The organism is Streptomyces sp. NPDC088812, from assembly GCF_044750285.1.
Classification (GTDB): Bacteria; Actinomycetota; Actinomycetes; order Streptomycetales; family Streptomycetaceae; genus Streptomyces.
The window spans coordinates 1-115343 of record NZ_JBIVJP010000020.1; the positions used below are offsets into that span (position 1 = coordinate 1).

Genomic DNA, 115343 nt, shown 5'->3' on the forward strand with positions numbered 1-115343 from the left:
CCAAAGCAATCTCGTCCGGAGTCACACACTCTCAACGCCATACCGGGCCAGCAGGACACGCAACACCAAAACCAACCTGACCAAGCACTACTAGGCAGGGCGGCGAGGGGGATGACCGTGACGTAGGCGGTGGCGGCGGGGCGGGCGGCGGGGCGGGCGGCACCGTCCACGCGGGCGGGCTGCCCGCACCGCGGCGCTGACCGTCACTGGCCTGGGTGGACGGCCTGGACGCCGGTGCCCGCGTACGCCTTCGGCGTCAGAGTGAGCAGGAACCGGCCGCTGGGATGGGCGGCCGAGGGCCGGGCGGCGTGGATGGCGTGGACGGTGGCTCAGGAGTGCCCGAAGGGCAAAGTTCGGTGGCGGTGACCGCGGCGTCGGTGTCGAACGCCTGGATACGGATGAACCGCGGCTCCTTGGCCGGGCCCGCTCGGCGTGCTCGGCCTGGGTGGGCGTGCTCTGCGCGAGATCCCCGACCAGGCTGCGGATGGTCGTTCCGCGCTCGGCCGCCGGCCGGGCGAGCCGGTCCCGCGCGGCCGTGCTCACCTTGATGCGCTCGGCGATCCCCGCCGCCCGCGCCGGTGGAAACCGCCCGGCCGCTTCAGCTGCCCGCGCAGCACCCCCGCCGCCCGACGCACCCGCTCCCACTGCGCCGCGTCCGCGCCGCCCGTCCGAGGCGGATCAAGCACTGCTCAACGGCTGATTGACCGGGACCCCGCCGGGCCGGCCGGGGACGCCGCCGGTAGGCTGCGCCGGTGCGCACGATCGAGCTGTTGCTGGACGGGGCGGCCGACCTCGCGGTCCGGGACGCCTGGCGGCGGCTCGCGGACGCGGGACTGCCCAGCCAGGCGCGCCACCGCTCACCGACCAACAGCCCGCACCTCACCCTGGCGGCCTGCCCGGAGCTGACCGCTCCGATCCGCTGGGAGCTCGCCGGGGTGGCGGCCGCCCTGCCGCTGCGGGTGCGGTTCACCGGCGTGGTCCGCTTCGAGCGGCCGTCCTCGGTGCTGGCCTGGGCGCTGGATCCGGACTACGCCCTGGCCGGCCTGCACGGGCGAGTGTGGGACGCGGTGGTTTCGGACAGTCCGCCCGGGACCCTCAACCCGCTCCATGACCCTGCGCGCTGGAAGCCGCACATCACCCTCGGCCGTTCCCGGCGGGCGGGTGCCTTCGCCGGGTGCCGGGTCGCCGGTCTGCTGCCGGCGCCGCCGCCGTCGGCCCTGCTCACCACCCTGCGCAGCTACGACACCGAGACCGGCGCGCTGGAGGTGTTCGCGTGACGTCCCGCTGAGCGGACGGCTCGGCGGGAGCCGGCCGTGCGGTGAGCGGCGCACGGGCCGGCGGGCGGCGCACGGGCCCGGCGTGCCGTGGACCGCACCGAACACCGGAGCACCGGAGCACCGGAGCGCTGGGGCACCGGAGCGCTGGGGCGCCGGTGGACGCGCGCACCTGACTCCCCGCCGTACCGCTGTCGCCGTCGCGCGTCTCGAAGACCAGTGAACCTGCGGGCCCCGCCGTCTCGTTGCCTCGGTGGAGGGCTCGGCGGGACTCGACCGTGCGGTGACCGGTTCACCGGGTCGGCGTGCCGTCGACCGCACCGAGCACTGGAGCGATAGTGAACGTACAGGACCTGTTCTCCCGTCCGGACAATCCGCCGCACCGTTCCCCCCGTGCCGCCGCACGCGCGACGCGACCCCCGTCGCGGTCACCGCTCGCGTCCTACGTGATCGAACGGTTACCCGCAGACCTGACAGCCGTCTCCCGAGGGCAGGTCACCTACGCCGAACTGGCGGCGAAACAGTGTGGCCTCCTGCGTGAGTGCGGACCGGGCGAGGACACCTTCCTCACCGACGACCCGGCCGCGGCTCACCTGGTCCAACTGGACCTGCTCTTCATGCTGAACGGGTACCTCCCCGCCGGACCGGCGGCATTCCCCCGTCCGCTGCTGGCCGCCGTCACCGACCGGTGCGCCCGGTACCCCGCGCTGGACGCGCACATGAGCTACGAACTGCTCATCGACGTCAACTGCGCGGAGTGGGAGCGCACCGGCGACATACGTGTCTTCACCGAAGGAGCGCTCGGCCTGCTGGAACGCGACTTCTACCTCGGTCACCGGTTGGCGGAGCCGTCCGTGTGGACCGCCTTCGACCGGCTGCGCTCGCTGGTGCTGGAGCCGGACTCCGAGGACCCGGCCGTCTGCCTCGAGGAAGCGCTCCGGTGCCTGGACGAGTTCCGGCTGTGCATGGCGCAGTACGGCAGGCTGCCCGCCGAGGCGTTCCAGGCGTTCCGTCCGTATCACATGGGTCATCCGGGCGGCCCGCGCGGAGCCAGCGGTGCCTTCATGCCCAGCGTGCAGTTGCTGGAGCTGGTGCTGCTGGCGCCGACTCCCCAGTACGAGGTCTTCCTCGACCACTCCCTGCCCTATTTCCCGGCCTGGTCACGGCCGTTGGTCACCGAGTGGCGCGAGAGGTCCCGAAAGGGCGACAACGTGGTCACGGCGGTCGTCGACGGCCGGCTGAAGCCGGACGAGCGCGCGGCCGGTGCTCTGCTCGCGGTCCTCGACAAGTTCACGGACTTCCGGATGGTGCATCTCAACGTCACGAGGAAGACGCTGCCGGGGGCCTTCCCGGCGGGGGTGCGGCCGACCCGCCGGACCCTCCTCGACCAGCCCGGCGAACGGGACGTCCTCGGCTCGGACGACCCGGGCACCTCGGGCTTCGACGCGCACAACGTCCTCACCAACGCCGTGCACCGGTTGCTGACCGCGCGGCGCCTCGTCTCCTCGGCCGTCGCCGCCGGCACCGACTGAACCGGGAGAGGAAAGAAAGGAGGCAGCACCGTATGCCTGACTTCCACGTCGCCGTCGTCGACGCCTTCGGTACCTCGCACCGTTACGTGGACGCCTTCGCCGCGGCGGGCGGTGCGGTGATCCACGTGCCGAGCACCCCGGAGCTGCTGCCGGGTGTCGCTCCCGTGGACCCGGCGCGGTTCAGCCGCACGCTGCGCCACGAGCCACGGCTCGACGTCCTGGCCGGTGAACTGGCGGCACTGCGTCCCCGCGCCGTGCTGCCCGGCCGGGAGTCGGGGGTGGAGCTCGCCGACGCACTGTCCGAGAGGCTGGGGCTGCCGTCCAACGGGACGGAGCTCAGCGCGGCCCGCCGCGACAAGTACCTGCAGATCGAGTGCGTCCGGGCGGCGGGCGTCCCGGCGATGCGGCAGCTGCGCACCGATGACGAGGCCGAGCTGCGGGCCTGGCACGCGGAGCTGGGCCGCGCCGTCGTCGTCAAGCCCCCGCGCGGCGCCCTCGGCCACGGCGTGACGTTCTGCGACACCCCCGAGGACTCCGCCGCGGCACTCGCCGCCCTGCGGGGCACCACGTCCGCACTGGGCGAACCGGTCACCGACGTCGTCGCCCAGGAGTACCTCGTCGGCGCCGAGTACGTCGTGAACACCGTCAGCCGGGACGGTGTGCACACCGTCACCGACGTGTGGAGCACCGACCGGATCACGGCCAACGGCGTACGGGACCTGGTCGTCGCCCAGGTCCTGCTCCGGTACCACGACGTGGCCGTCGGCGAACTGACCGGCCATGCCTTCCAGGTGCTGGACGCGCTCGGCATCCGTCACGGCCCGGCCCACCTGGAGATCAAACTGACGCCGGACGGGCCCCGTCTGGTGGAGGCCGGGGCGCGGCCGTCCGGGCTGCCGTACCTCGTGGCGGACGCCATCGGGGAGGGGCAGCTGGAGCGGGCCGTCGACGCCTACGTCCGGCCGGAGCGCTTCCACGCCCGCGCCGCGACTCCCTACCGGCGCCGGGCCGCGGTGGCCTGGGCGGCGATGGTCGCGCCCGCATCCGGCCGGCTGGTCGCCTACCGTGCACTGGAGGAGGTACGGCGGCTGGAGAGTGTGCGGGCGGTGACCGTCCTGGTCCGGCCGGGTGCCCGGATCGTGGCCACGACCTGGGACCTTCAGTACCCGGTCGTACTGAGCCTGCGTCATCCCGTCGAGGCGGTCCTCAGACGGGACCTGAACACCTTGCGGTACCTCGACGGAGCGGGCATGTACGAGATCGACACCTACGGTTCGTCCGGCCCTCCGGTTCAGTGATACATGTCTCGCGGCCTTCCTCACAAGGCCGCACCGCAGGTGTGCCGGGTGCTCTAACGTGTCTCGCGTGGAGAGTGAGATAGCTTCTGTGTGGGCCGAGATACTCGGAGTCGACCACGTGTCCCCGGAGTCCGGTTTCTACGACTTCGGCGGCACGTCGTTGCAGGCCATGCGCATCTGCGCCCGCGTCGAGCGGATCACCGGGTACGAAGTGCCGCCCGAGACGGTCTTCGCCTGCGACACCCTCCGGGACTTCGTGGCGCGGGTGCGGGCCATGGGCCCGGGAGCGGACCGGTGACGTACGGCCCGTCCGGCCCGGTGGCGTCCCGGCTCATCCACGAGGCCGTCGCGCGGCAGGCGGAACTGCGTCCCGGCGCGGCCGCCGTCGTCGGCGCGCACACCCGCCTCAGTTACCGCGGACTCGACCTGCGCGCCCGCGCCTGGGCGGACACCCTGGCCGCACTCGGCGCCGGCCCCGGCACCGTCGTCCCCGTCCTGCTGCCGCGCTCGCCCGAACTGGTGACCGCTCTGCTCGCGGTGCTCAGGTGCGGGGCGGCCTATGCCGCCCTCGATCCGCGGTGGCCCGAGGAACGCCTGGCCCGTCTGATGTCGGCGACGGCGTCCCCGGTGGTGATCGGTGACGGCCCGTCCGTCCCCGGCGTCACCCGGTGGCGTCCCCCGCCGCTGACCGCACCGCTCCCACCCCTCGGCGGCGACACGCCCGCGCCCGCGCCCGCGCCGGTGCCGGAACCGGGACCGGGACCCGCACCGCCGGACGGTGCGGCTCCCGCGATGGTCTTCTTCACCTCCGGGACCACCGGCGTCCCCAAGGGCGTGCTGTCCCCGCACCGGGCCACCACCCGGCTGTTCGGCAGCGGCGGTTTCGCCTCCTTCGGACCCGGCCGCGTCATGCTCCAGGCCGCCCCGGCCTCCTGGGACGCGTTCGCGCTGGAGGTCTGGTCCATGCTGACGACCGGCGGTACGACGGTCATCGCCGAGACCGACTACCCCATGCCCCGGACCCTGCGCGCCCTCGTCGCGCGCCACGGGGTGGACACCGTGTGGCTGACGGCCTCCCTGTTCAACCTGTTCGTCGACGAGGACCCCGGCTGTTTCACCGGTGTCGCCCAGGTCCTCACCGGAGGCGAGCGGCTCTCCGTCCGGCACGTGCGGGCGTTCCTCGCCGCCCACCCCGGCACCAGCCTCGTCAACGGCTACGGCCCCGTGGAGAGCTGCGTCTTCGCCACCACGCACCGCGTCCGACCGGACGACTGCGACCTGCCCGCCGGTATCCCCGTCGGCCGCCCGGTGCCACGGACGCGCGTGCTGGTGCTCGACGGCGACCGACCGGTGCCGACGGGCGCGACCGGCGAGATATGTGTCACCGGCGAGGGCCTGGCGCTGGGCTACCTCGGCGACCCGGACGCCACGGCAGCGGCCTTCGTGACACTGCCCGTGGACGGCGTCGGCACCCGCGTCTACCGCACGGGTGACCTCGGCTCGCTGGACCACGACGGGGTACTGCACTACCGGGGCCGCAGGGACCTGCAGGTCAAGGTCGCCGGTCACCGGCTGGAGCCCGGAGACGTCGAGGCGCACGCCCGGGAGGTGCCGGGGGTGCGGGACTGCGCCGCCGTACCCGTGGCCGGGCCGGACGGCACGTACACCACGACGGCCCTCTTCTGCACCCCCGACCCGGCCCACGGACCGGCGCCGGAGCCGGCCGCGCTGCGGGCCGCGCTGGCCCGGCGGCTGCCCGCCCCCATGGTCCCTGCGCGCGTGTTCGTCCTCGCCACGCTCCCGTACACCAGCCAGGGCAAACCCGACCGTGCCGCGCTGACCCGGGCGGCGACCCGGCAACCGACCCCAGGAGCAGCCCCGTGACACCGCAGGAACCGGCCGCGCCCGCGACCTACCCCATGTCCTTCGAGCAGGAGTCGATCTGGCTCCAGGACCAGTTCCACGAAGCGGCGGGACCCGACGGCGCGGGCCGGGCGCTGGACCACTCCCGCTACCTGGAGTCCTGGATCCACCACCTGCGCGGCCCCGTCGAGACCTACGCCGTCGAGGCGGCGCTCACCGCACTCGTGGCCCACCAGGAAGCCCTGCGCAGCAGACTGCACACCGTGGACGGCAGACCCGTGCAGACGGTGCTGCCGCCCGGGCCGGTCCCGGTCGAGGAGCGGTGGGTGACGCCCGGGGAGCTGGACGCGGCCGTACTGCGGGCCGTCACCCGGCCCGTGCCGCTGGACCGGCCGCCCCTGCTCCGTGCCACGCTGCTGCGGATCGCCGACGACGAGGCGGTGCTCGCGCTCGCCGTGCACCACGCGGTGATGGACGGCTGGAGCGCCCGGCTGCTGGACGAGCAGATCGGCGAGGGGTACCGCGCGGCCGTGGCGGGCCGGCCGCCCCGCCTGCCCGAACTGCCCCTGCAGTTCGGGCCGTACGCGCTGCGCCAGCGCGACGACGACGCGGTGCGCTCCGCCGAGCACCTGGCGTACTGGCGCACGGTCCTCACCGACGCGCCCGCCGAGTCGGCCTTCCCCGGGGACCGGCCGCGTCCCGCGCGGCCGAGCCACCTCGGCGGCGAGGTCCGCTTCGACGTCGACGGCGCGACCGGCACCGCGCTGCGCCGGCTGGCCCGTGCGGAGCGCGCCACGCCCTTCGTGGTCCTGCTCTCCGCGCTGACCGCGCTGCTGAGCCGGTTGTCCGGCCAGGACGACCTGGTCCTCGGCACCCCCGTCTCCCGCCGTACCGGCACCGAGGTCAAGTCGCTGCTGGGCTGCCTCACCGACGTCATGCCGCTGCGGCAGCGCATCGGCGCGGGGGAGACCTTCCGCGAGCTGGTCGCCGCGACGAAGGCGACCGTCTGGGACGCCGTGCGGCACCGCCACATCCCCTACGGACACCTGGTGCGGGAGTTCGCCACCGAACGCGTCCTGGGCCGGTTCCCGCTCTTCCAGGTGGTGTTCACCCTCGACGACGAGGTGGGTGACGGACTGGACCTGCCCGGTGTCACCTCCGAGCGCCGGTACCGGCACGGCGGCCGGTCCAAGTTCGACGTGTTCCTGAACCTGGTCTGCGACGGCGACGGCTACCGCGGCTTCCTGGAGTACGCCGACGACCTGTACGACGAGGAGACGGCCCGGCTCCTCGGCGACCGGTTCGCCGCTCTGCTCGCCGACGCGGTCGCCCGGCCCGACACCGCGCTCACCGCGCTCCGGACGATGCCGGCCCACGAGCGCGCCCGTACCGCCGCCTGGGCCACCGGGCCGCGTCCGCCCGCGCCACCGCCCCTGGCCCACCTCGCCGTCGGCCCGCACGCGGCCCGCACCCCGCGGCGGCCCGCGGTCGTCCACGGCACCCGTACGCTGACCTACCGGGACCTGGACGCCCGCGCCGACCGGATCGCCGCCGCCCTGACCGCGCTCGGGCACACCGGGCAGCCCGTCGGGCTGTGCGCGGACCGCTCCCTGGAGCACCCGTCCGCCGTCCTCGGCATCCTGCGTGCCGGGGCCGCCTGTCTGCCGCTGGACACGTCACAGCCCGCCGAGCGGACGGCGTTCGTCCTGCGGGACGCCGGAGCCCGTGCCGTCCTCGCCGACGCCGCCCACGCCGAGGCGCTGCGCACCGCGCATCCCGACCTGACGGTGCTCGTCCCCGGGGAACTGCCGCCCACGGCCGGGGCGGTGGCGCCGCCGGTCTCCGCCGACGCACCGGCCTACGTCCTGTACACCTCCGGTTCGACGGGCCGCCCCAAGGGCGTCGCCATGACCCACCGGGGTCTGGCCAACCTGACCGACTGGCAGCGCCGCGACGCGAGGGGCCCCGCCGCGCCCCGCACGCTGCACTTCGCGCCGCTCACCTTCGACGTCGCCTTCCAGGAGCTGTTCTCCACCTGGGCCGCGGGCGGCACCCTCGTGATCGCCGACGAGACCGCCCGCCGGGACCCGCTGCGGCTGCTGGCCCTGATCCGCGCGCAGCACGTGGAGCGCCTGGTACTGCCGTTCGTCGCCCTGCGGCAACTGGCCGAGCACGCCTGCGCCGAGGGCGAGCGGCTCGACTCGCTGCGGGAGGTCCTCACCTCCGGTGAGCAGCTGCACGTCACCCCGGCCCTGCGGCGGATGTTCGGCGAGCTGACCGGGGCCGAGCTGCAGAACCAGTACGGTCCCACCGAGACCCACGTCGTCACGTCGCTGCGGCTGGCCGGCGACCCGGCCGCCTGGCCGGACCGGCCTAGCCTGGGCCGCCCGATCGACGGCGCCCGGGTCGACGTACGCGACGGGGCGCTGAACCCGCAGCCGATCGGTGTGCCCGGCGAGATATGTGTCGCCGGGGCGCCCCTGGCACAGGGGTATGTCGGACATGCGGCGGCGCTGCCCGGCGGGTTCGTCACCGGCCCGGACGGGCAGCGGCTCTACCGCACCGGCGACATCGGGCGGCTGCTCCCGGACGGCACCGTCGACTTCCTGGGACGCGCCGACGACCAGGTGAAGATCCGCGGTCACCGGGTGGAGCCGCGGGAGGCCGAGTCGGCTCTGAGGCGGCTTCCGGGGGTGGCCGACGCGGTGGTCGTCGCCGTGCCCGGGGACACCTCCGCCGAGACCGCGCTGGCCGCGTACTACCTGCCCGCCGCGGGCGCGGAGGTCACCCCCGCGGCCGTGCGCGAGGCGTTGCGGGCCCGGCTGCCCGCTGTCTCGGTGCCCGGCCGGGTCGAGGCGGTCACCGCCTTCCCGCTCACGGCGAGCGGCAAGACCGACCGGGCCGCCCTGGCCCGCCGGTCCCCCCGGCCGGTGACCGCGTCGCCGGTCGCGGCGCCCCCCGCCGCCGGTGCGACCGTGCGCCGGGTCACCGCCCTGTGGGCGGACCTCCTCGGCCGGGACGCCGCCACGATCGGACCGGACGACGACTTCTTCCGGCTGGGCGGCGAGTCCCTGCTGGGCGCGCGGCTGATGCTGCGGCTGCGGGAGGAGTGCGGAGTGCGGCTGGGGCTCGACGCGGTCTACGGTGCGCCGACCGTCGCGGGCCTGGCGAAGCTGGTCGACGCCGGCGCCGGCGCCACCCCCGGCGCCACCGCCGACGCCCGGCACCCGGCCGCGACCACGAGCACGGTGGCCGAACCGCGGCTGGCCGAGGACATCGTCCCCGCCCCCGCCGCGCCGACGGCCGCCGGGCCCGCGCACGTCCTGCTGACCGGCGCCACCGGTTTTCTCGGTGCCTACGTCCTGCGGGAGTTGCTGCGGCGTACCGACGCCACCGTCCACTGCCTGGTCCGTGCCCGGGACGACGGCCACGCGCGGCGCCGGCTGCTGGAGGCGGCCGACCGGTACGGCGTGCGGGACGCCGTCGACGGGGTCCGTACCGCCGCCGTCGCCGGGGATCTCGCCCGCCCCGGGCTGGGTCTCGGCCCGGCGCGGTACGACGCCCTGGCCGGGCAGGTCGACGCCGTGTACCACTGCGGGGCGTCGGTCAACCTGGCCCTGCCGTACGCCGAACTCGCGGCGGTGAACGTGTCCGGCACCGAGGAGGTGCTGCGGCTGGCCGCGCGTCACCGTGCCGTTCCCGTGCACCACGTCTCCACCGTGGGTGTGTTCTCCGGTCCGCGCCTCCTGGGCCGCGCCGTGTCGGCGGAGGAGCCCCTGCCGCCCGTGGACGGGCTGCGCCACGGGTACGCGCAGAGCAAGTGGGCGGCCGAGAGCCTGGTCCACCAGGCCCGCCTGCGGGGGCTGCCCGTGACGGTGCACCGCCCCACCCGGATCAGCGGTGACAGCCGTACGGGGATCTGCCAGCCGGCCGACTTCCTGTGGCTGCTCCTCAAGGGCTGCCTCGAGGCCGGCTGTTACCCGGCCGACGCGGGCATCGGCTTCGACCTGGTTCCCGTCGACTACGTCAGTGCCGCGATCGTCGCCCTCTCCCTCGCGCCGTCACGTGCCCCGGCGTTCCATCTCGCCCACGGAACGGAGGTTCCCCTGACCCGGCTGGCCGGCTGGCTGGCCGGCCTGGGCTACGGGCTGACTCCGGTGACGCTCGGCGAATGGACCGCGACCGTCGAGAAGGACCCCCGCAACGCGGCGTTCCCGCTGCTCGCGGTCATGGCCCCGGAGATGGTCGGCACCTCGAGCGCCGCCCTGCGCTTCGACGGCGACGCCGCGCGCGGTGCGGCACGGGCGCACGGCGTCGCGCTGCGTGCGATGGACGAGGAGGTCTTCGAACGGCATGTGCACCAGTTCACCCGCACGGGTTTCCTGCCGGCGCCGACACGCCGAGCCGGTGGCGCCGACGAGCAGACGCCCACCGAGGGTGGACGGGGTGTCGCCCCTGTGACGAGCTGATGTGCCGTCAGTGAGAAACATATGATCCCCTGCCGTCGTGGCATGAACATATGGCGCGGAGCCGGTCGTCCGGCTCTCCCTCGCACTTCGAGGACGGAACCGACGCGAACGACTTCCACCCCGGCCGCGGGCGCCGGGCGGACCCCTCACCACGGGCACCGTCCAGAACGGTGACGAGTTGTTGCCTCCCCTCACTGTCACCTGTCAGAATAGTGACGTGAACCTCAACCATGTCTTCGTCTGCGGACACCCGGCGCTCGACTTCGCGGCCACCCTGCGGGCCCGGCGCTCGACCCGCTTCGAGATGTTCGTGGCCCCGGACCGGCTCAACGCCTGGTACCTGGAGTCCGGGCTCGTGGACACGATCACTCCCGGCGAGGAGGACGACGTCCGGGCGGCGGTCACCGTGCGCGAGGCCGTCTACCGGCTGATCACCGACCGCCGGCTCGGCGAGGAGTTCGACCGGGAGGCGCTCGCCGTGCTCAACGGCGCCGCGCGCGAGCTTCCCGTGACGCCCCAGCTCACCCCCGCGGGCCGGCACATCGAGGCGACGCCCGCGCAGGCCCTGGCCACCGTCGCCCGGCAGGCGGTCGAGCTGCTCAGCGGCCCGGACGTGCCCCTGCTGAAGGAGTGCGGCAACCCCGAGTGCACACGGGTCTACATCGACCGGTCCCGGGGCATGCGGCGCCAGTGGTGCGGCATGGAGTCCTGCGGCAACAAGTACAAGGCCGCCGCCTACCGGGCCCGCAAGAAGACCGCGGCGGCGGGCGCCGCGAGCTGACGGAGGCCCCGGTCGGGCCGCGTCGCCGCGGCACGTGTCGCGCGGGAAGCCCTCGACCGTGCCGTGGGACGGCCGCGTCCCGGCGGGGTTCCGGCACACCGTGAGCGACACGCCGGGGACCCGGCCGCGAGTCCGCAGCCGGTCACAGGGGAGCACGCCGGCGGCCCACGAGGGGGGACTCGGACCGCCGGCGCGGGAAGGGCCCCGGCCCGGCCACCCGAGGTGACCGGACTTCGCAAGCCCGTTCCGGCCCCGCTGTCCGCGTGCACCACCGCGGGGCCTCCGCATGGTGAACGTGGCGGCTGGGGCGAAAGGTTCACGGCGTTCGACGATGTGGCCCGGAGGGGAGAGAAGAGCATGGGCCGTCGCTCAGAAGTACAGGGCCCGGTGACTGCGGTACGCGAAGTCGTCGCCCGCGCTGAGGATGGTCACGATGTCCTCGCAGTAGCGCCGGTACTCCCTCTCCTGCTCCCGCCGCAGGGTGACGGAGCCCGCCGTGGCCCGGAGCGCGAGGTGTCTCAGCTCGGCCAGCAGCCGCCGGGGCGCAGGCAGCAGCAGTACCTCCAGGACCCGGCGGAAGACATCGGTGAGCGGTCCCTCCCGCTCCGGCGGCCCGGTCCGCTCCTCGACCCACGCGGCGTCGGCGCACCCCTCGGTGCGCGGCCGGCCCGGCCGCACGAGAGGGGCCCGGTCGTACCCGGCGAACAGTTCGAGGCAGGCCGTCAGGTGCCCCAGGTCGGCCGCCGTCACCTCGATCGGGTGCAGGCTCGTCAACGGGGCGCCGCCCTCGCTCAGCAGCACGTGTCCGGCCCCCTCGCCCCGCGCGGGGCCGGCCGGTCCGCCCGCCGGGTGCCACTCGGACCACAGCGGCAGCTTCAGCAGGATCTGCACCCAACTGTCGTAGGCATCCGCGATGATCCGCCCGTCGTCGCAGTCCACACCGGCGCTGTGGAGCTGGTACAGACGGCGGAGCAGCGGCTCTTCGAGGCTCTGGAACTTCGCGAAGAACACGGGGTCGTCGGGAACCAGCACGTACAAGGAACTCCTCCTCTCACCAGCGGGACGCCCCGTGACGGCACCGTCTCGGCATTTCGGCACACGTGTCGCCTGTCAAAGAAGCACCTTCTGACTCCCTCACCGATCTCCGACCGCTCCCCGACCCCTCAGACGATACCGGGCATGTGCACACCTCGTGCAGACCGTGCACCTTCTTCGCACACCCGTCCTCGCACACCTTCCCCCAATACGGTGTGTCCTGCTGTCGCAGGAGCCGCGACATGTCCGAAAATCTCTCGATGCAGACATGCATCTCCCTCTGCCCGGAGCGGACGACTCCCCGGAGCGGACGACTCCCCGGAACGACAGACACACATGTCACGAGGGAAACCGACCGGAGACACGACCGACGGGCACGACACGAGAAATGGTGAGGCCGGCCGCGAGATGGACGCGACAGTGCGCTACTCGATCCTCGGCACCGTGCGCGCGCTGCGCGGGGACACCGAGATGGATCTGGGACCACCGAAGCGGATGACCCTGCTCGCCCTGCTGCTGTTGCGCGCCCCCGGCCCGCTCCCGCTGAGCGAGGCGGTGGACATCCTCTGGGACGACGAACCGCCGCCCAGCGCCGCCAATGTGGTGCACCGGCACATCGGCGCGCTCCGCAGGACGCTGGAACCGGACCTGCGCAGCAGATCACAGGCGGTACACCTGGTACGCGCCACGGACGGGTACCGGCTGCTGGCCGACACCTCCACCTCCGACCTGCTGTGCTTCCGTGAGCTGCGGGCACGGGCGCAGCTCGCGCTCCAGGGCGGTGCGCCGGCCCAGGCCGCGCAGGACTTCATGGCGGCGCTGCGGCTGTGGCGCGGCCCCGTGGTCGCGGCCGGCACGCACGTCGCCCGGCATCCGGTGTTCACCTCGGTCGGGCACGAGTACGTCGCGACGGTGAAGGAGGCTGCCGACGCGGTCCTCACCGCGGAGCCCACCCTGGTCGAGGAGGCCCTCGCGGCGCTCCGGCGCGCCGTGGAGTGCCACCCGTTCGACGAGGCCCTGCACTGCCGGATCATCGCCGCGCTGGCCGCCACCGGCCGGCAGGCGCAGGCACTGGAGCAGTTCGAGGGCATCCGCCGGGGGCTGGCCGAGGAACTCGGCGTCGAACCCGGGCCCGAACTACGCGCCGTCCGGCAGCGTCTGCTCCAGCGCAAGGTCACCGGCGCCCCGCACCCGCAGCCGCGGCCGCCGGTGGGGGCCGGCGGCCCGGCCCGGCTCCCCGCGGACTGCGCGTCCTTCGCCGGCCGGCTGCCCTACCTGAGCCAGTGCCTGGAACTGCTCCCGCTGGAGGGAGAGTGCCGGCCGCCCACGACGACCGCCGTCCTGAGCGGCATGGCGGGCATCGGGAAGACCACGCTGGCCGTCCACTGGGCCCACATGGCCGCCGACCACTTCCCCGACGGCCAGGTCTACGTCGACCTGCGGGGCCACCACCCGTCGCAGCCGCCGCTCGCTCCGGAGGCGGCGATCGCCGAGGTCCTCGACGTCCTGCAGCCGGAGAACGGCCGTGCGCACCCGGCGGCCGCCGGTCCGGGCTCCGCCTACCGCGATGCCCTGGCCGGGCGCCGGCTGCTGATCGTCCTGGACGACGCGGCCGACTGCGAGCAGGTACGGCCGCTGCTGCCGGCGGCCCCGGGCTGCCTGGCGGTGGTGACCAGCCGACGACGGCTGGAGGGGCTGGCCGTGACCGACGGCGCCCGGCTCATCACCCTGGAGCCCATGACCCGCGAGGAGGGACGGGAACTGCTCGACCGGCGGCTGGGCACTGACCGCACCCGTGCCGAGCACACCGCCGCCGAGGAGCTCGTGGAGCTGTGCGGAGGGCTGCCGCTGGCCCTGGCGGTCGCCGCCGCCCGCGCGCTCACGCGGCCCCGCCTCCCCCTGTCCTCGCTCACGGCCGCGCTCCAGGACCCCGCCGACCGTCTCGACGTCCTCGCCAGCCGGGACGCCCGCACCGACGCCCGTGACGTCTTCCACCGCTCGTACGCCTCCCTGAGCGACGGCGCCGCGCGGCTGTTCCGGCTGCTCGGCCTGCACCCGTCGCGGGACCTCACCGTGCCGGCCGCCGCCAGCCTGGCCGGCACCGACCCGCGCCGGACCCGGCAGGACCTGGCCGAGCTGACGGACCACCACCTGCTCGTCGAGCTGGTCGCCGGCCGGTACACCTGCCACGACCTGCTGCGCGCCTACGCGGTCGAGCTGAGCCGGGTCCTGGACCCGCCGGCCGTACGGTCCGAAGCGCTGGCGCGCATGGTCGAGCACTATCTGCACAGCGCCGAGGCGGCGACGGCTCTCCTGGCCCCCCACCGCGGCAGCGTGGTGCTGCCGCCGCCGCGGGCGGGCGTCGTCCCGCGGCGGTTCACCGGCCGGGCGGACGCCGCCGAGTGGATCGTGGCGGAGCAGCACCTGCTGCCGGAACTGGCCGACGCGCTCGGTCACTCCCCACGGGGCGAGGAGTTCCGCCGACAGCTCACCTCGGCCCTGGAGATGTGCGTCACGCCCCGCTGAGGGCCGCGGCCCGGCGTCCGGAGCCGGACGCCGGGGCTCAGGCGGCCTCGGGCCGGGCGACCGCGCGCAGCTTGCGCAGCGCGTTGTGCTGGCGGCTCTTGACGGTGCCCGCCGGCACTCCGAGGATGCCGGCGGTCTCCTTGATGCTGCGGTCGCACAGGTACAGGTGGACCAGGACCGCGCGGTGTTCGGGCGAGAGCCGGCGCAGCAGCGGTCTGGTCACCAGGGCGTCGTGCACCGCCTCGGTGCCGTCGGTGCCGGAGACGGGGTCGTTGTAGGTGCCCCCGACGGCCTCCTTGCGGGCGTGGGGTTTGCGCACCCAGTCGATGACCAGGTGCCGGGTGACGGTGAAGAGCCAGCCTCGCACGGAGCCCTCCATGCCGAGCAGTCGGTCGATGTTGCGCCAGGCCCGGATGACGGTCTCCTGCACGATGTCCTCGGCGAGCCCGTGATCGCCCAGCATCTTCTCGGCGTACGAGACGAGACCGTCCCGGTGTTCCCTCATGATCGTGCCGAGCAGTTCGGACCGGGACGCAGCCGTGAGGGGCGTAGCCATAGTGTTCTGAACCATCCTGGTTCTCAGTCATGCGGCGACCGGGGGCCGGATGTAACCCCCGCACTGGCACTGTAGGTGTTTTCGAGTGCCAGAAAACTGCCGTATGTGTGTCGCCGGGGGTGCCGTCTGCTCGACCGGCGGACACATGTGAGGTGTCGTCGCCCGGCACGACCCGCCACAACCCGTCTGAGCAGGCATTTCAATATCCACGCCACGGATGCCCGCCCTTTACGAATCCTGAACGAGGGCGACGCGTGAGGGGTAAGTCACTACCCGCCGAGCCGCCTTGACCTCACCCGAGGTGTGAGCTGTCGGACACCACACCTGTTCTTGTGAAGAGCAAGATACATGTGATGATGTGCGCCCACCGTCGCCGGCACCGCACGGCCGTCGCCCCTGGATCGGCACCCGCACCCATGGCGCTGCGGTCCCTGGACCAGCTCCGGCAGGCCGGGCTGAGGACGATGGACAGGCCGGCAGGGAGACGTCCGGAGACGGTCCTCGCATGCGGATGCGAGACCCCGTGGTCTCACAGCACATACATATTTACTTCCAGCTCACACGTGACACTATGAGGATGCGTCATCGGAAGCCCGGTGGCAGGGTCGTGACCGCCTCGGGTTCCGACCGGCGACGGGAGGAGCCGCACGACCATGCCCGACATCCTGAGCGACGGCGCCGTCGTCCGCGCCGGAAGCGACGTTCACTCGGTGACCGGCGGCAACACCGACCGGGTGATCGTCGAGGAGGGTGCCGTCCGCGCCCACGGCCCGCGAGCGCGCCGTCAGCCACACCTGACGCAGCGGGGCGCGACCGTCGCCCCACGGTTCGGCGGCACACTTACCGGGCAGTCTGTGTGAGGGGAAACGATCGCGGCAGTCGTTCGCGCAGGCGCGAACGGCCACAAAAGGTGGTCACTCCCCGCGCACTCGGCGGCACATCGACGCTTATTGTGAAGGGTGAACATGCCCGGCGTACCGTCTGGCGTCGACACTTATCTGCACAGGGCCCACACCGTGGGTACCATGCGCAGCGAGATCCATATCGAGGGAGTGAAACGGTTGTGACCAGCCAGTCAACCGCCACCCTCCGGTCGCGCTTGGTCGATCAAGCCGCGTCGGACCTGGAGGAGAACCGCCGCCGACAGCGGGAACTGACGCAGGAGATGACGGTGTTGCAGCAGGAGGAGGCCCTGCTGACGGACATCCTGAACCTCGCCCAGCGGTACGAGGGCTTCGCGGACCCGTCCCGGCTGCCCGAGCAGTCGCAGGACGAGCCCGTCGTCACGAAGGCGAAGCGGGCCGGCGCGGACAGTGCGCGGCGCTCGGGCTCGGCCGGGACCGCCACGGCGGACGACCGTGCGGCGGCCGGTGCGAAGGGGAAGTCGCGCCGGCCCCTGCTCGGTGACCTGCTGCTGGAGCTGCTCGGCCGGCACGACGGGCCGCGTCTGGCGAAGGAGCTCCGCGACGAGCTGCTGGAGAAGCACCCGGACCGCAACCCGACACCGCAGGTGGTGCGGAACACCTTGGAGTCCTTGGTGGCCAAGGGACGCATCCAGCGTCACAAGCAGCAGCGTTCCGTCATGTACACCCTCACCTCGTCGGAGGCGGAGGACTGACCCACCACGCCCTTCCCGCGCGACGGCTCCCCGTGGCCGGCCGCGGGTGTGTGACACGGTCCACCACGGGGGCGAGTGAAGGTGTTGCCTCCAGCCAGCAGGGAGCAGCAGGACGACGGGCGGCGGACACCTACAGGACCATGTCCGCCGGGTGGGCCACCTGATCGACGTCGTCCACGGCCGGGTTGAGCACGAGTTCGTCCACGCCCAGGTCCTCGTGGGCCCGGACAGTCGCGCGTACGGCCCCCGCTCGCCCGCTCACCTCCTCGGCCCGCCCGCGGGCCCCTCCTGCCCTGCGGGCAGGCAGTAGCCGCGCCTCCCGGGTTCCGACGGGCACGGGCGGGCTGCCGCAGCCGGGCGGGGTCTCGCCGCGCCGGGCGCCGCGGCAGGTCTCGACGCCCCGGTCCGGTCGCTTGCCGGTGCCGCGCGGGCCCGGGCCGCCCCGGCCTCTTCCGCCACCCGGCGCGCATCTCCTCCTGCCGGTACGTCCGGGGCAAGGCGTGCGCCCGGACCACCCAGCCGTCCCAGGGCGTTGACCACGGCGTCGGCCACCTCGGCGTCGCGCGGGCCGCGGCGCCGCAGCCGGTGGCCGACAATCTCGGGGGGCGGGCCACCGGACGAGGTGACCGATTCGTTACCGCAGTCGCGGGCCCATTCCCGGTTCCGGATACGTGTGAAGGGTGAGACCCTCCGTCCGTCATCGTTGGTGCCGCGTGCCGCGTGCCGCGTGCCGCGTGCCGCGTGCCGCGTGCCGCGTGCCGCGTGCCGCGTGCCGCGTGCCGCGTGCTCCGGGCGGAGGCATCGAGACCTCGATCACGGAAGGACACATCTTGAGAAGACTCCTCCCCGCCTCCCGCGCCGGACGCGCGCTCACGGTGGGTGCCGCACTGCTCTGCACCGGAGCGGCCCTCGCCCCGGCCGGCTCGGCGGCGGCAAGCACGACCACGGCGAGCCGGCACGCGGTGGACTACGTCGCCCTCGGCGACTCGTACGCCTCCGCGCCGCTCGTTCCCACCCAGGTGGATCCGGCCTGTCTGCGCTCCGACCAGAACTACGCCTCGCTCGTGGCGCGTTCACGGTCCGCCTCGCTGACGGACGTCACCTGCTCCGGGGCCACCACCGCCGACATGACGGCCCCGCAGACCGATGGTGTGCCGGCCCAGCTCGACGCCCTGGACCGGGGCACCGACCTGGTCACCGTCACCATCGGTGGCAATGACATCGGCTTCTCCACCGTGCTGGGCACCTGCGCCCGGCTCACCTCGGGCGACCCGACGGGCACCCCGTGCCAGAGCCACTTCGCGGGCTCCGGCGACGACCTGATCACGCAGGCCATCGCGGTGACCGGCCCGAAGGTCGCCGAGGTGCTGCGCGGCATCCACCGCCGTGCGCCGCACGCCGAGGTCGTGGTGGTCGGCTACCCCGATCTCTTCCCGGACGACGGCGTGGGCTGCACCAGCAGGACGGTGCCGCTCGCCATGGGCGACTTCGCCTGGCTCCGCGACAAGGAGAAGGAGCTGAACGCGATGCTGGCCCGTCAGGCGCGGCAGGGCGGAGCGCGGTACGTGAACACGTACGCGCCGACCGTCGGCCACGACCTGTGCAAGCCGGCCGGCGAGCGCTGGATCGAGACGTTCGCGCCCGAGACGCCGGCCGCGCCGGTGCACCCCAACGCCACGGGCGAGGGCGCGATGGCCGGTGCCGTGCAGGCGGCCCTCGCACGTCACGGCCGCCACTGACGCCTCGGCGTGGTGGCCGCGGCCGATCCGGGCCGCCCGGCTCGATGCGGCCCGTTCGTCGTCAGAGAAAACTCGACGCGGACGGGCCGTGTCCTCCGAGCACCACGCTCTCCGCCCAGTCCCGGACCCGGACATCGGCGGGCCGGTCCGGCCACGCCTCGGTGTCCGCGGACTCCGGAGCCTTTCGGGCGCGTTCATCGGCGACGGTGGCGGTGCGACCGAGGGCCGAGCGACGACGGATGCGTACACCTGGGTATGTCCTGGACGTCATGAGCTGTCCTCGCTCACCGGTGAGCGGCCTGGGCCGACGGGAACTGGAAGAGGATGCGGACCCCGCGTGGGTGGGGCGGGTCAGGCGGCGACGGCGTTGAGGGTGACGGGCAAGTTGCCGCGGGTGGCCTTGGAGTACGGGCAGATCCGGTGCGCGGCCTCGGCGAGCTGCTGCGCGGTGGCCTGGTCGACGCCGCCGAGGACGGGGTTGAGGACCGCGGAGAGGGAGAACTCGCCGTCGTCGCCGTGGGTGAGGGTGATCTCGGCCGTGATGGTGGTGCTGGTCAGCCGGATCTTGCGCTCAGCCGCGGCACGGCGCAGGGCGCCGAGGAAACATGCGGCCCACCCGGCCGCCAGGAGCTGCTCGGGATTGGTCGAACCGCCCGCGCCGCCCAGCTCCTTGGGGATCGCGAGGCTGGTCTCCAGCAGACCGTCGGAGGAGAGGACGTAGCCGCCGTTGCGGCCTTCCCCCTCGACGTCGACAACGGCGGTGTAGGTGACTGCCATGACTGTGCTCCCCATCCGAGTCAAATGGTATGAAACACCTCCCGTCCGGCACTCTGATGCGTATGTCGTCACCGGTTGAGGAGGTGACGCAATCATGGCAGCCGCTCGCGTCACCCGTCAAGGTGGTGACTGAAGGCCGTGTCACCGGAAACCCCGCGCGGAGTTCATGTGCGTCGGCCCCGGCCGGAGCCGACGCACATGAGGAGAGCGGTCCTATGCGGCGTCGTGCCCGGAGACGGCGGTGTCGAGGACGAACCGGCGGACCCCGTCCGTGAACAGCCCGGGTTCCTCCACGTGTCCCATGTGCCCGCTGTGCTCGAGGACCAGCAAGCGCGAACCGGGGATCAGTTCGTACAGTTCCAGGCCCCAGCGCGGGCCGCAGATCACGTCGTGCCGTCCCACGATCACCAGTGCGGGCACGGCCAGCTCCTTCAGCGCGGCACGGTCGTCGAAGACGTCGGGGGCGCCGTCCTCGTCCAGGCCCGAGATGTGAACGGCCCGGAACCGCGTCCCGGAAGGGGGCGTACCGCTCCTCGTCGTTCCAGAAGCCGGCGATGTAGGACGGGAGGACGCCCTTGGCCACCGCCTCGGTCTGTTCGTCGTCGGACAGCTCGGACATCGCGCCGAACGCGGCCAGCACCCCGGGCAGCCCCGGGTGGCCGGCGTGCCGCGCCGCGAACGCCTCCACCCTGCGGCCCGCCTCCGCCCCGTGCTCCGGGCCGGTGACGGGCGCGCACGGCACGCGGCACGCGGCACGCGGCACGAACCGGGGGCGGCGGGCCGGCTGGTGGAGCGGCGGCCGTGCGACGCGCGCCGGCAGCTCGGGGCACGGACCGGCACGGCCGTCGGACGCGGTGACTCTCAGTCGTGCTGGGCCTCGCGGGCGGGAAGCAGGCCGGCGGTGGCGACGTCCCAGTCGATCCCGGCCAGCTCCTGCCCGGCGGGCACCAGTTCGTAGGTGCGCTCCAGCCACGCGGCCAGCGGTTCCACCGGCAGCTCGAACAGCGCGGCCATGTCGCCCGAACACAGCTGGAGCCAGGACGTGGCCCGCTCTCCCGGGCGCGACGGCCACATCCGGATGTCGCCGAGGCCGCTCACCGAGTACAGGCCCTGCTGGAGGAGATCCCGGCCGATCCGCCACCGCACTCTCGGGCCGCCCTCGACCAGCAGATCCACGCAGACGACCAGAGGAGACCGGGGGCTGAACCGGAACTCCGCCCTGACCGCCTGCCGGACGGAGACCTCCAGCACGCGTTCGATGTCCAGGCTCAGCGCGAGGCGGCTCATGTCGGGTCGGTCCTTCCCATCGGCGGATGTTCGCAGGCTCCACTCTGGCCACTGCCGGGGTGACGTACATAGGTAAGTTGACCGTCCGGCTGCACCGGCGATGACGGTGATCGGCACCACGTCCGGCCGGTTTGCGGGCTGTTGTCCGTCTTGACGACGTGCGGGGCGGCCGCGGGGACACGGACAGTCAGTCATTCGACTGTCGTCCGCGGCGGACCGCCGGTGCGTGGCCGCGGTGGCCATCACGGCCGCCGCCCCGGTCGGCGAGGCCCCCTGCCCGGTAGAGCACCACGTCCAGGACGTCGGCCGAAGGTTCAAACGTATGAGTGAGTAGGCTCACATGAACCAGCGGTCGTCACACATCCGTCCATTCCAGTGAGTGAACGAGTCACACGTCGCCCTGGGCGGCGGGAAGAAGTTGAGGCACGATGAAGGACCGCAAGACCGTCTGGCTTCCCTACCGGCCGGGCCAGATCCCCGGACTGCCCGAGGGACTGTCGTACGCCACCTGGGACGGCACCGACAGGCTGCCCGGCGACCCCGCCGACGTCGGCCTCCTCGTGGCACCGCCCGTGACCGGCGCCGAACGTCTGCTCGGCCCCGTACTGCCGCGGATGCGCGGCCTCGAAGTGGTCCAGCTCCTCGACTCCGGCTACGACCACATGCTGCCGCTGGCGGACGCGCTGCCCGCCGGGACCCGGCTGGCCACCGGCCGTGGCGTGCACCGCGACGCCCCCGCCGAACGGGCGATCACGCTGCTGCTGTCCCTGTGCCGGGGCCTCGACCGGTTCACGGCCGAACAGGCGGCGGACAGGGGGCGGCCCGAGTTCCGCTCCACGCTGGTCGGCGAACGCGTCCTGGTCATCGGCTACGGCGCCGTCAGCGCGGTCGTCGCCGCCCGGCTCGGCGCGTTCCGGTGCGAGACGGTCCTGGTGGCCCGCACGGCACGCACCACCCCGGCGGGGCGGGTGCACGGATCGGCGGAGCTGCCCGCGCTGCTGCCCACGGCTGCGGCGGTGGTGGTGTGCGCGCCGCTGACCGACGACACCCGCCTCATGTTCGACGCGGACGCCCTGGCGCTGCTGAGGGACGGGGCGATGCTGGTCAACGTCGCCCGCGGGGACCTCGTCGACACCGACGCGCTGGTCCGCCGGGTACGGGCAGGCAAGCTGCGGGCCGCCCTCGACGCCACCGATCCCGATCCCCTGCCCTTCGACCACCCCCTGCGGCACCTGCCCGGCGCGCTGATCACCCCGCACGTGGCGGCGTCGACCGACGCGTGCGGCACGATCAGCGCGGACTTCCTGCGGCGGCAGCTGAACCGCTACCGGCGCGGCGAGGAACTGCAGAACGTCGTCCTGACGACGACTCCGGGCGCCCGGGGCGGACGGGCCGCCTAGGCCCTGCCGTTCGGCTCACGCCGCCGACGCGGGGGGCCGGCGCGCTGAAGGGCCGTTCCCGGACCGTGGACTCGTTCCCGGACCGTGGACTCGTTCCCGGACCGTGGACCCGTTCCTGCCGGACCTTCGTGGCCGGCCGGGCAGGAACGGGCGGGGCTCCGCCGCCGTCGCCGTGGCGGCTGGAGCCCCTCACCAGGACAACGTCGTCACCCTGCCGTCGGGTTCACACCTCCGTCGTGGGAACCTGAGACACCCTTCATGACATGCCGTGCGGCGAGAAACATACGACCCGGTGCCAGGAAGGTTTCGAACGCCTCCTAAAGTGTGCGCATGACCCAGCACCGCGGGGACCTCGTCCTTGACGTCGGTGGTGGGCTGACGACCTCCCTGCCGCCCGCCGCGCCGGCCTTGGTCGAGCGCGCGGGACCGCGACGCCTTGGTGCTGCCGGCGCTTTCGCCACCGAGCACGCCGTGGACCCCGCCCGGACGGTCGCCGCCCCGGAGGAACCCGGCGGACCTGCCGGGCACATTGCCGACCGGCAGGGAACCGGACCGGAACACCAAATGAGGAGACACCCGTGAAACTCGGCCTGGCCCTGCCGACCTTCGGTCCAGACGCACACCCGGAAGGCATCCTGACGGTGTGCCGCACCGCGGAGGAGACGGGGTACGACTCCCTGTGGACGGGCGACCGGGTCCTCGCCCCGCTCGTCCCCGGAGCGCCCTACCCGAGCGGCGACGGCCAGATGCCGCGCGCCTACGAGAACCACATGGACCCGCTGGTCGCCCTGACGTTCGCCGCGTCCCACACGACCCGCGTCCACCTGGGTACCAGCACGCTCAACGGCCTGTGGCAGCCACCGCTCATGCTGGCCCGTTCGCTGACCACCCTGGACCTGCTCAGCCGGGGCCGCCTGACCGTGGGCCTCGGACTGGGCTGGATGCCCGACGAGTACACCGCGGTCTCCGTACCGTGGAAGGGCCGGGGCGCCCGGCTCGACGAGACGCTCCAGGTCCTGCGGGAGTACTGGGCCAACGATGTTTTCTCCCACGAGGGACCGCTGTTCACCATCCCGGAGACGGTGGTGGGCCTCAAGCCGTGCCGGCGGCCCGGACCGCCGCTGCTGCTCGCGGCGTTCACGCCCCGCGGGCTGCGGCGGATCGGCCGACGGCTCGACGGCTGGCTGCCCGTGGCGCTGCCGCTGCCCCGGCTCCTCGGCATGTGGGACGTGGTGCTGAAGGAGGCGGCCGAGGCGGACCGTGACCCGTCCGCCCTGCGCATGGCGCTGCGCGTCAACCCGGAGCTGACGGATGTGCGGACCGACGCCGCGCGGATGCCCTGGGCGGGCACGCTCGGGCAGTACGTCGACTACGCGCGGGCCGCCGCCGAGGCGGGCGTCCACGAACTGTTCGTGGACTTCGGGCAGACCCCCGCGACCCTGTCCGAACGGGTCGACCTGGCCGGCCGTTTCATCGAGGGCGTCCGCCGCGGCTGACCGGCCTGCGGGGGCGACCACTGCGGGCCACGATGAGGATCATCAGTTCGCGTGAGCGCGCCGGGAGCCGCAGCGAGGTGTTCGGCACCCGGGCGAGCCGACGGACGCCGTCACGGCGCCCGACGCGTGGGACGGCATCCGGATCATGGGGCCGGGACCCGACCGCGCAGGGCGGTTGCCATGCCGGCGGAGCCCTGACGGGTCAGGGTCCGGCCGTCGCTGCGGCGGGTGCACGCCGGGGCCCTCGCGTCAGGGGGCGCCGATGCCGTGCAGCAACGTGTCGACGACGACGTCCGCCGCTCGGGCCGGGCTCAGGCCGGGCAGCTGCCGGGAGACCAGGTGCATGAGCTGGGGCAGCAGGGCGCTCACCCATCCCTCGGGGAGGCCGGGGCGCAGGAACCCTTCGGCGGTGGCGCGGTCGAGGAAGACGTCGACCTCGTGGGCGGAGGCGTCACGGCGGGCGCGCACCTCGTCGTCGGCGAGCATGCGGGTGAGGTCGACCGGCCAGGTGCGGTTGACCGCGATGATGTTCTCGACGTAGCGGTGCAGGGCGACGGGGACGGGTGCCTCGCGCAGCCGGGCGTCCTCGATGGCCTTCTCGATGGCCGCCAGGCGGGACGCGTGGATCGCGGCGAGCAGGTCCTCGCGGGAGGCGAAGCGCCGGTAGACGGTACGCCGGTCCACACCCGCCTCGGCGGCGATGCTCGCGATGCTCGCGCCGGGGTCGGCGGCGAGCATGCGCGCTCCGGTGGTCAGGACGGCTTCGAGATTACGTGCTGCGTCGGCTCTCACGTCTGTGCACTCTAGTCGCGCCGTGTGCTCGCTGAGACATCTAGTGCCTCTCGGAGGTGAAGTCCTCGACTGTAAGTGTCACTTAGACGTGACAGATGAGTCATTTAGTGCCGGTAGTGTGAGATGGTAAGAGAGGTGAGTCGATGTCGTCACCGGCCGCCTGAGCCACCGCGCCACCCCGCCCGACCGGCCGGTCCCGGGCGGGAGGCCCCCGTGCGGGAGGCCGGCCGCCGGTGCGGGAACGGGCTAGCCCGGGGCGTTCTCCGACAGCCGCCTGAGCTGCGCGAGCCACAGGGCGTGCGGGCGGCGCGCCCACAGCGGCGACCGCGCGTCGATGGTCCGGGCCGCCGATCCCCGTACGACGTTCTCGGTCACCACCTGGGTGCCGCCCTCGACCTCGGTGAGCAGCCATGCCTGGTAGAGCTGCACTCCGGCACCCACGCCCGACCAGCCGAGCCGGTGCGGTGCCACCCGCTGGCCGAGGAACACCTCGAACTCGTGGCCGTGGAACCGGACCAGGAAGGACCCGTCCAGCGTCCCCGGCCGGGCCCCGGTCACCCCCGGCACCCACTGCGGCCACCGGGCCACGTCGGTGAGCAGAGCGAACACCGTGGCGGGCGGGGCGTTCACGACGACCCGCGCCTGACAGAAGCTGTGGGCGTGACCGGGCGAGAAGCCGGACGGCCAGTGGATGTCCGGGTGGCTGTCCGAGGCGCCGTGCATCCGGCTCCCCTCTCGTGGTGCGCGTCGGGGAAGGTGACCCCGCGCGTCCACTGTGCGGGCGGCCGCGGGCCGGTACATACGTCAAATGACTGGCGCTCGTCAGCCGCCCTCGGACGTGTCGGGAGCGGAGAGCGCGGAGAGCGCGTCCCGCAGCGCGGCCCGCGAGGTGATGCCCAGCTTGGGGTAGATCTGGTACAGGTGCGTGCCGATGGTGCGGTGCGACAGGAACAGCCGCTCGGCGATCTGCTTGTTCGTCAGGCCGGTCGCCGCGAGGGTGGCGATCTGCAGTTCCTGCGCGGTCAGCGCGGCGGACCCCGGCCGGGCGGCGGCCGGCGCGGACTGCCCGCTCGCCCGCAGCTCGGCCGCCGTACGCGTCACCCAGGGCCGCGCCCCGAGCTGCTGGAAACCCTTCAGCGCCAGCGCCAGTTGCTCCCGGGCCTGCGACGTGGCCCGCAGCCGCCGCAGCCGCTCACCGTGGAAGAGGCGGGTCCGCGCCGCGTCGAACGGCCAGCGCTCTGGTCCGGGCAGGGCCAGCGCCTGTTCGAACAGGGCGACGGACTCCTCCCCGGGCGTGGTCAGCGCCTCGGCGGTCAGGACGGACAGTTCCAGCCGGGGGGACAGCTCGGCCATCGCGGAGGCGCGCATCGCCGCCGCGTGGGCGACCGCCTCCTCCTCCCGGCCGGTCCGTACGGCCGCCTCGACCAGGTCCAGCGCGCCCCACATGGCGATGGGGACGAACGGGGCGATGGTGCCCGGCTCGTTGAGCGTGCAGGCGTGCCGGTAGGCGGTCTGGAAATCACCCCGGCCCAGGGCCGTGAGCGCCCGGGCGTGACCGGCGAAGAACCGCGCGCCGAGGGCCCCGCGCGGGGTCGCCCACCGGAAGATCTCCTCGGTCAGCGCGTCACTGCTCTCCGCGTCGCCGCGCACCGCGGCCACGGCCGCCCGGACGTAGTGGAAGTACCAGGCGAAGAACCGGTAGTCGTGGTTCTCGCACAGGGCCAGACCCTCGTCGGCCAGATCCGCGGCGTCCTCCCACCGGCCCAGGTGGAAGTAGTCCAGGCCGAGGTGCATCAGCGCGCCCAGATGACGGCGGACGGGCGCCGCACCGGCCCGGCCCTGCTCGACCAGGCGGCGGGTGGCCCAGCGGAAGTCGCCGAGCCGGTCCGCGAAGACCGCTGCGGTGCCCACCCGGATCACCCGGGTCGGATCGTCGCCCACGGTGGCCGTCAGTTCCGCGAGCCGGGGCAGCGCCTCGGGCCCGGTGCGCGCCGGGTCGCCGAACGTCCGGATGATCACCCAGAGCAGATCGGGTGTCCCGGGGGTCAGCCGGTCCAGGAACGTCAGCAACGGCTGCCACATGCGGGGTTCGCCGCCGTACCAGCACAGCAGGACCAGCAGGTGCAGCGCCTCCACGAGCGCGGCGTCCCCGGCGTCCCAGCCGTGCTCCCCGGACTCGATCGCGCCGACCAGCAGCCGGTACGCGGTGTCGATGTCCCCGTCCTGGTTGATCAGCAGGAACGCCGACGCGGCCGCCGCGTGCAGCGACGTCTCGCCGCTCTCGGGGAGCGCCAGCCGGGCCAGCAGCCGGGAGGCGTCCTCCAGTTCACCGCCGGAGTCCACACCGACGTAGGCCGCCTCGGCCAGCCGCCTGCTCTCGTCCGCGGGTACGGGGCTGAGACCCGCGGCCCGGGTCAGCGCCGCCACCGCGCCGAGCGCGTCCCCGCGCCGCAGCCGGCGGCGCGCGGCCTCCTCCAACAGCGCCGCGACCGTCTCGTCCGGGCCCACGGCGGCCTCGCCCAGGTGCCAGGCGCGGCGCTCCGGCTGCTCCTCCAGCACCTCGGCGAGCGCCTGATGGGCCCGTCTGCGGTGCGCTGCCGTCGCCAGCTCCACCACCGCGGAACCGATCAGCGGATGCCGGAAGGACAGCCGCCGGTTGTCGGCGGAGATCGTGACCAGCCGGTCCCGCTCGGCGGGGGCGAGGTCGTCCACGGCGGCCCGGCCCGCCCCGGCGGCCTCGATCGTGGCCAGATCACCGGTGCCGTCCAGGGCGGCGATCAGCAGCAGCTCCCGGCAGCGGTCGGAGAGCCCGGCCACCCGGGAGGCGAACAGGGCCTGGAGCCGCTCGCTCAGCGGCAGTACGGAGGGCACCGCCGCCAGTGTCGTGCGCTGCTCGGCGGAGAGCGCCCTCGGCAGTTCCACCAGTGCCAGTGGATTGCCGCGCGCCTCGGAGGTGATGCGGCGCCGCACGGCGGGGGAGACGTCGGGGTGGGCCAGGGCGAGCAGTTCCGCGGACGAGGTGTCGTCCAGCGGTCCGAGCCGGTGTTCGGTCAGGCCGCTGGACTCGAAGAAGCTGTCGGTGCCCTCGCGGGAGGCGGCGAGGAAGCCGATCCGGCTGCCGACGAGCCGCCGGGCGACGAAGCCGAGGACGGCGTTGGTCGCCCGGTCCAGCCACGGCAGGTCGTCGACGACGATCAGCAGCGGCGTCCGGTCCGCGATGAGCCGCAGCAGCAGGAGGACCGCGGTGGACGTCAGCAGACGATCCGGCACCGGGCCGCTGCCGATGCCGACCGCGACGCGCAGGGCGTCGCGGTGGACGGTGTCCAGGGCGTCGAACTCGTCGAAGAGGGGCACGAGGAGCTGGTTGAGACCGGCGTAGCCGATGTCCGCCTCGAACTGCACGCCGTTCGCGCGCAGCACCCGTATCCCCCGGTGCACGGCGCCCCCGGCCACCGCGTCCAGGACCGCGGTCTTACCCACCCCGGCCTCGCCCCTGAGCAGCAGCGCCGCCCCGTGGACCCGGGAGTCGGTGAGGAAGGACCGGATGTACGCGAGGTCCTCGTCCCGGCCGACCAGCCGGGTCGCGGCCGGGCGGCCCGTCGCGTCCAGGTCACTCATCGCACTGCCTCCAACGGCCCACGTACCGAGGTCCGGTCTACCGCGCCGACCTGGCTGTGTGCGCCCGCACCCGGCTCCGTGCGGCCCATGCAATCACCGCGACGCGAAGGACGTCCAGGTTCCGCTCCTGCCGGTCCGTCGGGACCGCAGGCGCCCGTACGGACACGGCCGGCCCGTTCACGGACAGACACAGCTGGCCGTGAACGACGGGAACGCCGTGAACGACGGGAACGCCGTGAACGACACAGGAGGTCCGGCTCGTGTCAGGAGCGTCAGGGTTCGCCGCACTCGTCGCAACGGGACGGACGGTGGGCCACAGGTGTGAGTGAGGGTCGTGACAGCGTGAGTGTGGACAGACGTGACGGGACGAACGGGAAGCTCGCGGCGGAGGACGTCGCCGCGCTGCGGCGGTCCGTCGCGGGACCGGTGCTGGAGCCGGGGGCCGAAGGCTATGGCGAGGAATGCGCCACCTACAACCTGACCTGCGGTTTCCGGCCAGCCGTCGTGGTCGGGGCGACCAGTGAGCAGGATGTGGTGGAGGCCGTCCGGTTCGCCGGGCGGCACGGCCTGGGCGTCGCGGTGAAGTCCGCGGCCCACCAGGTGGTCCTGGCCGCCGAGGGCGGGCTGCTGATCACGACGGGGCGGATGCGGGGCCTCGTCGTGGACGAGCGCGAGCGCACCGTACGGGCCGAGCCGGGTGTGCGCTGGACCGATGTCATACCGCGCGCCGCGGAACACGGGCTGGCCCCGATCGTGGGTTCGGCGCCGGACGTCGGTGTCGTCGGCTACACCCTCGGCGGCGGCCAGAGCCCGCTGCTCGGCCGCAGCCTGGGCTACGCCGCCGACCATGTGCGCCGGGTGAACCTGGTCACGGCGGACGGGGAGTTGCGCCGGGTGACCGCAGAGAGCGAGCCCGACCTGTTCTGGGCGGTGCGCGGCGGCAAGGGCAACTTCGGCGTCGTCACCGAGATCGAGTTCGACGTCTTCCCGGTCACCCGCTTCTACGGCGGCGGCATCTACTTCCCGGGCGAGCACCTGGCCGACGTGCTCCAGGCCTGGCGCGCCTGGCTGCCGAGGATGGGGGAGGACATGACGTCCTCCCTCGGCGTCCAGCGCCTCCCCGACGTGCCGGTGCTGCCCGAGCCGCTGCGCGGTGCCTTCGTGGTCCACCTGCGGGTCGGCTACCTGGGACCGGCCGAGCAGGGGGCGGAACTGCTCGCGCCGCTGCGGGCGTCCGCGCCGGCGCTGCTCGACCTGGTGGGGGAGAAGCCGTTCACCGCCATCGGGGAGATCCACATGGACCCGGTGGACCCGATGCCGTACTTCGACCGCAGCGTCTGCCTGGAGGAGTTCGACGAGAAGGCGCTGGAGGCGTTCGTCGACCTGACGGGCCCGGAGTCGGGCTGCACCCTCGCCAACGTCGAGATCCGCGCGCTCGGCGGTGCCTTCGACCGGGAACCGGCGGTGCCCAACGCGGTGTCGAGCCGGGGCCTGCCCTACGTCGTCTTCGGGTTCGCGGTGGGCGCCCCGGACATGGCGGCGCGGCTCCGGGGCGAGCTGGGAAGGGTCATGGACGGCCTGTCGCCCTGGGCGGCGCAGCGGAACATGGTCAACTTCCTCTCCCCGGACGAGGCGACCGACGCCGAGGGGGTGCGCCAGGTGTACGGGCCGGAGCGGTACGACCGGCTGGCCGCGGTGAAGACGGTGTACGACCCGGCCAACGTCTTCCGGTTCAACCACAACATCACGCCCGCCTGAGCCTCGGGAGACGTCCCCGTCCCGTCACCGGTCCCAGGCCGGTGACGGGCCGGTGACGGGACGCGGCCCCGAAACGGCCGCGCGGGCGCGGGGGTTCCCCTGCCGTGACTGCCGTGACTGCCGCCCGCTGCCCGCCGCCCGCCGTCACGGCGCCGCGCCCGCCGTCACGGCGCCGCCCCCGCCGTCACGGCGCCGCGCCCGCCGGCGCCTCCCGTGCGGTGGCGGATGGGCAGAGGCCCCGCAGCAGCGTCTCGAACAGCCGGTCCGACCTCGCCCGGTCCTCGGCCCTGGCTTCGACGTGCCACAGCGGACCGAGCAGCAGCAGCACGTCCTCGGCGGTCGTCCCCGAAGAGATGGTCCCGGCCGCCTCGTTGACGCTCACCAGCGTCGACAGGGCCCCCAGGAGCGGCCGGTACGCCTCGACGCAGTGCTCGGCCGGGGCGCCGGTGACCAGGCTCATGGCGTTCGCGAACTCGGGGAAGCACCGGCCGACGTCCAGCAGGCGCTCCAGCCACACGCGCAGCGCGAGCCGCGGGGGCAGGCCGCCCAGGAGTACGGGTACGGCGGTCACCAGCCCGTCCACCTCCTCCCCGTACACCTGGAACACCAGGGCCTCTCTGCTGGGGAAGTGCCGGTAGAGCGTCCCCTGGCCCACGCCCGCCCGGCGCGCGATGGACTTCAAGGAGACGTCACCGGACGCGGCGAGCACCTCGGCCGCCGCTTCCAGGATGCGCAGCCGGTTGCAGCGTGCGTCCGATCTCATCGATGCTCCGGTCCCTGTCCGGCGTGGTTCCGCCGGTTCTGCGTCACACCTCGGTGCCGGGCGCACCGAGGGACACGAATTCTTGGGGCAACCTACACCGTCCGCCGTGCCAGTGGACACCGTGGACACACCAGCAGACACATCAGCGGACACACCTGTTCGCTGTCAGGGGAGTCCGGTCACCCCATGTCCCTGGACACGGTCGTCCCTCACACCGTTGATGAACGGCAGGTCTCGGCAGACGGGGTCCGTGCTGCCGGGGGAGCGGAACGGCCCGGAGAACGAGATCCCCGGGCCGACCGCGGGCACGGGTGCGCGTGCGGGCTCAGAGGTGGTCGGCGTCGACCACGGCCTGGGCGAAGGCGGTGGGCGCCTCCTGCGGCAGGTTGTGGCCGATGTTCTGGATCGTGCGGTGCGCGTACGGGCCGGTGAAGTGGTTGCGGTAGGCCGAGCCGTCACCGGGTGCGGTGAAGGGGTCGAGGGCGGCGTCGAGGGTGACGGTGGGAACGCCGATGGAGGGCTGCGCGGCGAGCAGCTTCTCGTGCCGCGCGTACCGGTGGTCGGTGTCGACCAGGCCGATGCGCCAGCGGTAGTTGAACAGCACGATGGCCGCGTAGTCGGGGTTCTTGAACGCTTCGGCGGTGCGGTCGTACGTGGCGTCGTCGAAGTCCCAGTTGGGGGAGACCAGGGTCCACACGTGGCGGCACAGCGCGAGACGGCTGTCCTCGGCCTCCATGGCCGCCTTGCCGCGGGGGGTGGCGAAGTACCACTGGTACCACCATGTGTGCTCGACGGCCGGGGCGGCGGGCGCGAGCTGCGCCTTGCGGTCGGTGATGAGGTAACCGCTCGTGGAAACCAGGGACTTGACCCGCTCCGGCCACAGGGCGGCGATGACGTCGGCGGTGCGCGAGCCCCAGTCGAAGCCGGCCAGCACGGCCTTGTCGATCTTCAGGGCGTCCATCAGGGCGATGACGTCCAGCGCGATGGCGGACTGCTCGGCGGTGCGCGGGGTGCGGTGCGACAGGAAGCTGGTGCTGCCGTGCCCGCGCAGGTAGGGGACGATGACGCGGTAGCCCAGGCCGGCGAGGAGCGGGGCGACGTCGACGTAGCTGTGGATGTCGTACGGCCAGCCGTGCAGCAGCACGACGACGGGTCCGTGTGCGGGGCCGGCCTCGGCGTAACCGACGTTCAGGACGCCCGCCTTGACCTGCTTGAGCTCGCTGAAGGAGGTGTGGGTGCCCGGGGTGACGGCCGCCACGGTGGGAACCCGCGAGCCGTCGGCCGGACGGTCCGAGCCGGTGGACGCGAACGCGTCGGTCCCGGGGCCCGACAGCGAGACCGCGGCCGCGCCGGTGCCCAGGCCGACGGCCTTGCTGAAAGTACGCCTGTCGATCATGTCGAACCTTCCGTCGTGCGTTGTCCGGTGACCGGCTCGTGTGCCCGGAGCGGCCCTCACACCTGTCGGGGGACACCGGGGCCGCTGTGGCACGGTGACCCTCGCACAGGATGGCGTCACCTGTCCAGCAGGTGACGCCAGAGAGGGTGCCGCACCTGCCGCGGCGGCGATCTACGTACCGCTGGCGAGGCGCATCACCCTTCTCCCTCCCCTCGTGTGTGCACGTAGAAATATTAAGTGCTACATTGAAGTGACAGTTAAGTGGGCGGAACAGCGGAACAGGAGAAAGCGCGTGATCACCTACGACCGGCTCTTCATCGGTGGCTCCTGGGTCGAGCCCAGCGACGCGGACCTGCTCGACATCACCTCCCCGCACGACCGGTCGGTGATCGCCCGTGCCGCCCAGGCGCGGCCCGCCGACATCGACCGCGCGGTCGCCGCGGCCCGCACGTCCTTCGACGAGGGCGCGTGGCGGCTGACCCCGCCGGCCGAGCGGATCGCGCTGCTGCGCCGGTTCAACGCGCTGCGCGAGGAGAACGCGGAGAAGATCGCCGCCCTGATCACCCTGGAGAACGGCTCGGCCGGCTGGTTCACCCGCGCCGGACAGCCCGGACTGACCCGCCAGGCCGACGCCTACCTGAAGGCCGCGGAGGAGTTCGCCTGGGAGGAGACGCTCGCCCCGTCCGACCCGGCCTCCCCGGTGCGCAGCGTGGTGCGCCGTGAGGCGGTCGGCGTGGTCGCCGCCGTCATCCCGTGGAACTCGCCCTTCTCCTCCGCCACCTCGAAGATCATCCCGGCGCTGGTCGCCGGCAACTCCGTCGTCCTGAAGGTCTCCCCGGAGAACTCCCCGAGCATGGGATTCCTGGCGGAACTGCTGGAGCGGGTCGGTCTGCCCGAGGGCGTCGTCAGCGTCCTGCCCGCCGACCGGGAGACCAGCGAGTACCTGGTCAAGCACCCGGACGTCGACAAGATCGCCTTCACCGGCTCCACCCGCGCCGGGCGCCGCATCGCCTCGCTCGCGGGGGAGCAGCTCAAGCGGGTCAGCCTGGAGCTGGGCGGCAAGTCCGCCACGATCATCCTGCCCGACGCCGACCTCGAGAAGGCCGTCGCGGGCGTCAAGTTCGGCTCCCTGCTCAACAACGCCGAGTCCTGCATCGCCCAGACCCGCATCCTCGCCCCGCGCAGCCGGTACGAGGAGGTCGTCGCCGGTCTGAAGGAGCTGATCGAGTCGCTGAAGGTCGGCGACCCGAACGACCCCGACACCTTCATCGGCCCGATGATCCGCCCCGACCAGCAGGAGCGGGTGCTCCACTACATCCGGCTCGGCATCGAGGAGGGCGCCCGTCTCGTCACCGGCGGCCCGCAGATCCCCGAGGGCCTGGAGAAGGGCAACTACGTCACCCCCACCCTCTTCGCCGACGTCGACAACTCCATGCGGATCGCCCAGGAGGAGATCTTCGGCCCGGTCCTGGTCGTGATCGCCTACGACGACGAGGATGACGCCGTCCGCATCGCCAACGACTCCGAGTACGGCCTGTCCGGCGGGGTCTGGTCCGCCGACGAGGAGCACGCCCTGGCCGTCGCCCGCCGCGTGCGCACCGGCACCGTCGCGGTCAACGGCGCCCCGGTCGCCTTCGACGGCCCGTTCGGCGGCTTCAAGGCCAGTGGCATCGGCCGCGAGTACGGCTCGGTCGGCCTCGGCACCTACACCGAGTACAAGACGATCACCGTCTGACCTTCCCGGCGCCCCGCCGAGGGAACAGGTGCCCCGCCGAGGGAACAGGTGCCCCGCCGGCGGAACAAGCGCCCCGCCGAGGGAACAGGTGCCCCCGCACGCGGAACATGTCCCAAGCGCAGGCACCTCCGACGACGGCAGGCGGGCCCGGACACCTGCCGCCGGAGCGGCGTTTCCCGCCGCCGCCGCAGGCGACGACGACGGCGGCCGGGCCTACGGTGTCAGGCGCTGCCGGGGATGTCAGGCGGCGACCACCCGGTAGCTCAGCTCCGCCACCGGGAGGTTGCTCTGGGCCAGGGTGCCGCTGGCCCAGGAGGAACCGGTGCAGCCGGCGCCCGAGTACAGCACCACGGACGCCGAGCCGTTGACGACCTGTATCGAGCGCACCGACTGCGCCTGGGTGTGGCACGTGCCGATGTCCCCGAGGTCCACCTCGGTGACGTCGCCGCTGCCGTCGGTACCGGTGTAGAGGTATGCGCCGTCCTTCAACGCGGGCCAGTCGGCGGCGTTCGCCGCCCCCGCGCCGAGGCCGAGCAGAGCCGCCGCCATGGTCGTGGCAGCGACCGCGGTACGGAACTTCGTCCTGGAGGTGACCATTGCAACCCACCCTTTCGTGTGTGTGGTTCCCGTGGGAGGAGACGACGTCACGACATGTTCGGTCGCGACGAGGCCGCGCAGAATCGTCGCACCTCCACCCATGTTTGTGGAGACGGAGGAAACAGACACACACGTGTGCGCGGGTGCGAGGCCCGCTCACTGCGGTGTCCGGCGCCCGAAACTGTGAGAGGTCTCTCACCGCTCGGCCCGCTCGGCCCGCCGGCAGTGTCCCCTCCGCCGCGTGGAGTCGGCGGCGTCCGGACAGCTCCCCGCGAGCAGTGCGTCACCGGCTTGACAGGTGACGCACGGTGGGGCAGGCTGAAGCCGACCGCCCCCGCGCCCTACGGGGCGCGGCCCACGACCGACGAAGTGGAGCAGGCTCATGAAGGTCGAACTCACCGCGGACGCCGACGCGGCGGCCCGGCACGCGCGCTTCGGTAAGCTCCCCGAGCGGATCCGCTACGAGGACATGACCGCGGAGGTGGAAGCCGTGCCGGGCGGCGGGGACAACGCCTACCAGCCCGAGAACTCGTGGAAGCACTACTCGTGCCTGGCCCTCGACCTGGGCCTGTAGCACCCCCTCGCGATCGCCGCCCCGGGCCGGCGCCGCTGCGCCGGCCCGGCCCGGGGCGCGCCGTACACCCCGGGCTCCGCGCCCCCACACGTCCTGGGAGACCACACCCCGATGAACGACCCGCACGGCCCGGCCCGGCCCCGCCCGACCGGACTGATCGGACGGACCGAGGACCTGGCGCTGCTGAGGTCGCACCTGAGCGGCGCCGGGGGGCGGGGCGCGGCCCTGCTGCTGACGGGCGAGGCGGGGATGGGAAAGACCGCGCTCCTCGACGCGGTGGCGGCAGAACTCGGCGACGACGGCGCCCTGGTGCTGCGGGCGAGCGGCTCGCAGTTCGAGACCGACATCGCCTACGCGGGCCTCAACCAGCTCCTGCTGCCGCTGCTGGACTCCTTCGCCCGGCTGGAGCCCGGCCACCGCGAGGCGCTGCGCGTGGCGGTGGGCATCGGCGGCGGCGAGGCACCCAGCCGGCTCCTGACGTCCACCGCGGTCCTGCTGCTGCGGCTGGCCGCCGAGGACACCCCGGTGTGCCTCGTCGTCGACGACGTGCCGTGGCTGGACCGGGCCACGCTCTCCGTCCTCGGCTTCGTCGCCCGGCGGGTCACCGGCAGCCCCATCGGCCTGGTCGCCGCCTCCCGCACCGGGACCGCCGGCTTCTTCGAGTCCGGAGGTCTCACCGAGCACCGGCTGGGCCCGCTGGACGACGGCGGCGCCGCCACGCTGCTCACCCGTGCCTACCCCGGCATGTCGCCCGCCGTCAGACGCCGCATCGTCAAGGAGGCGCGGGGCAACCCGCTGGCGCTGGCGGAGCTGCCCGCCGCGCTCGACACCGACCAGCGCGCGGCACGCGCGGCGATGCCGCCGGTGCTGCCCCTGACCGAGCGGCTCCAGGCACTGTTCGCCGCACGGGTGCGCGCGCTGCCCGCCCCCGCCCGGGACCTGCTGCTCGTGGCGGCGCTCGACGGCACGGGCGACCTCGCCACGCTCGACGCGGCGGCCGGACGGTGCGGCCTCGACGACCTCGAACACGCCGAACGCGACCGCCTGGTACGGATATCCGCCCTGCCCCGGCGACTGTCCTTCCAGCACCCCCTGATCGGTGCCGCGGTGGTGGACCAGGCCACCGCCGTCGAGCGCCGCCGGGCCCACCTGGCCCTCGCCGACGCCCTCACCGAACACCCCGAGCGCAGCGCGCACCACCTCGGCGAGGCGACGGTGAACCCGGACGAGACGGTCGCGGCCCGGCTCGAACGAGCCGCCCGGCTGCGCCTGGGCCGCGGGGACGCCCTCGGCGCCGTGGCCGCGCTGACCCGGGCGGCCGAGCTGAGCCCCGCCGCCTCCGACGCCGGCCGGCGGCTCGCCGAGGCCGCCTACATCGGCGCCGACGCCGGCGGTGAGCTCGCCGGCGTCCCACGGCTGCTGTCCGGGGTGCGGCGGGTGGAGCCGGGCGGACGGGCGTCGCTGCACGCCGTGGCGGCGTCCGCCTTCCTCCTGGTCAACGGCGAGGGCGACATCGACACCGCGCACCGCCTGCTCACCGGGGCGCTCGAGGCGGGCGACCACGGGTACGACGCGGGCGACGACGCCCTCGTCGACGCCCTGTTCACCCTCACCTTGCTCTGCTGGTACAGCGGCGACCCGGACAAGTGGCGGCCGCTGCTGCGCGCGCTGGACCGCCTGACCCCCGAGCCGCCCGCCCTGCTGTGGGTGTGTGTCCAGACCTTCGCCGACCCCGCGCGCACGGGGCGGCGCGGACTGCCCCTGCTGCGGGAACTGCTGGACGACATCGGTCACGACCCGACCCGGATCGTGCGCATCGGCACCTGCTCGGTCTACGCCGACCGGCTGTCCGACTCCCGGCGGGCCTCGTACCGCCTGGTCGAACAGGGCCGGGCCGGCACCATGCCGGTCCGCCGGCAGGTGGCGGCCCTGATGCACCTGTGCCTGGACCTCTTCCACACCTGCGACTGGGACGAGGCCGCACGGCTGGCGGAGGAGGGCCTCGCCCTGTGCCGGGACCACGGATACCGGTACTTCGACGGCAAGTTCCGGTTCGTGCTGGCGCTCGTGGCCGCCGCCCGGGGCGACACGGAGACCGGCGCCGCACTGGCCGACGACATCGTCCGGTGGGCGGCCCCCCGCGGCGCCCACGGCATCCGGGCCCTCGCCGACCACGCCCGGGGCCTGGCCGCCCTCGGCCGCGGCGACGTCGAGGCCGCCTACCGCCACGCCTGCGCGCTGAGCACCCCCGGCACCCTGGCCCACTACCTGCCGCAGGCGCTGGCCGGGAGCCTGGACCTGGTCGAGGCGGCCGTGCGCACCGGCCGGGACGCCGAGGCCGCCGCGCACGCCCGCGCCATGCGGGAGAGCGCGATGGCCGACCTGTCGCCACGGCTGCGCCTGCTGGTCCTGGCCGCCGAGGCGCTGACCACCCCCGGCGACGCCGCCTTCGCCGTGTTCGACCGGGCCCTCGCCCTCGCCGAGCCCGGCCACTGGCCCTTCGACGTCGCCCGCGTACGCCTCCTCTACGGCGAACGCCTGCGCCGCCGGCGCATCATGAAGGAGGCCCGCGGACACCTGATCGCGGCCCTGGAGACCTTCGAGGAGCTGGACGCACGCCCGTGGGCGGACCGCACCCGGACCGAGTTGCGCGCGAGCGGTCACACCGCACCGGACGCCACGGGCCCGGTGCCGCTGACGGCGCAGGAGAGGGAGATCGCCCGGCTGGCGGCCACCGGCCTGACCAACAAGCAGATCGCCGAACGGCTGTTCCTGTCCCACCGCACCATCGGCACCCACCTCTACCAGCTCTACCGCAAGCTCGGCATCAGCTCCCGCACCGCGCTCCGCGACGCCCTCGACGCGCTCGGCCTGGAGAACGCCTCCCGCTGAGCGGTCCACTTTCGGCCCCGGCAGGGCGACGCCAGCCGGCCCCGTGGTGTGGATGAATGGTGCAGGTCGGGCGTCGTGATGCGGCTCCGGTAGGCGGTGTGATTTGGGACCACCCATGACGGTGCCAGGGTGCTCGGTCGTGGGTGGGCGGCGGAAAGGTGAGACGTCACTCAAACAGGTGCCGGTGGGCTCGGCTCCATGCCAACTTGTCTTCGAGGTCCTGCAGGTAACCGTCGGCCGCCCAGGTTGCCTGGGGTTCGTGCCCGGCATCGGCCAGCCGGCGTACTCGTTCGGCGTTCTCCCGCTGCTCGAGGATGACGGCGTCGACGATGTCGGCGGTGGAGAGGAGGCCGTAGGCGGTGCAGAACCGTTGCAGGCGGCGACGGCGGTCGGGCGGTTGCGGATAGCGGAGCCAACGGGTGCACTCGGTGTCGTCCCTGAACGGTGCCACGTACTGCAGGGCGTAGGCGATGTCGTGCAGGCGTGCTGCCGGGCGAGCGAAGTCGAAGTCGATGAGGCCCACCGGCTGCTGTCCCTGCCAGACCACATTCCATGGGCCGAAGTCACCGTGGCAGATCACCTCACCGTCAGTGGACTCCGTCGTGCCGACGGCCCAGGCGGCGTTGTCGGGCGGGGTGAAAGACGCGGTTGCGTCGTGGTACTCGCGCAGCAGCCGGGCGAAGGCGGTCAAGCCGTCGTCTTCCACGACTTCGGCCCACCCCAGCGGCCCCGACTCTCCGTCGACATAGCTGAGGACCTCGCGGCCTTCCTCGTCGATCCCCAAGGCCCGCGGAGCGTAGGGGAAGCCCTCGGCCGACACTCCGCCCGCTTCGGCGATCGCGCGGCGGCGAGCGGTGAGTGCGCCGACCCGCCGCCCGGAGCGGTGCCGTCCGGCATGCTCGCCTCCCGGTGACGTGGGTCCGGCGGGCGGACGTGCCGGCACACGTGCACGGCTCACCGGGGCATGTGATCCACGACACGGCCGCGGAGCGCATAGGGCGGGCGGTGCCGGTGCCTTTCAAGGAGACGTGGGGACAGGTGTGAGGCGAGAAGCTCATGAACGGTCGACGTCACAGGCGTTCGACCGCTTCGTGACGGCCCGGTGGCCCGCGCTGCTGCACCTGGCGCGGCTGCTCACCGGCGGGGACCGGCACCGGGCCGAGGACCTGCTCCAGGAGGCCCTGGTGAAGCTGTGGTTCGCCTGGCCGAGGGTGGCCGAGCAGGCACCCGAGGCGTATGTACGCAAGGTCCTCGCCCGCGCCGCCGCCCGGTCGGCACGGCGGCGCTGGTGGGGCGAGCAGCCCGTGGCGGAACTGCCCGAACCGCCCGGGGCGGGCGACGAGACCGCCGCCGTGGACGAACGGTCCCGCCTGGAGGCCGCGCTGGCGCTGCTGCCGGCGCGGCAGCGGGCCGCGGTGGTGCTGCGCTACTACCAGGACCTGCCCGAGCGGGACGTCGCCCGGGTGCTGGGCTGCCCGGTCGGCACCGCCCGTTCCCTCACGGCCCGCGGCGTCGCCCGGCTGCGCGGGCTGCTGACCGTACCGTCCGCGACGACGGAGGAGGAACGATGGATCAGTTCGAGCGGGAACTGGCCCGGTTGATGCGGGACAGCCGGCGCGACACACCCTACGAGGACCGCCACCGTCGCCGCCTGCGGGCCGCGGTGCGGGCCCGGCGGCGGACCAGGGCGGCCTGGATGGCCACCGGGTCCCTGCTGACCGCCGCCGCCCTCGGCGCCGTGCTGGTCGTCCTGGCCGGTACCGTCGCCCGGGGCGGCCCCGCCGGCCCACGGCCCCGCCCGGTCACCTCCGCCGCGTCGCTCCCGGCGACGGCGACGGCGACGGCCGCGGCGACGATCACCCCCTCGCCCCAGGTGAGCGACCGGGGCCGGGAGTGACCGGGGTGCCCGGCCCACGGAGCCCCTGGGAACTGCGGATGCGCGGCTTCGGACACGTGGCGCCCCCGCACACCTCCGTCCGCGACCGCCTGACCGTACCGTTCCCCCGGCCGGCACGCCGGTCGGACTGGGTCGGCCCGCTCCTGGTCGCGCTCCTCGCCGGGGTGCTCCGCTTCCGGCACCTCGGCCGGCCGCGGGCGCTCGTCTTCGACGAGACGTACTACGCCAAGGACGCCTGGTCCCTGCTGCGCCACGGCTACGAGACCGGCTGGCCCGACCGCAGGGCCGTCGACCCGCAGATCCTCGCCCACCCGGGGACGGTCCCGGTCCCCGACACCGGAGCCTTCGTCGCCCACCCGCCCGCCGGGAAGTGGGTGATCGCCGTCGGTGAACGGCTGTTCGGCCTCGATCCGTTCGGCTGGCGCTTCATGACGGCGCTCCTCGGCACGCTGTCCGTGCTGATGCTGTGCCGCATCGGACGCCGGCTGTTCCGTTCGACGGCGCTGGGCTGCCTCGCCGGCACCCTGCTGGCCCTCGACGGACTGCACCTGGTGATGAGCCGCACCGCGCTGCTCGACCTCGTCGTCATGTTCTTCGTGCTGGCCGCGTTCGGCTGTCTGCTGATCGACCGGGACCGGGCGCGCGCCCGGCTCGCGGCAGCCCTGCCCGCCGACCCGGACGGCCGGGTACGGCCGCACGGGCCCACCGGCGACCGGGTGGGGACGGGGCCGCGGCCCTGGCGGATCGCGGCCGGTGTCTTCCTGGGCCTGTCGGCCGCGACCAAGTGGAACGGCCTGTACTACCTGGCCTTCTTCGTGCTCCTCACCCTGCTGTGGGACGTCGGCGCCCGGCGCGTGGCGGGCGCGTACCGCCCGTGGCGCGCGGTGCTGCGCAAGGACGCCGGCCGGTCGGTGACCTCCCTCGTCCCGGTCGCCGCCGTGACGTACCTGGCGGCCTGGACGGGATGGTTCCGCTCCGACGGCGGCTACGGCCGCCACTGGGCGGACGGCCGAGGCGGCCCCTGGTCGTGGATACCGGCCCCGCTGCGCAGCCTGTGGCACTACGAATCAGGGGTGTACCGGTTCAACGTGGGGCTGGACAGCCCGCACACCTACCAGTCGAACCCCTGGAGCTGGCTGGTCCTCGGCCGACCGGTGCTGTTCGACTACGACTCGCCGAAGTCCGGGACGGACGGCTGTCGCACGGCCGCCGACTGCTCCCGCACGGTCCTCGCCCTGGGCACCCCGCTGCTGTGGTGGGCGGCGTGCTGCGCCCTGGCGTACCTGCTGTACCGCTGGGCGCTGCGCCGCGACTGGCGGGCCGGCGCCGTCCTGTGCGGGGTCGGCGCGGGCTGGCTGCCCTGGTTGCTGTACCAGGACCGTACGGTCTTCTCCTTCTACGCCGTGGTCCTCGTGCCGTACCTGTGTCTGGCGGTGGCGATGACGCTGGGCGCCCTGCTGGGTCCGCCGGGCGCGTCGCGCGGGCGCCGCGCGTGGGGGGCGGGGGCGGCGGGCCTGGTCGTCCTGCTCATCGCCTGGAACTTCGTCTGGTTCTTCCCGCTCTGGACCGGGCAGACGATTCCCTACGCCGACTGGCACGCCCGGATGTGGCTGGACACCTGGGTGTGACCTGCGTGTGAGGCGGGGTCAGACGGCCTTGAAGGGGACCGCGAAGGACTTCTTCAGCGACGATGCGGCGACCAGCGGCAGCAGCGAGGCCAGCAGCTTCCGCCTGAACGTGGCCGGCTCCCGGGTCAGCCGGACGTCGACCCGGGTGCCGTCGCCCTCGGGGGTCATCGTGAAGACCCAGCCGCCGCCGGCGCCGAAGACCTTGGAGTCGAGGGTGGTGATGGTGACCGTGTCACCGTCCGGCTCCCACTCGTAGCGGGCGCGCTCCCAGGCGGCGGCGGTGCCCTCGGTGACCTCGGCCCAGGTGTCGCCGAGGCCGTGCACCTCGAAGTGGTCGCTGTCGATCGTGGGCCAGGCGTCGGCACGCGAGGGTCCGAAGTCGGTCAGCACTCCCAGGACGTCCTCGGGGCTGAGCGGGGACACGAGCTGGAACCGTACGACTGCCATGGGATTTCCTCACCGAGAAGTAACCGTTCTGAGCGGTGACGAGAGACTCCCATGTGTGCGCGTCACCCGTCAAGGCGGTTACTGGGGGGTGTGGGTGAGGTCGGCGACGCTTCGGCGCGCGGGCGGGACGCACGGGCGGGGCGCGCGAGGGCGGCGGACACCTTACCACCGACACGTGTGAGAGCACCCGCGGCGACCGCCATACATGTGTCTTTGGTGCTCGCCGGGAGAACACCGTGGATACTCCACCCCGGCAAACCTGAATTACTCTGGTCCCGGGTCGGCCGAGGGGTCACCGGGCGAACAAGTGGGGTGCCGGCAGGGGCCGGTCGTACGACAGGTTCCCGCCGCACGTTCGCCCGCGTGTCCGCTCCGGTCCGCCACCCCGGCGACCTGGGACGCACGGCAAACATGGTCGCTGCCCGTGCAAGGTATTCCCGGGTGTGTTCGTGCCTCCCGGGGTGCCCGTTTGAGGAGGAACCACGCGTGTCTCGCCAGGTACTCACCGTCGGCCCGGACAGCGCCGACGGCTTGTCAACGATCGGGGAGGCGCTGGCCAGAGCACGCAGTGGCGCGGTCCTCAGCATCCTGCCCGGCACCTACCCGGAGAATGTGACCATCACCACTCCGGTCACCCTCGTCGCCGCCAAGGCCCGCGGCACCGTCGAGATAGCACCGCGCCGCGGCAGCGCCCTGACGCTGCGGGCGGACGCCGTCATGCTCACCGACCTGGTGCTGCGCGGCCGGGACGAGGAGCTCCCGGTCGTCGACGCGCCCCGGGGGCAGATCGCGATGGACGGCTGTGAGATCGCGGCCTCCTCCTGGACCGCGCTGCTGGCCCGCAACAGCGGCTCGCTGGCCCTGCGCGACTGCCGGGTGACCAACGGCGCGGGCGCCGGGATCGTGGTCACCTCCCCGGCGGAGTCCAGCGTGGAGTCCACCACCCTGGAACACCTCGGCACCACCGGCGTCGTCATCGGGGAACAGGGCCGGGTCACCGTGCGCGGCTGCACCATCCGTGACGCCCGCGGCAACGGCGTACTCGCCAACGGTGAGGCCCAGGGCTCGGTGGAGGAGTGCGACATCTCCTCCACGGACAAGCCCGCGGTGGCGCTGGAGGGACGCAGCACCACCAGCGTGCTGCGCACCGTGCTGCACGACACGACCACCGGCGTGCACATCACCAGCGAGGCGCGCACCGTCTTCGAGGACGTGCGGGTGACGAACACCTCCGGCGTCGGCATCGCCGTGGGGCTCGGCAGCGACCCGCTGCTGCGCCGCTGCCGGGTGGCCCGGACGAAGGAACACGGCGTGCTCGTCACGGACCGCTCGCGGGGCACCTTCGAGGACTGCTGGGCCGACTCCTGCGAGGGACCGGCGGTCCGTGTGACGGGTTCGGCCTCGCCGGTCTTCGTCGGACTGACGGTACGGGACTGCGCCGGCTCCGGGCTGCTCCTGGAGGAGGAGTCCGCCGCGGAACTGGACCGGCTGGAGGTCGTGGACGCCAAGGGCGCCGGCATCTCCATCCGCACCGGCGCCAATCCGCTGGTGCGCAGGGCCCGCGTCATCTCCCCGGCCGGGCACGGCGTGGAGGTGGTCAAGGGCGGCCGGGGCCGTCTGGAGGACTGTCTGATCCAGCGGCCGGCGGGCGCCGGCGTCCACGTGGCGGACGACGGCAACGTCTACGTCGGCGCCGGCACCGTGGAGGCGCCGGAGGGCGCCGGGCTCTCCGTCGGCGGCGACGGCGTCATGACCGTGCGGGACTGCCGGATCACCGGGGCGGCCCGGCACGGCGTGCTGGTCGAGAAGGACGGCGACCTGACCGGGACCCGGGTGACCGCCCGCGAGAGCACCGAGCAGGGGGTGCTGATCGCCGACGGCGGACGGGCGTCCCTCAACTCCTGCGAGATCAGCGGCAGCGGCAAGGACGGGGTGCGCATCGAGTCCGACTCCCCGGTCTCCGTGGTGAACTGCACGGTCCGGGACAACGCGGGCGGCGGCCTGATCCAGGCCAAGGCCGGCGACCGGGTCGCCGTCGAGGGCCTCACCAGCACCGGCAACGGCAAGCGGGACGCGTGGGGCGTCGGCGACGCCGAGGGCACCGACCCGGCCGCGTCCCCGGCGACGCGGGAGGGCGACGGTCCGGGCGACGACGCCGCGCTGGCCGCGCTCGACGCGCTGATCGGCCTGGACAACGTCAAGCAGCAGGTCCGTACGCTGGTCAACCTCACCCAGCTCGCCCAGCGCCGGGCCAGGCTCGGCATGCCGGCGCCGCCGATGAGCAGGCACCTGGTCTTCGCGGGTCCCCCCGGCACCGGCAAGACCACCGTGGCCAGGCTCTACGGCACCATCCTCGCCGGTCTCGGCACCCTGAGATCCGGCCACCTGGTGGAGGTCTCCCGGGCGGACCTGGTCGCCCAGATCGTCGGCGGCACCGCGATCAAGACCACCGAGGCGTTCCACCGGGCCCTCGGCGGTGTCCTCTTCATCGACGAGGCGTACACCCTGCTCTCCGACGGCCAGGGCTCCGGCGCCAACTTCGGCCGGGAGGCCGTCGACACGCTGCTGAAGCTGATGGAGGACCACCGGGACGACGTGGTGGTCGTCGCCGCGGGCTACTCGTCCCGGATGGACGACTTCCTGGCGTCCAACCCCGGTCTCGCCTCGCGCTTCTCCCGGACCATCGAGTTCGAGAACTACTCCGTGCCCGAACTGGTCGACATCGTCGAGAACATGTGCCTGAGCCACCAGTACCGGCTGGACGAGACGACGCACGAGGCGCTGGCCGTGCGCTTCGACCGCATGCCCAAGGACGCCACCTTCGGCAACGGCCGCGAGGCCCGCCGGGTGTTCGAGGAGATGGTCGACCGCCAGGCCACCCGGCTCGCCGCCCTCGCCGACCTCTCCGAGAGCGACCTGCAACTGCTGCTGCCCGAGGACGTCGGCGCCGAGGCGGCGGCCGCCGTCGCCGGCGAGGAGGCGCGAGGCGACAGCGACCCGCTGGCCCGCCTGGGCGACCTGGTCGGTCTCGCCGCCGTCAAACGGGACGTCACCGACCTCGTCAACCTGCTCTCCACGGCCCGGCAGCGGGAGGCCGCGGGACTGCCCGTGCCGCGCATCAGCCACCACCTGGTCTTCACCGGGCCGCCGGGCACCGGCAAGACGACCGTGGCCCGGCTCTACGGCCAACTGCTCGCCTCGCTCGGCGTGCTGCCCCGGGGCCAGCTCGTCGAGGTCTCCCGCGCCGACCTGGTGGGCCGCTACATCGGCCACACCGCCCAGCTGACCCGCGAGGTCTTCGAACGGGCCATCGGCGGCGTCCTCTTCGTCGACGAGGCGTACACCCTGACCCCGGCGGGCGCCTCGGCCTCCGACTTCGGCCGGGAGGCGGTGGACACGCTGCTGAAGCTGATGGAGGACCACCGGGACGAGGTGGTCGTCATCGTCGCCGGATACACCGAGGAGATCGAAGGGTTCCTGGCCTCCAACCCGGGCCTGTCCTCGCGCTTCTCCCGCCGCGTCGAGTTCGCCGACTACTCCTCCGACGAACTGGTCACGATCGTCCGGGCGCACGCGGCGACCGCGGGCTACGAGTGCGGGCCCGGCACCGGGCAGCTGCTCAGGGAGCACTTCGACGGGCTGCCGCGCGACCGGTCCTTCGGCAACGCACGGCTGGCCCGCCAGGTCCTGGAGGGCATGATGACGCGGCAGGCCGGCCGGATCAGCCGGATGGCCGCACCCGGCTTCGAGGACCTCAGACTCCTGCTGCCGCAGGACGCGCCGCAACGGGAGGGACTGTCGCTGTGACCCACGCCCCGCAGGAACGGCCCGCCCGCCGCCGCCCGCGTCCCGCCGGACGCGGACACGTGTCGGCCGCGCTGGCGCTGACGGCGACCACACTGGTGCTGGCCGCCCCGCCGGCGGCCGCCGCCGGGGGACAGTCGGTGAGACTGCCCGTGATGCCGGCCCGACTGGCCGACGGCGCGGACTGCACCGCCGAGTCCACCACCACGGCCACGGCCACACCCTGGGAACACCAGAGCCTGGAACTGACCCCCGCCGCGCGGATCTCGCAGGGCGCCGGGGTGAAGGTCGGCGTCGTCGACACCGGCGTCTCCACCGGCGCCCCCGCCCTGGCGGGCCGGGTCGACGCCCTCGGCCCCGCCGCCGACGACTGCGTGGGGCACGGCACCTTCGTGGCCGGGCTGATCGCCGCGGCGCCGGTGAAGGGCGTCGCCTTCCACGGCGTCGCCCCGCGGGCGGGCATCGTCGCGGCCCGCGGCACCGACGAGCGCGGGACACCCTCGGCGGCCCAGGTGGCGGCGGGCATCCGCGGCGCGGTGGACGCGGGGGCCGAGGTCGTCGAGGTGTCGGCCGCGTTCGAGACCCGGTCGGCCGCGCTCGACGACGCGGTCGCCTACGCGGCCCGGCACGACGCGCTGATCGTGGCCGCCGCGGTGCCGGACCCGCCGGACGACGCCACCGCCGCCGCGAGCACACCCGCACCGCGTGACTACTGGCCGGCGGCCTCCCCTGGGGTGCTCGGCGTCGTGGACGTGGACGTCCAGGGCGCCCGCCCGGACGACGCGCTGTCCCCGGCCCACGCCGACCTGGCGGCCCCCGGCGACGGCGTCGTCGGTGTCGGGCCGGCGGGCAGCGGGCACTTCGTCGGCTCCGGCGCCTCCTTCGCCGCCGCGTACACCGCGGGCGCCGCCGCCCTGGTGCGGTCGGCCTTCCCGGACCTGTCCGCGGCCGAGGCGGCCCGGCGTCTGATCGCCACCGCCTACCCCGACGACGTGCCCCGGCTGGACGCCTACGCGGCGGTCGCCTCGGTCACCGACGGCGGCACGGCGGCGGCTCCGGCCGCGGCCGGGCGCAACGACGCCGTCGTACGGCTGCCGGACCGGACCCCGGGGGACCGGGCCACCCGCACCGCCCTGCTCGTCGCCGCCGCGGGCGCGGGGACCGTCCTGCTGGTCGGCTGGGCGGCCCTGGCCGTCCCGCGCGGCCGGGCCCGCGGATGGCGCCCGACGCACCGCTGACCGACACCGCCGACGCGAGCCGGGGCCTGTCCGGCCGTTCCCGTCGTCGCCCGCGGGGCGGCTCTGCGGCGTCAGGTGCGTGCTCTGGGGGTCCCCCCGGCCGAAGGCCGGGGGAGTGCCGGCCCCCGGCCCTCGTACTGGATGTACTCGGGTCAGAGGCCGGTGCGGCGAGTGGGGGTACCGCCCACGCCGTTCAGGCAGTGGGGGAGCGTGCAGGGCGCCGCGGAGCAGGCGGGAACGGCCGGACAGACCCAGGGGGCCGGGTTCACACCCGGCCCCCTCACGCGTTCCGGTCCGGTCGCCGTCAGCTCCCGGCCGCCTCGGACGGCTCGCCCGTCAGCGCCGTCTGCATCAGCGTCGCCTTGTTCCGGGCGATGTACATGCCCCGGCCCGGCGGCAGGTTGCGGGGCTTGACGGTGCCGAAGACATAGCCCTCCGACGGCGGGCAGGACATCAGCAGACCCGGCGTGTTGACCTCGCTCAGCCGGCGCAGCAGATGGTCGTTGAAGCCACGGCCCGCACCGGTGGCGGAGCGTGCCGCGACGACGTGCAGACCGACCTCGTGCCCCAGCGCCAGGAACTCGAAGAGCGGCGCGAAGGGATGGTCGAAGGCGTTGCTGCCGCCCAGCATGTCGTAGTCGTCGACCAGCACGAACAGCCGGGGCCCCGGCCACCAGTCGGCCTGCCGCATCCGCGCGGGGCTGATGTCGGGACCCGGCAGGCGGGTCTTCAGGGCCCGCTGGCAGTTGCTCATCAGCTCCTGGAGCGCGGAGAGCGACACGGCGTGCCCCAGGCGGTACTCCTCCGGGACGGACTCCACCAGCTCCCGCCGGTAGTCGACCACCAGGACGCGCGCCTGCTGCGGGGTGTAGCGGGAGGTGATCGCGGAGGTCACCAGCTTCAGGAAGTTGGTCTTGCCGCTCTCGGTGTCGCCGACCGCCACCAGGTGCGGGGTGCGGCTGAAGTCGTGCCAGACGGGGGACAGCGTCTCCTCGTCGATGCCCAGCGGCATCCGCAGCCCCTCGGTGCCCCCGGCGGCGGGCAGGTCGCCGGCGGGCAGCCGGTGCGGCAGCATCCGGACGGCGGGCGCCGGAGTGCCGGTCCAGGCCCCGCCGACCCGCTCGACCAGGTCGGCGACGCCCTCGGTGAGGTCGTCGGCGCTGCCGCTGCCGTCCACCCGGGGCAGTGCGGACAGGAAGTGCAGCTTGCCCTCGACGGTGAGACCGCGTCCCGGGACGCGCGGCACGAGCGCCGCCCGGCGCATGTCGACCACCGAGTCCATGTTGTCGCCGAGCTTCAGCTCCAGCCGGGTGGCGATCTGGTCGCGGATCTGCGTCGCCATCTCCATCCACCGGGACGCGGTGACCACCAGGTGGACGCCGTAGTTCAGGCCGCGGGCGGCGAACTGGTGGAACGTCGGGACCAGGGCGTCGAAGTCCTGGCGCAGGGTGGCCCAGCCGTCCACCACCAGGAACACGTCGCCGTGCGCCTCGTCGGCGAAGTCGCCGGCCGCCCGGCGCCGCCGGTAGGTGGCCATCGAGTCGATGTTGTGGTCGAGGAAGAACTGTTCACGGTGGTTGAGCACCGCGGTGACCTCGGCCACGGTCCGGCTGATGCGCTCGCCGTCCAGCCGGGAGGCGACCCCGCCCACGTGCGGCAGCCCGGACAGCCCCGACAGCGTGCCGCCGCCGAAGTCCAGGCAGTAGAACTGCACTTCGCGCGGGGTGTGGGTGAGCGCCAGGGCGGCGATGAGGGTGCGCAGCAGCGTGGACTTGCCGCTCTGCGAACCGCCCGCGATACCGACGTGGCCCTCTGCGCCGGACAGGTCCACCACGAGGGGGTCGCGGCGCTGCTCGAAGGGCTTGTCGACCAGGCCCACCGGCACCCGCAGCCGGCCGGCGCCCGGCCACCGTGCCGCCGTGAACCCGCGAGCCGGATCGGCCGCGAGCGGCAGCAGCTCGTCCAGCGACGACGGCAGACCGAGCGGGGGCAGCCACACCTGGTGCGCGCCCGGCCCGGCGTCCCGCAGCCGGCCGAGCGCCACCGACAGCAGGCTCTCGCCGGACTCCCGGCCCTCCTCGGCGGCCGGTCCGGCGACGACGGCCGGCTCGGCAGCGCCGCGCGGCACCACGTACCCCGACGTCCACGGCACCACCTGGCGGGCCACCCGGGCCTGCGCCACCGCCCCGCCCCGCTTGCGGTACCCGCCCGACACATAGGCCGCCCGGAACCGGGTCAGCGCCTCCACACCGCTCTTGAGGTAACCGCTGCCGGGCTGCGAGGGCAGCTGGTAGGCGTCCGGAACACCCAGCACGCCCCGGCTCTCCATCGCCGAGAAGGTCCGCAGCCCGATCCGGTACGACAGATGGCTCTCCAGCTGGTGCATCCGCCCCTCGTCCAGGCGCTGCGAGGCCAGCAGCAGATGGACCCCCAGCGACCGTCCCAGACGGCCGATCATGACGAACAGCTCCATGAACTCCCGGTGTGCCGACAGCAGTTCGCTGAACTCGTCGACCACGACGAACAGGCTGGGCAGCGGCGCGAGCGACGCACCCGCGGCGCGGGCCCGCTCGTACTCCAGCGCCGAGGAGTAGTTGCCGGCCGCCCGCAGCAGTTCCTGGCGGCGGATCAGCTCGCCGTGCAGGGCGTCCTGCATCCGCGCCACCAGCGCCACCTCGTCGGAGAGGTTGGTGATCACCGCCGAGGTGTGCGGCAGCTCGTCCAGGCCGAGGAAGGTGGCGCCGCCCTTGAAGTCGACCAGGACGAAGTTCAGGGTCTCGGAGGAGTTGGTCAGGGCCAGCCCCAGGACCAGCGTGCGCAGCAACTCGCTCTTGCCCGAACCGGTGGCGCCGATGAGCATGCCGTGCGGCCCCATGCCGCCCTGCGCGGACTCCTTGATGTCCAGCTCGACGGGCAGGCCGTCACTGCCCACCGCGATGGGCACCCGCAGCCGGGACGCCCCGTCGGTCCGCCGCCACAGCGCCGCCGGATCGTGCCGGTGCAGGTCGGCGATGCCCAGCAGCGAGGTCAGCTCGGTGTCCGCGGCCAGCGGCTCGGCCGCGGCGGCCGCCAGCCGCATCCGGTACGGCGCGATCAGCCGGGCCAGCGCCTCCGCACCGACCGGACCCAGGGCATCGGGCCTGCCGAGCCCCGTCATCAGCTCCTTGCGGGTGCGGTCGGTGCGCACCAGGCTGATCCGGTCGGGCCGGACGTCGAGCCGGAGCGTGGTGCGTCCGGGCCGCCACTGGAGGGTGTCGGCGAGGTCCACGACGACCGCGTTGCGGAACCCCTGGCCGTCCAGGCGGTGCCCGGCGGGCACCGCCACACCGTCCAGGACGACGACCGTGTACGGCTCCTCCCGGCCGGGCGGCGTCTCCGGGTCGAAGGCCGGACGCTCGCCGAACTCGGCCCCCAGCAGGTCCTCCAGGTCGCTGAAGGCGGAGGTCACCATCCGGGCGGGGCCGGCACCGTCCTCCTCCTGCGGGTGCTGACCGTGCGGCAGCCACTTCACCCACTCCCAGTCGGCCCGGTGCTCGTCGGCGGCGCACACCACGATCCACAGCTCCTCCGGGGCGTGGAACACGGCGAGCTGCGCCACCATCGCCCGCACCAGGCCCCGTCGGGCGGCCGCGTCACCGCGCAGCAGCACCCGGGCCCAGGACCGCAGATACACCGCTACCGGCTGGTCCGGCACCGTGCTGTAGGCACGTATGAACCGGCGCAGCGCATGCGCGGACAGCGGGTCGAGGTCCTCCACCGGCTTGGTCGACAGCGGGGTCAGCTTCATGGCCAGCTGCTGGTCGCCGACCGCGATCCGCACCTCGCCGAAGTCCTCGTCCTTCACCCGGCGCTCCCACAGCCGAGTGGTGCGCACCATGGAGCGCAGCGCCGCGGGCTCCGGATGCCGCCAGGCCAGGGCCAGTTGCTGTTCCATCACCGCGCGCCGAGCCTGCTTGCGGATCTGCCCGAGGTACCGCAGGTAGTCGCGTCGCTCCCCGCGCAGCCGCTGCTTGCGCTCACTGGTGCGCCGCATGAACTGGCCGATGATCATGGCGGCGGACGCCAGCACCATCAGCCCCAGCGACAGGTACACGAACACACCGCTCGACCCGCCCGGACGCAGGAAGATCAGCATCATGGAGACGGACATCATCGCCATCGGCAGATACGTCCATACGGCGGAGTTGTCGGGCACCGTCTCCGCGAGCACCGGGGGTTCCTGGAGGCTCAGTTCACCACCAGGCATGTCCGGGCCGCGACGGCGCGCGGGACGGCGGAAAAGCACGGAACTCAAACGAATCGGCTCCTTCGGGCAACGGCCGGAGATATGTCACCGGGCTCGTCAGCAGTAGGCACGTGTGTGAAATCGGCCCGGCAGCGGGGGTACTCTGCACACCATAGACGGATGAACACACACCCGCGCAGACACCTATGTGTCGGCCGCGCGGTTCGCTTCTCCGTGTCCGACCGACGTGAACACCTTCCGCGAAAGCGAATCTGCCGACCATGAGTGACACCTCGGTGGCCAGCCTGTGCCGCCTCACCGTCCGGGCGCCCTCCAGGACCGTCGACCTGGCCGTTCCGGCAGACGTCCCTGTGGCCGACCTCCTCCCCACCGTGCTGCGGTACTGCGCTGACGGCGTCGAGGAGGAGGGGCTCGACCACGGCGGCTGGGTGCTCCAGCGCCTGGGCGGCCCGGCCTTCGACGAAGAGGTCACCCTGGAGGCGCTCGGCCTGCACGACGGCGAGGTCCTGCACCTCCGCCCCCGCGCCGACGCGCTGCCCGAGGTCCGCCTCGACGACCTGGTCGAGGGCATCGCGGACGTCACCCGGGAACGGCTGCACGCCTGGACGCCGGAGCGCAGCAGACAACTGCTGCGCGGCTTCGTCGTCGGCGTGCTCCTCATCGGTCTGGGCGTCCTCGCCTGGCCCGGGGGCCCCGTCGTGCCCCGCGCGGCCACCGCCGGTGTCGCGGGACTGCTGCTGCTCGCCGGCGCCGCGACGGCCGGCCGCGCGGTCGGCGACGCGGCCACCGGCGCCACCCTGGGCGCCATGGCGGTTCCGGCGCTCGGGGTCGCGGGCTGGCTGCTGCCGGACGGCGAGATCGCCGGACCCGGCGCCTACCACGTGCTGGGAGCGCGGCTGCTGGCGGCCGGCGCGGCCGGCGCGGGGGGCGCGGTCCTCGCGCTCGCGGCGGTCGCCGTCTACGCCCCGCTCTTCCTCGCCGCGGCGCTGGTCTGCGTGGCCGCGGCCGTCTCCGGCGCCATGATGAGCGTCTTCGACGTGCCCGTGGACGCGGCCGCCTGCGCGGTCGCCGCATGCCTGGTGCTCGTCGGCAGCTTCGTCCCCGTCCTCGCCTTCAGGCTGGCCGGCATGCGGATGCCGCCGCTGCCGAACAACTCCCGGCAGCTCCAGGAGGGCATCGACCCCTACGACAGCCAGGAGGTGGCCACCCGCACGGAGCTGGCCGGCGGCTGGATGATCGCGCTGTACGGCTCGGTCGGGGTGGTCTGCGCGAGCTGCCTGCTGCCGCTGGTGCGCCGCCCGAACATCGCCGAGGCACTGATCGCCGTGGTGCTCTCGCTGATCCTGCTGCTGCACGGGCGCGGCATGGTCAACGTGTGGCAGCGCCTGGTCCTGGCCGTCCCCGGCGCGTTGGGCGCCGCGCTGATCCTGGTGGGCGCCGGCGCCCGGCTCGCCCCGGCCGACCGGCCCGCGTTCGTCGCCGGGCTGCTGGCCCTGGCCGCCGTGCTCGCCGTCGTCACCTGGACCGTCCCCGGGCGCCGGATGCTGCCCTACTGGGGCCGGGCCGCCGAACTGCTCCAGTCCGCGCTCGCCATCAGCGTGCTGCCGCTCACGCTCTGGGCCATCGGGGTCTTCGGCGACCTGCGCGCCATCTCCGGCTGACCGCGACCATGCCGATCACGCCGATGACGCCGATGACGCCGATCACGCCGACCATGCCGATCACGCCGATCACGCCGATCACGCCGACCATGCCGATCACCGAGAAAGCCGCGAGGTAGGCCCCATGCAGTCCAAGCGCGACCAGGTCCAGGCGCACAGTTTCACCATGACCCGGCTCACCGCCGGCATGCTCCTCGCGGAACCGGACGCCCCGGACACCCCGCTGGGCCGGACCACCCGGGGCGTGTTCACAGGTGTGCTCATCGCGGTGCTGATCTCCGCCGGTGCAGTGGTGTACGGGCTGGTCTCGCCCGGCGGCAAGACATCGTGGAAGACGAGCGGGACACTCGTCATCAACAAGGAGACCGGCGCCCGGTACATGTATGTCGGAGGCCGGCTCCGGCCGGTCCGCAACTACGCCTCCGCCCGGCTGATCGCCGGCAGCGACCTCGCCACCTCCACCGTCGCCACCGCCTCCCTCCAGGGCACCCCCGTCGGCTCGCCCATCGGCATCCCCGGCGCCCCCGAGTCGGTGCCGTCGTCGGACGATCTCGACCGCGGCGCCTGGCTGGTCTGCTCCACCACCGGCGCCGGGACACCGGCCGCGCACACCACCGTGGTGGCCGGCGCGGCCGTGCCCGGCAAGGGACTGGGCTCGGGCCAGGGACTCGTCGTCGCGGGACCCGACCACACGACGTACCTGGTCTGGCGGGGCAGCCGGCTGCGCCTGGACAAGGCCTCCGGTGCCGTCGTGTCGCTCGGCTACGGCTCGGTGACGCCCCGGCCGGTCTCCGCGGCCTTCCTCGACGCCCTGGTCGCCGGCCCGGACCTGGTCGCGCCCGACGTCCCGGACCGCGGCACCCCCGGCCCCGCGCTCGACGGCGATCCCGCCGTCGTCGGGCAGGTGTTCCAGGCGCAGGTGCCCGGCTCGGACGACCACCCCTACTACCTGCTGCGCACGGCGGGCCTGACGCCGCTGACCAGCACCCAGGCCGCGCTGGTCCTCGGGGACCCGGAGACCCGCACGAAGGCGTACGGGGGAGAGACCCCGCGGGCGATCGCCCTGGGTGCCGACGCGCTCAAGCAGCACCTGGCGCCGGGCGCGGAGGGCCGCGCGCCGGCTTCCGGGGACCTGCCCGCCGTACCGCCCAAGGCCGTCGACGTCGGCTCGGCCCGGTCCGCGTGCGTCGGTGTGGCCCCCGGCGACGACGGCACCAAGGTCACCACGTCGCTCGCCGCCACCCGCGACCTGGCTCCCGTCGCCCAGGCGTCGGAGGACGCCGTGCGGGCGTGCCTGCGGGTGGACGCCGTGGTGGTGCGCCCCGGCCACGCGGCGCTGGTACGTGCTCTGGGAGCGGGCGGTACCGCGATGGGCACCACGACCTACCTGGTCGACGACACCGGTACGAAGTACCGCATAACGACGGCGAAGGCGCTCGGCTCGCTCGGTTACAGTGAGGGTCAAGTGACCTCCCTCCCCTCCCCGTTGCTCTCGATGCTGCCCACGGGGCCGGACCTCGACCCCGACGCGGCCAGCGGCGCCGCGCGCCCCACCACCACCCGGGCGACGTGCGGACAGGCGGGGTAGGTCAGCGGCGGAACAGGATCGCGCTCATCACATGTGTCTGGTGCCGGAGCAGGCACCTGACACCGGTAACGTATATACGAAGAAACATGTTTCCACGTGTCGCGCGGGTGTGTACACGAACCCCGTCGACCGACCAGAAGGGCTCACCATGGCAGGCAATCTCCGCCAGGGAGACGTACAGGCCACCCGCAACGGCATCCAGGCCCTGGAGTCCGCGTTCACCGGTGTCGTGCGCTCCCGGCAGGACGTGGAGGCCACCCGGAACAATCTGGCCGCGGGCTACAAGGGAAGCGACGGCCTCGCCTACGCCAACCTCCTCCAGGAGTGGGAGAAGCAGGCCGTCGTCATCGGCAACAACCTCAAGGACATGATCGACAGCCTCAACACCACGCTGTCGGCGATGCACCAGGACCAGGGCTCGTCGAACGAGGCCATCAACCAGGCATACCAGGCGTCCAGCTCGGTCTTCGACCAGATGATGGGCACCGCGTCGTAGGTCCGACCACACCACCCCTTCGAGACGCCAGGAAGACACCATGACGGATTCCTTCACCGACGGCTACATCCACGTCGACTACGACCACATGCAGAACGGCGCCGACGACCTGGTCCACCAGACCAAGGCGATCGCCCAGACGCTCACCAACCTGGACGCCGAACTCCAGGCGCTGCGGGCCACGTGGAGCGGTGCGGACCGCGCCGTCTACGACGAGAAGCAGAAGGCGTGGAACAACGCGGTCCACGCCATGGAAGCCATGCTGAACAGCAACGCCCAGCTCCTCACCGAGCTGTCCGGCAACTACCAGAACACCGAGAGCAAGCTCACCCAGCTGTGGGCGGACGTCAAGATCGGCGGCTGAGTCGCGCACCCCCCGGGGCCGGCCGGCCTCCCGGGCGGCCCGGCCCCCTCGTCGCCCCCTCGTCCACCCCTTCTCCACCGCCCTCTGGAGCCACCATGGGAGACCTGTCCCACCTCGACGGTCAGTCGTTGCAGCGGTTCATCGACACCGACCTGAAGGAGTTCCTCACCCAGACGGAGGACATCCGCAAGGACAAGGACTCGGGAGACGCCAACCGTCCGGTTCGGGCGCTCAAGAGCCTCGTCGACAACGAGGCGACCGCCGACACCCTCAACCAGAACCAGTTCCTGGCCCTCGGCCCGATGGTCTCGGACGCCACCACCACCCATGGCAAGGGCCTGATCGACGCGCTGGCCAGGTCGGCCAAGTCCATCGACACCGTCCTGGCGGACCAGCAGCGGCTGTGGCAGGACATCGACCGGGACTTCCGCGAGGTCATCAAGGCCATCGGCGACCGGCAGAGCGACAACCTCACCGAAATCGACGCGCAGAAGGCGCTGGACCTCTTCGCGGACGTCGACGACGACCTGGGCGGGTCGAACACCACCAGCACGAGCACCAGCACCGGCACGAACAGCGACACGTAGGAGTTCGCGCATGGCTGACACCAACAAGTACGACCCGGACGACTACTGGGCCCAGGCGGTCACCCAGTACACCGGTTACTCGATGCCCAGCCGGAAGGGCCTCTTCGAGAAGCTGAAGAGCAAAGAGGGCATCCCGCTCATGCGGGTCAACCTCGTCGAGCACTACATGCGGGCCGTCGACAAGAACGACTACGCCGCCTCGTCCGGGTGGGAGGCGTCCCACGGCGAGACCTACCGGCTCGCCTTCTACACGCACCACGGCGAGGACAAGGTCCGGCTGTTCACCGCGGACATCGTGTTCATCGGCACGCTGGCCGACGCAAGCGGCGGCAACCACCTGTCGGACCCCGGCTCGACCAGGGAAGGCGGCGCCTTCAAGGGCAAGTACGGCGACGAGTGGGACGACGGCGACCTGTGGCGTTACGTGTCCGCCCCCAAGTTCGCGCTCGACACACTGGTCAACGACCACAGGACCACGCATTTCTCCTACAACGGCGTGACCGTCGAGGACGCCCAGGCGGTCGACCTCACCTCCTTCGACCGGACCGCGGCGGCCTTCGACCGCGCGGCGCAGTTCTTCCGGGACCAGCTCAAGCCGCTGGAGGTCTGGAACAAGTCGCTGGGCGGCGACGACGCGGCGTGGAAGGGGCAGTCCGCCGACGTGGTGCGCTCCCTCATCGCGTCGCTGCACAAGAACTACGAGGGGTACGCCGAGCAGATGGGGGGCCTGGAATACAACAATTCCGGCCATCGGATGCTCGACGGCCACGTGCCCACGTCGAACTACTCCGACCTGCTCTTCCAGGCCCAGTGGGACCTGCACTGGGAGGCCAGGGAGATGCAGGCGGCCTGGTCGAACTGGGCCGACTCCGGAGAGCACGATCCGCACCGGGCCCTGCTGGAGCAGCTGGACGCGGTGCGCGACTGGATCCTGACGAACAACGTCCCCCTGGTGCTGGTGAAGGGATCGTACGACGCGGTCGGAGCCGACGACTACGACTCGGACAAGGACGAGGACCTCCTCGCGACGGAGGACGGGACGTTCGACACGGCTCCGGGGTTCAGCGACAACCCGGGCTTCGGCGCGCTGGACGACCTCAACACCTGGAAGACCATCGGCGAGCAGGCGGTCAAACGCTGGAACGACAACGTCGAGGGCTACCTCGTCGCAGCCGCCAGAGAGTCCCTCGCCAGGCTCGGCTCGGGCTGGAGCGACGCCGCCGAGGGCCTCCAGCGCGAGGTGACGACGAAGAGCACCGACACCCTCACGTCGGACTACGAGAAGAAGCAGACGGCGAGCGAGAAGGAGGCGTCCCAGAAGGCGCTGGACGACGCCAACAAGAAGAGCCAGGAGGCACTGAACAACCTCAGCCAGAGCCTGTCCGACTCCAGCGCCGGCAACAAGGACCTGTTCGACAGCCTGAACAACAACCTCGCCGATTCCGCCGCCAACCAGAAGCAGCTGAACAGCAGCCTGACCGGGCTCGGGGACAGCTTCAGCGACGGCCTCGACGACCTGGGCGACAGCGTCACCCAGAGCCTCAACCCGGGCACCGGTGACCTCGGTCTCGACACCGACGCGTCGCTGCTCGACGGCGGCCTCGACAGCCCGGCCGGCGACATCGGCGCCCTGAACGACCTCAGCGACCTCACCGGCACCGGCGACGGCGACCTCACCGTCGATCCGCTGACCACGAGCGACAGCCCGCTGGACACGGGCACCACGCTGCCGCTGAACGCGCTCTCCACCTCGCTGCCGAACACGTCCACGTCCACGTCCACCTCGTCCCCGCTGAACACCGGCCTGCTCGACACCGATGGACCGTACGTGGACGCCGACGGGAACCTGGTGCAGACGTACCCGGACGGCACGCAGACGGTCTACGACCCGGACACCGGGCAGCTCGTCACCACCGGCTCCGACGGCCGGACGACCACCACTCAGCTCAACCCCGGTGACGTCATCACCAACCCCGACGGGTCGCAGACACAGCTCAACGCGGACGGCACGCTCACCACCGAGTTCCCGGACGGCACCACCCAGGTGTTCGATCCGTCCGACAGCACCCTCGACACCGTCAGCCCGGACGGCACCCGGACCACGACCCAGCTGAACAGCTCGGGCGCCACCAGCCTGCTGAACACGGGCGCGGGCACCGGCTACAGCGACCTGCTGGGCTCCAGCGACCTGCTGGACTACGGCGACACCGCGGACTACGCCGACTACGCCGACTACGACAGCACACCGTTCACCGGGGGCACCCTGGGCGGGGTCACGGGCGGCTACGGCCTCACCGGCGCCGACCTGTCGTCCTCCGCGGCGTCCGGCGGCGGCACACCGCTCAACTCCGGCTTCGGCGGCGCGGGTGCCGGCGCGGGTGCCGGCGCGGGCGGCACGAACGGCGAACGCGTGCGCTCGGTGCTGAACGACGGCGGCAACGTGTCCGCGCTGCGTCGCACCGGCTCCGTCGCGTCGGCCGTCGACGGTGAGGACCTGCCCGTCAGGCGTGGACAGACCACCAGCTCCCCCATGGGCGGCGGTGCCCCGATGGGCGGCGCACAGGGCGGTCAGTCCACGGAGAGCGGGGACCGACAGCGCACCAACTGGGTCGAGGAGGACGAGGACGTGTGGGGCACGGACGAAGGCGCGGCACCGGCGGTGCTCGGATGAGCGGGGCGGAGGGCCGGAGCGCGGCCAGGGACGGGGACGGGGTGCCCGACGCGACGGTCGGGATCAACCCCTACACCGAGACCCTCAGCCGGCGCCTCGCCGAGACACTGGCCGAGCTGGACACCGTGACCGCGGGTCTGGCCAAGGCCAAGGAGGAACTGCGCGGCGCCACCTACGCGGTCCGCTCCCGTGACCGGGCGGTGGAGGTCACGGTCGGGTCCCAGGGACAGCTGACCGACCTGAAGTTCCTCGACAACAGGTACCGCACCATGAGCCCGACCGAACTGGCCGCGTCCGTACTGGAGGCCGCCACGCAGGCGCGGGACTCGATGTCCCGCCACGTGATGATGACGATGCAGCCCTTCACCGGGCCCCGCCCGGGTGTGCCGCAGTTGGAGGGCTTCGAGATCGACTGGGCCGACGTCTTCGGACCCGGTGTGCTGGAGGACCCGCAGACGGCGACCGCCCGGACGGGCCGCGCGTCGCTGCGGGACGAGATCGACGAGGACGGGGAGGACTAGCGGTGGCGGAGCAGTTCACCGCGGACACGGTGGCCATCCGTGAGGCGGCCAGGATCCAGGGACAGCTCACCGACCTCGCGGGCACCTGCGTGCGCGAGTTCGTCAGCGCCGCGGCCAGGACCGCCGGCTGGGTCGGCCAGGACGACTCCATGGCGCGCGAACTCGGGCCCCGCGACGAGAAGGAGCGCCATGGAACCGAGGAGACGGGCGCCTCACTGATGGAGGCCATCATCAACATGGCCGGGGCGCTGGATGTCAACGGCGGTGTCATCCAGAACGCCCAGGACGACGCGAACGAGGCGATCGACGACCACGCCTCCAAGACCGGAAGGCACTGACCTGCCATGGCCATCGTGGTTCCGGACTGGCTGAACGATCTGTTCTACGCCCTCATGGGCGAGCGCATGCCGCAGGCCAACGAGGATCTCGCCTATCTGAGCCACGATGCCTTCAAGTCGTTCTCCCACAAGCTCCGTCAACTGGCGGACCTGCTCGTGGAGTCGATCGGCTACGCCCAACGGGTGCTGCCGTCGCAGATCGCCGGGCAGTACACGCGCGGCGTGCAGGTGCTCACCGACGACGGGGGCACCAACCACGTCACGGAGTTCGCCAAGCAGCTGGACGACATCTCCGACGGCCGGGTGAAGACGTCCATCAGCATCGCCGAGAGCAAGATCAGCCTGCTGATCGAGCTGGCCATCCTGGCGGCGGAACTGCTGTACCTGTCCGTCATGGCCTTCTTCACCGGCGGCGCCACCGCGGGCGAGGCGGTGGAGGCCAAGCTGCGCACCCGCGCACGCATCCTGGTCATCCTGGACGTCCTCGCCAAGCGCTTCCACCTCCTGCCGACCCTGAGCGAGGCGCTGGAGGAGGCGTTCACCACGCTCGCGGCCCGGCTGGCATTGATCCTGTCGGCGGCGCCCGGCCGCAAACCGCACGGTATCGATGTGAAGGACGTGCTGCTGAGCGGCGCCACCGGCGGTCTGACCTCGATCTTCGACCACGTCATCCACGGCGGGAAGAGTCTCTTCAAGAACATCTTCAAGGACAAGTTCGACGTCGACGCCGGCTTCGGCAAGAAGTTCACCGACGTGGACAAGATGCCCGACGTGAACAGTGCCTCCGGCGGCGGCAAGAACTTCGCCGCCGCGTCCGGCAACCAGCTCTTCGACGCGGCCGGCGAGGGCGCGGCGGAGACCTTCGCCGAGGCCGCCGTCTACCAGCAGGGGCCCAGCTTCTCGACCTTCCACGGCGCTGTCGTCAGCGGCCTGACCACCGGGGCGATCTTCACGGGCGTGCAGAAGGCGAGCCTGGGGCTGCGGGACCTCGTCAACCCGCAGGACTTCACCATCACGCCCAACAGCGCCTCGGACGTGCCGACGTCGGGCTCGGTCAAGACGGTGAGCGGGAACGGCATCGCCCACGGGGCGGAGGCGGACGTCCCGGCAGCGGGTGCGGACGGTCCCGCTGCTGCGGGCGGGGACATCCTCACGACGAGCGTGGACGTCCCCGCGACGGGCGGGGACATCCCCACGACGAGCGTGGATGTCCCCGCGACGGGCGGGGACATCCTCACGACGAGCGTGGACGTCCCCGCGACGGGCGGGGACATCCTCACGACGAGCGTGGACGTCCCCGCGACGGGCGGGGACATCCCCACGACGAGCGCGAACGTCCCCACGACGGGTACGAACCTCCTCACCACGGGACCGGGGGTGACCGCTCAGGGTGCGGGCGCGTCCACCGCGGGGCCGGGTGCCGCGGCTCCGGGTGCGGATGTCACCGCGGGGCCGGGAACCACCGACCCGGGTACGGACACCGCCGCGGGGCCGGGACTCGCCGCTCCGGGGACGAACGCGACCTCGGGGTCGGGCGTCGCTGCTCCCGGTGCCGGTGGTTCCACCGCGGGCAGGAGCGGTCCCGCCCAGGCGTCGCACGTCTCGGAGGAGGCGCCGCACACGTCGGGGGAGGCGCCGGACACGTCGGGGGAGGCGCCGGACACGTCGGGGGAGGCGCCGGACACGTCGGGGGAGGCGCCGGACACCTCGCAGGCGACCACCGACGCCCATGCCGACACCGACGCCCATGCCGGCACCGGCACCGGCACCGACGCCGCACCGTCCTCGACCGTGTCCGCCTCGCAGACCGGCACCCCGGACGCCCCGTACGTCTCGACCGGCCCCGCGACCGCGGGGGCCGCCCATGGCGCCACCCCGGCGACCGCGTCCGGCGGCGGCGCGAACACCCCGTCGAGGACCACGGGCACGGGCGTCACCCCCGAGCACACCGCCGCCGGTCACGGCACCGCCGGGACGCCCACCGACGACGCGGCCGAGACGCAGCCGCCTGCCGCCACGGAGACGGACGCCGGTACGCGGACCCTGCCCGGCCGTCAGGACGCGACCGGCACGCACGCGGAGGAGGGGACCGTCACCGGCCCGGTGACGACGAGCGGTCCGGCGGTCATGGACGTCGTTCAGCAGGACCCGACCCCGATGGCGACCGTCTCCGCCGCGTCCCCCGTCGCCGGCAACGCACGCGTGAACGACGGCCGCAGAACCACCGGCGAAGAGCACGAACAGCACGACGAGCACGAGGACCGCGAGACCACCCCCGACCCGACGGTGGCCGAGCAGGACCCGACGACGCCCGAGCCCGTGCGTACGGTGGCGGACGAGACGATCGCGTCGGACGACGACACGCCGCCCCGCGCCGTCCCGTCCACGGTGTCGCAGTTCGACGTCCTCGAACCGGAACACGAGGACGACGACGCGGAGACGGTCGTCGACACGGAATCGGACTCCGGGGACACGCTCGTCGGGTCCGACGACGGAACCAGGAAGACGGTGGCCGCCGAACGACTGCTCCGGTCGGCGGAGGACATCCGCCGCTGGATGGACGACCTCCCCAAGGCGCACACCCTCGACGTCCCGGCGGCGGCCGAGGACGTCACCGTCCAGATGTACATGGCCCCGCGACACGGCAGCACGCCGGCCGACTTCGACCTCGATGCCGCGCTGCACGAGCTGAACGCCCTGTACGCGTCGGGCCGTGACCTCCGGTACGCGTCGGAGGCCACCCGGGCGTGGATCGGGCGGGTCCAGGAGGGCGCCTTCAGACCGCGGCCGGACCAGGCGCAGCGTCTGGCGGCGCTGGGAATCCAGGTGTCCCACATCTACACCTGGAGCGACCCGGTACACGCCTACGAACTGCTGGCTCCGGACCTCGAGGACGTCGTAGGCCGGGAGGACGTGCCGGACGACGTCATCAGAGCGGGCAGTTACCCCTATCTGACCGATTTCGCCCGTACGTCTAGCGGAGAACTGACCCCGTTCGCGGTGCGACAGTGGCTCGAGGGCGCTCAGAGCATCGCCCAGGCGTCGCTGGCCGAACTGCAGGGAAGCGCCGGCCTCACCTTCGAGGGGGTCGACTACGACTCCCTGAACCGACTGGCGCCCCAGTACTCCGCCACCCACCCCGAGCTGATGTCCTACCTCGCCAACCTCCGCGCGAGCATGGCCGCGGGCATGGCCCAGGTCCTGGGCAACGCCCGCGTCCAGGTCCGGGGCGCCGACTTCCAGACGCTGCGGAACACCGCCCGGCAGTATGCGGGGAACTTCCCTCAGCTGCTGCAGTACATCAACCCCCCGACCCTCGGACGGGGCCGCAACACCCAGCCCACGGTCACCGCGGTGACGGCCTCGGGTGTTCAGGTGGAGTTCCGTCACGCGCAGGGCGACATCTCCGCCGCACCGAGAATGGCCCTGGTCCGCAGGGGACTGGCCCTGCTCGAGGAAGCCGGGCACGCACTGCCCGAGCGCCTCACGGTGCACCTGCCGCAATACCACCGTGCGCTCCACGTCCGCCTGTCGCGGCGCGGCGACGCGCTGCGGTTCACCTCGTCGTCGGCTTCCCTCGGCATCACCGAGGGCTCTCTGGCTGTCTTCCAGGCCCCTGGTTCCCTCTTCCTCAGCGCCCTCACGGTCGCTCCGCGTCAGCCGGGACACCAGGACCCGGTGCAGGACGGTGTCGACGACACCATGGAGGACGTCGGACTCGGCACCACGCTGCACGAACTGATGCACTGGCGGCACTACCACAACGGTCCCGCCCGCTATGTGGACCTCATGTCGACCGCCTTCCTGGACGACGACCTGGAAAGCGTGGCGGAGGTCAGTTCCTACTCCCTGGAGACGCCGCACGAGTTCGTCGCGGAGTACGGGCTCGCCAGGCTCCTGGGACGGACGTATGACCCGGTCACCGGCGGACGCCTGGAGCGCCTGTACCGCGCACTGGGCGGTCCCGTCGCCGATCGGACCGGACAGGTCCAGGCTCCTCCGCTCAGCGAGCCGCAGATGCGCTTCCTGCAGAACCGCGTCGCCGAGATCTTCCGGGCGGAGGGCACGCACTACGTACCGCAGCCGGCCGAGATGGACGAGGCCTACCGTCACGTCGGCGCGGCCGACCGCTGGCGCGACCTCAACCATCGGGCGGACATCCTCGCCGACGTCCTGCGGAGGTGGCAGCCACGCGTCGCCATGGCCAACACCGATGCCGTCATGGTCGCCGGCATCACCGCGACGCTGGAGTCGCTGCGCGCGGCCGACCGCCCGGACCGGGCGCTGATCGAACGGCTGGAAGCGCAGCTGACGACGTACCGCGCACCGGCCGGCGACACGGTGAACACGACGACTGCCGGCGCCACCACCGTCACGACGACTGCCGGCGCCACCACCGTCACGACGACGGCCGGCGCCACCAGCCTCACGACCACGGCCGGCGGCACCACGATCACGAGGACCGTCGGCGACGCCACCGTCACGAGGACCGTCGCCGACACCACGATCACGAGGACCGTCGGCGACAGCGTCGACACGGAGCCCGCCCGGGCGGGAGCCCCGGCCCCGTCGTCCCGGAGCACGGAGCGCCGGGTGCGGTTGGTGCCGCCCGCCCTCGATCTCTCGGCGCCCGCCCGCGGCTCCTCCCGCCCGCCGATCGGGCCCCGTACGTCCGCGTCGCTGCGCACCCCGCGGACCTCCGCCCCGGCGGACGGCACATCCGGCACCGCCGGGCAGCCGCAGCCGGGGGCCGGCGGCCGCCCCACGGGCACGAGTGCGGGCACCGGCCCGGGTTCCGCGAAGGGGGCCCGCACCCCGAGGCCGCCGAGGACCCCGCGCACCGCGAGGACGCCGCTCACGCCGAGAACCCCCCTGAGCGGCCGCGGGGCGCGGTACCCGCGGACGCCGGTCAGCCCCGGCCATGTGCGCAGTTCCGCCGTCCGGTCACTGCGGAACGACCCGCACACGTTCCTGGCGGAGAACGTCGTCTCGCTGAACATGGCGGTCGGCCTCCAGTCCTACGCCCCCCGGCTGTCGGCCCAGGAGGCCACGAAGGTCGTGGCGGCACTGGACGACACCTCCCTGCGACGGCACTGGTTCGTCCTCGTGGAGACCGGCCGGGACACCACCGGCAAGCCCGAATACATGCTGGCCCCGGCGGTCGAGAAGTACGCGCAGCACTACCCGCACGTGGCGGCGTTCAGCGGGATAGCGCAGAGCAGGCTTCCGGTGCGGCGCAAGGAGACCGCCTATCTCCAGGCCGGGTTCATCCCCTATCTGACGGGCGGCACCGGCGACCTGGACACCGCGATCGGCCACACGGAGGTGCTCCGCGATCCCAGTGACACGGAGTTCAGCCCCGACTTCGTGATCACCCCCACGATGAACGGCTGCGCTCTCGCCGTCACCGCCGGACCGGACCCCGGCCGGTTCACCGCCTGGCACTTCCAGTCGCCGTCGGCCCTGTCCAACGTGGACAACGCCGAGCGGTTCCGCCGGACCAAGCGGCCCACCGACTGGTACGGCGACGGCGAGTACTACGAGGTCACACCCGCCAGCCCGACGGGTCTGAGCGGGCCCATGTTCGAGACCACCAACATGCTGTGGCGCGGTCCCGACGGCTGGCAGGTGCTCAGCCAGGAGAACCGCACCGGCCACATGAGCAAGTCGGTCACCCTGCGTCGTTTCCGCCACCGGCCCCTGCGGCTCTCCACGGGGCAGGAGTCGCACCAACTCGGCGCCATCTACCAGGGGATGGCCCGGGCCGAGGTCTTCGAGGACAACGACATCGAGCGGAGCTACCGCAACATCCTCAAGACCAGACCCGCCAAGGGCGAAGAGGACACCTACCGCAGGATCGAGACCGCGTACCAGATCATCAGGACGCACGCCGAGGACGAGATGCGGCGGATGGGCGAGGCGGAGAGCGTCCAGGACCTCCAGCGGTTGGCGGCGGAATTCCAGGCCGGCCGTGCCGCGCTGCTGCCGACTTTCGCGAAGCTCCTCCCCGAACTGCTGGCGACGCCTTCCTTCTCCGTCTTCACCCAGGAGCGGGAGCGGAACCGCGTCAGGCGGCGCGTCGCGAACACCCAGCAGCTCGTCCAGTCGTTCCTGAACAACAAGTACCGCGGCTGGATCACCCGTATGGAGAGCGAGGCGGGCGAACACGCCCGCCGTCCGACGTGGGACCGCCTGCCCGGGGAGGACCGCAGGCTCTTGACCGCCGACGTGGCCCGCCGGATCGGCTGGGAGAACGACGAGGTTCTGGCGCGGCGGGTGGAGGAGGCCTACCGGGAACTGTCCGCCGAGTGGTACACGCAGCCGCTGGCCCGTCGTGCGGAATTGGTGGGCAACAAGATCGCCACGGGCCGGTTCTTCCACGGTCTGGCCGGCTCCTCCGGGGCGGACTCCGAGCGTGTGGTGGTGCCGGAGAACGAGGCAGGGCCGTCGAACGGATTCGGTGGCGACTGGGGTGGGTGGAGTGCGCCGGCGGTCGACGAGGCCGGCTCCGTCGGTGGTATTTCGCGCAGGCATTCCGACCGGATGCAGAGTCTGAGCAACAAGCTGGGTCTGGTGATCGTGACCCGGGAGGTCAACAAGTACGGGGCGGATTGGCTCGCGAGGAACGCGACGGCCAAGCCGTTGGAGATCAAGGCGAAGTCGCTGAACGAGTACGACCTCGCGCTTTCTGACGTGTTCGACAGGAGGCATCTCGGTCTGGTGGCGCTGTTCGAACCGAGGCTGCCCGCTGACCTTTCGGCGCGGAGCGAGGAGGACCAGGAGGGGATCAGGCGGCGGTACGAGTCGCGTCGGAAGGAGTTCGTGACGTACACCCCGGAGATGGAGCGGCTGAAGGACCGCTTCGTCGTCCTGGACGGAATCGTCCATGAAAAGGTGGAGGGGGAGTCGGAGCCTCGTCCGGTCACCGCGGACATCGATCTTTATGATCTGTTCACGCCGACGCAGGGTTCGCAGCTGTCACCCGGTTCGTACGATGCCGCGATCGGGACGATCATCGATGAGATGAGTCCGGTGAAGCACGGGGCAGCCCGGTACTGGGACCCGCAGAAGCCTGCGGACAAGGAGATCTACCGGAGTATCACGGAGCCGGTGGAAAAGGGTCTCGAAAAGGTCGTGACGTTCTTCCCCGGGCGGAAGCCGTCGTTCGCGGGGAACTTCTCGCGGAAGAACTCCCTCCTTCCTGTTCCCGACACCGACGAAGTCACCCGGACCGACGAAGTCACCCGGACCGACGAATTCGCCCGGACCGACGAAGTCACCGGCTTCGCACGGTCCGTCGCCGGTGTGCTGCCCGCTGTCCCGGACGCCGCGGCCGGCCGGCTGCACCACCGCGAGCAGCAGGAGTTCGTCGCCGATCCGCTGCCGGACGCCAGGCGGGGCCTGGAGGTGTGGCGCTCGCTGGAGAAGGCCGGGCGGAGCCGGGACACGGACGACGCCAGGACCAAGGCCATCGAGACAAGCCGGGCACTGGCCGAGAGAGCCGCCCGCGGCGACCTCACGGACACGTTCCTCGCCGGGCCCTCGGTCCAGCTCGTGGGCGCGCTGAAGGGCCGCCAGGAGTGGAGGGCGGAACTCGACCTGCTCTCCGGGGAGCTCACCGGCGGCGATGACGTCCACGACCACCACCTGCTCGTCGGCCACATCGCACACCTGCGCGCGCAGGCGGCCAGGATCCGGTCCGAGCTGACGCGGCGGGACAAGGCCGGCCAGGAACAGCGGGACCCGCGTGCGCCATGGATGCTCCACGGGTCCGCCGACGGCCCCGGCCCGTCCGCGGCCCGGCTCGAACGCATGGTCCACGGAATCGACGCACTGCTCCGCCGACGGGGCGGGACGGACACCGGCGCCCCCGGCACGGACGTCGAAACGCTGCGACGGGCCCGCGACGCCGCGGCCGCGGCCCGGCGAGTGCTCACCGAGCTGGCCGGGCGGAACATCGCGTGGCAGCGGACCGGCCGGCAGGAGCGGCTCGAGCTGATCGCGGCCGAGCTGTACACCCAGGAGTCCATGCCGTACGCGCGCCAGGCCGCCCTGCACCGTCTGCGCCACCTCGAGGACCAGTGGGGAACCGGTTACGGGTTCGACGACCCCGCGCGGGCCGGTGGGACGGCCGAGGCACTGCACGCCTACCTGGCCTCCGAGTCGATGGCGGCCGTGACCAACGTCGACGCCGGTCGTCTCGACACCCTCCTGACGAGCCCGGACGTGGGGATCGACGACGTACTGGGTGCCCTGACCGATCCGGGCACACCCGGTGCGGAACCGATCAGCGCGGTGTCCGCCGCCCTGGTGTCGCGGAGCCGGCAGGGTGCGGGCGGCGCGCCCCACGACGGCGTCGCGCTCCACTGGAAGCACGGTGTCCGCCTACGCGCCCTGCACACCCCCGTGCCGGACCGGCTGGAGTGGCCGGGCGGCCGGTCCGTCGCCGCGGTCGTCCCGTCGGGCTTCCGGACCGGCTTCACCATGTCGTCGCTGTACGCCCTGGTGGTCCGGGGCGACGCGGACGCCGTCCGGCTCGCGCTGGCGGAGGCCACGGGATACGCGCATGACCCGGAGCTGTACCTGGAACGCAGCAGTGGCCGGCTCGCCACCTCCGCCCACTTCGGAGCGATCCTGCCCGGACGGCTCGGCTGGCAGGACGTGGAGCACGTCGCCCTGCCGTACTGGGACGGCGAGTCCCGGGCCAGGAGCGCCGAACTGGGCACGCGGCTGCGGGCCTTCGCCCAGGAGTCAGGGCTGCGGTTCGCCGTCGAGAGCGTCGAGACCGGGCTGCCCCTCGCCGAGTCGGCGCATCCCCGGGCGGTGCACACGGTGATCGTGCAGGACGACGCCCCGCTCGGCCTCGACTACTTCCCGCCGACGATGCGCCCCGCGAACATCCTGGGCAACCTGCGGACGGACCAGGTCTTCACCGTCGACCCACGGCAGTGGTTCCAGCTCTACGCGCCCGAGGAACAGGCACCCTGGGAGAGCCTGCTGCACGAGGGAGAACAGCCCCTCTTCGTGCGGGCGGTGAAGGGCGACACCCCTGAGCACGTCTCCGTGCAGTTCGACAACGGCGTCATCCGCAGTCTGCCGCCCCGCGAGTTCGCGCACCGCGTCGCCGCCGACCTGCCGCCCGACGCGGCGGCCGGCCCCCTCGTCCTGCTCGTCTCCCAGGGTGGTGCGGGACGGCTGGAGCTGCCGCGCCTGCTGGCGTCCCAAACCCGGCGGAAGGTCTGGGCCCACACCGGCGACCTCGAAACGATCGTGACCGGCGCCGACCGGACGGCGTACGTGGCCGCCTTCCTGGAGGCCGACTCCGTGCCGGACGGCACGTGGGTCCTCACCGAGCCCCAGGACCTCGCACCCGGCCCGGTGCCGGAGCCGACGCCCGACGTGGTCGTCACGACGGACGGACAGGCCGTTCCGGACCGGTTCCTGCTGACCGTGCCCATCGCGCATGCCGGTACGTTCCGGCCGGTCGGGCGCGCCTCCGTCGAACAGGAGATCCGGCACGAGGAGCAGCAGAAGCAGGCGTACTACGCGCTGCGCGAGGAATACCGGGACATCGGACCGGACGGCAACTACTCGGGTGCCGCCAGGGCGCTTCCCTGGGTGGGGTCGCAGCCCTACTTCTGGGACAGCCATGCCGAGGGGGACGCGGTCGCGCTGGTGCGGGACGACGAGCAGTTCGCCCGCGTCTCCCACGCCGAGTTCGCGCGCTACCTCGGCCGGCGGCCCAGTCTGAAGCCGGACGTCGTGCTGGTCTCCTGCACCGCGGGTGTCGCGGGCGCCGGTACGCCCGCTCTTGCCCAGACCGTCGCGAACGCCCTCGGGGCCGAGGTGTTCGCGCCGAACTCGACCGTCGACGGGCTGCTGGGGGTCGACACACTGCCGGACGGCCGGAGCGCGGAATGGGGCCGCTTCACCCCGGAGCCGGAGCCGGAGCCGGAGCCGGAATCGGAACCGGAGCAGGGGCCGGAGCCGCAGCCGGACATCGTGGTCGGCGCGAGCACCACTGCCTTCGACGGTCTTCCGCAGGAGCTCGCGGAGCGGCTCGCGGCCTCCGGGTTCATGGACGCGCAGGTCACCCGGGAAGATCTGACCGGTCTCACGTACGACACCGGTCTGCATCTGATGTGGGACCTCGCTCCGGACGCACGGGTGCCCGTCCGGGAGGCCGGTCTGTCACCCCTGGACCAGGCGAGCCTGCTCCTGACCCGGCCGCACCTCGACGAGACCCTCGCGGCGGACCTGCGCACCGTCCTCCCGTCGCCGTCGCCGTCGCCGTCGCCGTCGGCTTCGTCGACCGAGCCGGGCTCCGGTGAAGTCCGGGCCGGGAAGCGCGATCACGGCAAGGGCAAGGAACGCGCGGTGGAAGAAGAGGTGCGGGAACAGGACGAGGACGCCGCCGAGGTGCCGGACGAAAGCCGGCAGCAGGCCGTCTCCCTGCTGACCGAGGCCGGTGCCCATCTGCGGCCGGTGTTCGCGGCCGGAGCGGAGGAACCCGCGGACGTACGGGCTCGGGCACAGGCGCAGCAGGCGGCCAACGAGGAGATCGTCGCTCAGGTGGCGGACGCCGTCGCGGGCGGCGACATGGACCGCGCCCGGCTGCTGGCGGCCGGATTCGCCGAGCGCCGGCCGGCCGGGCCCGGTCTGTTCGGCCGGGGGCGCGGCGGCTCGCAGCCCGTCGCCGGAGGCTCCGCGACGGGCGCGGACACCGGGTGGACATGGGCTCCGGGGCACGGTCGGGGCGTGTCCGCGGAGGCGGTGACACCCGGTATGCGGGAGGCGGCCGCGACCGTCGCCGTCGTGGGACACCGACTGGTGAACGTCGACGGGGACGGCGACTGCCTGTTCAACGCGTTCATCGTCGCGCGGAACATGCGGGACGAGTCACGGCGGCTGTGGTCGGCCGCCCGGCTGCGCGCCGACATGGCGCACCGGCTGCGCCGGCTGCTGAGTGAACCGCTGAGCATCTGGAACGATCTGGGGCTCGGGTCCCTCGGCGAGCGGACCGAGCTGATCGACGCGGTCGCCGCTCCCGGCCACTGGGACAACGAGCACGGTGACGTCTTCCCGTACCTGCTGGCGGAGGTGTACGGCGTGTCGATCGATTTCCTCCCCTTCCAGCCCGGCATCGACCCCGAGGACTGGGAGAGGTTCGGATCGGGGCACGAAGTGGTGTCCATGGTCCGCTTCGATCCTGGGACCGGCCTCCAGCACTGGGCCGCGGCACCGCCCATGAACATCTCGGCGCAGGCACCGGCGCAGGTACCGGCGTCAACGTCGGCGTCGGCACGCACCGCGTCCGCGACGCCGTCCCGGGCCGGCAGCCTCTTCAGCGAGTCGTCCGACGAGGACATGTATGTCGACGACGACCGCGAACCGGAGGGTCTCGCGCTGCCGGGCGTCGCCACGACCGTGCTGCCCCACCAGGCGGCCGCACCGTACGTCTCCGGGTCCCGGCGGGCACCGAGCGTCATCGACGTGGACTCGCCCCTCCAGCAGTCCCTGATCGCTCTGGGGCCGTGGGCGGAGCACCCCTGGACCGGACAGCCGACCGATCACCGGTTCGGCTTCGCACGTCACGGCGTTCACAACCTCACCCACGAGCAGGAAGGCGCCCTCTTCGCCGCCCTGCGGTCCCGGAACGGCGCCGGCCTCACCATCGGCGACGTCCTGCGCCACATCCACGCCACCCACGGCTTCGCCGTGCACGAGGGGGACATGCTCCACCTCCACCAGCGCTACCACCGCCAGAACCAGCCCGTCGACGAACCGGCACCGCAGCAGCCCGCGGCCCCACGTGCGGGCGCACGCAAGAAGACGCGCCCCGCACCGGAGCCGCGGCCCGCGCGACGGCCCCGGCCCGCGCGGGAACCGCAACCCGTGCCGACGCCCCCGCCCGTGGAACTGCCGTCCGCGCGGCTGCTGGACGGTGTGCCGCCCCACGAGCGGACGATGGCACTCGCCGCGGGCGAGTTCGTCAGGGAGCGGCGGGGCGTGCGCGGTCTCTTCACCGCCCTCGGGTCCCCACAACTGCCCGAACCTCTCGGCCCATGGACCGGCCGGGTCCGCAAGGGCACGCAACCGATCGCTCCCGGGACGAGGGATTACCTGGAACGTCTCGGCGTCGTCCAGCCGCCCGGCCTGCCGCAGCCGCACCGCCCCGTGGCGGCACCGCCCGTCCGGGCACCGCGCACGCAGCCGCCGCCCGTCGAGGCACCGCGCGTGCAGCCGCCCGCGCAGGCACCGCGCATGCAGCCGCCACCGGTCCAGGCTCCGCGCATGCAGCCGCCGCCCGTCCAGGCACCGCAGCCGTACGATCCGCTGCACGGCGTGCCGCCGGAGGAGCGGGCGTTGGCGCTGGCCGCGGGAGCCTACGTCATGCAACGGGGCGACACCGTGGGCATCACCCAGTACGCCGGGACGAACGTGCCCATGCACCTCGGCACGTGGGTCAACCGCGTCCGCATGGGAACCAGGCCGATCCACCGCAGAACGAGCCGTTATCTGCAGCACCTGGGGGTCATCGAACCCAAGCACGTGGCGCGGGTGCGGCTCCATGCGGAGCACCCGCCCGCGCCGCAGCCCGTGATGCCGCCCGTGGAGCCGCTGAACGAGGTGAACCTGACGGAGCGGATGATGGCGCTGGCCGCGGGGGAGTACGTGCGGGCAACGGGTGGGCCCGACGGGATCACCCGTGCCTCCGGGGAGATGCTGCCGTACCGGCTCGGCCGATGGGTGCTCCAGGTCCGTCGAGGAGACGAGCCGATCCATCCGCACACCAGGACCTACCTGCTCAGCCTGAACGTGCTCCGGCACGAAGACCTGGCGAAGGTGCAGGTGTACGACGAATAGCCATACATCGCGAAGGGCCCCCCTACAGATGACTGATGTGAAGGTGACGACCTCCTCGGCAGGTGAGACGCCGTTGGCAGGTGAGACGCCGTTGGTACGTGAGACGCCGTTGTCCGAGGTCCCGCCGGCGATCCGGGAAGCGGCCCGGCTCGCCCCCGGCCACTGGTTCGGCATGGTCGATCCCGCCTGGCGGGGCGAGGGCACCCCGCCGAACTGGGCCGTGGTCGGGCAGTACCGGTCCGGCGCCGACGGCGCGGTGGTGGAGTGGCGGTACAACGACGACTACCGGCCTTCGCCGGACCTGAGAGGGTGGCCGCCCGCCACCGATCCGATCGACGAGGCGGTGCGGCTTGCGGCCACCGGATACGGCCCGGAACAGCAGGTGTTCCGGCTGCTCGCCGAGGCGGAGGTCGAGGTGGTGTCGGCGCCCGACGGCAGTCCCGCCGTGGTCAGCGGCCCGGACGGCGGTCCGGTGGTCACCGTTTTCACCTCCGAGGAGCAGACCCGGGCCGGCGGTCGTTACGCCACGAGCACGGTCTCCGTCCGACATCTCGTCCGGGACCTGGACGACGAGGTGCGGCTCTATGTGAACCCCGCGGGTGTGGTCAGCATGTCCGTAACGCAGATACGTGTGTCAACGGAGGCTGTAGAAACGGCCTAGAATCAGCGACTGCACATATCTGAGTGTCATCGACATGTGTCGCACCGACCTCACCGGAAAGGTGTCATGACGACCTCCAGACCCCATGGCTCCCCCGACGAGCCGGCCGCCGTGGCGACCGCCGTGCCGTCCGTCCTGACCGAGCCGGAGGAACCCGAACCGCAGCAGGAACAGCAGCAGGAACAGCAGCAGGAACAGCAGCAGGAACAGCGACAGGAGCGGCGACAGGAGCGGCAACAGAAGAAGGAAAGCACCGGACAGCGACAGGTCGCCGCGGAAGCCGAGCCCGCCTCCTCCACGACGACCGGGTCAGGTCCCGAGTCACAGTCCGAGTCCACGCACGAGTCCGCGGCCGAGCCCGGGACCGAAACCGGTGCCGGGTCGTCGGACGCCGCCACCGCCACCGCGACCGACGACGCCACGGACGACCCCGCCACGGGTGACTCCGTCACGTCGGAGGTCGAGGCCGTCACCGGACGGCCCCACAAGAGCCTGCTCGCCGGGGCCGCCATCGTCGGTGCGCTGCTGATCTGCGTGCCCTTCATGGTCAGCGGTGGCAACGGCGACGACGGACGGTCGTCCGCGAAGCCCGGTGCGACCCCCGGTACCGTCCTGGGCGGCGGGCTGGCGGCGGGCACGGTGTCCGGCGTGGTCGGTTCGCAGTCACCGTCGCCGCAGGCCTCCGGGACGCACGGCAGTGCCGCCCCGAAGGCGAAGACCGTGACCACCACCGGGCCGGACGGCAAGAAGATCACCGTCACGGTGACCCCCGGGGCCGGCGCGTCCGGCGGCGGGACCGCCTCGTCCGGGCAGGGGACGACCAGCACCTCGGCGGGGTCGGGCACGACGTCCGCCGGATCCCAGAACACGTCGGGCAAGACGTCGTCCGGCTCCGGATCGACGTCGTCGTCGGGCAACGGAAGCAAGCAGTCGGCCCAGACCGCCCCGGCGTCCACCGGCGTCTGGATCTACGGCTACGCGTCCGACCGCTGCATCGGCATCGCCAACAGCCCGGGCGCGGCCGCCGGGTCCGCGCTGGTGATCTGGGACTGCTACGACGAGTCCTACCAGCGGTGGACGTTCGTCGACGGCACCGTGCGGTCCGAGGGTAAGTGCATGAACGTCAGCGGTGGCGGCACGGGCAACGGCGCGCTCATCAACTGGACGACGTGCAACGGCTCGGGCGCCCAGCAGTTCCGCCTGAACTCCTCGCACGACCTGACCAACCCGCAGTCCGGCAACAAGTGTGTCGACGTGAAGGACGAGTCGACCGCGAACGGCGCACGGCTGCAACTGTGGACGTGCGCGGGCACCGCCAATCAGAAGTGGGGCAGACGTACCCCGTGAGAGGCGGGCGCCCGCTCTTCCCGAGGGAGGGGCGGGCGCCTTGACGTGCGGGCACGTTCCACGACGCGCGGATGCCGACGGGGCGGGGTGAGATGTCAGCCCTGCTCCAGCAGCCGCAGCGCGTCCCGCAGCGCCACCCGGGACGCGATGCCGAGCTTGGGGTAGATCTGGTAGAGGTGCGCACCGACGGTGCGGTGCGAGATGAACAGCCGTTCGGCGATCTGCTTGTTGGTCAGGCCGGTCGCCGCCAGCTCCGCGATCTCGCGTTCCTGCGCGGTGAGGGCGGCTCCGGTACCGCCCCCACCGTGCGGGACGAACCGGCCGGCCGCCCGCAGCTCCTTGCGGGCCCGCTCCGCCCAGGCGGTGGACTCCAGCCGCTCGAACGTCGCGAGCGCGGCCGTCAGCGGAGCCTTGGACTCCGACAACGCGCGTGACCGGCGCAGCCGTTCGCCCTGGGCGAGCCGCACCCGGGCCAGTGTGAACGGGTACGGCTGCCCGTCCGCGGCGGCCAGCGCCCCGGCGAACAGGCGGGCCGCCTCGGCGTCGTCCTCGGTCGCGAGTGCCTCGGCGGCGTCGGCCAGCAGGGCGAGCCGCGGCGAGAGCCCGGCGATGTTCGTCGTCTCGCGCAGGGCCCGCACGTGCGCGACGGCCTCCGCGCGCCGGTCGGTGCGCACCGCCGCCTCCACCAGTTCGAAGAACACCCACGAGGCGTGCGCGACGTAGGGCGGGAAGCTGCCGGCCGGGCTGATCGCCGTCAGCCGGCGGTACGCCGCGTCGAAGTCGCCGTCGGCGATGTCGGCGAGGGCGTGCACGTGCAGTGCGCCGTGGACGGACTCCCGGATACCCCGCGGCGCCGCCCAGTTGATCATCGCCTCGGCGAGCGCGTGCGCCGTCGCGGTGTCGCCCCTGGACGCGGTGACCAGGCCCTTGGAGTACTGGAAGAACCACAGGCAGACGGCGTACCCGGACTCCTCGGCCCGGACCGTTCCCTCCTCTGACAGCCCCAGGGCCGAGGCCCAGTTGCCGCGGTGGTAGTCGTCCAGGCACAGGTGCAGCAGCGCGCCGATGTGCCGGCGTACCGCACCGCCGTCGCGGCCCTGGCGCACCAGCCGCCAGGCCACCTCACGGACCGCCGCCAGCCGGTCGGGGTACAACGCGGCGGTGCCCACCCGCACGATCCGGGCGGGGTCGGTCTCGTTGGCCGTGTCCTCGATGATGGCGTCCAGCTCCGCCAGCGTCGCCGCGTCGGCGTGCGCGGGATCGCCCCAGGTGCGGGCCGCCACCAGCAGCAGGGGCGGGGGAGCGGGCCGCAGCCGGGCCACGGCCGCGTGGTACGGCGCCCACAGTTCCTCGCGCGCCCCGTAGTTGCACAGCAGCAGCAGGAAGTGCAGGGCGTCGATGAGGGCGGGGTCGTCGGCGTGGAAGCCGTGGTCACCGTCCTCGATGGCACCCACCAGCAGGCGGTGGGCGGTCGTCAGGTCGCCGTCGCTGTTGAGGACGAGCTGCACGGCCGCGGTGGCGGACCGCAGCGAGGCACCGTGCCGGGGGTCGGCCCGCCAGGCGTCCTCCAGCAGCACCGACGCGCTGCTCAGCGCGCCGATCGCCTCGGCACCCACGTAGGCGGCCTCGGCCAGGCGGCGGGCCCGGTCGCTGTCCCGGGGACTGAGGTCGGCGGCCCGGGTGAGCGCGGCGATCGCGCCGACCGCGTCCCCGCGGTCCTGGATGTGCCGGGCCGTCCGCTCCAGCAGGGCGGCGACCTCCTCGTCGGGCTGGAGCGTGGCCTCGCCCAGGTGCCGCGCCCGCCGCTCGGGCTTGTCGGCGACCTGGGCCAGGGCACGGTGTGCCGCGCGCCGGGCGCTGCTGAGTGCCTCCTCGACGACGGCCGACTTGATCAGGGGGTGCCGGAACTCCAGGCGGCGCGGGGAGGACTCCGCCACGCGGACGAGCCCGTCCCGCTCGGCGGCGTCCAGGTCCCGCAGCGCCGCGTCGCCTCCCGTGGCCCGGGCGGCGGCCGACAGCACACCGAGGTCCCCGGTGTCGTCCAGGGCGGCGAGCAGCAGCAGTGAGCGGGTGGCGGCGGGCAGGGAGCTGATACGGGAGGCGAACAGCGACTGCAGGCGTTCGCCCAGCGGCAGCACGGCCGGCAGGGCCTCCCGGGCCCGGCGCTGGTCGGCGCGGAGCGCGTCGGGCAGTTCCAGCAGGGCGAGCGGGTTGCCCTGCGCGGCCTCCAGCAGCCGCCGCCGGACCGAGTGGGACAGATCGGGGAAGTGCAGGTCCACGAGGTGCCCGGCGGCATCAGGGCCGAGGGAGGGCAGCTCGTAGGAGGGCAGTCCGGTCCCGTCGAAGAAGCTGTCCACGCCCGTGCGGCAGGCGGCGAGGAACCGGACGCGCAGACCGCGCAGGCGGCGGGAGAGGAAACCGAAGACGGCGGCGCTCGCCCGGTCCACCCACGGCAGGTCGTCCACGACGAGCAGCACGGGTCCGTCCTCGGCGGCCGCGCGCAGCAGGGCGAGCGCCGCGTTGCAGACCAGCAGGCGCCCCGGTGCCGGACCGGAACCCAAACCCAGGGCGATGGCCAGGGCCTCCCGACTGGGGGCGGCCAGCCGGTCGAGGGTGTCGTACAGCGGGAGCAGGACCTGGTTGAGCGCCGAATAGCCGACGTCGGCCTCGAACTCGGCGCCGGCCGCGCGCAGTACCCGGGTGCCGTCCTGGGCGGCGGCCCGGGCGAGGGCCTCCAGCAGCGCCGTCTTGCCGACGCCGGGCTCACCGGACAGCAGGACGGCGCCGCCCGGCCGCCGCTCCAGCAGCGCGCGGACGCGGTCCAGGTCGTCCTCGCGCCCGACCAGGGACGCGAAGAGGACGCGACGCGGCCGGCCGGGGGAGGTCACCGGGCGCCGCCCCTGGGACGCCGGGTCCGCTCACACCCGCGGCCGGGGGCCGTACGCGTGCCGGGGAGCGGGCCGGACGGCGCCGCGGCGGGCCTGTGCCGCAGCGGACTCGCCGTCCGTGTGCGCGCGCTGCGTGGCATCGGTGTCCCTTCGTCGGTGCCCCGCCATTGTAGGAGGGCCCGCCGGCACCGAATGCCTGGTCATGAGGGGTGGCAGGACGGCGGCGGGCCGCCGTGCGGGATACCGGGCGTCAGGACGCGGACCACTTCTGGTTGTCCTGGCCGCCGCAGGTCCACACCTGGACGCGGGTGCCGTTCCCGGTCGCGCCGTCCACCACGTCCGCGCACTTGTCGGCGAGCCCGCTGACCACGTCGTGACGGTGGTTCAGCTCGAAGCGCTGCGCGGGGCCGCCGTCGCAGGCGGCCAGTCGGAGTCCGGCCCCGTCGGCGGTCGAGCCGTCGGCGAGTTCCACGCACATGCCGAGCGTGCGCATCGTCCCGTCCGACGGAAAGGTCCAGCGCTGTGACGCGGAACCGGAGCAGTCCCAGATCATCAGCGGCGCTCCGGCAGCCGGCCGGCCGCCGACGACGTCGAGGCAGCGCTGGGAGGCGTGGCTGAGGATGCTCACCCCGGACGGGGCGGCCGTCGCCGACGCCCCGGGTGCCTCCCGGGCCGCGGTGGTGGCGGCCTAATCCGGTATCTTCGACGCCTTGCCCGACGCGCCGCCGGTGGACCGGGCGGACGCCGAAGGACCGGCCTCGTCCCCGTCCTTGTCGCCGCTCTCGTGGGCGGACGCGCTCGCCGACGGCTCCGCCCGCGAGCCGGGCCGCACGATGTCGTCCACGTCGTGGTCGTCGTAGTCGTACTCGGCGGACACCGAAGCCCCGCCGCGCTGCTCGCCGTCGTCCTGGCCGGTCAGGACGAGGAGCAGCGCGACCGAGCCCGCGGCCAGCAGTCCCACGACGCCCACCACGCCCAGGGCGCCACGGGACGCGGCACGGCCGGACCGGTCGCCGCTTCGGCCGAGGAGGCCACCGGTCCGGCCCGGCTCGGCGGGCGCGGGCGCGGGCCCGGGAGCGGGCGTCTGCTGCTGAGGGGGGTTGAAGCCGGCGCGGGACCCGAGGGACGAGTACTGGGTGAGGCGGGGCAGCGCACCGCCCTGACGGGCGTCGGTGTCCTCGGGGGGCCGGGGGGACGGGCTGACCTTCTTGCTGCTGCCGGGCACCCGCTGGGGGAGGCCTTGCGCCGGCCGGGGTGTGCGGGGAGATGTCACGGTGACCTTCGGAGCGGGTGCGGGCCCGGTCGGGGCCGCGAGGCGTGGGGTGTCGGGCGCTGCGCGTCCGGGACCGACGGGGGTATGTCCCGGTCAGAATCCCCGGAAGACGCCGTCCTTCCCGGCGGCGTCCACGAACTCCTCCCAGTCCATGTTCGCGAGGGAGATGTTGTTCTCGACGGACCACAGTTCCGTCGCGACGACGCGCAGCACCTCGAAGCCCGGCCCGGTGGTCCCGTCGTCCTCGTCGCCGCCCAGGTACACGGCGAGCAGGGGCATGTCCGCGCCGGTCAGGGCCTCGCCGTCCGCCACGACGAGCAGTGCGTCCTCCTCGGGCGCGAGCTCGACGACCTGCTCGGTGGTGAGGCCCTGGTAGGCGGGGTCGTCCACGATGTGCAGCAGCGCGAGGAAGCCGTCCTCGCCGCCCTCGTCGCCCGCGGGGACGGTGACCGCGGCGCACAGGTTCTGCCAGGCCGCCTCGTCCGAGAAGTCGGTGCGGATCAGCAAGGTGGCTTCGCTCTGCGGGAGGGTGTTCATGCCCGGACTCCTGGTTGCGAGGTATGTCGCCCGGCACGAGAGGCGGCCCGGCGCACGTGGCTCACGCATGTTACGTGATCGCACGAGTTCACACGTATTTCGAAAACACCTCGTGAAAAGTGTGATGGCGGAGGGGGCACAGCGCAGACGCCGAAGGAACGGAAGCCGCGAAAGAGGTGCTGCACGGCGGCACCGATGTCAGTCCTGGTCGGGGCAGAGCCTGTGGTGGGTGCCGGACCGGCCGATGTCGAGTTCCACCAGGGAGCCGAGTGTGGTGCCGCCGTTCCAGAAGCCGAGCAGGTCGACGTCGATGAGGCACAGGCCGTGCCGGGCGGCGAAGTCCCGGGCCGGACGGGTGAAGACGCAGGACGCCACGAACACCGGTACGTCGGCGCCGTGTTCGGCGCGCGCGGTGCCGTTGAAGGTCTGGATGTCGCGGCTCCCGACCGAGCGGTGCTTGGCGTAGCGCTTGCACTGGACGACGATCTTCCTGCCGTCCGGCAGGCGGCCGGTCACATCGGCGCCGAGGTCCCCCGAGCCGCCGACGCGTCTCACCTCGGTGCAGCCGTCCCGGCGGCACAGCCCGGCGACGTACTCCTCGAAGGCACGATCGTCCATCGCCCACACCGCGGCCAGGGAGCGGCGGGCTCGCAGCCGCGCCTCCTCGGCGAGCCGCTTCCGCTCCGCCCGTGCCTCGCGCCGCCCGGCGCGCACGAGCCCCGCGACGACGACCGCGACGACGACCGCGAGGACCGCCGCGACCGACACCGCCGGCAGCACCGTACCCATCCGTGCTCCCCTCCCTCGGCAGCCGTACCGCCTTGGTCTCTCCCCGTTCCGGACCCCGCCCATCCGCCGGACGCGCGGCGGACGGCTCCCGACGGCACCCGAGCGGCCCGGCCCGGTCCGCGGTGAAGCACCCCCCGACGGAGCCGGGCGGCCTCCACGACGGCTCCCGTGAGAAACTGGCCGCCGAGGCGGGCGGGCGCGTGCCGGTCGTGGTCCGGGGAAGTGAGGGCTTCTCGGCAGGCCGGGCTGTGAAGGGGGGAACGCGGATGAGCGACGTGGGCAGGGGGGCCGGGCCGTCTTCGCAGAGCCTTGTGGGGCGCCGGGCGGACCTCGAGTACATCCGGTCGTTCCTCGGTCACTCCTCGGTGAACGGGGCCGCACTGCTGCTCACAGGGGAGGCCGGCGTCGGCAAGACCGCTGTGCTCGACGCGGTCGCGGCGGCCGCCGAGCGCGACGGGGTGCTGGTCCTGCGCGCCCAGGGCGTGCAGTTCGAGGCGGACATTGCCTACTCCGGCCTGAACCAGCTCCTGCTGCCGCTGTTCGACTCGTTCCAGCAGTTGGAGACGGTGCACCAGGACGCGCTGCGGGTGGCGGTGGGCATCGGGACGGGGCCGGCGCCGGACCGGCTGCTGACGTCGACGGCGGCGCTGTTGCTGCTGCGGCTGGTGGCGCAGCGGACTCCGCTGTTGCTGCTGGTGGACGACCTGCCGTGGCTGGATCGGGCCACCACCGCCGTTCTGGGCTTCGTGGCCCGGCGGCTGGTCGGCAGCAGGATCGGTTTCCTCGCCGCCTGCCGCAACGGTTCCGACAGCTTCTTCGAGTCCAGCGGACTCACCGAGCACCGGATCGAACCGCTCGACACCGCTGCGTCGACGGAACTCCTCGTGCACTGCCACCCCGACCTCTCGCCGACCGTGCTGCGCCGCGTGGCCGGCGAGGCCCGTGGCAATCCGCTCGCCCTGGTGGAGCTGCCCGCGGCGCTGACGGCCGAGCAGCGGGCGACGCTGTCGGCGGTGCCGTCGGTGCTGCCGCTGACCGAACGCCTTCAGACGCTCTTCGCGTCCCGGATCGCCGAACTGCCGCTCACCGCGCGGGACCTGCTCCTGGTGGCGGCACTGGACGGTACCGGGGAGCTGGCCGTGGTGGAGGCGGCTGCCGCGGGCCGGGCCGCCGTCGACGATCTCGCACCCGCCGAGCGGGGACGCCTCGTGCGGATCTCGTCCGACGCGCGGCACATCGTCTTCCGGCATCCCCTCATCGCCTCGGCCGTCGTCGAGGAATCCACCGCCGCGGAACGCCGGCAGGCGCACCAGGCGCTGGCCGACGTGTTGCGGGACCGTCCGGAGCGCCGCGCCTGGCATCTCGGCGAGGCCGCCACCGGCCCCGACGAGACCGTCGCCGGCCTGCTGGAGCACGCCGCTCACCTGCGGCTGCGGCGCGGAGACGCTCTCGGGGCCGTCACGGCGCTGACCCGGGCGGCCGGACTGAGCCCGGCCGCCGCCCACCGGGCCCAGCGGCTGGCGGAGGCCGCGTACATCGGGGCCGCGGCGGGCGGTGAGCTGGAGGACGCCTCACGGCTGCTGGAGGACGCCCGGTCCGTCGACCCGGGCAGCGGACAGTCCCTGCACGCCGCGGCCGCTTCCGCGTTCCTGCTGATCAACCGGGACGGTGACGTGGGGACGGCACACCGCCTGCTGGTCGGCGCCATCGAGGCCGGTGCCGAGGACGGGCACCGCTGGGACGCGGCCGACACCGCCCTCAACGAGGCCCTGCACACGCTCGTCCTGCTCTGTTGGTACGGGGGTGAAGTCCGGCTCTGGCAGCCCTTGCTGGACTTCCTCGACCGGCTCGTCCCCGCCGCGCCGGAGCTGCTCTGGGTGTGCGTCCAGACCTTCGCCGACCCGGCCCGTACCGGTCCCCGGGCGCTGCCCCGCCTGGAGCGCCTGCTGTCCGGGCCGCACACCGACCCCTCCCGGCTGGTGCGCGCCGGCGCCTATCCCGACCGGCTCGGTGACCTCCGCGAGGCCAACCTCCGCCTGATCGAGCAGGGACGGGCGGGCGCGGCACCCGTCCGTCTGCACCTCGGCGCCCTGATGCATCTGGGCCTCGACTACTACCATCTCGGCCGCTGGGCCGACGCCGGGCGCTGTGCCGAGGAGGGCCATCTCCTCTGCCAGCAGTACGAATATCACTTCTACGTCTGGTACTTCGACTACGTGCAGGCGATCGTCGCGGCAGCGCGGGGCGAGGTGGAGAACGCAGTGGCGATCGCTGAGAAGATCGTCCGCTGGTCGGCGCCGCGGGGCGCCCACGGGGCCCGGAAGTTCGCCCACCACGCGCTGGCGCTGGCCGCGCTCGCCGACGGGGACCACGAGAGCGCCTACCGGCACGGCTGCGCGCTGAGCCCCCCGGGCACCCTCGCCCCGTACGTCCCGCACGCCATGTGGGGAGCGATGGACCTGGTCGAGGCCGCCCTGCGTACCGGGCACGAGGAAGAGGCGGCCGCCCACGCCGCCGCGATGCGGGAGTCCGGCATGCCCCGGCTCTCGCCCCGGCTCCGCATGCTGACCAGGGCGAGCCAGGCGCTGACCACGCCCGGTGAGGAGGGACTGCCGCTTTTCGAGGCGGCGCTGGCCGACGGTTCGGCCCGGTGGCCCTTCGAAACCGCCCGCGTCCGCCTCGCCCGCGGCGAACGCCTGCGCCGGCTGCGGGCCGCGGCAGAGGCCCGCGACGAGCTGACACGGGCCCTGGAGGTGTTCCAGCGGCTCGGCGCCGCGCCCTGGGCCGCTCGTGCCGCCGCGGAACTGCGGGCCACCGGACGGACCGTGCCGGGGGTCGCGGGGAAGCACGCGGTACTCACCGCGCAGGAGCGGCAGATCGCCCTGCTCGCCGCCTCGGGGCTGACCAACAAGCAGATCGCCGAACGCCTCTTCCTCTCGCACCGCACCATCGGCACACACCTGTACCAGGTCTACCCCAAGCTGGGCATCTCCTCGCGGGCCGCACTGCGTGACGCCCTCGACGCCCTCGATCGGGCCGGTGCAGCGGGGACGGCGGAGAAGACACCGTCGGCGGGCATGCTGTAGGGCGTTCCCGGTCGGCAGCACACCGGGGACCCTGACGGCTTCGGTACCGCCGTGCCGGAGCCGTCGGACGGAGCCCGCGGCGGCCGTGGGACGCGGACACCGGCGCCTCCGGTCGCCGGGCCGACCGCCCGCTCGTGAGCCGGTCCGCCGGTCCGCCGGCCCGTCAGGACGACCGTCGGGGCGCCGCGAGCGGCTGAAAGAGGTCCCACCGCACGGCGGGCCGGGGCAGCCCACGGCGTTCCAGGTACCGGTCGGTGGCGCGGCCGGTGCGGCGCAGCAGCCGCAGCCCGTCGAGCCCCTTTCCCGAGCCCATGGGCTCCAGCACCGAGCCGGGAACCAGCAGCCAGCCGTCGCCGGTCTCCTCCAGTTCGCCGCGGACGACCACGTTGGTCAGGTTGTTCAGCCGCTCGTCGTGCCGGTGCGCCAGCAGCGAGGCGGGGCCCGCCGTGACCGCGCAGTCGGCCGGCACGTGCACCGCGAAGCCTTTCGCTGTCGCGACCGGCCTGGTCCGGGCGAGGACGGGCGCGCCGGAGGCGTCACGGGCGGCCAGGACCGCCGTGGGGTACGCGGCGAGCTGCGCGGCCCCCGGCAGCGGCGCACCGCCGGCCGGGGCGGGCTCCACCTGCGGCACGGGCGGCTCCGCGGCCGGACGCACGAGCACCCGCTCGGGGGTGATGGTGATGACGAGCCGCAGGTAGTACCAGCCCGTCAGCCGCCGCAGCGGGCGCGCCAGGTACGACGTGCTGTGCGGCTGCCGCTCGAAAAGCGTCCGCCAGTAGTCCTCCAGGCCCTCGGGTCCGGTGTGTATCTCGTCGGGGCACTCGGCCGTACCTCCGACGAACAGGTGCGGCGGGTTGCTCAGACCGCTGCCGGTGGGGTCGGAGAAGAGCAGGGCGACGCGCCCGTCCCGGCGTACGTTCAGCGCCTTCTGGGCGAACGCGAGACACGTGGTCACCACGAGTTTCCCGTCGTCACGGCGCCATACGGCCGTCGGCCAAGCCGTCGGCGTACCGTCGCGGCCCAGGGTGACGAACTCACCCGTCCGGTAGGCGTCGAGCACATCCAGGGGAAGGGGGTCGAGGACCGTCATCGTGCTGCTCCTTCGATCGGTGCGTCCTGCCGGCCATCGGGAGCGGGCAGCGAACAGACATGCTGCCACAGCCAGTTGACACTCATGTGTGCAGGCGGCACGAGAAGAACACCTCCCTCACATGTGTCAGGGGATCACTCACAGCGCCGCGGCAGGCAGCATGCTTGGAGCCGAGTGCCCGAGTGCCCGAGTGCCCGAGTGCCCGAGTGCCCGAGTGCCCGAGTGCCCGAGTGCCCGAGTGCCCGAGTGCCCGGATGTCCGGGTGCCTGCGTGTCCGGGTGCCCGAGTGGCCGAGTCCGGCGTGCCCGCGGCGAGGACATCCACCGCGGCGAGCGCGCCCAGGAGGTCACTCTCCGGGGCGCTGTCCGGTGCCTGGTGACACATGCGTGGGGGCATGACCGGCCGGTCCGCATGCCCATCGCCGCGGCCACCTGTTTCCGCTCGGCGTCGCGACCGATCGGCCCGGCCTCGTCCGGCACCGTGTGCGCATCCCCTTTCGCCCTCTCCGGCGCGCTCTCCCGCCTGGGGCCCGCCCGGCCGCCACCCGTGCCTCCTGCTGCCTTCGGTGCGGTGCAGTGCGGTGCGGTGCGGTGCGGTGCGGGAGGACTTCACACCGGCTGCGCCGACACCGGCCGGGCGGGAAGCAGACGGGGCTCCGCCGTGAGGTGGGTGGTGAAGAACTCGGTGAGCCTGTCGACGGCGAGGTCGACGTACTGCTTCTTGTCGTACAGGTCGACATGGCTGGCGCCCTCGATCCAGTGGATCTCCGCGGGGCCGGTGGTACGCCGGTGGGCCTCCAGCGCCATCCACGCGGTGACGGCGCGTTCGCCGATGACCTGGAGGACGGGCCGGGGCCCGATCAGCGGGACGGCGTGGAAGGCGTCGTGCAGGGCCATCCGGTCGATGCTCTCCCAGGCGAGCGTCTTCGCGGAACGCTCGTGCCCGCCCCGCGCCGTGCAGTAGTACTCGAAGCCCTCGGCACCGTGCTCGCCGCCGAGCGCGCGGGCCTCCTGGACCGTCTGCGGGAACATGGTCATCGCGCCGGGGTCCTCACCTCGCGCGGCGGTGCTGCGGGCCGCAGCGGCGGCGTCCAGCAGCGCCTGGAAGACGGCCGGGTCCTGTGTACCGTCGGCGCCGAACCGGAACTGCCGGGCGGGCTCGGCGGTGGACACGGTGGCCACCGCCTTGACCCGGCGGTCACTACCGGTGGCGGCCAGCGAGTAACTGCCGGAGGCGCAGATGCCCAGCAGGCCGATCCGGTCGGCGTCGACCCCGTCACGGGCGGTGAGCCAGGAGACGGCGGCCTTGAAGTCCTCCACCCGCTGGGCGGGGTCCTCCAGGCCCCGCGGCAGACCGCCGGACTCGCCCTGGTGGGCGGCGTCGAAGGCGAGGGTGACAAAACCCCGCTCGGCCATCAGCCGGGCGTACGTGCCGGAGGTCTGCTCCTTCACGCCCGTACCGGGGTGACCGACCACGAGGGCCGGCCGCGGCCCGGACGCCGGCGTGTCGGGTGTGTAGAGGTGGGCGGCGACCGGGACGCCGGCGCTGTGGAAGCTGACGGTGGTCAAAACCATGGGTGACTCTCCCTACGAGGTGTTTGCTGTTCACCTGTGCTTGCTGTTCACCTGTGCTTGCTGTCCATCTGTGCTCGCAGTTTCACCTTCCACCCCTCTCCGCCCGGGTGGGAGAGTCAGGTTCCTGCCTGGGAAAGAACTGTCCCCCTCACACGTGTGCCGCAGCCGTCGCCGCGCGGCGACACTGGTACCCATGACGACCTCGAACTCCGGCTCCCGCGCACTGGGAGCCTTCCTGAAGGCCCGCCGGGCCCAGCTGACCCCCCGGGAGTGCGGCCTGCCCGGGACGGACTCCGCCCGCAGGGTCGCCGGACTGCGCCGCGAGGAGGTCGCCGGGCTCGCCGCCATCAGCGTGGACTACTACACCCGGCTGGAGCAGGGCCGCGTCCGGGCGTCCGCCACCGTCCTCACCACTCTGGCCCACGCCCTGCGCCTCGACGACGACCAGCGCAGGTACCTCCACGAACTCGCCGGCCGGACCGACGCCCAGCCGCGCCGCCGCCGTCCCGCCGAGCGCCCGCGCCCCGCCGTACGACGCCTGCTCGACCAACTCGGCCGTACGACCCCCGCCCTGGTCCTCGGCAGCCGCCTGGACATCCTGGCCTGGAACCCTGCCGCGGTGGCCCTCTACACCGACTTCGCCGCCGTCCCGGCCCACCGGCGCAACTACATGCGGCTGCTGTTCACCGACCCGGTGTTGCGGCACCTGCACCAGGACTGGGCCCACGACGCCCGGGAAGCCGTCGCCGCGCTGCGGATGGAGGCCGCGGCCGACGCCGACGACCCTGCCCTGGCCCAGCTCGTCGGTGAACTCTCCGTCCAGGACGCCGACTTCCGCACCTGGTGGGCCGAACACCGCGTCAACAGCGCCAGTTACGGCACCAAACACTACCGCCACCACCTGGTGGGCGACCTCACCCTCGACTGCGACACCTGGGCCAGCCCCGACGGCTCCGGACAGCGCCTGATGGTCCTGACCGCCGAACCCGGCAGTCCCTCCGAAGACGCCCTGCGCATCCTCACCTCCTGGACGGCCCGAGATCCGGACGCCGACCGGCTGCTGCGGGAGTGAGACACACCTCCGCTCACGGCCGGGCATCGCTCCGGCGCCGCTCGCGGTGACGCGTCGGCGCCGGTGGCTCTGTAGTGCAGGGGGGCCGTCCGTCGGCCGGCGTCTCCATGGCAACCGTTTCCCGCGCACTGGCCGGCAACTACCCGGTCTCCCCTGAGGCCAAGGCCCGTGTCATGGCCGCTGTCAGGTCCCTGCACTACGTGGTGAACATCCACGCGAAGGCACTTTCCGGGGAAGTCGCCGGGCCGACCGCGCTGGTCATCAAGGACATCACCGGCCCTTCACTCGCGCAGTGGCCGAGCCGGAGGCGCGGTCCTGCGGTCCGCACGGCTCCTCGAGGGCCGGACACGCGACTGCGCACGTCGGCTGACCCCGTACTTCGGCACGTACTTCGTCCGTGCGGTGGTGCGTTCTCGGAGCCCGCTTCAACTCATCAGCACCATGGGCACACGATGTCCGTCCAGCGCGTCGAGCACCGCGGGCACGGCGCCGTAGTCGACCGCGGCGTAGTCGCCGGACCCGTAGGGCGCACCATGGGTCATCACGACGGCGTTGACATCCTCGGCGGCGCCGCGCACGGCCGTGGGGTCGGCTAGGAGCGTGTCTCAGTAACCGCCGTCCCGCGCAACGTTTCGAGAATCCGGTGCGTTGTCACACGTCATTCCCGGTGAGAGCCAGACGGACGCCGAGGCCGACCATCACCGCCCCGGACGCTGCGCCAATCGCGGACAGGCGGCGGGGCGACCCGCGGAACCAGCCACGTGCCGTCCCGGCGAGGAGCCCCCAGGCCGAGTCGGAAACCAGAGCGACAGCGGCGCAGACGATGCCGAGGAGCAGGAGTTGCAGCGTCACGTGCCCCGCCGAGCGGTTTACGAACTGGGGCAGCACCGCCGAGAAGATCAGGAAGCCCTTCGGATTGCTCACCCCGACAACGAAACCCTGCCGGACGACGCGCCGTACGTTCGCGGGTGGCCGCTGCTGCGCGTCCGTAACGGCCAGTTCCCCGCGATGCCGCCACGTCTGGACGCCGAGGTAGACCAGATACAGCGCGCCCGCGAACTTCAGCACCGAAAACACCACGATCGACCGCGCGACCACGGCTCCCAACCCGAAGGCCACCAAGGCGGCCTGGATCAGCACCCCGCCGTTGTTGCCTACCGCCGTGGCCAGCGCCGCCCGGCGTCCGAGCGCCACCCCTCGCCCGACCACGAACACCACGCTCGGCCCCGGAACAGCGATCAACACAGCGACCACGGCGAGGAAAGCCCAGAAGTGCCCGATACCCAACATGCCGTCAGATTAGGAGCGGAGGTCAGTACGCGACAACCCTGCTGGGTGGTGATCATTCGTGCGGGATGATCTCGGTATGCGTGATCGGGACGGACTGTTCGAGATCGAGCCGGTCGGGAAGAAGCAGCCGCAGGGTCGTCCGGCGGCGGTGGGCAAGCCGTTCCGGGCGTTCGACCCGCACCAGGTCCTGCTGCTGCCACCGTCGCTGGACGACTGGCTGCCCGAGGACCACCTGGCCCGGTTCGTCGCCGACCTGGTCGACGAGGTGCTCGACCTGTCGCCGATCCTGGCTGACTACACCGAAAAGCGCGGCTATCCACCCTACGACCCGCGGTTGATGGTGCGGCTGCTGATCTACGGCTACACCACCGGGGTGCGCTCCTCGCGGGCGATCACCCGTAAATGTGTTGACGATGTCGCGTTCCGGTTCCTGGCCGCCGACCAGGCTCCGGACTTCCGCTCGATCGCCGGTTCCGCCGCCGTCACCTGGACGCGCTCGCCGGCCTGTTCCTGCAGTCGCTGCACCTGGCGCAGAAGCTGGACATGGTCAAGATGGGCCGTGTCGCGCTGGACGGCACCAAGTCGGAGGCCAGCGCCTCCAAGCACAAGGCGATGAGCTACGGCCGCCTGATCGGCAAGGAAGAGCAGATCGAAGCCGAGATCGCCGCCCTGGAGACCACGGCCCGGTCCCTGCTGGACGACGCCGAAGCAGTCGACACCGCCGAAGATGCCCGGTTCGGCGTGGACAACAAAGAGGCCGACCTGCCCGCCGAGCTGGATCCGCGCGCCGCACGACAAGGCCCTCACCGACCTGATCGGCGAACTGACCACCCGCAGCGGCGACTTCGCCCGCAGGTGGGCACGGCACGACGTGAAGTTCCACCGCTCCGGCGTGAAGAACCTCCACCATCCGCTCGTCGGCGATCTCGCCCTGCCCTATGAGGCGATGGACCTGCCCTCCGACCCAGGCCTGCGCCTCAACTTCTACACACCCGAGCCGGACTCTCCGGAACAGCAGGCCCTGGACCTGCTCGCGAGCTGGGCGACCACCGGCACGGTCGTGCCCTCCGGCAACGACTGACCCCCACACGAAAGAGGAGAACCACTCCATGCGGTACCGACCGCTGGGCCGTACCGGCGTCCAGGTCAGCCCGCTGTGCCTGGGCGCGATGATGTTCGGCCCCTGGGGCAACGAGGACGAGACCGACTCGATCCGGATCATCCACCGCGCCCTCGACGCGGGCGTCAACTTCGTCGACACCGCGGACGTGTACTCCGCGGGCGTGTCAGAGGAGATCGTCGGCAAGGCCCTCGAGGGCCGCCGCGAGGACGTGTTCCTGGCGACCAAGTTCTTCATGCCGATGGACCAGGAGGACCCCAACCAGCGCGGCGGGTCCCGGCGTTGGATCATCCGCGAGGTCGAGAACTCGCTGCGCCGCCTCGGCACCGACCACATCGACCTCTACCAGGTCCACCGCCCCAGCCCCGACACAGACGTGGCCGAGACCCTCGGCGCCCTCTCCGACCTCGTCCACCAGGGCAAGGTCCGCTACATCGGCTCCTCGTCCTATTCCGGATCCCAGATCGTCGAGGCCCAATGGGCTTCCCGGGAGCGGCACTTGGAGCGTTTTGTCACCGAGCAGCCGCCGTACTCCATCCTGGTCCGCGGCATCGAGGAAGACGTCCTGCCCACCGTGCGCCGTCACGGCATGGGCACCCTCACCTACAGCCCGCTCTCCGGCGGCTGGCTCTCCGGCCGCTACCGCAAGAACGCCACCGAGGGCCCTGCTTCCGCCGCACGCCCCCAGGCCCGTTTCGACATGAGCACCCCCGCCAATCAGCGCAAGCTCGACGCCGTCGAACAGCTCGCGGTCCTCGCGGAGAAGGCGGGCCTCACCCTGATCGAGCTGGCCGTCGCCTTCGTCGTCAACCACCCCGGCGTCACCTCGGCGATCATCGGGCCACGGACCATGGAGCAGTTGGAGGCGTTTCTGCCCGCCGCCGACGTCACGCTGTCGTCCGACATCCTCGACGCCATCGACGAGATCGTCGCACCGGGCGTCACCGTCAACCCGGTCGACAACAGCTACGGAGACTTCGAGCTGCGGGCCGACCAGCGGCGCCGCTGACATGAGCCGGCTCGGCCGGTCACGTCGGCCGAGCCGGAACATCATCGCGGCCCAGCGGCCAACAGCCGCCCCGGACGCCGCGCCGGAGCAGGACCACCGGCTTCCCTACGAGTGCGAACCCCCTCGGTGCCGCACGTGCAGCACCGAGAGATGGCGCTTCCCGCACAGACCGGCTGTCGGGGGGCCCGGCGGCCCGGCGGGACACTCCTGGTCCGCGGAATCCGTAAGACACCACCTGTCCGAGACAGGCCTTCAGGTCACGTAACGCCGTCGAGTGCGGTCGCGTCCGGCAGCTGTGCGGCGCCGGAGCGCACCTCAGGGAAGGAGGGGGCGAGGTCCGTTCCCTGGCGCGACCGGAGTACCAGGCGTTCGGCGTCCAGGGACAGCAACGCCCGCCAGCCGGCCGATTTCACCTCGGCGGCCCATCCGGACAGGAGGACGGGATCGGTCACGGGGGCGACGAGCATCGGCTCCGGCAGTGTCCACCCGGATCGGCCCGCCGGTGGAACGCAGTCCTGGGTGAGGCTCCTGCTCGTGCTCCCCGCCGTGGGATGTGGCGGGGAGGGGCGCGGATGCGGCCCGGGCGCTGTTCCGGGGCCGGAGCCGAGCGGTCGAGGCCGGGCGGCGGTCGGCTACGGTCTCACTGGCCGGCGGGTCCGGTGGTGAAGAACCCGATCATCTGCTCCAGGCCGTCCTTGCCGAACATGGTGTCCAGGCTGGCGGCGGACTCGGCGGCGGAGGCTTCACTGCGCGGGAAGAGCGCCTCTTCGTAGGCGGCCAGGGCGGCCTCGGTGTCGCCGGGGTGGGCGGCGAGGGCGAGGGCGAGTTCGGCGCCGTCGTACATGGCGAGGTTGGCGCCCTCGCCGGCGAACGGGGACATCAGGTGGGCGGCGTCGCCGAGCAGGGTGACACCGGGGACGCGGTCCCAGCGGTGTCCGACGGGCAGGGCGTGGATGCGGCGCGGGGTGATGGTCTCCGCGTCGGTGACCAGGCCGCGCAGACCCTCGTCCCAGCCGTCGAAGTGGGCGAGGACGGCGGCCTTGGCGGCGGCGTGGTCGCTGAAGTCGACCGTGTCGATCCAGCCCTCGTCGGCCTTCAGCGCGGCGTAGACGTGCAGGCTGCCGTCGGTCTCGCGGTGGGCGAGGAAGCCCCGCTCGTGCCCGAGGGCGATGAAGAAGCCGCCGCCGATGACCGCGGCGCTGCGCGGGTGACGGGTGTCGGCCTCGTACAGGTCGGTCTCCACGAAGGAGATGCCGGTGTACGCGGGCTTGGTGTCCGAGAGCAGGGGCCGGACGCGTGACCAGGCGCCGTCGGCGCCGATGAGGAGGTCGGTGGTGATGGCGGAGCCGTCGGTGAAGGTGACCTCGTGGCGGCCGTCGCCCAGTGGCCGGGCGCCGGTGACCTTGCGGCCCCAGTGGATCGTGCTCTCGGGCAGGGAGTTCAGCAGCAGGTCGCGCAGGTCGCCGCGGTCGACCTCGGGGCGGTCGCCGTCGCCGTCGTCCTCGGTGGAGACGTGGACGGTGCCGTCGGGGCCGAGCAGGCGCATCGCCTGGCCGCCCTCGTGGACGATCTTGAGGAAGCCGTCGTGCAGACCGGCGGCGTGCAGGGCCTGCTGCCCGTTCTCCTCGTGGATGTCGAGCATGCCGCCCTGTGTACGGGCCTCCGGGCCGGCCTCCAGGTCGAAGATCGCCGACTTGATGCCGTGGACGTGCAGGACACGGGCGGCGGTCAGACCGCCGAGGCCGCCGCCGACGATCGCGACGGGGAAGTGGGTGGTGCTCATCGTGGACCTCTTCACGGAAGGGGGACGCGGGTACGCACCGAGGAGGCGGTCGCCGCCGGTGCCGGCACCGGGCGGGACCGCACTGCGCAGTGGTGTCGCAGCGGTCCATCCGGCCACTTCGGATGGTAGCGAACATGTTCGTAGCGAACAAGTTCGTCCATGCGTTGCCACGGCCTTCCCCGGTCGGGCGTGCTGAGCGCGCCGGACCGGGAGGGACCTGGAAGGACGTTGAAGGGCTCAGTCCGCCCGGCGGGGCACCGGGGTGCCCGTGATGCCGTTGACGAGGACGTCGAAGCTCCAGCGCATCCGGTCCCGGACCGTGCCGCCGATCAGGTCCGGCATGTGCGCGGTGATCGCCGGGTGCGTGGTCTCGTCGACGGCGTGCAGCGCGCGCACGGTGGCGTTCCAGTCGTCCTCGGAGGTGGGGTCGTGCTCGTGCGTCGACTGCTCCGCTGCGGTGGCCGTGGCGTCCTGGAGCAGCTTGTCCACGCCCCAGGCGACCTGGGCGCGGGGGGCGTCGCTGCGCGCGAGCAGGTCGAGGATGCGTTCGACCAGCCGCAGGTAGTTCTCGCCGCTCGGCCTGGCCACGAGCGCGGACCGGGCGAGCTGCGGGTGCTCGAACAGCACCAGGGTGTACGACGTCATGACGGCGCGGAGCTGATCGCGCCAGTCGTCACCGCCGTCACCGCCGCTCAGGTCCACCTCACCCAGCAGCGCGTCCAGGACGGCCGCGTGCAGCTCGGCGGTGTTGGCGACGTAGACGTACAGGGAGGCCGGCCCGGTGTCCAGCTCCTGCGCCAAGCGGCGCATCGTGACCTTCTCCAGCCCTTCGGCCCGCATGATCCGCACGGCCGTGTCCACGATCCAGCGCCGGGACAGGGCGGGCTTCGCCGGACGCTCCCGCCGGCTGACCGGCTCTCTTCTCGCACTCATACGTCGATCGTAACGAACACGTTCGACGTGTGACTGGTAGGCGTGAAGGACGGGTACCTCGCCCGGACGGTCGCGCGCCTTCAGGCCAGAATCTCCGGGCAGGGGTGAGTCGCAGCAGGCAGGCGGCGTTGCGGTCGAGGATCGCCGCTCACCACCGGCTCGACGGCTTCACCCGTCCCAGCGCACCAACCGTGACCCGTGCACGCTGAACCCGACCTCGGCGCCGCCGCCCGGCCGGGTACGGGCGAAGACCGTGCCGCCGTGCGACTCGGCGACGTCCCGCACGATCGCGAGGCCCAGGCCGGAGCCGGGCAGGCCCCGGGCGGCATCGGTTCGGTGGAACCGGTTGAAGACCTGCCGGGCGTCGGCCTCGGATATGCCGGGGCCGCGATCGGAGACGGTGACGGTGCCGTTGCGGACACGCACCCGGATGGGCTCCCCTCCCTCGCCGCCCTCGGGGTCGAACTTGGCGGCGTTCTCCAGCAGATTGCCCACCGCCCGTTCAAGCCCGTGCGGACGGCCGTGCACCGTGGAGTCGTCGGTGTCGACGTGGACCAGGCGGTGGGTGCGCCGGTGCACACGTCGGGCCGCTCGCCGGGCCACCGCGGCCAGCTCCACGGGCTCCTCGTGCTCCTCACGGTCCCGGGCCAGTGCCAGTTCGACCAGTTCCTCGACCAGTCCGCTGAGTTCGCGGGTCTCGCCCTCCACGTCGTCGAGCAGCCGCTCACGGGCGTCGGCGGACAGATGGTCGGCGTGGTTGAGCACGGTGGCGTTGGTACGCAGGCTGGTCAGTGGAGTCCGAAGGTCGTGCGCGGTGTCCTGGACCAGCCGCTCGTGCGCCTCGCGTGCGGCGACCAGCCGGGTGAGCATCGTGCCGAACGACGCGGAGAGCCGGCCCACCTCGTCGCGCCCGCCTTCCAGGGAGGTCCCGGAAAGCCTGCCGGCGGCACTGATCTCCTCGGTGAGCCGGGTCAGACGGCGCAGGCGCGCGGTGACTCCCCGGGCGAGCAGAAAGCCCAGCCCCGCGGCGAGCAGCGTCACCGCCAGACCCTGCGCGGCGATCTCCCTGGCCATGCCGCCCAGCGAGTAATACGTCCGATCGATCGGAACGGCCACTTGGAGGGCGCCGTGCTTCCCGCCCAGCGCGGTGGTCAGTTCGCGGTAGATGACGCCGTCCACGTCGACCTCGGATGTGACGTAGTCGCCCTTCTCGCCGGAAGCGGCCAGAGCGTGCGCGGTATCGGACACCGGTAGCGCTGTCGCGGGGCCGGCCAGCCGGGTGGAGGTGCCGTCGGCCGAGACCGCCCGCATGACCATCTGCCACGACGACATGTTCTCCGGCCCCGGAAGATCTTGCCCGGCATACAGGTCGGCAGTGCGCGAGGTCGCCTCGACGGCGGCCACCGTCGCTTCCCGGTCGGCTGCCAGGGCGACGGTCCGGGTCCGCATCGCCCGGTCCACCTCCGCCAGCAGGCGGTCGGAGGCGGAGTCGTAGCTCAGCATGCCGACCAGTCCGGCCACCACGGCGCTCAGTGCCGCGCAGACCAGGGCGAAACGCGTCCGCAGGCTCACGGTCGCCGCACCACGTATCCCACGCCCCGCACCGTGTGGATCAAGGAGGGCGCCCCCGCGTCGCTCAGCTTGCGGCGCAGGTATCCGACGTAGGTCGCCAGGTTCTTGGGGTCCACCACGGCGCCGTTGCCCCAGACGTCCCGGTAGACGGTCCTGTGGTCCAGCACGATCCCCTCGTTGCGCACCAGCATGGCCAGCAGGTCGAATTCCGTCCGGGACAGACGCAGCTCGGCCGTCGCCCACCATGCGCGCCGGGCGGCGACGCTGATCCGCAGCGATCCGGTCCGGGTCCGCAGGAGGTCACAGCCCGGGTCCGGGACCGGCGCCGCGTCCGGTCCGCCCGTGTTCCACGCGGTGCGACGCAGCAGCGCCCGCAGCCGGGCGAGCAGCTCGTACACCTCGAAGGGCTTGGGCAGGTAGTCGTCGGCACCGGCGTTCAGACCGGCGATCCGGTCCGGAGGATCCGCCCGCGCGGTGAGCATCAGCACGGGGGTGCTGTCACCGTCCGCGCGCAGCACACGGCACACCCCCATGCCGTCGACATGGGGCATCGTCACGTCGACGATCAGAGCGCTGAACGACTCCCGGCGCGCCCGGGCCAGTGTCTCCACCCCGTCCGCGGCGGTGACGACGTCGTACCCGTCCAGTTCCAGCGCCCGCTCCAAGGACTCACGGACCGCCCGATCATCGTCGCAGACCAGAACACGATTCATCACGGCCGCATCATGACGCACCATTCTGTGCTTCTTACCTGACTCCGGACTCCCTCCTCCCTCAGCCCGAGGTGACTCCGTCAGCATGGGCGGGCATCCCCTCAGCGTCCTCAGGAGCGCCATGCCGGTTGTCAGGGGCGTTGGCCCGCCTCCGTCCGTCCCCGCGGCCCCGCCGCCACGTCCGCGACCCCCGTGGCGATGCGGCCGGTACCGGCGGCGACGCGGCACGTCGGGGGCGGGCGCAGCGCACACCGTCCGGCCCGTGGCGGCTTCCGGTGGCCTCCCGGCCACGCACCGCAGGCGGGGCCACTGTCACCGTGCCCCGGTCCGGCCGGTGCCCTCCCGCACGGGAACGGGCGGAACCCGGCCTCTCATGCCTTCACGGCGCGCAGGGCCGCCGCCGTGGGGCGGTTCTCTCTCACGTCATACACCGGTGGCCTCGGCTGCCGTGAAAAGGAGCGACATTCAATGAAGCACAGGGCAGTGAAGCGCAGGTCCGTGGTGCTGGGCATCGGCGCGACGGCGGGAGTCGCGGCGGTCGGCGGGATCGCCCTGTCGGCACAGGCGTCGGGGGACAGGAGCACGCAGGCCTCGGACGCTCTGCGGTTCGACCCGGACGCCTACACCGAGAAGACGATCACCATCACCACGGCCGACGGCACGTCGAAGGAGGTGGTCTACCACTTCTGGAAGCCCCTCACCTACGTGACCAGCCCCGTGGACACCGACCACCAGAGCCTGGTCGTGAGCGTGCCGGTGAAGATCGACGGCAAGGCGGTGGACGCCTCGGACGCTCCCATGGTGTTCGCCAACGAGGTCGGCGGTTACTTCCCGGCGACGGTGAAGGACGCCACCGGCGTGGGCGAGGCCACGATGGAGATGTCCGGGGTGACGCTGCCCTCCGCCGGTGCCTCCGGCCAGCCCGGCCCCTCGTCCTCGGCATCGGCCGGGAGCGGGGACGACGGCGCCGCCAACGACATGACCGACGCCACCGGCGGCCGGGTCAGTCTGCCGAAGCTGGCCCTGGCGGCCGGTTACGTCGTGGTGGAGCCGGGCTGCCGGGGCCGCACCCTGACCGACTCCAGCGGCACCTACTACGGCACGGCGCCGGCCGCCATCGTCGACCTCAAGGCCGCAGTGCGGTACGTGAGGTTCAACAAGGGTCGCATCCCGGGCAACACCGAGCGGATCGTGTCCACCGGCACCAGCGCGGGTGGCGCGCTGTCCGCGCTGCTCGGCGCGTCCGGCGACAGCCCGCTCTACGACACGTACCTCGAGGAGGCGGGTGCCGCCGACACCAGCGACGCGATCTTCGCGAGCGCCGACTGGTGCCCCATCACGGATCTGGAGCACGCCGACGGCGCCTACGAGTACTGCTGGGGCACCAGCGCCACCCAGACCACGGGCAAGACCGTGGACCAGACCGTGTCCAAGGAGCTCGAGGCGCTCTTCGCCGAGCACCAGGCGTCCCTGAAGCTGCGCGGCGCGGACGGGTTCGGCCCGCTCACCGGACGCAACTACGACCGGTACCTCCTCGAGACGTACCTGCAGCCGGCGGCCACGACCTACCTGAATTCACTGTCGGACTCCGCGCGCACCGCCTACCTGGCGAAGAACACGTTCATCACCTGGGAGAACGACCGGGCGACCTTCACCTGGGCCGACTACGTCAAGCACGTGGGCGCCCGCAAGAAGGACGCCCCGGCCTTCGACGCCTTCGACCTGTCCGCCGGCGAGAACAACGAGTTCGGCAAGGACACCACCAAGGCCCGTCACTTCACCGCGTACGGTCTCACGCACGACACCACCGGCCTCAGCGCCAAGCGTCTCGACAGCGACATCGCCGAGAAGCTGAACCTGATGAACCCGATGTACCACATCGGCGAGAAGAACCCCGGCCGCGCACGCCACTGGTGGATCCGCGTCGGCACCAACGACACCGACAGCTCGCCGGTGATCGTCGGCAACCTCGCCGCCGCCCTCGACAACCTCGGCGACGACGTCGACTCCCTCATGTACTGGGACCAGGGCCACGGCTCCAACACCGACGCGGGTGACTTCATCACCTGGGTCGCCAAGATCAGCGGCCGCCAGAAGTAACCCTCCCGGGGCGTGGCGTCCTGGCCGGCCGTGCGACGGCCGGGACGCCGCTCGCGCGACACTGGGCGGCCCCGCAGCCCCGGGTCCGGCAGCGGTCCTCGGCAACGCCTTCGTCCCCTCGGCAACGCCTTCGTCCCCTCGGCTTTCGACACAACCCCTCCGCCCCTCCCCATCTGCCAAGCCATGACCACAAGGAGATCCCACTGTGAAGCGCAGGAGCATGCTCGCCGGACTCGCCGCGGCGGCCGCCGTCCCCGCCGTCGGAGGATGTTCGGCCGGCTCGGCCAAAGCCTCGGCGTCCGATGGCAGTGCCGCTGCCGGCTCCGGACACATCGTCGCAGCCACCGCCATCACGGAGGTCTTCGGAAACGGCCAGAGGCTCACCGCGGTGGCCCTGGAGTACGACGCGGAGATCGACCGGTCGGACCTGTCGCTGTCCACGTACAAGGTCACCGACAGGACGGTGACCAACGTCTACGCCAACACCGCGCCGGCGAAGGCGGGGCACGGGACGAACGGCAAGTACGTCGTCGTCGAACTGTCACCTGCCGACGAGGCGGCCGCGGTGTACACGGACTCCTTCTCGTCCTCGCAGAAGACCTCGGCGTCGGGGTCCGCGTCCGGCGGCCCGTCGGGGCCTCCCGCGTCCGGCGGCCCCTCGGGACCGCCACCGTCCGGGGCGGCGTCCGGTAAGCGAGGCGGCGGGAACATGTCCTCGGGCGCGACGCTGAAGAAGGCCTCGGCCGAGGTCACCCAGATCGCCTCGGTGACGACGACGGGCGGCAAGAACTACGCGAGCGGCGCGGTGGTCACGACGAGCAAGGTGGACAACCTCGTCGTGGACGACTTCCGCCAGCTGACCTACGAGGACTCCGCCACGGGCAAGTCCCTGAAGTACAACCTGTTCGTGCCGAAGAACTATGACAGCGCGAAGTCGTACCCGATGGTGCTGTTCATGCACGACGCGGGCACGGTCAGCTCGAATCCGCTCATCACCCTGACCCAGGGTCTCGGGGCGGTGATCTGGGCGAGCCCCGCCGAGCAGGCCAAGCACGAGTGCTTCGTCCTCGCCCCGCAGTTCACGGGCGAGGACGAGGGCAGCGACGGCGACACCACCTACCTGAAGACCATCAAGGGCCTGGTCGACGCGGTGTCCGGCGAGTACAGCATCGACACCGACCGGCTGTACACCACAGGTCAGTCCGGTGGTGCGATGACGTCCATCGCTCTCGACTTCACCTACCCCGACCTCTTCGCCGCCTCGTTCCTGGTGGCCGGCCAGTGGGAGGACCTCGACGCCGTCAAGCCGCTCGCCCGGCAGAAGATCTGGGCCGTCGTCTCGCAGGGCGACGAGACCGCCTACCCCGGCATGACCGGCGTGATGGACACCATCGCGAAGCAGGGCACGGAGGTCAGCCGCGCCGTATGGAACGGCCAGCTCACGCCGGCCGGTTTCGCGCCCTACGCCGCGCGGATGCGAGCGAAGAACACCCCGGTCAACTTCGTGGCCCTGAAGAAGGGCACGGTGGTCTGGCCCGGGCTGGAGGAGAGCTCCGTCGACAACCACATCTGCACCTGGCGCGCCGCCTACACCATCGAGGGCATCCGGGACTGGCTCTTCGAGCAGAGCAGGAGTTCCTGACTCAGTCACTTCGGCCGGGACGGGCGGTGAGCAGGGGCTCGGCGATGTCAATGGCGTGTCGGACGGCAGCGCCGACACCCTTCGCGCCTTCGTGGGCGATGGCCCTGCTCAGCATCACCCGTAGTTCCCCCCGTGGGTCCAGGTGCGTACGGGCCCGTGCCAGCAGGCTTGAGGCATGACAACGACTGACTGGATCACCGACATCGCCCTCCTCCTCGTCGTCTTCCGGCAGCTGAGGGAAGGCCGTCTCGACGCCAAGTCGTACGTGATCCCCCTGGGAATCGTGGCCTTCGTCGCGCGCAGCTACCTGCACACCGTGCCCACGGCCGGCAACGACCTGGTGCTGATCGGCGCGCTCGTCGCCGTCGGCGCGGCCCTCGGCGTCGCGGGCGGCGTCTACACCCGTATACGCAGGAGCGGCACGGATCTCTTCATCAAGGCGGGCGCGGTCTCCGCGACCCTGTGGGTGCTGGGCATGGGGGCGCGGATGGGCTTCCAGCTGTGGGTCGACCACGGCGGCGCGGACGACGTGGCCCGCTTCAGCCTGGTCCACCAGATCACCACGGAGGACGCGTGGGTGGCCGCGTTCGTGCTGATGGCACTCACCGAGGTGGTCACACGGCTGGGGACCATATTCCTCCGCGGCCGCATGGTCACCCGGGAGCAGCGGCAGCCGGCCGTGGACGGACGGCGCGCGGCGGTCGCCGCGGACCGGACTGTCTGAACCCGGGTTATCGTCGCGCGGTGTCCGCTTCCGACAATCTCCCCGCTCCCGGGCCGGCCCCCTCACAGGGTCCCGGCCCTCGGGTCGTGCTCCGGCACGACGCCGGCCTCCAGTGGGCCGTCACCCTGCTGATCATCAGCATCTCGGTCAGCACCGTCCGGCCGGTGGGCGTCAGCGGCCGCGGCCTGGCCGTGGTCGCCCTGCTGGTGGTCAACTCCGTCGCTCTGCTGGCCAGGCATCTGCCGCCCGACTTCCCGCGCCGGGCCGCGCTGGTCTGGATGACCGCTGGTGTCGTGGCGGCGGCCGCCCTGCTCGAGGTGAGCAACAGCGGCTCCGGTTACCTCTTCGCCTACTTCCTCGTCGGACACGCCGGCTACCGCCTCCCCCTCAAACCGGCCCTGGCGGTCGCGGCCCTGTCCAGCCTGCTGTGCGGCGTTGTCTTCTACTTCTACGCAGGCCCCGATCACCAGGTGCTCACCTGGACCTTCGGCCTCAGCACCGGCGTCCCGGTGGTGGCCGGAATCCTGGGCCGCAGCAGGCAACAGGCAGTGGAGGCGAGGCTCCAGGCCGCCGAGTCCGCCGAGCGGGCCGCGCGGGCCGAGGCGCGAACGGCCGTGCTCACCGAACGCGGCCGCATCGCCCGCGATGTGCACGATGTGCTGGCGCACTCGCTGGCCGGGATCAACATGCACCTGGAGCTGGCGGACGCCCTGATGGACACCGGCGACCTGGAGAAGGTCCGCGCGGCGCACAACAAGGCGCAGTGCCTTGTCAGGGAGAGCCTGAAGCAGGCCCAGTGGACCGTGCACGCGCTGCGCGAGGACTCCCTTCCGCTGCTCAAGAGCCTGACCGCCATGATCGAGTCGTCCGGCCACCGCGAGGTGCTCACCGTCGGCGGGGCCGTCCGGGAGCTGCCGGCACAGGTCACCCAGAACGTGCTGCGCATCGCGCAGGAGGCGCTGACCAACGCGGCCCGGCACGCTCCCGGGGCCGAGATCGCGGTGGAGCTGACGTTCGACGCCGACTCGACCGGCCTCGCCGTCCGCAACGGGCCTGCGACCGGTGAGGCGACCGCGGGTGTCGGCAGCGGCATGGGACTGATAGGAATGCGCGAACGCGTCGCCCTGCTGGGCGGCACCCTCACCGCGGGTCCGCTCACCGACGGACCGGACCGGGGCGGCTGGCAGGTGGAGGCAGTGATCCCAGGATGACGACGAACGAACCGACCCAGGAGCCGCGGAACCCGCAGGACCCGCAGGCCGAGCGCCCGCTGAAGGTGATCGTCGCCGACGACCAGGCCGCCGTCCGCGAGCCCTTGGCCGCGGTGCTCGACATGACCGAGGACATCGACGTCGTGGCCACCGCCGGGGACGGTACCGAGGTGCTCGCCGCCGCCGTGGCCGCCGCACCGGTCGACGTCGTCCTGATGGACCTGCGCATGCCGGTGATGGACGGTACCGAGGCCACCCGCCGGCTGAGCGAGGAACACCCGGGAACGGCCGTGGTCGTGCTGACCACCTTCGCTGACGACGACTCGATCCTGGCCGCCCTGAGCGCCGGCGCCCGCGGCTATCTGACGAAGAACGCGGGGCGCCGGGACATCGTCCGCGCGATCCGGGCCGCCGCCGCGGGACAGTCCGTACTCGACCACGAGGTGCAGAACCGTCTCCTGGCCACCGTCCGCACGCGCCTGCCGGCCGGCGCGCAGCCGCTCCCCCCGGACCTCACCCGCCGCGAACGCGAGGTGCTCACCCATATCGGCCAGGGCCTTCCCAACCGGGCCATCGCCGAGAAACTCTTCATCAGCGAGGCCACGGTCAAGACCCACATCAACAACCTGTTCGCCAAAGCCGGCATCCAGGACCGCGCCGACGCCGTCCGCCGCGCCATTGCGGCCGGCCTGGCATGACCCGGGCCCCGGTTCGGGCGGTCAGGCCGGCCGTGCGTTGAGCCGGTGGCCGGCCGCCGGACGAGGCGGCGGCGTGTTCGTCCGAGCGTCCTCGCCGGGAACCGGCCGAGCGCCGCCACCAGCAGCCGCGCCGACAGTACCGAGCGTCGGTCGGTCGGACCGCCGATGAGGCCCACGCAGACCAACCGCACCGGACTCCGAACACTCCCGCTCGCACTGCTGGGCGCGAGCCGGCCCCGTCTCGTCGAACAGGGCTCGCAGGTCCGGGCATGCTGACCGCCGACCGGAAGAAGACGGGGTCCGAAGGCGGACGTCAGACAGCTGCCTCGTCGGCCTCCACCTGCGCGCCTCGACGATCTGGATCGGCGACCTCACCAGGACCACTCACTCATCACGTCTCGATTCGTGGTGTCGGCGTACACATGAACGTTCACCTGTACGCCGACAAGTGGTCAGCTGCGGCAGCCACCGACAGGTCGGCGTGTCGGGCCGGATCGGACGCGTGTCATCGCGGGTCGGGCTGGGGCAGCAGGTATTCGGCGCCGCACGATTCGGCGAGGGCAGGGCCGAAGAGGGCGGCCGGGGTGTCTGCGCCGGGCCGGCCTTCACCGGCCAGCAGCCGCCGGGCGATCTCCGCGGTCACTGCTCCGGTGTACTCCTGTGCGTCGCCCAGGCGCAGCCAGCCCTCTCGGGTCTCGCCGTCCGCCCAGGTGACGACGGCGTGCCCCCAGGAGTACTCGCGCGGCCGTTCCTTCGCCTTGACGCGTACCCGTGCGAGGCGGCGTGTGGTGGACGACCGCAGCCGCTCCCACCGCATGAGCGTGCTCACGGCTGGCATCATCGCTCGGATCACGGGCGAGGACGGTGCCTCGCTGGACGCCGAGAGGACATGGCGGGCGCCGCTCGCCCGGTGAGCCGCGAGAAGTTCGCCCAACGGCATGTTCGCCGTGGTCACCTGAGATCCGTCCGGCAGGGTGAGATGCTCCGCATCGCTGAAGATCCGGGCGGGCGCCAGATGACCATCAGTGATCTGACGGCCTGCGAGGCCGCCCAGGAGGGTGCCGATCAAGGCTTCACCAGCAGTGCCTTCCTCCATCGCTGCCGAGGGCACCATGTCGACCCGGACCCGAAGCGGTGCGGGACGGCCCTCGCACAGCTTCACCACGACGCTCTCGGTGGCGGTCACGCCGAACCCGGCGCCGGTGACCACCGTGTGACCCGCCCGAGTGGCCGCGTCGTGCATCTCGAATGCGGCGGAGAGCGCCGCGACATCGTTCGCCAGGTCGATGTAATGGCTGCCGACGGCACGGCAGGCGTCGACGATCTCAGGGGCCGTTGCGGTGAACGGCCCAACCGTGTTGATGACCACGCTGGGGCGTTGCTGCCGGATTTCCGAGGCGGTGGTGGCAAGGGAAGGAGCCAGCAGTGTTTCGCTGCCGGTCTGCTCCGATGCGGCGTGCAGGCGGTGCGCGTCCCGGCCGACGAGGACGGCCGTCAGGCCGCGCCGGGCGAGCTGTGCCGCGATGGTACGGCCGCTGCGCCCGGTGCCGCCGAGCACCCAGATCTGTTCACTCATTCGAAGAGCTCCTGTAGTGGGGGTGAAGCCGAGGGCCGGCCAGAGGTGGGCGTCAGTCGGTCGTGATGACGAGCTTGCCGCCCTTGGGTGTCCCATCGCGCTCGAGTTCGGTGAGCGCCTCGATGGCCTCCGTGAGCGGCACCGTGCGGGCGATCGGCACCCGCAGGGTGCCCTGTCCAGCGGCGCGCGCGACCTCCTCGAGATCTTCTGGCGCGGCCTGGGCGACCAGGAGGTGGAAGGGGCCTGGCAGAGCGGCCTTCACGAACGTCGCAGGCGTGGGGTGGAGGCCGACGATGCGCCCGCCTGGCTTGAGCAGCCGCTTCGCCTCTTTGCCGGACAGCGTGTGGGCGGTGTCGAGGACGATGCCGAATCGGCCGCTGAGCGCCTCCGGGTCGAAGCCGAACTCGACGATCGGGTCGATGCCGAGGTCGCGGGCGTCCTGCGCGGCGGTGGCGCGGCAACTGCCTCCCACCGAGGCGCCGCGCGCCAAGGCGATCTGAGCGGCGGCTCGGCCGACTCCGCCGAGGCAGCCGTTGATGAACACGGTGTGCCCAGGCTGTAGCTTGCCCTTCTTGGTCAGGGCCTGGAAGGCGGTGAGCCCGACGGTCGGAAGGGCGGCGGCCTCCTCGAAGGAGAGATTGGCAGGCTTTTTCACGACTGCCTTCTCATCGGCGACGACCATGTCGCCGAAGGCCCCCGACGCCTTGATCGATGCTCCGCCGAGCACTTCGTCACCGACACCGAGTCGCGTGATGCCCGGTCCGACCGCCTCGACGACGCCTGCGAAGTCATGGCCCAGCCCGCGGGGGAAGGCCCGCCCGGTCGCCATCTTCAGGGCGCCGTTGCGCAGCCCCCAGTCCATCGGATTGGCTGCCGCGGCCCGCACGCGGACCAGGACCTGACCGCTACCGGGCCGGGCCGGCTCGAACTCCTCGAGTCGCATGACTTCGGGACCGCCGTACTGGTGGTACTGGATCCGCTTCATGACTGCCTCCCAAGTGATGTCATCTAGTGACATCACTCTAGCACTCGTGATGTCACTAGATGACATCACGCGGGCGATGGCATGTCACCGGATGACCTCACCTACACTCGTGGCATGGGACGGTGGGAGCCTGGGGCTGAGAAGCGACTTCGTGAGGCCGCGCTGGAACTGTTCATGGAACGCGGCTTCGAGCAGACGACGGTGGTCGACATAGCCCAGCGTGCCGGCGTCACCGCCCGCACCTTCTTCCGCTACTTCGCCGACAAGCGCGAGGTGCTTTTCGACGGCTCGGCCGACCTGGCGAAGCAAGTGCAGGACGTCGTGGAAACGATGCCGCCCACGGCATCGGCCCTGGACGTCGTCGCTGCCGTGCTCGACGCGGTGGCCCAGCTCGCGGGCGACGACCGTGACCGCGCACGGGCACGCCAGGCGGTCATCACGGCCAACACCGATCTCCGTGAACGCGAGCTGATCAAGCAGGCGGCCCTGACAGCCGCGCTGACCGACGCCCTGCGGCAGCGAGGTATCGGCAACATCGAGGCCAGCCTGGCCGCCGAGACCGGCAGCGCCGTGTTCCGCGTCGCCTTCGACCAATGGGGCGACGCCACCGAGAACCGCGACTTGCGGGACGTCATCCGCGAGACCCTGACCCGCCTTCGGATCCTCGCCGCCGCTGAATAGCCCCGCACCCCGGGCGAGTTCCGCCGCGCATCGACGTCGGTCAATTCCTGCCCGGGGCGCCCGAAGGGCACAATCGCCAGCTCGCGCCACTGTTCGGGGTCTCGCTGGCCACGGTGTGCAGGGTCGTCCAGCGGCACGGCCCCTGCTCGCGCTCGAGGCTGCCCCCCGTCCTGTCGATGCCGCGGACCGGCTGTGGATCGTGGACGGCAGGCTTGTCCTGGCCCGCGACGTACGGTGGGTGGCACGTACCAGCCCGATCTGTCAGAACGGTGGTTGTCCCAGTCCTCCTTGTCGCCGCTTCGCGCCTTGCCGGCATCGAGGTGGTCCAGGCGGCCGTCCCGGGCCGGCCGTGGTCGGAGTACAGAGTGCAAAGTGCCGGCTTCGAGCGGCCGCTGTCCGGCACCCCCTGCGCCTCCTGCGTCCGTGCCCGCGCCGAGGACCCGGCGGATAGGCTCGGCGCGTCCGTGAGATCACCGAAGCCCTGGTTCCGGGCAAGGAGGAGTCGTCGATGCACCACCCGGACCCGCGGTATGCCGCGCGGCTCGCCACGTATGGGACCGTGGCCACGCGCCTGTCCCTGCTGAGCGACCGTCGGCTCGGCGAGGTCGTGGCCGCCGCAGTCCCGCTCGGTTCCGGCATCGGCGGCAGATCGGCGGAGCTGGACATCGACGGCACGCGGGTCTTCGTCAAGCGGGTCCCCCTGACGGACACCGAGTTACGGCCGGAGAACGCGCGGTCGACAGCGAACGTCTTCGGACTGCCGATGTTCTACCAGTACGGGGTGGGCTCGGCCGGGTTCGGAGCCTGGCGAGAGCTGGCCGTGCACGTCATGACCACCAACTGGGTCCTCGGAAACGAGTACGAGGGCTTTCCGCTGATGTACCACTGGCGCATCCTGCCCGACTCCCCTCCGGAAGGGTTCGCCGACGCATTCGGGGGCATCGACGGGGCGGTCGTGCACTGGGAGGGCTCACCTGCCGTACGTGAGCGTCTGGAGGCTATCGGCCGGTCTTCGTCCAGCCTGGTGCTCTTCTTGGAGCATGTCCCGCAGACACTCGGCGACTGGCTGCACGACCACCGGAACGCCGAGCCGGAGGGCGGGGACGGCTCTCCGTACCGGTGGGTGGAGGAGGCCCTGGCGCGAGGGACCGCCTTCATGAGCTCGCACGGACTCGTCCACTTCGACGCCCACTTCGCCAATGTCCTGACCGACGGTCGGCTGCTGTACTTCGCGGATTTCGGACTCGCCCTGAGCTCCGGCTTCGAACTGTCAGCGGCCGAGACGAAGTTCCTCTCCGGTCATCTAGCGTATGACCGCTGCTACACCGTGAGCCATCTGCTCCGCCACCACCTGCCCGAGGGGCTGCGCGGCGGTATGGAACACGAGGCGTTCCTGCTCAAGTGGATCGTTGGCCGGCAGCCCGACGACGTCCCGCGCGAGATCGCCGCGATCATCGACCGGCATGCCCGAGCCGCCGCGGTCATGGGCGAGTTCACCCGCCGTCTGCTCACCGAGAGCAAGCAGACGCCGTTTCCGACCGCAGAGATCGGACGGGCCTGGAGCACTCAGGCCGCGGCGCCCCACTGAGGCCAGATGACCGTGACGTGCGTCGTGACCTGTGTGGCCGCCTCGACGTCGCTGAGCCGGCGCAGCAGGACCATGGCGCTCACTCCTGTCCCACCAGCGGATGGGACAGCCGTACGCCTGTGGCTCGCGAGTCGAGGTGGCCTGGTTCCCGTCGGCCGTCCCGAAACCGGGGTGGGATCTGCTGCGGTCGACTGATGTAGACGTAGTGCGCCCGGCCGGGGCAGTGGAGTGCCTCGTACCAGAAGAGGCACCACATCACCGCGGACAGGTCGTAGTGGAGGGCATCGGTGCCGGTAGTGAAGGAGCCCTTCCACGTCGGTGCTCCGCCCCGCTGGATGATGACCTCTCCCGTCACCTCGCGGGGCGGCTTGCCGAGGTACAGCCAGGGCGCCACGCTGCACCGCACAGCATCGCGTACGGCAGATGTCCGGCGTGCCGCTTGAAGCGGCCGATGTCGGTGAGGCCGTTGCCGAGCGTGCTCTGCGATGCACGACGGGCGGCTGAACGACGGCGTCATCAGCCGGATGGTGCGGCTCGGCATGAAGCTGGGGGCGCGAATGCGGTTCCTGTCTCATGTCCACTGCGCCTCGGTGGCCCTGCGTCTCCGCGCACCGTCGGGCGGAGCCAGCCGATGGTGCCGGGGGATGGCGGACCGACAGCGCACCCCGCGCGCTATGGCGACTTGGCGCAACCTCGAGGTCGGCGCCCTGCGGCTGAACGGCGCGAAGAACATCGCCTCCGGCCGTCGCCGCAATGCGCGTGACGCCCGCCGACTCCTCACGCTCCTCGGCCTCGCCTGAGCACGAAGTGGACGTCACTCGACTACGCCGAAGCCTGAGGGCTGTCGCAGAATAGCTTCAGGCTTTGATCGGGGTCAGGCGGGCTGTCTCACGAGGTCATCGAGTGGAACGGCGCTTCGGCGTTCTCTCAGGCCGAGAACGAGAGGTAACGCCGCCTCAGATGGTCGGGGTGTCGTCAACAACCGGCCGGTGAATCTCAACGACCGGCTTCCACCCCGCGGAGAACTCGATGAAGTCCGCACGGGTGGGGTAGGTGTCGATCGCGCGACGGTCACGCTTGGGGCTGTCGCCGGCTTTGCGTCCCCGGGGAATCTGCTCCTCGAAGATGTCGACCTTGACGTCGGGAACCTCTTTGAGGCCCTGGCGCCAGATCTGCACGATGTCGGCACCGAACGCCTGCCGGGCCGCAGCGTAAAGGGCCGTGAGGGCCCCCTTGTCCCCACCAGGGACGAAAAGTGCCAGGTCCAGCACGACACCGGCGGACTGGAGGACCTCGATGGTCACCGAGCCGTTCTCGTCGGCCAAGTAGATTCCGGCTTCATTCTCGTCGCCGGGAAGGCAGGAGACCTCTTCCTGGAATACGGTCCTCGCCGTGATCGAGCCGCCCTCGAAATTCTCACCGGACTTGGTCAGAAACGCAGGGACATAACAGTCGGGAAGCTTGAGTTCTGCCGTGTCGGCGGAAACGAAGATCCTGTCCTTCACGCCGAGCTTCGTCACCTCTTCCAGCGAGAGGCGGCGAGCGGCGATCTTCTCCGTGTTCACGATTTCCCTTTCAGGTTGCACTGTCCCTCCGAACAAGAACGCTACCACGAAACCCTGAGGTCAACTGCCCAGTAATCCTTGAGCAAATGGCCTCCGATGACCCTTACGGGAGGATGCCGAAGCGAGTGCCACTCGGTCGGGAACGTGCATCCGCCAGGTAGTGTCCCTCGTCATGGTGTGGGGGATCAACTGACGGTTGCATTTCGGTGCTTTGGGTAACGCGGAGGAACTAAAAGAGGGTTTACGGTGGATATCGCCCATATCGCGCGGATCCCACTCCTCGGCGAGGAGCCCGACGTCATTGCGCAGGGCGAGCAGCTTTTCGAGAAGTCGGCGGGCCTCGTCGACACGGTCGATCGTCGCCAGGGCGTCGGCGAGCCGGAACGAGCACGCGAGGAAGGTGCCTTCGTCGCCCTTCAGGCCGTCCACGCCGGCGTCTTCACCGGCCGTCGGGTAGCGCAGGATGAGGCAGTCCGGGGTGGACGGGTCCCACTCCGCGGCTTCCTCGGGAAGCGCATACGCGGGGCCGCCACCCAGCCACGCTACGCGGTGCAGTTGTCCGGGGCGCGTGACAGGCGGCGTCACGCGCCCGGGCCGGCTCAGGCCGCGGTCCACCTCTGGTTGCTCTGACCCGTGCAGCTCCACAGGATGAGCTGGGTGCCGTTGGCGGTCGCCGTGTTCGAGGCGTCCAGGCACAGGCCGGAGAGGTCGTTGGTGACGGTGCCGTCGGAGTGCACCGTCCACTTCTGGTTGGTGCCGCCCGTGCAGTTCCAGATGATCACGCGGGTGCCGTTGGCGGTGCCGCTCTTCTCGGCGTCGAGGCACTTGTTGCCGTAGACGGCGAGTTCACCGCGCGAGGTGTGGGTGAAGGTCTGGTTCTGCCCGCCCGTGCAGTCCCACAGTTGTGCCTGGGTGGCGTCGGTGAGGGTGTTCTTGTCGATGTCCACGCAGCGCCGCGAGGCGGAGCCGACGAGGGCGGTGCCGTCGGTGCCGGGTATGTTCCGGACCGCGACGGCGTCGATGTCGGGCGCTGTGGTGCCCGGGACGGGGGCGAAGCGGATGGTGTTCGCGCCGTTGCCGAGGTGGGCCAGTACGGAGACGGTCCGGTAGGTGGTCGCCGAACCGGTGGGCGGGAAGGACACGACGTAGGAGTACTGGCCGTTCACCTGGACGGTGGCCTTGCGGGCGGTGCTGCCCGCGTTGGCGTAGGTGATGTCCACGAGCTTGGTGCCGGCGGCCGGGGCGGTCACGCCGGTGAAGACCGGGGTGGTGGCCGTGGTGGTGTCCTCGTACGTCGTCCCGACGGCCTCGGTGCCCGAGACGGTCAGCAGGACCGCGTCGCCGGCGGGGACGGTCGTCGTGTACCCGGTGCCGAAGGAGCCGGAGTCGGTTCCGGCCCAGACGTCGCGGACGGAGGCGGTGGCGCTGGTGAGGCCGAGATCGGCCCAGCGGACGGTCATGGGCGCGGACGAGGAGGTGCGGTTGAGCAGGAGCACCGCGCGCTTGCCGGTGCCGGTGAGGACCTTGGAGTACACCTGTTGACCGGTGACGTCCTCGGCCACCTCGACGCCCTGGAGGCCCCGCGGGTCCTGGTCGATGGCGATCATCTCCGGGTTGGTGAGGATGTCCCGGGTGGCGGTGCTCATCGTGGCGAGGTTGTTGCCGGCCAGCAGGGGAGCGCCGGAGATGGCCCACAGGCTCATGTGCAGCCGGTTCTCGGCTGCGCCGAGGCCGTTCATCCCGGTCATCAGCATGTCCGGGTCGTTGTAGTAGCCGGTGTGCTGGGCGGCCGGGTGCAGGCCCTGGTCGACGTTGTAGAGCATCTTCGCGGTCGTGGCGGTCTGGCCCCAGTAGATGATGTCGGTGCTGGTGCGCCAGAGGTCGCCGTAGCCGGTTGCCCAGTTCCACGGCAGTCCGCTGCCCCATTCGCAGAAGGACAGTGTGAGCTCGCGCCCGGTGGCGGCGGTCGCCGCCTCGTTGGCGGCGGTGATCGCCTTGTAGGTGGTCTCCTGGTCCAGGCCCTCGACTCTGCCCCCGCACCAGTCGATCTTGACGTAGTCGAAGCCCCAGCGCTGGAAGGTCTCCAGGTCCTGCTGGTAGTGGCCCTCCATGCCGGTGTTGGGGGCGGCAGGGCGGGTGGTGGGGTAGTAGTAGCCGCAGCCGTTCTTGCCCGCGTCGGTGTAGATGCCGGCCTTGAGGCCCTTGCTGTGGATGTAGTCGGCGACGGCTTCCATGCCGCCCGGCCACAGGTTCTCGTCGACGGTGATGCTGCCGTCGGCGTTGCGGTCGCCCTGCCACCAGCCGTCGTCGAGGTGGACGTACTGGTACCCGGCCGCGGCCATGCCGGAGGAGACCATGGCGTCGGTCTGCTGCTTGATGACGGCGAGGTCGATGCTGCTGGCCATGCTGTTCCAGGACGCCCAGCCCATGGGCGGCGGGGTCACGTCGGCCTGGGTGGTGCTGAGTGCGACCGGCTCGGCAGCCGTCGGTGCCTGCGGTTCATGATGCAGCGAGGCCAAGCCGGCCAGACCGAGTGTCAGAGCCAGGACGCGCGCGCTGATACTCACGGCCCCTCTCCGTGTGCGGGTGGTTGGCATGGGTGTCTCCCGTGTTCGGTCAGTGCCCGCGGGCGGGAGGACTGAGGAGTTACGGGCCCGGCGGTGACTCCGGGGGAGTGGGACGAAAGCCGTGTCGCGGGCGAAGGCGGTGAACCGGACTCGGGCGGGTGCGTTGCCGGACTAGTGGTGGGCGCGCCCGGCCAGGGTGGTGCCGCCCGGGAGCGTCTGTTTCAGGACGGTGGCCATGGTGGTGATCCGCTCCGGCAGTCGGCGGCCCAGTCCGAGCGGGGGCGTTGACCCGCCCGGGACGGCGAGCGGGGGAAATGCGCGCACGTACGTCTCCTCGCGGTCGGAGCGGGGGATCCGGACACGAAAGCGCGGCATGTGGGTCGGTGAACGGATTCGGCGGAAACAGGAAGGGTGATTGGCTATTTCCCGTCCCGCGTGTTCGGTATTTCGAAAGTTGTCCGGGAGTGACGCCGGAACAATAGAGGGCGCTTGATGCGGCGTCAATGTCGTTGACCCCGAAACGTGATGAGAACATGGGGGAGGCCGTGCCCGGACCGGCCGACCCCTCCGGCGTCTCCATTCCAGCTGGTCGGCTACCCGGTGAGAAGAATGCGCTACGAAAAATGAAATCCGACGAGGAAACGACGGCCACCTGGGGAATTTCGATGGGGTGTGTCGTCACTTCCGTCCGGTGCCCTCGAGGGCGGCCTGCAAAGGTGCACGCGTTGGTCCAGTGCACTGCCGTGCGAGCGGAGCTGTTCCGGGAGGGGGAAGGAGAACGAATGCGGTGCCGCTCCCGGCCACCGCACCTGCTGCCCACCGTCGCCTACGGCCTAGTACTCCAGTGTGACTTCGCGATCTTGGGTCGGACCCGTGTGAGAACTGGAACGGCCACCGCGTGATCATCAAGGGTTGTGTGGACTCATGACGATCGTGCGGTGGCCGCAGGTCACAGCATAGACGGCGCCCGATGGCGGGTGATGTTCGAGCAGGCCATGGCCCGGATCGCGGGCCGGTTCAGCCGAGTTGAACCCCGGGCTACCGCCCGCGCCTACCTGCTCGGACTGCTGTCGCGTGCCGAGCGGAAGAACTGCTGGCAGCTGGCCGAACAGGCAGGCCATGCGCGGCCGGGCCCGATGCAGCGGCTGCTGCGCTGCGCCCGCTGGGACGCCGACGCCGTCCGCGACGACATCCGCGCCTACGCCGTCGAACACCTCGGCGCCCAGGGCGCGGTGCTGATCGTGGACGAGACCGGCTTCGTGAAGAAGGGCCGGGCTTCGGCGGGCGTGCAGCGCCAGTACACCGGCACTGCCGGGCGCGCATCGAGAACTCCCAGGTCGGCGTCTTCCTCGCCTACGCCACCAGCCGAGGACGGACACTGATCGACCGCCGGCTCTACCTGCCCGAACAGTCCTGGTGCTCCGATCCCGGACGCCGCCAGGCGGCCGGGATACCCGAGACTGTGCAGTTCCAGACCAAACCCCGCCTGGCCTGGGAGATGATCGCCACCGCGCTGGACGCCGGGGTGGAGGCACCGTGGGTGACCGGCGACGAAGCCTACGGGCAGGACCCTCAGCTTCGTGCCGCCCTGGAGTCACGCGGGACCGGCTACGTGATGGCCGTCGCCTGCTCCACCCGGGTACGGATCAACTCAGGCCGCACCACCATGCGCGCGGACACCGTCGCCGAACGCCTGCCCGCCAGCGCCTGGCAGCGGCACAGCGCAGGCAACGGCGCGAAGGGCCCGCGCTACTACGACTGGGCCTGGATCCACATCGGCACCGACGGACACCGCCACCTGCTCGTCCGCCGCAACCGCACCAGTGGTGAACTGGCCTTCTACCTGTGCTGGTCACCTGCCACGGTCACCCTTGCGGAACTCGTCCGGGTCGCCGGCGTCCGCTGGAGCGTCGAGGAGTGCTTCCAGGCCGCCAAGGGCCAGGTCGGACTCGATCACTACCAGGTCCGCAACTGGACCTCGTGGCACCGCCACATCACGCTCGCCATGCTCGCCCTGGCCTTCCTGACCGCCCTCGCAGTCGACGCAGCGCCCGACCGGCCCATCGATCCCCACCACCCCGCCCGCGGCAGCGACCCGATCCCGCTGACCGTCCCCGAGATCCGCCGCCTACTCGTCGTCGCGCTCATCCCACAGGCCGTGACAGCGGCCAGGCTCCTGCACTGGTCTGCCTGGCGCCGACGCCACCAAGCAACAGCCCGCCGCAGCCACTACCGACAACGGTCAGCTGACCAACTCACTGGATAGATCACGAAACCGCACTGGAGTACTAGCGCGTCACCACACACCTGGTGCAGCTCCTCCACTCCGGGGACTGCGATGCCCTGAGTCTCGGCCTGCCTGAGATCGCGCGCCGTGCCCGGGCCGGTCCGCACAGCCACGTGCGTGCCTTCGATGCCGCAGCCGACGAGTTGATCGACTACGGCCCCGAAGAACGGGCTGCCGCGCTGGCCGCAATCGGTGCGTTCCTCTGCTGCGGATGAGTGGGTGGCGAGGCAGGGAGGGGGAATTCGGGCATGCCGAACAGCGCCGACGGGTCGTGTGCACCGTGTGCGGCGGCGGTGACGGTCGGGTGAGGGAGCGGGCGGGCTCCTGGGTCAGGCGCCGGCGTTCGCGGGCACGGTCCCCGCGGGCCCCGTACTGGCCCGCAGGGAGATAGGCGGCGTGAGGATGTGGTGCCGGGGCGGGGTGTCAGGGCGGTTCAGCCGGTCCACCAGCAGCTCCACGGCGAGCCGGCCCATCTCGGCGGCCGGTACGTCTGCCGCGGTGAGCTGCGGGGTCACCGTCTCAGCCCAGCGGCCGGCCACCACTCCGGTGACCGAGAAATCCCGCGGCACATGAAGACCCGCCCGGGCCAGTCCTCGATAGAGGCCGCCCAAGGCGGCCTCGTTCAACGTGACCAGCGCCGTGGCGGCGGGGTCGTCGCGCAGGATCTGCTCCACGCACGCCTGGCCGGAGGCCGCGTCGTCCCCGCAGCAGTACGTCCGCACGGTCAGCCCGCGTTCGGCGGCGGCCTTGGTGAAGCCGTCCAGTCCGCGGTGCGCGGATTCGTACCCGGCCCGAAGGAGTTGCTCAGGCCGAGGCGTACGTGTTCACCTCCTACGAGACAGGACGGCGCTACCGGATCACCGTGCTGTCCGGCACCGTGGCCGAGACCACCGGCGCACAGACGCTGGGCAGCGCCGAGCGCGGGGTCACGGTCACCGCCGGCACCACCGGGGCCTGGGAGATCGCGGTCGAGGAGTACGAGACCGCACGCCGTCCCTACCGCCGCGCGGTGGCCTTCGAGCCGCTCGTCGAAGCCGCACGGACCGCCTTCGCGGCCTTCACCGACGCGGTCGCGCCATGGCGCTCGCCCGCGAGCCCCGCCGCGGACCTCGCCGCGTACGTGCTGTGGTCCGCGACCGTCCGGCCGAAGGGGTTCGTGACCCGGCCCGCGGTCCTCATGTCCAAGCACTGGATGGACAAGGTCTGGAGCTGGGACCACTGTTTCAACGCCCTCGCCCTCGCCCCGGGCCATCCCCGGCTCGCCTGGGACCAGTTCTTCCTGCCCTTCGACCATCAGGACGAGAGCGGTGCGCTGCCGGACTCGGTCACGCACTCCGAAGTACTGCACAACTTCGTCAAACCACCGATCCACGGCTGGGCCTTCGGGCACCTGCGCCGACGGCTCCCCGCACCGTTTGGAAGGGCGCAGCTCGATGAGGCGTACGACAGGCTCACCCGCTGGACGGAGTTCTGGCTCACGGCACGACGCGCGCCCGGTGCGGCCCTGCCGCATTACCACCATGGCAACGACAGCGGCTGGGACAACGCCACCACCTTCGACTCCGGGCGGGTCGTCGTGACCGCGGACCTGGCCGCCTTCCTCGTCCTGCAACTGCGTGAACTCGCCGGCCTGGCGGATGAGCTGGGGCGGACGGAAGAGGCCCGCCGGTGGCGGTACACCGCGGACTCGATGCAGGCGGCGATGCTCGACGAACTGTGGGCCGACGGCTCGTTCGCCGCCCGCTCGCCCGCGGCCGGCACCGCCCGGACCGGCACCAGCCTCCTGGACCTGATGCCCATCGCGCTCGGCGAGCACCTGCCCGACGAGATCAGCACCGCACTCGCGGAACGGCTCACGGCACACCTGACCCCGCACGGCCTGGCCACCGAACAACCCACTTCGCGGCATTACGTCCCGGACGGCTACTGGCGCGGACCGATCTGGGCACCGTCCACCGTCCTCGTCGAGGACGGTCTGCGGCGCGCCGGCCGGCACGGTCTCGCGGACGACGTCGGCGCCCGGTTCCGCGCCCTGTGCGAAGCATCCGGCTCCGCGGAGAACTTCGACGCCCTCACCGGCGAGGGGCTGCGCGACCGTGCATACACCTGGACCGCCAGCGGTTATCTGCTCCTCGCCGAAGCCCACGAACTGAGGCGAACGCGATCGACCGGGTCCGACGGCGTCTGACGGGAACCGGCCCCGGCGGTCGTCGCGGGGACCGGCGCAGGTGTGCGGGTGCCCGCCCTTCCCCAGCAGGTCGGAGGAGCCCTATCAAGAACCTGTCCTACAACGGCACTCACGCCAACCCGTCGATCATGGTTGGCTACGACGCGGACCACGCGATCAAGAACGTGACCTTCCAGAACCTGGTCATCAACGGCAAGGCCATAGCCAACGGGATGAGGAAGCCCGGCTGGTACCGGTTCGAGGACATGATGCCGGCGTACGCCAACGAGCACGTGGTGAACACCCGGTTCCTGAACTCCACCGAGGCCACCTCCACGGACCAGCCGACGATCACCAGCCCCGCGCAGGCCACCGCCACCAGGAACCAGGTCTTCACCTACCTGATCACGGCCGACGATCTACCCGTCTCCTTCGCCGCGGAGGGGCTGCCGAAGGGGCTGTCGATCGACCCGGCCACCGGCCTGATCTCCGGCAAGGTCCGTCAACAGCGTGGGAACCGCCACGCAGACCGTCACCTTCACCGTCAAGCACGCATGACCGGGCACATCCGGCACCCGCAGAACCCGTAGAACCCGTAGAACCCGTAGAACAATGGAGTCACCCGTGCTTCCTCTCAGCCGACGGAACTTCCTCGGCGCGGCGGGCCTCGTCGCCGCGGCCGGCGG

82 protein-coding genes and 8 pseudogenes (1 of these 90 running past the window's edge) are annotated in these 115343 nt (G+C 72.3%); 53 read left to right on the plus strand and 37 right to left on the minus strand.

The window, feature by feature from the left end; translation table 11 throughout:
* The first annotated feature begins 752 nt into the window (after positions 1-752).
* The 7 genes from ACIP67_RS30395 to ACIP67_RS30425 all read left to right on the plus strand — a co-directional run bounded on the left by ACIP67_RS30395 (position 753) and on the right by ACIP67_RS30425 (position 11217).
* Positions 753-1277: a 2'-5' RNA ligase family protein gene (locus ACIP67_RS30395; RefSeq protein ID WP_401696096.1), complete on the plus strand. Its 525-nt coding sequence runs from the start codon at positions 753-755 to the stop codon at positions 1275-1277.
* A gap of 443 nt (positions 1278-1720) precedes the next feature.
* Positions 1721-2806, plus strand: a complete 1086-nt coding sequence (locus tag ACIP67_RS30400; protein ID WP_401696097.1) for a hypothetical protein — start codon at positions 1721-1723, stop codon at positions 2804-2806.
* 32 nt (positions 2807-2838) lie between these two features.
* Entirely contained in the window at positions 2839-4104 is a 1266-nt protein-coding gene (locus tag ACIP67_RS30405; RefSeq protein WP_401696098.1) for an ATP-grasp domain-containing protein, read from the plus strand.
* A gap of 67 nt (positions 4105-4171) precedes the next feature.
* Positions 4172-4402, plus strand: coding sequence for an acyl carrier protein (locus ACIP67_RS30410; RefSeq protein ID WP_401696099.1), 231 nt, complete (start codon positions 4172-4174; stop codon positions 4400-4402).
* Complete coding sequence (locus tag ACIP67_RS30415; protein WP_401696100.1) at positions 4399-5988, plus strand: amino acid adenylation domain-containing protein; 1590 nt, start codon at positions 4399-4401, stop codon at positions 5986-5988. The genes ACIP67_RS30410 and ACIP67_RS30415 overlap by 4 nt, the downstream gene beginning before the upstream one ends.
* Positions 5985-10436: an amino acid adenylation domain-containing protein gene (locus ACIP67_RS30420; protein WP_401696101.1), complete on the plus strand. Its 4452-nt coding sequence runs from the start codon at positions 5985-5987 to the stop codon at positions 10434-10436. Before ACIP67_RS30415 ends, ACIP67_RS30420 begins: the two co-directional genes overlap by 4 nt.
* Positions 10437-10653: 217 nt before the next feature.
* Positions 10654-11217, plus strand: coding sequence for a CGNR zinc finger domain-containing protein (locus ACIP67_RS30425; protein ID WP_401696102.1), 564 nt, complete (start codon positions 10654-10656; stop codon positions 11215-11217).
* Between the two features lie 369 nt (positions 11218-11586).
* On the opposite strand, the gene ACIP67_RS30430 is transcribed toward ACIP67_RS30425, so the two are convergent.
* Positions 11587-12249, minus strand: a complete 663-nt coding sequence (locus ACIP67_RS30430) for a hypothetical protein (RefSeq protein ID WP_401696103.1) — start codon at positions 12247-12249, stop codon at positions 11587-11589.
* 411 nt (positions 12250-12660) lie between these two features.
* Here ACIP67_RS30430 and ACIP67_RS30435 point away from each other — a divergent pair, with 411 nt between their 5' ends.
* A complete protein-coding gene (locus ACIP67_RS30435) occupies positions 12661-14778 on the plus strand; it encodes a BTAD domain-containing putative transcriptional regulator (protein ID WP_401696104.1) in 2118 nt (705 codons plus the stop codon).
* 37 nt (positions 14779-14815) lie between these two features.
* On the opposite strand, the gene ACIP67_RS30440 is transcribed toward ACIP67_RS30435, so the two are convergent.
* Complete coding sequence (locus ACIP67_RS30440; protein ID WP_401696105.1) at positions 14816-15334, minus strand: sigma-70 family RNA polymerase sigma factor; 519 nt, start codon at positions 15332-15334, stop codon at positions 14816-14818.
* 653 nt (positions 15335-15987) lie between these two features.
* Between ACIP67_RS30440 and ACIP67_RS30445 the strand changes: the two genes are divergently transcribed.
* Together ACIP67_RS30445 and ACIP67_RS30450 are read left to right on the plus strand one after the other, a co-directional pair.
* Positions 15988-16194: a hypothetical protein gene (locus ACIP67_RS30445; protein WP_401696106.1), complete on the plus strand. Its 207-nt coding sequence runs from the start codon at positions 15988-15990 to the stop codon at positions 16192-16194.
* Between the two features lie 203 nt (positions 16195-16397).
* Positions 16398-16952 (plus strand): hypothetical protein, encoded by a 555-nt coding sequence (locus tag ACIP67_RS30450; RefSeq protein WP_401696107.1) that lies wholly within the window; start codon positions 16398-16400, stop codon positions 16950-16952.
* Between the two features lie 130 nt (positions 16953-17082).
* Here ACIP67_RS30450 and ACIP67_RS30455 read toward each other — a convergent pair whose 3' ends face one another.
* Positions 17083-17214, minus strand: coding sequence for a hypothetical protein (locus ACIP67_RS30455; RefSeq protein WP_401696108.1), 132 nt, complete (start codon positions 17212-17214; stop codon positions 17083-17085).
* Between the two features lie 568 nt (positions 17215-17782).
* Between ACIP67_RS30455 and ACIP67_RS30460 the strand changes: the two genes are divergently transcribed.
* Positions 17783-18691 carry an SGNH/GDSL hydrolase family protein gene (locus ACIP67_RS30460; protein ID WP_401696109.1) on the plus strand — a complete coding sequence of 303 codons (909 nt, stop codon included), beginning with the start codon at positions 17783-17785 and terminating at the stop codon, positions 18689-18691.
* 351 nt (positions 18692-19042) lie between these two features.
* Here ACIP67_RS30460 and ACIP67_RS30465 read toward each other — a convergent pair whose 3' ends face one another.
* From ACIP67_RS30465 to ACIP67_RS30475, 3 genes are all read right to left on the minus strand, one after another.
* Entirely contained in the window at positions 19043-19468 is a 426-nt protein-coding gene (locus tag ACIP67_RS30465) for an organic hydroperoxide resistance protein (protein WP_401696110.1), read from the minus strand.
* A 213-nt stretch (positions 19469-19681) separates the two neighbouring features.
* Positions 19682-19888 carry an alpha/beta fold hydrolase gene (locus ACIP67_RS30470; protein WP_401696111.1) on the minus strand — a complete coding sequence of 69 codons (207 nt, stop codon included), beginning with the start codon at positions 19886-19888 and terminating at the stop codon, positions 19682-19684.
* A 441-nt stretch (positions 19889-20329) separates the two neighbouring features.
* Positions 20330-20755 carry an SsgA family sporulation/cell division regulator gene (locus ACIP67_RS30475; RefSeq protein WP_401696112.1) on the minus strand — a complete coding sequence of 142 codons (426 nt, stop codon included), beginning with the start codon at positions 20753-20755 and terminating at the stop codon, positions 20330-20332.
* A gap of 428 nt (positions 20756-21183) precedes the next feature.
* Here ACIP67_RS30475 and ACIP67_RS30480 point away from each other — a divergent pair, with 428 nt between their 5' ends.
* Entirely contained in the window at positions 21184-22155 is a 972-nt protein-coding gene (locus ACIP67_RS30480) for an NAD(P)-dependent oxidoreductase (RefSeq protein ID WP_401696113.1), read from the plus strand.
* Between the two features lie 578 nt (positions 22156-22733).
* A complete protein-coding gene (locus ACIP67_RS30485; protein WP_401696114.1) occupies positions 22734-23651 on the plus strand; it encodes a TIGR03619 family F420-dependent LLM class oxidoreductase in 918 nt (305 codons plus the stop codon).
* A 249-nt stretch (positions 23652-23900) separates the two neighbouring features.
* Here ACIP67_RS30485 and ACIP67_RS30490 read toward each other — a convergent pair whose 3' ends face one another.
* The 3 genes from ACIP67_RS30490 to ACIP67_RS30500 form a co-directional block, all read right to left on the minus strand.
* On the minus strand, positions 23901-24389 hold the full coding sequence (locus ACIP67_RS30490) for a TetR/AcrR family transcriptional regulator (protein ID WP_401696266.1): 489 nt from the start codon (positions 24387-24389) through the stop codon (positions 23901-23903).
* A gap of 300 nt (positions 24390-24689) precedes the next feature.
* On the minus strand, positions 24690-25166 hold the full coding sequence (locus tag ACIP67_RS30495; RefSeq protein ID WP_401696115.1) for an SRPBCC family protein: 477 nt from the start codon (positions 25164-25166) through the stop codon (positions 24690-24692).
* 99 nt (positions 25167-25265) lie between these two features.
* Entirely contained in the window at positions 25266-28061 is a 2796-nt protein-coding gene (locus tag ACIP67_RS30500) for an ATP-binding protein (protein ID WP_401696116.1), read from the minus strand.
* 342 nt (positions 28062-28403) lie between these two features.
* On the opposite strand from ACIP67_RS30500, the gene ACIP67_RS30505 reads away from it, so the two are divergent.
* The gene (locus ACIP67_RS30505; protein ID WP_401696117.1) at positions 28404-29819 is read left to right on the plus strand and encodes an FAD-binding protein; all 1416 of its coding nucleotides are present in this window, start codon (positions 28404-28406) and stop codon (positions 29817-29819) included.
* A 184-nt stretch (positions 29820-30003) separates the two neighbouring features.
* Here ACIP67_RS30505 and ACIP67_RS30510 read toward each other — a convergent pair whose 3' ends face one another.
* Together ACIP67_RS30510 and ACIP67_RS30515 are read right to left on the minus strand one after the other, a co-directional pair.
* Positions 30004-30582: a TetR/AcrR family transcriptional regulator gene (locus tag ACIP67_RS30510; RefSeq protein WP_401696118.1), complete on the minus strand. Its 579-nt coding sequence runs from the start codon at positions 30580-30582 to the stop codon at positions 30004-30006.
* Between the two features lie 325 nt (positions 30583-30907).
* Entirely contained in the window at positions 30908-31978 is a 1071-nt protein-coding gene (locus ACIP67_RS30515; RefSeq protein ID WP_401696119.1) for an alpha/beta fold hydrolase, read from the minus strand.
* A 292-nt stretch (positions 31979-32270) separates the two neighbouring features.
* Here ACIP67_RS30515 and ACIP67_RS30520 point away from each other — a divergent pair, with 292 nt between their 5' ends.
* Positions 32271-33713: an aldehyde dehydrogenase gene (locus ACIP67_RS30520; RefSeq protein ID WP_401696120.1), complete on the plus strand. Its 1443-nt coding sequence runs from the start codon at positions 32271-32273 to the stop codon at positions 33711-33713.
* A 240-nt stretch (positions 33714-33953) separates the two neighbouring features.
* Here ACIP67_RS30520 and ACIP67_RS30525 read toward each other — a convergent pair whose 3' ends face one another.
* Positions 33954-34310 (minus strand): hypothetical protein, encoded by a 357-nt coding sequence (locus ACIP67_RS30525; protein WP_401696121.1) that lies wholly within the window; start codon positions 34308-34310, stop codon positions 33954-33956.
* A 382-nt stretch (positions 34311-34692) separates the two neighbouring features.
* Between ACIP67_RS30525 and ACIP67_RS30530 the strand changes: the two genes are divergently transcribed.
* Entirely contained in the window at positions 34693-34884 is a 192-nt protein-coding gene (locus ACIP67_RS30530; protein ID WP_401696122.1) for a hypothetical protein, read from the plus strand.
* Between the two features lie 111 nt (positions 34885-34995).
* Complete coding sequence (locus ACIP67_RS30535) at positions 34996-37776, plus strand: ATP-binding protein (RefSeq protein WP_401696123.1); 2781 nt, start codon at positions 34996-34998, stop codon at positions 37774-37776.
* A gap of 166 nt (positions 37777-37942) precedes the next feature.
* Here ACIP67_RS30535 and ACIP67_RS30540 read toward each other — a convergent pair whose 3' ends face one another.
* Complete coding sequence (locus ACIP67_RS30540) at positions 37943-38560, minus strand: phosphotransferase (protein WP_401696124.1); 618 nt, start codon at positions 38558-38560, stop codon at positions 37943-37945.
* A 256-nt stretch (positions 38561-38816) separates the two neighbouring features.
* On the opposite strand from ACIP67_RS30540, the gene ACIP67_RS30545 reads away from it, so the two are divergent.
* The 3 genes from ACIP67_RS30545 to ACIP67_RS30555 are packed head-to-tail and all read left to right on the plus strand — an operon-like array spanning position 38817 to position 41301.
* Complete coding sequence (locus ACIP67_RS30545) at positions 38817-39377, plus strand: SigE family RNA polymerase sigma factor (RefSeq protein ID WP_401696125.1); 561 nt, start codon at positions 38817-38819, stop codon at positions 39375-39377.
* Positions 39344-39673, plus strand: a complete 330-nt coding sequence (locus ACIP67_RS30550) for a hypothetical protein (protein ID WP_401696126.1) — start codon at positions 39344-39346, stop codon at positions 39671-39673. The genes ACIP67_RS30545 and ACIP67_RS30550 overlap by 34 nt, the downstream gene beginning before the upstream one ends.
* A gap of 38 nt (positions 39674-39711) precedes the next feature.
* On the plus strand, positions 39712-41301 hold the full coding sequence (locus tag ACIP67_RS30555) for a dolichyl-phosphate-mannose--protein mannosyltransferase (RefSeq protein ID WP_401696267.1): 1590 nt from the start codon (positions 39712-39714) through the stop codon (positions 41299-41301).
* 18 nt (positions 41302-41319) lie between these two features.
* Here the strand turns inward: ACIP67_RS30555 and ACIP67_RS30560 are convergent, their stop codons facing one another.
* On the minus strand, positions 41320-41748 hold the full coding sequence (locus ACIP67_RS30560) for a hypothetical protein (RefSeq protein ID WP_401696127.1): 429 nt from the start codon (positions 41746-41748) through the stop codon (positions 41320-41322).
* Between the two features lie 486 nt (positions 41749-42234).
* On the opposite strand from ACIP67_RS30560, the gene ACIP67_RS30565 reads away from it, so the two are divergent.
* On the plus strand, positions 42235-45555 hold the full coding sequence (locus ACIP67_RS30565; protein ID WP_401696128.1) for a right-handed parallel beta-helix repeat-containing protein: 3321 nt from the start codon (positions 42235-42237) through the stop codon (positions 45553-45555).
* Complete coding sequence (locus tag ACIP67_RS30570; protein WP_401696129.1) at positions 45552-46790, plus strand: S8 family serine peptidase; 1239 nt, start codon at positions 45552-45554, stop codon at positions 46788-46790. Before ACIP67_RS30565 ends, ACIP67_RS30570 begins: the two co-directional genes overlap by 4 nt.
* A gap of 304 nt (positions 46791-47094) precedes the next feature.
* On the opposite strand, the gene eccCa is transcribed toward ACIP67_RS30570, so the two are convergent.
* Positions 47095-51036: a type VII secretion protein EccCa gene (gene eccCa / locus ACIP67_RS30575; RefSeq protein WP_401696268.1), complete on the minus strand. Its 3942-nt coding sequence runs from the start codon at positions 51034-51036 to the stop codon at positions 47095-47097.
* Positions 51037-51296: 260 nt separating this feature from the next.
* On the opposite strand from eccCa, the gene eccD reads away from it, so the two are divergent.
* Complete coding sequence (gene eccD / locus ACIP67_RS30580) at positions 51297-52697, plus strand: type VII secretion integral membrane protein EccD (RefSeq protein WP_401696130.1); 1401 nt, start codon at positions 51297-51299, stop codon at positions 52695-52697.
* On the opposite strand, the gene ACIP67_RS30585 is transcribed toward eccD, so the two are convergent.
* A complete protein-coding gene (locus ACIP67_RS30585) occupies positions 52645-52854 on the minus strand; it encodes a hypothetical protein (protein WP_401696131.1) in 210 nt (69 codons plus the stop codon). The two genes, eccD and ACIP67_RS30585, sit on opposite strands and share 53 nt — an antisense overlap.
* Positions 52855-52863: 9 nt before the next feature.
* Here ACIP67_RS30585 and eccB point away from each other — a divergent pair, with 9 nt between their 5' ends.
* From eccB to ACIP67_RS30635, 10 genes are all read left to right on the plus strand, one after another.
* Positions 52864-54285, plus strand: coding sequence for a type VII secretion protein EccB (eccB, locus tag ACIP67_RS30590; protein ID WP_401696132.1), 1422 nt, complete (start codon positions 52864-52866; stop codon positions 54283-54285).
* Positions 54286-54433: 148 nt separating this feature from the next.
* Positions 54434-54781, plus strand: coding sequence for a hypothetical protein (locus ACIP67_RS30595; RefSeq protein WP_401696133.1), 348 nt, complete (start codon positions 54434-54436; stop codon positions 54779-54781).
* A gap of 40 nt (positions 54782-54821) precedes the next feature.
* Positions 54822-55145: a WXG100 family type VII secretion target gene (locus ACIP67_RS30600; RefSeq protein ID WP_401696134.1), complete on the plus strand. Its 324-nt coding sequence runs from the start codon at positions 54822-54824 to the stop codon at positions 55143-55145.
* A gap of 95 nt (positions 55146-55240) precedes the next feature.
* Entirely contained in the window at positions 55241-55732 is a 492-nt protein-coding gene (locus ACIP67_RS30605) for a type VII secretion system-associated protein (protein ID WP_401696135.1), read from the plus strand.
* A gap of 10 nt (positions 55733-55742) precedes the next feature.
* Positions 55743-58403, plus strand: a complete 2661-nt coding sequence (locus ACIP67_RS30610) for an AAWKG family protein (protein ID WP_401696136.1) — start codon at positions 55743-55745, stop codon at positions 58401-58403.
* A complete protein-coding gene (locus ACIP67_RS30615; RefSeq protein ID WP_401696137.1) occupies positions 58400-58924 on the plus strand; it encodes a YbaB/EbfC family nucleoid-associated protein in 525 nt (174 codons plus the stop codon). The genes ACIP67_RS30610 and ACIP67_RS30615 overlap by 4 nt, the downstream gene beginning before the upstream one ends.
* A gap of 2 nt (positions 58925-58926) precedes the next feature.
* On the plus strand, positions 58927-59262 hold the full coding sequence (locus tag ACIP67_RS30620; RefSeq protein ID WP_401696138.1) for a hypothetical protein: 336 nt from the start codon (positions 58927-58929) through the stop codon (positions 59260-59262).
* A gap of 6 nt (positions 59263-59268) precedes the next feature.
* Positions 59269-72129: a hypothetical protein gene (locus tag ACIP67_RS30625; RefSeq protein WP_401696139.1), complete on the plus strand. Its 12861-nt coding sequence runs from the start codon at positions 59269-59271 to the stop codon at positions 72127-72129.
* Between the two features lie 28 nt (positions 72130-72157).
* The gene (locus tag ACIP67_RS30630; RefSeq protein WP_401696140.1) at positions 72158-72790 is read left to right on the plus strand and encodes a type VII secretion system-associated protein; all 633 of its coding nucleotides are present in this window, start codon (positions 72158-72160) and stop codon (positions 72788-72790) included.
* Positions 72791-72856: 66 nt separating this feature from the next.
* On the plus strand, positions 72857-74137 hold the full coding sequence (locus ACIP67_RS30635) for a ricin-type beta-trefoil lectin domain protein (protein WP_401696141.1): 1281 nt from the start codon (positions 72857-72859) through the stop codon (positions 74135-74137).
* 95 nt (positions 74138-74232) lie between these two features.
* Here the strand turns inward: ACIP67_RS30635 and ACIP67_RS30640 are convergent, their stop codons facing one another.
* The 5 genes from ACIP67_RS30640 to ACIP67_RS30660 all read right to left on the minus strand — a co-directional run bounded on the left by ACIP67_RS30640 (position 74233) and on the right by ACIP67_RS30660 (position 79624).
* On the minus strand, positions 74233-77025 hold the full coding sequence (locus ACIP67_RS30640; RefSeq protein WP_401696142.1) for an AAA family ATPase: 2793 nt from the start codon (positions 77023-77025) through the stop codon (positions 74233-74235).
* Positions 77026-77275: 250 nt separating this feature from the next.
* A complete protein-coding gene (locus ACIP67_RS30645) occupies positions 77276-77653 on the minus strand; it encodes a ricin-type beta-trefoil lectin domain protein (protein WP_401696143.1) in 378 nt (125 codons plus the stop codon).
* A 60-nt stretch (positions 77654-77713) separates the two neighbouring features.
* The gene (locus ACIP67_RS30650; RefSeq protein WP_401696144.1) at positions 77714-78298 is read right to left on the minus strand and encodes a hypothetical protein; all 585 of its coding nucleotides are present in this window, start codon (positions 78296-78298) and stop codon (positions 77714-77716) included.
* A 93-nt stretch (positions 78299-78391) separates the two neighbouring features.
* Positions 78392-78835 (minus strand): DUF6924 domain-containing protein, encoded by a 444-nt coding sequence (locus tag ACIP67_RS30655; RefSeq protein WP_401696145.1) that lies wholly within the window; start codon positions 78833-78835, stop codon positions 78392-78394.
* 198 nt (positions 78836-79033) lie between these two features.
* Complete coding sequence (locus tag ACIP67_RS30660; protein ID WP_401696146.1) at positions 79034-79624, minus strand: restriction endonuclease; 591 nt, start codon at positions 79622-79624, stop codon at positions 79034-79036.
* A 266-nt stretch (positions 79625-79890) separates the two neighbouring features.
* On the opposite strand from ACIP67_RS30660, the gene ACIP67_RS30665 reads away from it, so the two are divergent.
* Positions 79891-82710, plus strand: coding sequence for an AAA family ATPase (locus ACIP67_RS30665; protein ID WP_401696147.1), 2820 nt, complete (start codon positions 79891-79893; stop codon positions 82708-82710).
* 163 nt (positions 82711-82873) lie between these two features.
* Here ACIP67_RS30665 and ACIP67_RS30670 read toward each other — a convergent pair whose 3' ends face one another.
* Together ACIP67_RS30670 and ACIP67_RS30675 are read right to left on the minus strand one after the other, a co-directional pair.
* Complete coding sequence (locus ACIP67_RS30670) at positions 82874-83800, minus strand: pyridoxamine 5'-phosphate oxidase family protein (RefSeq protein WP_401696149.1); 927 nt, start codon at positions 83798-83800, stop codon at positions 82874-82876.
* A 608-nt stretch (positions 83801-84408) separates the two neighbouring features.
* Entirely contained in the window at positions 84409-85374 is a 966-nt protein-coding gene (locus ACIP67_RS30675) for an alpha/beta hydrolase (protein WP_401696150.1), read from the minus strand.
* A 193-nt stretch (positions 85375-85567) separates the two neighbouring features.
* Here ACIP67_RS30675 and ACIP67_RS30680 point away from each other — a divergent pair, with 193 nt between their 5' ends.
* On the plus strand, positions 85568-86446 hold the full coding sequence (locus ACIP67_RS30680; RefSeq protein ID WP_401696151.1) for a helix-turn-helix domain-containing protein: 879 nt from the start codon (positions 85568-85570) through the stop codon (positions 86444-86446).
* Between the two features lie 107 nt (positions 86447-86553).
* Positions 86554-86643 (plus strand): annotated as a pseudogene (locus ACIP67_RS30685) (LacI family DNA-binding transcriptional regulator); the annotation flags it as partial.
* A gap of 454 nt (positions 86644-87097) precedes the next feature.
* Here ACIP67_RS30685 and ACIP67_RS30690 read toward each other — a convergent pair.
* Positions 87098-87736 carry a LysE family translocator gene (locus ACIP67_RS30690; RefSeq protein ID WP_401696152.1) on the minus strand — a complete coding sequence of 213 codons (639 nt, stop codon included), beginning with the start codon at positions 87734-87736 and terminating at the stop codon, positions 87098-87100.
* A 94-nt stretch (positions 87737-87830) separates the two neighbouring features.
* Between ACIP67_RS30690 and ACIP67_RS30695 the strand changes: the two are divergent.
* The 3 genes and pseudogenes from ACIP67_RS30695 to ACIP67_RS30705 form a co-directional block, all read left to right on the plus strand.
* A pseudogene (locus ACIP67_RS30695) lies at positions 87831-88531 on the plus strand (transposase); the annotation flags it as partial.
* Positions 88464-88817 carry a hypothetical protein gene (locus ACIP67_RS30700; protein ID WP_401696153.1) on the plus strand — a complete coding sequence of 118 codons (354 nt, stop codon included), beginning with the start codon at positions 88464-88466 and terminating at the stop codon, positions 88815-88817. The pseudogene ACIP67_RS30695 and the gene ACIP67_RS30700, both read left to right, overlap by 68 nt.
* Positions 88818-88845: 28 nt before the next feature.
* Positions 88846-89865, plus strand: coding sequence for an aldo/keto reductase (locus ACIP67_RS30705; RefSeq protein ID WP_401696154.1), 1020 nt, complete (start codon positions 88846-88848; stop codon positions 89863-89865).
* 257 nt (positions 89866-90122) lie between these two features.
* Here ACIP67_RS30705 and ACIP67_RS30710 read toward each other — a convergent pair whose 3' ends face one another.
* The 5 genes from ACIP67_RS30710 to ACIP67_RS30730 form a co-directional block, all read right to left on the minus strand.
* Positions 90123-90332, minus strand: a complete 210-nt coding sequence (locus ACIP67_RS30710) for a hypothetical protein (protein ID WP_401696155.1) — start codon at positions 90330-90332, stop codon at positions 90123-90125.
* Between the two features lie 173 nt (positions 90333-90505).
* Positions 90506-91648, minus strand: a complete 1143-nt coding sequence (locus tag ACIP67_RS30715) for an FAD-dependent oxidoreductase (protein ID WP_401696156.1) — start codon at positions 91646-91648, stop codon at positions 90506-90508.
* A gap of 237 nt (positions 91649-91885) precedes the next feature.
* A complete protein-coding gene (locus ACIP67_RS30720; protein ID WP_401696157.1) occupies positions 91886-92581 on the minus strand; it encodes a TetR/AcrR family transcriptional regulator in 696 nt (231 codons plus the stop codon).
* 168 nt (positions 92582-92749) lie between these two features.
* A complete protein-coding gene (locus tag ACIP67_RS30725) occupies positions 92750-94153 on the minus strand; it encodes an ATP-binding protein (protein WP_401696158.1) in 1404 nt (467 codons plus the stop codon).
* Entirely contained in the window at positions 94150-94869 is a 720-nt protein-coding gene (locus ACIP67_RS30730) for a response regulator transcription factor (protein WP_401696159.1), read from the minus strand. The genes ACIP67_RS30725 and ACIP67_RS30730 overlap by 4 nt, the downstream gene beginning before the upstream one ends.
* A 465-nt stretch (positions 94870-95334) precedes the next feature.
* Between ACIP67_RS30730 and ACIP67_RS30735 the strand changes: the two genes are divergently transcribed.
* The 5 genes from ACIP67_RS30735 to ACIP67_RS30755 all read left to right on the plus strand — a co-directional run bounded on the left by ACIP67_RS30735 (position 95335) and on the right by ACIP67_RS30755 (position 101241).
* Complete coding sequence (locus ACIP67_RS30735) at positions 95335-96966, plus strand: subtype B tannase (protein ID WP_401696160.1); 1632 nt, start codon at positions 95335-95337, stop codon at positions 96964-96966.
* Positions 96967-97171: 205 nt separating this feature from the next.
* Positions 97172-98608 (plus strand): hypothetical protein, encoded by a 1437-nt coding sequence (locus ACIP67_RS30740; protein WP_401696161.1) that lies wholly within the window; start codon positions 97172-97174, stop codon positions 98606-98608.
* Between the two features lie 175 nt (positions 98609-98783).
* Positions 98784-99332 carry a hypothetical protein gene (locus tag ACIP67_RS30745; protein ID WP_401696162.1) on the plus strand — a complete coding sequence of 183 codons (549 nt, stop codon included), beginning with the start codon at positions 98784-98786 and terminating at the stop codon, positions 99330-99332.
* 86 nt (positions 99333-99418) lie between these two features.
* A complete protein-coding gene (locus ACIP67_RS30750) occupies positions 99419-100543 on the plus strand; it encodes a sensor histidine kinase (RefSeq protein WP_401696164.1) in 1125 nt (374 codons plus the stop codon).
* Positions 100540-101241, plus strand: a complete 702-nt coding sequence (locus ACIP67_RS30755) for a response regulator (protein ID WP_401696165.1) — start codon at positions 100540-100542, stop codon at positions 101239-101241. The genes ACIP67_RS30750 and ACIP67_RS30755 overlap by 4 nt, the downstream gene beginning before the upstream one ends.
* A 505-nt stretch (positions 101242-101746) precedes the next feature.
* On the opposite strand, the gene ACIP67_RS30760 is transcribed toward ACIP67_RS30755, so the two are convergent.
* A complete protein-coding gene (locus ACIP67_RS30760; protein ID WP_401696166.1) occupies positions 101747-102799 on the minus strand; it encodes a saccharopine dehydrogenase NADP-binding domain-containing protein in 1053 nt (350 codons plus the stop codon).
* A gap of 70 nt (positions 102800-102869) precedes the next feature.
* A complete protein-coding gene (locus tag ACIP67_RS30765) occupies positions 102870-103802 on the minus strand; it encodes an NADP-dependent oxidoreductase (protein ID WP_401696167.1) in 933 nt (310 codons plus the stop codon).
* 114 nt (positions 103803-103916) lie between these two features.
* Here ACIP67_RS30765 and ACIP67_RS30770 point away from each other — a divergent pair, with 114 nt between their 5' ends.
* From ACIP67_RS30770 to ACIP67_RS30780, 3 genes and pseudogenes are all read left to right on the plus strand, one after another.
* A complete protein-coding gene (locus ACIP67_RS30770) occupies positions 103917-104483 on the plus strand; it encodes a TetR family transcriptional regulator (RefSeq protein WP_401696168.1) in 567 nt (188 codons plus the stop codon).
* 74 nt (positions 104484-104557) lie between these two features.
* A pseudogene (locus ACIP67_RS30775) lies at positions 104558-104712 on the plus strand (IS5/IS1182 family transposase); the annotation flags it as partial.
* Between the two features lie 279 nt (positions 104713-104991).
* Positions 104992-106071, plus strand: a complete 1080-nt coding sequence (locus ACIP67_RS30780; protein WP_401696170.1) for a protein kinase family protein — start codon at positions 104992-104994, stop codon at positions 106069-106071.
* A gap of 79 nt (positions 106072-106150) precedes the next feature.
* On the opposite strand, the gene ACIP67_RS30785 is transcribed toward ACIP67_RS30780, so the two are convergent.
* On the minus strand, positions 106151-106465 hold the full coding sequence (locus ACIP67_RS30785) for a hypothetical protein (protein WP_401696171.1): 315 nt from the start codon (positions 106463-106465) through the stop codon (positions 106151-106153).
* Between the two features lie 250 nt (positions 106466-106715).
* On the opposite strand from ACIP67_RS30785, the gene ACIP67_RS30790 reads away from it, so the two are divergent.
* Positions 106716-106871: a hypothetical protein gene (locus ACIP67_RS30790; protein ID WP_401696172.1), complete on the plus strand. Its 156-nt coding sequence runs from the start codon at positions 106716-106718 to the stop codon at positions 106869-106871.
* A 156-nt stretch (positions 106872-107027) separates the two neighbouring features.
* On the opposite strand, the gene ACIP67_RS30795 is transcribed toward ACIP67_RS30790, so the two are convergent.
* From ACIP67_RS30795 to ACIP67_RS30810, 4 genes and pseudogenes are all read right to left on the minus strand, one after another.
* Complete coding sequence (locus ACIP67_RS30795) at positions 107028-107636, minus strand: hypothetical protein (protein ID WP_401696174.1); 609 nt, start codon at positions 107634-107636, stop codon at positions 107028-107030.
* Positions 107637-107902: 266 nt separating this feature from the next.
* Positions 107903-108119: pseudogene (locus ACIP67_RS30800) on the minus strand (glycoside hydrolase family 15 protein); the annotation flags it as partial.
* A gap of 116 nt (positions 108120-108235) precedes the next feature.
* A complete protein-coding gene (locus tag ACIP67_RS30805; RefSeq protein ID WP_401696176.1) occupies positions 108236-110233 on the minus strand; it encodes a ricin-type beta-trefoil lectin domain protein in 1998 nt (665 codons plus the stop codon).
* Positions 110234-110374: 141 nt separating this feature from the next.
* Positions 110375-110527 carry a hypothetical protein gene (locus ACIP67_RS30810; RefSeq protein ID WP_401696177.1) on the minus strand — a complete coding sequence of 51 codons (153 nt, stop codon included), beginning with the start codon at positions 110525-110527 and terminating at the stop codon, positions 110375-110377.
* 656 nt (positions 110528-111183) lie between these two features.
* On the opposite strand from ACIP67_RS30810, the pseudogene ACIP67_RS30815 reads away from it, so the two are divergent.
* A pseudogene (locus tag ACIP67_RS30815) lies at positions 111184-112453 on the plus strand (IS701 family transposase).
* A 60-nt stretch (positions 112454-112513) separates the two neighbouring features.
* A complete protein-coding gene (locus ACIP67_RS30820) occupies positions 112514-112705 on the plus strand; it encodes a hypothetical protein (protein WP_401696178.1) in 192 nt (63 codons plus the stop codon).
* 114 nt (positions 112706-112819) lie between these two features.
* On the opposite strand, the pseudogene ACIP67_RS30825 reads toward ACIP67_RS30820, so the two are convergent.
* A pseudogene (locus ACIP67_RS30825) lies at positions 112820-113302 on the minus strand (substrate-binding domain-containing protein); the annotation flags it as partial.
* Between ACIP67_RS30825 and ACIP67_RS30830 the strand changes: the two are divergent.
* From ACIP67_RS30830 to ACIP67_RS30840, 3 genes and pseudogenes are all read left to right on the plus strand, one after another.
* Positions 113299-114678 (plus strand): annotated as a pseudogene (locus ACIP67_RS30830) (amylo-alpha-1,6-glucosidase); the annotation flags it as partial. The pseudogenes ACIP67_RS30825 and ACIP67_RS30830 sit on opposite strands and share 4 nt — an antisense overlap.
* Positions 114679-114806: 128 nt before the next feature.
* Positions 114807-115247 carry an Ig domain-containing protein gene (locus ACIP67_RS30835; RefSeq protein WP_401696179.1) on the plus strand — a complete coding sequence of 147 codons (441 nt, stop codon included), beginning with the start codon at positions 114807-114809 and terminating at the stop codon, positions 115245-115247.
* Between the two features lie 22 nt (positions 115248-115269).
* Positions 115270-115343: pseudogene (locus ACIP67_RS30840) on the plus strand (alginate lyase family protein); its annotated part runs 1628 nt beyond the window's last position; the annotation flags it as partial.

What these genes read in the sequence shown, in the direction of transcription:
- ACIP67_RS30405 (WP_401696098.1), top strand. Translation starts at nt 2,839, where the DNA reads ATGCCTGACTTCCACGTCGCCGTCGTCGACGCCTTCGGTACCTCGCAC.
- ACIP67_RS30435 (WP_401696104.1), top strand. Translation starts at nt 12,661, where the DNA reads ATGGACGCGACAGTGCGCTACTCGATCCTCGGCACCGTGCGCGCGCTG.
- ACIP67_RS30440 (WP_401696105.1), bottom strand. Translation starts at nt 15,334, where the DNA reads ATGGCTACGCCCCTCACGGCTGCGTCCCGGTCCGAACTGCTCGGCACG.
- ACIP67_RS30445 (WP_401696106.1), top strand. Translation starts at nt 15,988, where the DNA reads ATGCCCGACATCCTGAGCGACGGCGCCGTCGTCCGCGCCGGAAGCGAC.
- ACIP67_RS30465 (WP_401696110.1), bottom strand. Translation starts at nt 19,468, where the DNA reads ATGGCAGTCACCTACACCGCCGTTGTCGACGTCGAGGGGGAAGGCCGC.
- ACIP67_RS30475 (WP_401696112.1), bottom strand. Translation starts at nt 20,755, where the DNA reads ATGAGCCGCCTCGCGCTGAGCCTGGACATCGAACGCGTGCTGGAGGTC.
- ACIP67_RS30480 (WP_401696113.1), top strand. Translation starts at nt 21,184, where the DNA reads ATGAAGGACCGCAAGACCGTCTGGCTTCCCTACCGGCCGGGCCAGATC.
- ACIP67_RS30490 (WP_401696266.1), bottom strand. Translation starts at nt 24,389, where the DNA reads ATGCTCGCCGCCGACCCCGGCGCGAGCATCGCGAGCATCGCCGCCGAG.
- ACIP67_RS30495 (WP_401696115.1), bottom strand. Translation starts at nt 25,166, where the DNA reads ATGCACGGCGCCTCGGACAGCCACCCGGACATCCACTGGCCGTCCGGC.
- ACIP67_RS30500 (WP_401696116.1), bottom strand. Translation starts at nt 28,061, where the DNA reads ATGAGTGACCTGGACGCGACGGGCCGCCCGGCCGCGACCCGGCTGGTC.
- ACIP67_RS30510 (WP_401696118.1), bottom strand. Translation starts at nt 30,582, where the DNA reads ATGAGATCGGACGCACGCTGCAACCGGCTGCGCATCCTGGAAGCGGCG.
- ACIP67_RS30515 (WP_401696119.1), bottom strand. Translation starts at nt 31,978, where the DNA reads ATGATCGACAGGCGTACTTTCAGCAAGGCCGTCGGCCTGGGCACCGGC.
- ACIP67_RS30525 (WP_401696121.1), bottom strand. Translation starts at nt 34,310, where the DNA reads ATGGTCACCTCCAGGACGAAGTTCCGTACCGCGGTCGCTGCCACGACC.
- ACIP67_RS30530 (WP_401696122.1), top strand. Translation starts at nt 34,693, where the DNA reads ATGAAGGTCGAACTCACCGCGGACGCCGACGCGGCGGCCCGGCACGCG.
- ACIP67_RS30535 (WP_401696123.1), top strand. Translation starts at nt 34,996, where the DNA reads ATGAACGACCCGCACGGCCCGGCCCGGCCCCGCCCGACCGGACTGATC.
- ACIP67_RS30550 (WP_401696126.1), top strand. Translation starts at nt 39,344, where the DNA reads ATGGATCAGTTCGAGCGGGAACTGGCCCGGTTGATGCGGGACAGCCGG.
- ACIP67_RS30555 (WP_401696267.1), top strand. Translation starts at nt 39,712, where the DNA reads ATGCGCGGCTTCGGACACGTGGCGCCCCCGCACACCTCCGTCCGCGAC.
- ACIP67_RS30560 (WP_401696127.1), bottom strand. Translation starts at nt 41,748, where the DNA reads ATGGCAGTCGTACGGTTCCAGCTCGTGTCCCCGCTCAGCCCCGAGGAC.
- eccCa (WP_401696268.1), bottom strand. Translation starts at nt 51,036, where the DNA reads ATGCCTGGTGGTGAACTGAGCCTCCAGGAACCCCCGGTGCTCGCGGAG.
- eccD (WP_401696130.1), top strand. Translation starts at nt 51,297, where the DNA reads ATGAGTGACACCTCGGTGGCCAGCCTGTGCCGCCTCACCGTCCGGGCG.
- eccB (WP_401696132.1), top strand. Translation starts at nt 52,864, where the DNA reads ATGACCCGGCTCACCGCCGGCATGCTCCTCGCGGAACCGGACGCCCCG.
- ACIP67_RS30595 (WP_401696133.1), top strand. Translation starts at nt 54,434, where the DNA reads ATGGCAGGCAATCTCCGCCAGGGAGACGTACAGGCCACCCGCAACGGC.
- ACIP67_RS30600 (WP_401696134.1), top strand. Translation starts at nt 54,822, where the DNA reads ATGACGGATTCCTTCACCGACGGCTACATCCACGTCGACTACGACCAC.
- ACIP67_RS30605 (WP_401696135.1), top strand. Translation starts at nt 55,241, where the DNA reads ATGGGAGACCTGTCCCACCTCGACGGTCAGTCGTTGCAGCGGTTCATC.
- ACIP67_RS30610 (WP_401696136.1), top strand. Translation starts at nt 55,743, where the DNA reads ATGGCTGACACCAACAAGTACGACCCGGACGACTACTGGGCCCAGGCG.
- ACIP67_RS30615 (WP_401696137.1), top strand. Translation starts at nt 58,400, where the DNA reads ATGAGCGGGGCGGAGGGCCGGAGCGCGGCCAGGGACGGGGACGGGGTG.
- ACIP67_RS30625 (WP_401696139.1), top strand. Translation starts at nt 59,269, where the DNA reads ATGGCCATCGTGGTTCCGGACTGGCTGAACGATCTGTTCTACGCCCTC.
- ACIP67_RS30630 (WP_401696140.1), top strand. Translation starts at nt 72,158, where the DNA reads ATGACTGATGTGAAGGTGACGACCTCCTCGGCAGGTGAGACGCCGTTG.
- ACIP67_RS30635 (WP_401696141.1), top strand. Translation starts at nt 72,857, where the DNA reads ATGACGACCTCCAGACCCCATGGCTCCCCCGACGAGCCGGCCGCCGTG.
- ACIP67_RS30655 (WP_401696145.1), bottom strand. Translation starts at nt 78,835, where the DNA reads ATGAACACCCTCCCGCAGAGCGAAGCCACCTTGCTGATCCGCACCGAC.
- ACIP67_RS30660 (WP_401696146.1), bottom strand. Translation starts at nt 79,624, where the DNA reads ATGGGTACGGTGCTGCCGGCGGTGTCGGTCGCGGCGGTCCTCGCGGTC.
- ACIP67_RS30665 (WP_401696147.1), top strand. Translation starts at nt 79,891, where the DNA reads ATGAGCGACGTGGGCAGGGGGGCCGGGCCGTCTTCGCAGAGCCTTGTG.
- ACIP67_RS30670 (WP_401696149.1), bottom strand. Translation starts at nt 83,800, where the DNA reads ATGACGGTCCTCGACCCCCTTCCCCTGGATGTGCTCGACGCCTACCGG.
- ACIP67_RS30675 (WP_401696150.1), bottom strand. Translation starts at nt 85,374, where the DNA reads ATGGTTTTGACCACCGTCAGCTTCCACAGCGCCGGCGTCCCGGTCGCC.
- ACIP67_RS30680 (WP_401696151.1), top strand. Translation starts at nt 85,568, where the DNA reads ATGACGACCTCGAACTCCGGCTCCCGCGCACTGGGAGCCTTCCTGAAG.
- ACIP67_RS30690 (WP_401696152.1), bottom strand. Translation starts at nt 87,736, where the DNA reads ATGTTGGGTATCGGGCACTTCTGGGCTTTCCTCGCCGTGGTCGCTGTG.
- ACIP67_RS30700 (WP_401696153.1), top strand. Translation starts at nt 88,464, where the DNA reads ATGCCCGGTTCGGCGTGGACAACAAAGAGGCCGACCTGCCCGCCGAGC.
- ACIP67_RS30705 (WP_401696154.1), top strand. Translation starts at nt 88,846, where the DNA reads ATGCGGTACCGACCGCTGGGCCGTACCGGCGTCCAGGTCAGCCCGCTG.
- ACIP67_RS30710 (WP_401696155.1), bottom strand. Translation starts at nt 90,332, where the DNA reads ATGCTCGTCGCCCCCGTGACCGATCCCGTCCTCCTGTCCGGATGGGCC.
- ACIP67_RS30715 (WP_401696156.1), bottom strand. Translation starts at nt 91,648, where the DNA reads ATGAGCACCACCCACTTCCCCGTCGCGATCGTCGGCGGCGGCCTCGGC.
- ACIP67_RS30720 (WP_401696157.1), bottom strand. Translation starts at nt 92,581, where the DNA reads ATGAGTGCGAGAAGAGAGCCGGTCAGCCGGCGGGAGCGTCCGGCGAAG.
- ACIP67_RS30735 (WP_401696160.1), top strand. Translation starts at nt 95,335, where the DNA reads ATGAAGCACAGGGCAGTGAAGCGCAGGTCCGTGGTGCTGGGCATCGGC.
- ACIP67_RS30745 (WP_401696162.1), top strand. Translation starts at nt 98,784, where the DNA reads ATGACAACGACTGACTGGATCACCGACATCGCCCTCCTCCTCGTCGTC.
- ACIP67_RS30755 (WP_401696165.1), top strand. Translation starts at nt 100,540, where the DNA reads ATGACGACGAACGAACCGACCCAGGAGCCGCGGAACCCGCAGGACCCG.
- ACIP67_RS30765 (WP_401696167.1), bottom strand. Translation starts at nt 103,802, where the DNA reads ATGAAGCGGATCCAGTACCACCAGTACGGCGGTCCCGAAGTCATGCGA.
- ACIP67_RS30770 (WP_401696168.1), top strand. Translation starts at nt 103,917, where the DNA reads ATGGGACGGTGGGAGCCTGGGGCTGAGAAGCGACTTCGTGAGGCCGCG.
- ACIP67_RS30780 (WP_401696170.1), top strand. Translation starts at nt 104,992, where the DNA reads ATGCACCACCCGGACCCGCGGTATGCCGCGCGGCTCGCCACGTATGGG.
- ACIP67_RS30790 (WP_401696172.1), top strand. Translation starts at nt 106,716, where the DNA reads ATGGCGGACCGACAGCGCACCCCGCGCGCTATGGCGACTTGGCGCAAC.
- ACIP67_RS30805 (WP_401696176.1), bottom strand. Translation starts at nt 110,233, where the DNA reads ATGCCAACCACCCGCACACGGAGAGGGGCCGTGAGTATCAGCGCGCGC.
- ACIP67_RS30835 (WP_401696179.1), top strand. Translation starts at nt 114,807, where the DNA reads ATGGTTGGCTACGACGCGGACCACGCGATCAAGAACGTGACCTTCCAG.